Origin of the sequence: Aquirufa aurantiipilula (genome assembly GCF_019923745.1) — a bacterium.
GTDB lineage: Bacteria > Bacteroidota > Bacteroidia > Cytophagales > Spirosomataceae > Aquirufa > Aquirufa aurantiipilula.
This window is the reverse complement of record NZ_JAANOG010000006.1, coordinates 120,059-218,871: the sequence shown is the minus strand read 5'-3', so window position 1 is coordinate 218,871 and position 98,813 is coordinate 120,059. Positions and strand designations below refer to the sequence as shown.

Genomic DNA, 98,813 nt, shown 5'->3' with positions numbered 1-98,813 from the left:
CAGTACATTAACTATTATAACCATGAAAGAATAAAAATGAACTTAAATGCAATGAGCCCGGTACAATACCGAGCTCATTATCTAAAATCAATTGTTTAATTTTGTCCAAACAATTGGGTGCAGTTCACTTGGAAGATGCCCTTTTTTTATACCTAGCTATTTGGTAGGCTATTGATACTTTGTAGGATCTAATCGGAAAAAGCGAACCGCATTGTTGAAAAAGATATCTCTCTTCTGATCAAATGATAAATAATTAGCATTTTCAATAACTCCCAAGGAAGTCTCTAACAATTTAGGCCAAACCATTAAATCTGTGCCGTACATGATTCTTTTTCCAAAACCCGCTTGCACCAATCTTTTCAAATACAGGTGTATTTCTTCCAAAGGGTAGCTCCAAATCATGCCTGCCAAATCCACATAAACATGAGAATTGGCGCCCATCAAGGCAATCATTTCATCAATCATCGGATAACCAGCATGCATTACCCATACCTTTAACTTGGGATGTCTGGCTAATAAATCCTCCAGCAATAAGGGATTCCCCATGGATGCACGGTATTTAGGTGAGGTCAAATTAGCCATACCATTTCCACCTGTCCCCATGTGAATAGCCACAGGCACATTTAATCGCTCTGCAACTTCAAAATACTTATCCACTGATGGATCACTAGGCGATAAACCTTGGTATTGTAAACCTACTTCTCCTACCACTTTATAAAAACCTGTTTTCAAAGAATCTTCAAAAGCTTGCACGCTAATACCACTTGCCGAACTAAAACCAATGGATGGAATTACTCTATCAGGAGCTGCCGCTTTTTTCCAATTTCGAATAACTTGAGGATCTCCTGAAGCCACTATGGTCATGTTCAAGCGTTTCATGGTTTGCATCAACTCATCTTGAAATTCTTGATCAGATTTGGCGGCCTTCAACATGATAGCTCCATCTGCATTCAAAAATTTGGGAGTAGGCTCATTGGGATCTGTTCCTGGCATGTTACTTAAAAACCATGGCGACATATCCGAGGCAAAATTAGCATTGACTTTCATGGCATGCACGTGTACATCTATGATAGGTAAATGCTTGGCAGAGGCAGTTTGTGCTAGGCTATTTTGAGCCATAAAAACGACACAAGCGAGGGCGAATAATACTGTTTTTTTCATGCGATTAATTTTTAAAAAGTAATGGGGCGAATTCAACTAAATTATGACGCCAAGTGATAAATGTATGACCGGCATCGTAAGTATTCGTTTGGTATTTGATACCATATTTATCAAACACAGCATTTACACCTAATCCATTTTTATAGGCTATATCTCTTTCTCCTCCCATGGCAATCCAAAAAAGCTTCAGTCGGTTAATTTCTGGATTTTTCAAACTCTGGACATATTTCTCTTCCAACATTTTCAATTGAGGTGGAAAATATCCGGTACTTAAAGGTAACACATATCCAAACTTCTCAGGAGCAAAAATAGCCATGTTCAATGCTTGCAATCCTCCCATAGAAAGTCCGGCATAAGCCGTATGATTACGATCTGTCATCACATGATATTTTACATTGACCAAAGGCATGATTTCTTCAAACATTTGTTTGTAATATGGGTCTTCTTCAATCCCAGGATTCATGTAAAAACCAGAACTCGGATGTCCCATGGGCATCACCACCACCATGGGTTGGCATTTACCTGCTGCCAGCAGATTATCCATGATAAAATTTGCCCGACCGGCCGTTGACCAAGAAGCATCATTATCTCCCCCTCCATGTTGTAAATACAAAACAGGAAGTTTGGTTTTCATTTGTTCATATCCTGGAGGCGTATACACATGAAAACGTGTGGCCTTGCCCGTAACTTTAGATTGAAACCAGACTTTCTCCAAATTGCCATGTGGGACATCTTGAATGGAAGCATATGCAGATTCCTTCCCTTTAATCTCCATGATATTGGTATAGCCATTTTCACCTTCCTTCAACAAGGTGTTCTTAGGATCTAAGGTTTTCACCCCATCTACGCTAAAATCATAGGTATAATAATCAGGAGCGATAGCCTCCGCTGTGGTATATGACCAAACTCCTAGCTCATTTTTAGTCAAATTTATAGGGCCAAATTCTTTCGAAAAATCACCAGAAACAATCACTTGACTAGCCTTTGGAGCATATATTCGAAATACAATTTGCCCAGAAGCTAAGGCTTCTACAGACTTCAATGTGTCATTAGGTGTAGGTGCTGGCCGGGAAGGTTGAGCCAAAACAAGTAAGCTACTCAATAGCAAACTTATACTTAGTATCCATTTCTTCATACGCTAAAAATGTAAGGTTTGGTATTTTTCCGATATTTTACTTTACAAAAATTCTATATTGTATCGAATTGCTACAATATAGGAATCCTATTTGAATTATTTCTCCCGACTTACCATAATTTGATGAATGGGTAAACCATTATCTAAATATTTTACAAAATAAGCCATTAGAAACCAGTTAATTAATCCTTTTAGACCATATAGCCCTATCATATGTCAAACAAATTCTCCCAAAAACAGGTAATAGCTAGCCTCTTCACTGTTTTGTCTTTTACCAATATTCAAGCACAGCAGAAAACAGCTCAACCTAATTTAGGTAGTCGAAATGTTGAAATCCTTCGCATTCAAAATCAATCTTTCAAAGACCTGAATAAGAACAAAAAGCTGGATCGATATGAGGATTGGCGCTTACCCATTTCAGAGAGAATCAAGGATTTGGTTTCTCAAATGACCCTGGAAGAAAAGGTAGGTTTCATGTTAATTAGCACCACGCGTATGGGTGGTGACAATGTTTTTGGAGGGGCGACAGCAGCAGGTCCGGCTACGCCGATCAACGATGGTTTTAATGAAGAAGATTTAGTTCAAACCACCAATATGTTTACTCGGAAACCATTAGGAGCTCCCAATATGGCAGCAGCGGGAACCACTAAAGGGGTAAATCAACTTCATTTGCGTCACTTTATTTTGAGAGCCAATGCCTCGCCTGAAATCTTAGCCAAATGGTCTAACAACCTGCAAGCCTTGTGTGAGGATACGCGACTAGGAATACCAGCTATTGTGGCTTCCAACCCAAGAAATCATGTGACGACCGATGCATCTGTAGGATTAAGTGTGGGAGTAACCGCATTTTCCAAATGGCCAGGAGAATTAGGATTAGCAGCCATGAGAGATTTTACTTTGACACGTCAATTCGCGGAAATTGCCTCCAAGGAATGGCGCGCAGTAGGGCTGAGAAAAGGCTATATGTACATGGCCGATTTAGCCACTGAGCCTCGTTGGCAACGCGTAGAAGGGACTTTTGGAGAAGATGCTGATTTAACCTCGCGCATGATTCAAGAAATCATTGTGGGTTTTCAAGGAAAAAAATTGGGGGCTAATTCCGTCGCCATGACGACAAAACACTTCCCCGGAGGAGGTCCTCAATTGGACGGACAAGACTCCCATTTTGATTGGGGTAAATTTGCCCATTATCCTGGAGGCATGTTTGATTACCATGTAAAGCCATTTAAAGCGGCTATTGCAGCTGGTACTTCGGCTATCATGCCCTACTATTCTGCCCCTAAAGGCAAAGAATTTGAAGAAGTGGGTTTCTCATTTAATAAAGCGATGATCAACGATTTGCTTCAAAGTAAATTAGGTTTTCATGGCATCATCAATTCAGATACAGGCCCTATTGAAATGATGCCTTGGGGAGTAGAAAAATTGAGTATTGCTGAACGATATCAAAAAGCCTTGAATGCTGGAGTGGATATTTTTTCTGGTGCCGCAGATCCTAGCACCTTGTTGGAAACCGTAAAAAAAGGATTGGTTTCAGAAGATCGAATCAATCAGTCGGTTACCAAATTGTTGAAAGAAAAATTCGAATTAGGCTTATTTGAAAATCCTTATGTTTCGGTAGAAGAAGCTAGTCAAATTATTGGAAATAATACCTCCACAGAATTAGCCAATTTGGCCCTTCGTAAATCCATTGTATTACTTCGCAATGACCAACAAGTTTTACCTATCAAGAAAAAGACCAAAGTGTATTTTGAAACCTATTTTAACACCGGTAGAAATTCAGACATCATCAAAGTGGCTAAGCCTCAATATCCCGAAATAGAATTTGTGTCCAATAAGGATGAAGCTGATGTTATTTTAGTTTGGTTGATTCCAAATGGTGGAGGATTATTCAGTTCCCAAGGCACAAAAATTGATCTAAGATTATCCGCCAACCGAATTGATGTGAATCATGTCAATGAATTAATCAATAGCAAACCGACGATTGTGGCAATCAATTATACCAATCCATGGGTCATTGAAGAAATTGATAAAGGAAAAACCAACTCTATACTAGCTACTTTTGGTACTACCCAAGAGGCCTTAATGGATATCGTGACAGGCAAATTTTACCCTAGCGGTAAAATGCCATTTACCACACCAATTAACATGAAAGCGGTAGAAGAAAATAAATCCGATGTTCCTGGCTACATGGAAGGACCAAACTATGGCTTATTCCCATTTGGGCATGGCTTATCCTATAAATAAGAGATGCGCTATTGTTCTACAATTTTTGAACTTTTAGTTAAAACCAAAATCGGACATGTGATAAATTTCATTTCTTTGTAAAAAAATGTCGTATATGAGTCCTAAAGTAGATGCCTTTATCGTTAAACTAGACAAATGGCAAGCTGAATTAAGCTTGTTAAGAAGTGTGATTTTGGATATGGGCTTAGAAGAAGATTTGAAATGGGGCTCCCCATGTTATTCTTTGGAAAAATCGAATTTAGTGATCCTTCAAGGTTTCAAAGAATACTTTGCCCTCCTGTTTTTTAAGGGTGTTTTACTGAAAGATTCTGCTAAGGTTTTTAGTAAACCGGGCGAAAATACGCAGTCAAGCCGACAAATTCGATTTACCCATTTAGACGATATCATTTCCCAAGAAGCCCTAATTAAAGCCTATGTTAAAGAGGCAATTGAAGTAGAAAAATCAGGGGCTAAAGTGACCTTAAAAAAAATTGAGGAATATGCGGTTCCGGAGGAGTTTCAACGTGCCTTGGAAGAGGATGAAGCCCTAAAAACAGCTTTTGCAAGATTAACTCCAGGTAGACAAAGAATGTATTTGACGCATTTTGCCGAAGCAAAACAAGAGGCTACTCGAATAGCTCGAATAGAAAAAAACAAAAATCGCATACTCATTGGCAAAGGACTAGGAGATTGCATTTGTGGACTTTCTCAAAAAATGCCGACTTGTGATGGTTCGCATAAACATGCGAGGTAAAAAACTTGATATAAAATCCTCCTGAAAATGATGCTTTCAGGAGGATTTTACTTCTAATTGATTTTCAAAACTTGTTTGGTATACGGTTGAAAAATAACGGGTCCAAGCAATCCATAAGCTTGAATCAATCCTCGGTCTGCAACAGCCTTATTCAAGGAAAATAATCGGTTATTTAACGTTGTACTTACACGAACTTCGATCTTATTCACACCTGCTTGTAAACTAGAGCCTAAATCTGCTTTTGCACTAATTTGATCAATAGGAACTTTTTGACCATTCACTTGTAAACTAAAGGCATCTACTACCTGACCCAAGCTGATGGTCGCTCCATGTTTGGAACTATTCCAATTGGCAGGTAAAGTTAGAGAATAGGTATAGGTGCCCACACCAGATACATTTTTCAATTCCTCTACATCAGGCCAAGCTTTTAGTCCTGTTAAATTAACCTGAATGATGGACTTACTCGTTTCTGAACTAGCTATGCCTACAGACCCATATTTGTTTTTAGGCTGCCAATCTTCTACTGATAATTGCCAAGAAGCATTCGTTAAATCCATAGGGTCAAAGGTTTGATCAATGGATAGTTTTGATGATTGGCCATTACTTAATTGGCTTGTATAATTTCCTGCTTTACTCGCCATAATGGCTAGTTCTCCTTGATTCGTTTGAATTACTCCATCAGCATCCGTTTGACTCACATATACCGAACTTGGAGAAATCCCAAATTGACCAGGATTCTTAGAAATACCAACCAACATAGATTCATCCGTTTCCAAATTTACCTGAAACGATACGGATTGACCATCTGAAGTATAAGATGCCACTGGTTTAATTTCCCCCGAACTAGCGTTCAAAATAAACGGTTGACCTTGTCCTTCTAGGCGAACTTTCATCCTCAAATTAGATCCAATTTTGGTGCCAAAATTCGGACCTTTCATACGAACTGTGTTAGGCTCTTCAAAGATGTTTCCTGGCGTACCTGATAATCCCTTATATTTTTCCTCGGTACTATAACCCGTTGGAGGTATTTGGTCATCTCCTTGATTGTATAAAAAGTAATAATCGGAATTGCTGCTTGCATCATGTCGACGCATCGACATCATAGCACTAGCTTTTTCTGTTGCAGCTGCAGGAGATATCCCCAGAGATTTTAAAAGCCCTGGTACTTCCTTTTCACTAGCAATGGAATGCACCGATTTTTGATCTAATAGTTCTTTCAAAGTAGCTTTCAAGGCGGCATCTTCTGATGGCGTATTTCCTGGAGTTCTGCTTGGCAGTGGCCCTACGATGATAATAGGAAGCCCTTTTTTAGCATAATCTAAAAGCTTTTTGGCCATGGCAACTGGTAAGGTATTTTTGGCTGGATTAAAGCTAGAACCTACTTGCAATAAACCATTTAAAATAAATGCCTTATAGGAAGGACCCGCTTCGAATAAGCGCTGATTAGATACAGTCACTTGAGGTAAATTGAGTAAACTTGGATTTAAATAATCCCAGGTGAAGCCTTGTTCTTGAAGACTTAAGTCGTTCCAAAAACGAATATTTCCTGCTCCAGCAACAAAAGGAGCGGGGAAGGAATAGTTTTGCATATATACGGCTACATCAATTTTAGCCACACCCTGTTTTAACACTTGCTCATTTCTAGCCATCCATTGATTTACGTTTTTAGCTTCTGTAAACCAAATGGGATTTCTTGGTCCCCAACTATTGGAAAAATTCCCTTCAGCAAACGTATTATACCCCGGCCAAACCGATTTAGGGTTGAACGTATATGGATATACGTGATATACCCCCTTGGTTTGTCCGCTGGCAAAACATTTGTTCATACGGACAATAATATCCTGAAAAGTCTGTGCATAATTCAAAGACCGAGCAGCCGCCAATTCATTTGAATACCACGTATTCCCACTGATGTGATTGGCAGAAGCCATAGGTCTGTACACATCAATTTGATCACCTGATGATAAGGTTTCATGTTCCGGACGATTCAAAAAATACGTGACATCCAATTGATCGGGAGTATTCACTACAGGTACATCTTCAGGTTGAAGTCGTAATGCCAAATTATAGCTATTCGCCCAAGTGGTAAATGGTTTGATTCGATTTTCAACAAACAAATTCGTTCTTACTCGATTGTAATCTGCCCGAATTTTTACATCCTGCTGATTGCTATACGTATAATAATGATCAATATCCAAACCTCCTCCCCGTGGACCCCACACTCGGTCTATGCCTAAATCAATCAATGCTGGTAAATGCTTAATTAGATCATAGCCCACTTGAGATTGAAAATCCTTCGCCATATTACTACTCCACACATCACTCGGTGCCCCGAAACCATCGATAGAATGCGAGTCCACAAAAATATCGCCACCACCATTTTGTTTCAGCAAATTTTTAACCGAATCATTCCAATACGCTTCATAACCTTGTATCAGTAATTGGGTACCCTCCTTACTAAAAACCTCAGGCTGTGGGTCTACGCTAACAACCCTAAAAGCGATTAAAACCCAAGAATCATTCCCTGCTGGAACATTCCAATGTAATTTTGCAGAAGTGGTCCCAGCAAAAAAACCATCTTTATTCGTGTCACTTAATGTCCCCGTTAAATTGATTCCAGAAGCATGATCAATGGTCAAAAGTTTAGACCCTTTGGCTGGCATTTTAACTACTCTATAAGCTTGAACGGCTAAAATAGTTCCTTTCCCTGGAAGGGCATCATGAAATTCAGAACCACTCGATAAAATTGTATCGGCTACGGCTAAAGTCTTACGGACATAATCATGAGTAGCTGAAAAATTACCCGGAATTGGAGCACCGGTTTTATATTTCAAGCTTACCTTCATTCCAATTTCATTCGCCTTTTTTAATATGGCTTCAACTTGCTTTAAGGTGGGTTCCCCTCCCTGACCAATTTCTACACCTGCAATTCCTGCCGCTTGTAGTTCTACAAGCTGCTTTTCCAATTCAGCAATATCGGCTGTTTCTGGTGGAAAATTCCACCTTACCCAAGGATAATCCGCAAAAGTAGGGTTGGCAAAAGATTGAGCAGTTAAGGGTGTCACAGGATTAAACTGCTTGTAATGATTCACTTGATTTAGATTCTTGACGCATCCCAACAAAAGAAGAGAGAATAGAACTGCAGGAATGAGTAAAGGTTTGGAGATCATATTTTTTGAATTATTTTGATAAAAATATGACAAAAAACAAGAAAGGTGCGGTCATCAATTGAGTATGCGACCAAAAGCTAAAATTCATCGATTTACATTAAATGCCATTTTCAAGCATTTAAGTATCATTTATGACGAAAAAATATAACGCTATTTCTACACATCTAGCGATTCAAATTTCGTCGATATTCCTTCGGACTAATTCCCATTTTATTCTTAAAAAATCGAGTAAAATGTGCCGCATAAGTAAAGCCTAATTGATGCGAAATTTCACTTATATTTTTCTCAAAATCATGCAATAATTCCTTCGCGAGATTAATCATGATTTGATGCATCATTTCAATGGGAGTTTGATGCGTTTCTTTCTTAATTATATCTCCCAAATAATTGGTAGAAACATGTAATTTATCAGCAAAATAACTGACCGTTGGTAGACCATAACCATCTGATTTACTATTCATTATATATTCCCTTACCATAACAGAAAATTTATCCGAAATCAGTTGATGCATGGGTTTTCTATTGACAAATTGTCTTTGATAATATCGACTACAATAATCCAATAATAGCTCAATGTTTGTAACAAGTATTTTCTTATTTAATGCATCCAATTCAGGTTTAATTTCACGACTAATTTTAGTCAGTATTTCCATCACATTATTTCTTTCTTCTTCATCCACATGCAAAGCTTCATTATGTTCATAAGAAAAGAATGAATAATGGTGAATTTGCTTCTGCAAAGACGTCCCTCGAATTAACTCTTCATCAAACACAAGACAAAGCCCTTGTGGCATCGACATGCTTCCTACTTTATCCACTTTATAGACCTGATTGGGGGCAAAAAATAAGAGAGTCCCTGCGTCGTAATCATATTGACTTATGCCATATTTCAAATCTCCACAATGTATGTCTTTTAACATGATGCAGTAAAAACCTAAACGCATCCATTCCCGACATTTTGGGGTAGATTTTGAAAAATCAATGATACTAAGCAAAGGGTTCAAGGTACTATGTTCATTGTAGGCATTAAATGAATCAACGGAATCCAAATTCCTTATGGCAATATCCTTATCCTTGATTTTTTCCTCCATAGGATTAAAAAATGGTAATCATTTCGGTAAAATGTATAAGTCTTTAGCTATTCAAACAGGCTAATTTTACAATTTAAAGCAAATATAACGGAAATGAAAAATACAGGCGTTTATCTGATATGTCTATTCCTAACTCATTCAATAAGCTCTTTTTCGCAAGAAAGCCAACAGGCTAATCCGACCCAAATACAGGGATCAATGAGCATTACTAACAATGGTATTTCCATAGTTCCTTCCTTTTCTTTGGAAAAACCGGCGACAGTATTTAATATGTCTATTGCTAAAGGAAGGTTCAGTTTTGATCCAGAATTAGCTTTTTCTTTGGAAGCCAAACCTTGGTATTCTCTTTTTTGGTTTCGCTACAACCTGAGCCCCAAACAATCAAAGTTCAACATGAATGTTGGGACACATTTGGGACTCAATTTTGTAAACATCCCCTTTCCAAATGCTAAAGATTCCATCCAAATTCAAAAAACAGATCGTTATTTAGTTTTAGAAATATTTCCTCGTTACAAATTTTCCAAACACCTAACCATGGGTGTTTATTATTTAAGGTCTCACGGTTTAGATCCTGCAACTTTAAATGCCTTAAATTTTGTCACTTTATACACGGAAATTTCTCAAATTCAATTGAGTAAAAAAGCAACATTGGGCATAAGTCCTCAATTGTATTACCTCAATATCGATGGTAATCATGGTTATTATTTAACCTCGGAAATAAGTCTAAGCCTACAAAATTTTCCCGTCATCATTAAATCCACCATAAATAAAACCTTTGAAACTAAGGTTGAAGGATCCAAGCCTTTTTTATGGAATATTAAGCTCGTATATCCCTTGAAAGGAGGTAAAATCAAGCCATAATTTCATTTTATTAAAAAAAAGCGGAACTTTGTATCTCTCTTTAATTAATCCCAATGAAATTTAAAACCACGCTCTTGCTAGTTTTCCTAGCAGGTGTTAACCATTTATTCGCTCAAACTGATTCAACCAAAACGCCTTCTTTTTTTGCAGGACAAATAACCGCCACCAACAATGGTGTATCGTTAATTCCCTCCTTTTCCTTGGGTAAACCCGCCATTTTATTTGATCTTTCCTTGGGCAAAGGTCGCTTGAGCTTTGACCCCATGTTACGATTTGCTATGGATGGAAAACCTTGGGCATTCGTGCTTTGGTGGAGATATAAAGCAATTCAACAAAAGAACTTCAAAATGAGTGTAGGTGCTCACCCTGCATTTGTCTTCCGCTCAGAAGAAGCCAATGTCAATGGAGTAAATACTAGTTATTTAAAAGCACAACGTTTCTTTGCTTGGGAAGCCACACCTATCTTATCTGTTCACAAAAACATTGCCTTTGGATTTAGTTATTTAGGCTCGACTGGGTTGACGAAAGATGTAACTCAAAGTACCACTTTTCTATCATTTAAAACGATTTTCTCCAACCTCAACTGGTATAAAGATTGGCAAGCCACGATTACTCCCCAGTTCTTTTATTTGAAAATGGATGATCTCGATGGCACTTATGTTAGTGGGTCTTTAGTTATTTCGAAGAAAAAAAGCCCATTTACTTTAACGACCATGTTTAGCAAAAAACTACGCTCTGCTTTAGCAGGTGACGATCTACTTTGGAGTGTTGGTTTGAACTACAACTTTAATCACTTGTTTAAAAGAATCAATTAAAGCAACAGATAAAAAAAATCAGCACACCTACTGATGTGCTGATTGCAATTTTTGTTCTTTAATTATGACAACTGATTGCCAAAGGGCTGCTTATATAAACGCTTACCTGTTGCTTGGTAAATAGCGTTTGCCATGGCACCAAAAATCGGAGGAAATGGTGGCTCTCCTAATCCTGTTGGGTCCGTTTCGTTGGCCACAAAATGTACATCTATTTTCTTTGGTGCTTCATTATGACGAATCATACGATAGGTATCAAAATTCTTTTGATCAGTACGTCCATCGGTAAAGGTTAAGTTGCCAAATAAAGCATTTCCAATTCCATCAATGGCCGCACCTTCTGCCATGTTTTTAGCCCCTTCTGGGTTTACGACTACTCCACAATCCACTGCAGAAGTTACTCGATCTACAATCACTTGTCCATCTTTCACATGCAAATCAATGACCTGAGCCGCATAGGAATTATGGCAGAAATAAGCAGATACCCCGCGTTTTTTACCCGCATTTTCTGGCTTACCCCATCCCGATTTATCCCGTACTAATTCCAATACTCCCATATAACGGGATGCATCGTAATCATTGTTTTTACCTACTGGATTGGCTTTAGCTCTTTGTAATAATTCCAAACGGAATGCAATTGGGTCTTTACCCATGTATTCAGAAATCTCATCCAAAAACGACTGCTCCGCAGCCGCATTGAAGTTAGAGCGCGGCGCACGAAATGCCCCCACCGTAATATTCGAAGGAATAGACCAACTCTCAGCCAAGTAATTATCTAAAGCTCCAGCAGGAAAACGATTCGCATGCAATGGTGATTCAGGTATGCCTCCACCTTTAATGTGCATCGCTGTTAAACGCTTATTTTCATCAAATGCAGCACGGTAAGTCAATTGATACGTTGGGCGATAAATACCACCACTTACATCATCTTCCCGACTATATACCAGTTTGATAGGGGCATTAGCCTGCTTGGAAATCAAGGCGGCCTCCACCATATAGTGCCCATACGCTCTACGACCAAATCCTCCACCCATTCGAGCTAGATTGATTTCTACATTTTCCTTAGGTATGCCCAAACGTGTTGCAATGGTATTGGCAATGAAATCGGGGCCTTGAATAGGGGCTACAAACCGTACTTTGTTTCCCTGAAAATGCGCAAAAGTATTCGTTGGCTCCATGATATTATGTGCCAAAAAGGGTGCGGTATAGGTGCGCTCAATGACGTGCTTAGCAACTTCAAACGCTTTCTCTGGCTCACCATCTTTTCGTTGAATTTGACCTGGCTTTTTATCCATGGCCAGCATATCAGCATAATGTTTGGTGGTACTCTCCAATCCTCCAGGAACAATCGTTTCACGGTTGTTCATAATCTCTTTGGTATCTGGGGCATTTTCCCAAAGCACATTCAATTTTTTACGCGCATTCATGACATCCCAAGTAGTCTTACCCACCACAGCAATGACCTCATTGAATGAACGAGTATCAAACATGGCCAATTTTTGGGTCGGCTCATATACTTGAATAGTGAATACATCCACTATACCAGGCATTTTCTTGGCTACCGTAGCATCAAAGGATTTCAAACGCATACCAAAAGCAGGTGGACGTTCGGTCATAGCGATGAGCATTCCCGCCTCTTTATAGTCCATGCCAAACAAAGGTTGTCCATGAACAATTTTAGGACCTTCCACATTTTTCTGTGGAGTACCCAAAAGTCTAAATCCTTTATTCGCTTTTAACACGATGTCCTTAGGCACAGGTAATTTAGATGCCGCAGTAGCGAAAGACCCATAAGTTCCTGATTTACCACTTGCCGCATGTTTTACTTGGCCTTTGGATGTTGTCAATTCAGAAACAGGCACATTCCAAGCCTGACTTGCCGCCGTCAAAATCATTTGTCGAGCTGATGCCCCTGCTGTACGAAGTAACTTCCAAGCTGAGCGGATCGACTGGCTTCCTCCCGTAAACTGACGGTTGAAAAGCGCTGGATTATAACTGGCTTGTTCTACGACAATACTTTTGAAATCAACGTCCAATTCCTCCGCAATCAACATGGGCATGGAAGTCATAACATTTTGTCCAAACTCTGGGTTAGGAGAAAAAATCTTGATGACATTTTCAGGCGTGATTTTGATATAACTCGTCAACTCTTGCCAAATGGGTTCAACATTCAATGCCGCCAAATTTTCTTCTGGTTTAGCACTAGCCAACCAAGAGATTCCTAACATAAATCCACCCCCTGAAAGCGAAGAAACTTTCAAGAACGAGCGTCTGCTATATGTGTTATCTGTCTTTTTCATATTATTTCTTGGCTGCTGCTTGTTGAATGGCTTTTTTAATACGCGTATAAGTTCCACAGCGGCAAATATTCCCTGACATAAAATTGTCGATATCTTCCTCGCTAGGATTAGGATTGCTTTTTAATAAAGCAGCCGCACTCATGATTTGTCCAGATTGGCAATATCCGCACTGCGCTACATCCACATCCAACCATGCCTTTTGAACTGGATGATCTCCTTTTTCAGCCAAGCCTTCAATGGTCGTGATATTTTGATTAGCTAAAGCAGAAATTGGTAACTGGCAAGACCGAACTGCGATCCCATTTAAATGAACGGTACAAGCACCGCAGGAACCCACGCCACAACCATACTTGGTTCCTTTCAAATCTAATACATCACGAAGAACCCATAAAAGTGGCATATTTTCATCTGCCTCTACAGTGTGGGGTTTCTTGTTAATTCGCAAAGTGAATTTCTTTATCATGGTTTGATATTTATAAAAAGGTGTACAAATGTATTCAATTGGAAAGAGTAAAAATTACACAAATCAAACATTTTCATTAATCTATCTTTCTCGTTCCTAGCCATTTAACCATGGCCGGATCACGGTGGTCAAAAAAGCTACTTACGTTCGTATCTAAAGACTGAATCAAATCCATCTCAGCTTCCTTTAAGCTAAAATCAAAAACGTGGAAATTCTCTTCCATGCGATTTCGGTTAACGGTTTTTGGAATAACGACTACTCCTCGCTGAATCAGCCAGCGCAAAATAATCTGGGCAATGGATTTCCCATGAGCTTGAGCAATGGATGCCAACAAAGGATTTTCAAACATCCCATTTTTACCTTCAGCAAAAGGTCCCCAAGATTCTATTTGAATCTGATGCTCTTGGAGAAATTGTTGGTTCGAAATTTGCTGCTGAAAAGGATGAGTTTCAACCTGATTGATGGCCGGAATCACTTCTGTATGATTCAGTAAATCTACAATACGGTCAGGCTGAAAATTGCTAACACCAATGGCACGAATTCGACCTTCCTGGTACAACTTTTCCATGGCACGCCATTCTCCGAAAACATCCCCATAAGGCTGATGTATAAGGTATAAATCGAGGTAATCAAGCTGCAGTTTTTGCATGGATTTTTCAAAGGCTGCCAAAGTGCCCTCATATCCATTACCTTGAATCCAAAGTTTGGTGGTGATAAAAAGGTCTTGACGGGCCACTCCAGAAGATTTAATGGCCAAACCCACCGCTGCTTCATTTCCATAAGATGCAGCAGTATCAATGGAACGATAACCCAAATCCAAGGCTTCGCTAACACTTTTTTCACAAGCGAGTGCATCGGCGATTTGAAATACACCAAAACCCAAAATGGGTATTTTTACTCCATTATTTAATTCTACATACTGCATAAAATATACTTAGTTCAAGTGACGAAACTGCAAAGGGGTATTGCCAACATGCTGTTTAAAAACCCGAGTAAAATGCTGTGGATATTTAAACCCTAAATCATGCGCTATTTCATTGATGGATTTTGCTCCGTCAAAAATGCGCTCTTTAGCCACATCAATTAATTTATTTTGAATCATTTCCTTGACGGATTTTCCCGTTTCTTTTTTAATTAAATCACCGAAATAATTGGGAGATAGGTGTAATTGATCCGCAAAATAAGCTACGGAAGGTAATCCCAAATTTTGAGGTTTCTCCGACAAAAAATACATATTTAACAACTCTTCAAACTTGGCCAAAATACCTTGATTGACATGTTCTCTTGAAATAAATTGACGGTCATAAAATCGTTCGCAATAATTCAAGAACAGCTCAATATTAGCCGTAATCAATTTCTTGCTGTGCTTATCTACCGTTTGATTTAGTTCAAATTCAATCTTGGATAGACAATCCAAGACCACTTGTCTTTCCGCATCCGAAATGTGCAATGCTTCATTGGATTTATAACTAAAGAAATGATACAAAGGCAGCGCTTTGGCTAAATCAGTCCCATGAATCAAATCGGGATGAAAAATTAGCCCATGACCTTTAGGCTGATAAGGTTCAGCTGGCACCTCTAATTCAGATACTTGACCTGGCGCAAAAAACACTAAAGTCCCTGCTTGGTAATCATAGGAATGGCGCCCGTACACGATATCCCCACATTTGACATCCTTCAAATAAATACAATACAAGCCGTACTGAAATTTGACACGAGTTACAGACTGACCCCAATCACGAAGATCCGCCTTAGAAAAATCAATAACGCTCACTAATGGGTGAAGTGTGGTATGATTATTAGCTGCGTTGTACTCGCTAATTTGGTTAAGTTCAATTACTTTTTCCATAATTTTCAAATTTGGCTCAAATGTAACTATTTCACTTATAGCTGATTCCACTTAGTAAAGGAATGAGTAAAAATGGTAGAAAATTCAGTAGTTTATATACTTGTGTGAAAAATAATAATAGGACATTTGTTTAAAATATATATTCCAACGAATTACTCATTCTTAACATGAAATCGACTATCCTAACTTTCGTATTTGCTTTATTATTCGTTCAAATGGGTATAGCCCAACAAAGCAGTGAAGAACAAAACCTCATCAAATTATCCAAAGATAAATGGCAATGGATGGCAGATAAAGATGTGGAGAAATTAGCCAACCTTTTTGACGACAAATCGAAGTTTTTGCACATGAGCGGTACATGGAAAAAGGCTGAAGAATTAGAAATAATTAAAACGGGTAGCATTTGGTACAAAGAAGCTAAAGTACATGATACTGCTGTAGAAGTTTCTGGAAATACCGCTATTGTTTGGAGTAGAATTACCCTAGTTGCAAATGTTAGAGGAAATGATGTAACAACAGAGTTTACCGTAACTGAAGTATTTCAGAAGCAAGATAAGGATTGGAAATTACTAGCCTTATCATTTAGTAGTGTACGTGATACCCACCAAATCAAGCATTAATCTTGTGATATACACATTAATTTCAAATCAACTAACATGAAAAATACCTTATTTTCTTTCCTTTTCATCCTAAGTGCTAGTATAGGAATGTTGGCACAAACTTCAACTGCTGACCAAGAGATTATTCAACTATCCAAAGATAAATGGCAATGGATGGCGGATAAAGATGCCGATAAATTGAGTCTACTTTTCCACGAAAAAGCCGTTTTTGTCCACATGGGCGGAAGTTGGGGAAAGGACAGAGAAATAAACATCATTAAAGGAGGTATGATTCATTATAAAAAAGCAGATATTCATTCCGTTTCCGTGAATATCATTGATTCCACCGCCATTTTATTGAATCGAATTACTTTGTTGGCTGTGGTTGGTGGAAATGAAGTGACTAATCCTTTTGAAGTTACTGAAGTATATGTAAAACAAAATGGTACTTGGAAATTAGGATCTCTTTCCTTCACCAAACTAAATAACCCTAATTAAGTAATTATTCCCTTTTTCTGATTTAAACAATGTAGAAATAGCAGAGCTTTTATATACATTTCTTAAAAATAAAGGGTTGAATTAAGCGTTAATCACAAGATTACATTACCTCGGATTCTTAAGAATTTACCCAACTATTATCATGAAAAAACTAAACCGTAGATCCTTTATACAATCTGCCGCTTTAAGTGGTGGTGGGTTCATGTTAAGTTTTAGCTATTTCTCCAGTTTTGCCTCCTCCGAAAATACCTCGAAAGCTGCTTCAGGAACGCTACATGAAATAAACGGTTTTGTTAAAATTACCTCAGACAACATCATTCAAATCATGTCGCCAAACCCCGAAGGTGGACAAGGAGTAAAAACATCCATGCCCATGATTGTAGCGGAGGAATTGGATGTGGATTGGAAGCAGGTACAAGTGATACAAGCAGATTTAGATACCAAACATTTTACTCGACAATACATTGGGGGGAGCCAAGCTATTCATCAAGGGTGGATGCCCCTCCGACAAGCAGGTGCTACGGCCCGTAGGATGTTGATGGAAGCCGCTGCCAAACAATGGCAAGTTCCCTTGGAAGAAATAAGTACTTCTCTTGGCATTTTACATCATAAAAAAAGTGGAAAATCCGCCAAATATGGTGAAATGGCAAGTTTAGCCGCTCAGATCACTGTTCCCAAAAATACCCCACAAAAAGCAGTAAAAGATTTTTCAATTATAGGGAAATCCAAACGAAATGTTGACTTAAAGAAGATCGTCACAGGTAAGCCTTTGTATGGAATTGATACCCAAGTAAAAGGTATGCTGTATGCTATGATTGTTCATCCTCCCGCATTTGGTTTGGAACTAAAATCAATCAACGATTCCGAGGCCCGTAAAATGCCTGGCATTAAGGATATATTTCCCATTCAGGTATTTAAGGAGGGCTATGAAAAATCCTTTTTTGATACCATTAGTTTCAACCAGGTGGTGGCTATTGTAGGTAATTCTACTTGGGAAGTGATGCAAGCCAAAAAAGCCTTGCAAGTAGAATGGCAGGAGATTAAAAGCTATTCCCAAAACAGAAACATGCTAGGCCGAAAAACGGTCGAAAACATTCCAGCTGGATTAGAAAATACCAGCCAGCATTTGGCCCAAATGTCGGCTAAAAAAAATCAAAATGCCACGGTAAGGCGCAAAGATGGAGATGTAGAGGCTGCCTTTAAACAGGCAGCAAAAATCATAGAAAAAACCTATTATGGACCTTATTTAGCTCATAATTGCATGGAGCCCATGAACTTTTTTGCAGATGTCAAAGCTGACTCTGCGAATTTATCTGGCCCACTTCAAAAACCTGAATTAACGGAGCAGTCGCTCTCGGCTAGACTAGGTCTTCCTTTGGATAAAATCAATATTCAAATGACTCGCCTTGGTGGTGGATTTGGCAAACGTTCTTATGCCCATTGGATGATTGAAGCCGCATTGATTTCTCAAAAAGTACAAGCACCCGTTAAATTACAATATACCCGAGAAGACGACATGACTTCCGGTGTTTATCGATCAACCTATTCTGCTACTTATAAGGCCGGTTTAGATGCTCAAAATAACCTGATTGCATTCCATGTGAAAGCAGGTGGAATTCCTGAATCTCCATTGTATCCCAATCGCTTTCCTGCTGGTGCCGTAGATCACTATTTGGCAGAAGAGTGGACCATTGATTCTAACATTACAGTGGGTTCATTCCGAGCTCCTCGCTCCAATTTTATGGCGGCCGCAGAGCAATCCTTTTTGGATGAAGTTGCCGAACTTGCGGGAAAAGATCCCATCGATTTTCGTTTGGAATTACTCCAGCGAGCATCGGAAAAACCCGTTGGTAAAAACAATGAATACGAACCAGAAAGATATGCTGGAGTATTGAAATTGGTAAAAGAAAAATCAAACTGGAAAAACATAAAATCCACGAAAAAAGTAGGCGTTTCAGCTTATTTCTGCCATGACTCCTATGCTGCGAATGTCATTGAGTTAGAAATGAAAGACGGAATGCCTGTTATACAGAAAGTTCATTCTGCTATCGATTGTGGCATTGTTATTAACCCTACTGGAGCCAGAAATATGGTAGAAGGAGGCGTAGTGGATGGAATTGGGACAGCGCTATTTGGGAAAATGACCATGGAACAAGGCGTACCTCAGCATAAAAACTTTGATACCTACCGCATGATACGCATGAATGAGGCCCCCAAAGCCATGAATATTCATTTTGTGAACAATGAAATAGATCCTAGCGGTATGGGAGAACCCGCTTATCCACCTGTCTTTGCTGCATTAGCTAATGCCTTGTATAAGGCCACAGGAAAACGTCATTACAGTCAACCTTTTATTGATAATTTATAGGTCTTTTTAGATATCATTATTAATGTATGTAAATGCCGAAGGGGATACTTATATGGGCTTACTTATTTTGTATTTCAATCTAATTTACCCCCCTATAAAGTATATTTTAAACCGACTGTACTTATAAAAAACTGGTCTTTAGGTGTAAAATTGACAAAAGCCTTTGCTTGAAAATGAGTATTAATGTCATATGAAATCGTTTCAGCGACTCCTGTCAAATCCCCTAAATCTAAATAATACATTTGTGTTAAAAAATTCCACTTATTCTTTTGGTAATTCGCATGAATGGAAGAAAAGGTTGCTTTAAAATCATTGTTTCTCCCCTTTCCATGTAAAAAAAAGGCTCCAAGCAAAACGTTATTTGCAATAGGGTAAGACAAGGTCAATTCTTGTCCAAAAATACTAGTAACTTGATAGTTTTCAGACACTTGCATAGCTGGCAAATGTAAACCTACTATTGCTTTAAATTTCTGATTAATCAATTTATATCTTGAAATCAAGACAATTCCCGTAGGGGTAATACTCTTCAATCGAACCATGTACATGATGTGCGCAGACAACCGCTTTTGGGGATTAGTACCAGCATTAAGAATAAGATTAGGTTCTCAAGAAGTAAAGGCAGGAATAAAGGAAAATCCCCCTGAACTTACTTCAATACTCCCAGTTTGTGCAGGGGACAAAAATGGGAGGAATAAAAGAACAAAAAAAAGTAGCCTATTTTTCATTTTGAGCATTGCTATTGGATAAATATTTCAACAAATTTACTTCCATTAGTATACTTTAGTAACAAAAAAAGTGAATAGTAGTAACCTTTTAGTAACTAGAAATTTTCTATGCGTTTTATCGACAACCCTTATCAATGCCCAGTTACTCGGACCATGTCCATCATTGGGGGAAAATGGAAACCCATCATCATCAATTGCCTGGGTGATAAGTCGCTTCGTTTCGGAAAACTCAACCAACTCATGCCAGCAATTTCCAATAAGGTCTTATCCAATGAACTAAAAGAATTGGAAGCTTTAACATTAATTGAGAGAACGGAATTTCAAGAGTTGCCTCCTCGGGTGGAATATAAATTAACAACAGCAGGACAAAGTCTTCTGCCATTAATGCATGAAGTTGCGAAATGGGGAAATTCTCATTTAGCCAAACAATTAGAGAATCAATTACATTAAACCACCATACCAACCTTTAACATGAAAAAACCTCTTCTACTTTCTTTCATTTTCCTCCTTCTATATTTCATTGGAATTCCCTCCCTATTTGCTAGTGAACCTGTGGGTTTAACCATCAAATTAACATCAGGTTACATTCAGGGGAAATCAGAAAAAAGTGGAATTAAATCTTTTAAAGGAATTCCTTTTGCAGCTCCACCTGTAGGCAATTTACGCTGGAAAGCTCCAGCTCCTGTCAAGGCTTGGGAAGGCGTAAAATCATGTCTTGCTTTTGGCCCCAGTGCCATTCAGGCGCCGCCAGCACCCTTTTATATGTGGTCAGAAGAGTTTTTAATTCCTAAAGAGCCTATTAGTGAAGATTGCCTATACCTCAATGTGTGGACCGATGCCCAAAAAACCAGTGATAAAAAACCTGTGATAGTATGGATACACGGTGGTGGTTTTTCATCAGGGGGAGGTTCTGTTCCTATTTATGATGGGGAAAAATTAGCTGCCAAAGGTGTGGTATATGTGAGCATCAACTACCGTGTGGGTATTTTTGGGTTTTTCGCACATCCTGATTTAAGCAAAGAATCTCCCAATCTAGCTTCAGGCAATTATGGATTATTAGATCAAATCGCAGCATTACAATGGGTAAAAAACAATATTGCTCAATTTGGGGGTGATCCTGCTAATGTCACCATTGCTGGACAATCAGCTGGTTCTATGGCGGTAGTTAGTTTGATAGCATCTCCTTTAGCCAAAGGTCTCTTTCATAAAGCCATAGCGGAAAGTGGGGCGAGCTTATTACCTAGAAATCCTTTGGTATCGAAGCAAGCATTAGTAGGTCTAAAAGAATCAGAGGAACAAGGGAAAAAAGCCATGGAAACAATCGGTTTGCAAACCCTAGATCAAATGAGGGCGATGCCTACTGAAGAATTACGTAAAAAAGTTTCTAGTAGAAGTGGAGTTATTGTAGATGGATATTTTATGCCCGAAAGCATCGAACGGATATTTAATGAGAAGAAACAAAATCAAGTCCATTTACTAACCGGATGGAATGAAGATGAAGGTCTAGTCATGGGGCCTTACAAAAAGGCAGAAGCATTTAAAGTGGATATTGAAAAACAGTATGGAAAATATGCTGCTGAATTACTAAAATTCTACCCAGCTGACCATGATTCCATTGCAGTCAATTCTCAAAATAGACTTTCTCGAGACTTGGTTTTTGGGGCTCCTAATTTTATACTGGCCAATTTGCATAGTGATCAAGGCCATCCCGTATATGTGTATCGATTTACACGAGTAGTACCTGCTGATGGAGAATACAAAAAATTCAAAGCCTTTCATACTGGGGAAGTTCCATATGCCTTAAATACTTTGCATTTGGTCAATCGTCCTTGGGAAAAAGAAGATTTAGCACTTGCCAATACCATGTCTTCCTACTGGGTGAACTTCGCTAAATTAGGTAACCCCAATGCGAAGGGATTGCCAATTTGGCCTGCATTTCATGCCAAAACATTAGAAATCATTCGACTAGATAAACGTGTTGAAAAAAGTAAAATTCCAGATGCCGCTAGTTTGAACTTCTTTTATCAGCAAGTATATCTGAACTAAGGCATTTCGGAAATAAATATCCATCTCCATAAACCAAAAACCCTTTAGCTATCAGCCAAAGGATTTCCAAACCTGTGTTCTATAAATTATAATATGCTCTTTGCAAAGGTCTGATATGTTAACATCAGCCTTTTAATACTAGTTTGTTGATTTAGTGTAATACAAAATTTATGTCAGGGGTATACTTCCTTCTTGAATTAGGGATACAAATTTGCTTTAAATTCCATTAGACTAAAAATAGACACTGTTCAGTTTTGAGGATTTTGAACAAATTGAAGTCTATTTACACCAACAATATGGCTGCAAAAATGACAAAATTTAAAATGTTTAAACTTGTTTTTCAGTAAATTTTACTGTAGGCAAATAGCCTTGTTCTCAAAATTAAATATATCCAATCATCTAAAATATAGACTTAAAATATTGCTTTACACCTGAATCTAAGAATAATTAAACAGAAATTTGATTCTGCCATTATTTCTCCAAATGACTGAGTCGCTTTTCTTTATTTTTATTCTAATAGCCTCTTCGATTGGCTTTATTGTCAGCATGATACTGCTGTTTGGACAAAGTATTTCCACATTAGGTTCCAAATTGCTAGCAGGAATTCTACTTAGCATGGTTATAACTGCTTCTGGAAACAGTTTGGCCTTGACCGACTTTTATTTACAATACCCGTATTATTTCAAAATATTTAATTGGGTTACATTCTGCATTGGCCCACTAACCTATCTGTATATACGTACAGTCCTGAATCAATCTTATCGCCTCTTTAAAAAAGATTTACTGTTATTCATCCCCGCACTCAGTTACCAAATTCACCGACTTTCCTACGATCTACTTCCAGTTCAGGAAAAACTAATTTTAGTTAAGAGAGCGATTGAAAATAGAATTGAATTTGTCAATGAACCAGAAGGGCTATTCCCACCCGGTTGGATTGCGATTTATCGAGTAACGGTCTTACTGGTTAGTATTATTGCTGCATTTTATTTATTGATTAATTGGCACAAAAAAATTTATACACAAGGTCTTCAAATCGAAAGAAATAAGCAGATTTATCAATTCCTTTGGGTAGCTATTACCTTATTGTTTTCAGGAACAATTATCGTATTCATTTTCACTTTTATTCAAGTCTTTTCTGGATATTTTATGGCTCGTCTAATCGTATTTAGTGTGGCTCTAGAAATTATCCTCATTTGCGCCTATTTATTTGCTCAACCCAAAATTCTATATGGGATGATTGGTTGGATACAATTAAATGAACCCATTAGGTCCATTGAGAATAGCACTTCAAACAGCACTCCAGTAGATGAGGAATCAGAAGACGATGTTAGTTACATCTCTTACCATAATGGAAAAAACATTTTGACATCTATAGAAAATCATTTCCTTCAAAATCATCCTTTCACTACCATAGGTTATTGCCTTTCAGATTTATCAAGAGAAATCAATGTGCCAGCGTATTTAGTTTCTGCCGTAATCAACCAGGAGTTTGATAAAAACTTTAATGAGTTTATCAATGATGCACGCATTCAATACATCTCTACGATGAGAGAAAATGATGAGAATTTTGACAAATACTCCATCGAATACATTGGAACATCGTTAGGATTTGGTTCTAGAACTTCCTTCATCACGGCAGTTAAAAAAAGGACAGGATTATTGCCAAAAGAATATTTAGCCAGCATGTCAGCTCAAAAAGCCTAATGAATCCAAAAAATCACTTTATTTTGGATAAATAACTTATCCTTATGGTAACTCTACCCACCCATAAAAAAATTGTATCAGGAAAAATTGCGGACTATTGGATAGAAGATGGAATTTTATTTTCTCTTTCAAAGCCCATGAAAAGAACAGTAGAAAATATTTCAGAAAACGTGGCTTTAGTCAAAGAATTTACCCAAAATATTAAAATGCCTTTGCTCATTTATTTAAGTAATTCGCCCGTGCCAGATAAAGCAACAAGAGTCTATTCCAAAGAACAATTACCACATATTTATTCAGCCATGGCCATGGTTTCAGAACCTGGACTGGCCCAGTTAATCATGAAAATGGTCTTTCAATTTCAAAGGCCACCTATTCCAATGAAAAGTTTCAATAATGATCAAGATGCTATAAAATGGCTACAACAATTTAAATAAGCCTGAGTATTTAGTTTACGGTCAACAAGGAATTTCTTATATTCGTTTTTTAGCCCTCGATTATATGCTCATTTATGGATTAGGTTTACTCGCTTTTAGCTATTTAGCTGGTCAATTATTCGGTGATGTTTTAGGTGAAATGATTGGCGTTCAAGCCAATGTAGGCGGGGTGGGATTTGCTATGCTATTGCTGGTTCTTTTACATAACTATTTTCAGAAAAAACAATGGGTCAAAGCCCAATTTGACGATGGAATCGGATTTTGGAGCAATATGTATATTCCTGTTATCGTGGCTATGTCGGCTAGTCAAAATGCTTTACTCGCTTTTAACAATGGAATACTACCCATTGTAGCTGGCACTCTGATTGTCATCATTGGCTTCGCATTAGTCCCTCTTATTTCGAGCATTAAAACCACCACCCATTCATGAATGTCATTTCTTTTTTTGAGAAAAATGGTATGATTACTAGTTTTCTCATCATAGCTATCATCATGTTGATAGCCGAACAAATTTCAACTAGACTTTTACATAAAAAAATACCTGGATCTGCGATTGCCATTTTATTGGGATTACTATTGGCTTACTATGGAGGCATGATTACCGGGGGAGAAAAAGGAATTGCAGATTTGCCTCTATTTAGTGGCTTTAAACTAGTTGGTGGTTCCATGTTTCGAGATTTCTGCATCGTATCCACAGCTTTAGGTGTAAGCTTTCCTGTCATGATACAAGCCGGGAAAGCTGGTATCATTTCCTTGGCATTGGGTTTGGTAGTTTCGTTTGTTGTAGGGATTTGTGTAGGATTGGCCTTTGGATATCAGGATGCCGAAAGTCTTGCCACGATTGGGGCAGGAACTTTAACGTTCATTGTAGGTCCTGTAACGGGTTCAGCTTTAGGAGCTAGTTCAGATGTAATCGCGTTAAGTGTGGCTACAGGAGTCGTCAAAGCCATTGTAGTAACTGTGTTTACTCCCTTGGTCGCGACTAAAATTAAATTAGACAATCCACATGCAGCTATGGTTTTTGGAGGACTCATGGGAACCACTAGTGGAGTGGCAGCAGGTTTAGCCGCCACAGACCAAAAACTTGTACCCTATGGAGCATTAACCGCCACTTTCTATTCGGGTTTAGGTTGCTTGCTTTGTCCCAGTGTCTTTTATTTAGCACTAAAAGCACTTATGTAAACAATACTTTCAAATCGTTTTTAGTCACTTTACCCATCGCATTTCGAGGCAATTCAGATAGAAATAAATACTTTCTTGGTACACGGTATGCAGGCATTTTACTCCGCATAAAAGTATTCAATGCGTCTGAACTAATATCAGATTTCATCACAACTACTGCTGCTACAATCTCTCCCCATTCCTCATCTGGCAAACCTACTACGGAGCAATCCTCTACTGATGGATGTGTTCTTAACACTTCTTCTATTTCCAATGCGGATAATTTATATCCTCCCGATTTAATAATATCCGTAGAGTTTCTACCCAAGATTCGATAGTACCCATCCGCTAGTTCAGCCACATCTCCAGTTTTAAACCAGCCATCTTCGGTAAATGCTTCTTGCGTCGCTTTTTCTTTTCCCCAATATTCCTTAAAGACCGTTGGGCCTTTAATTTGTATTTCCCCTGGCTGACCTTCCACGACTCTATTTTCTTCATCCACCAACCGAACTTGCACATTGGGCAATGGCATACCTACATGCCCCGCCCGACGTTCCCCCTCATAAGGATTACTGATGGCCATGCCTATTTCTGTCATACCATACCTTTCTAATAAGCGCTGTCCACTTAAAATTTCCCATTTTTCCATCACGGAAACCGGTAAAGCTGCTGAACCAGATATCATTAATCGGAAAGCTTGCATGCACGTTTTTAGCTCTTTTCTTTCTGATTCCGTTAATGATTCCAAATATGCAATTAACTTAAAATAGATGGTTGGAACGGCCATGAATACATTCAATGCACCTTGTTTAAATCGGGTGAAAATTTCCTCCGGAGAGAACTGGGGCAAAAATTCTACTTTTCCACCTACATACAATGTGGCTGAAATTACATTGATAATACCGTGAATATGGTGCAAAGGTAAGACACAGAGTGTATGGTCATTGGTCGTGTATTTCCATGCTTCTACCAAGGATTTAATCTGACTTTCTATACCGTGGTGAGTACTCAACACTCCCTTGGGAAGACTGGTGGTACCACTGGTATACAATATCATAGCTCCTCGATCTATCGGCACTTCGGGTAATGAAACTTGACGTGATTCGGGCTTATCTTCCCAAACAATCAATCGGACACCCGCCTCTCGACAAAAGTCTGAGAGCAAGGAAGTAAAACTAGCTGAACAAATAAAAGTCTTGGCTCCCGTATCTTGAAGGATGTATTTGATGGAATCCAAAGGGTGGGCTAAGGCTACAGGTACCGCAATTCCTCCTGCTAACCATATTCCCCACTGAGCAGAAACATAGGCAAATCCAGGCTCCACCATATAAGCCACAGGAGATTGATGCAGGTCAGCTTGATTTTCCAACAAAATCCCTGCAATATTTTCTGCTTGATCTATTAGTGTGGAATAAGAATATGCTTTAGAACCAGATAATAGGGCGATTGCCTCTCCATATGTTCGAGCATTCTGTTGAAAATATAACATGACTTATACGGGTTTATTCATTTTTAAGAGTATTGAATCAAAAAGATTCAATAGGTTTAAAATTATTATAAATTCTTTAATAAATAAGGTTACCACAGGTTCTGTTCTAAAAAATCACAATCCATATCCCTATTTCATAGATGTTATTCCATTTTTTCAAAAAATATATGACAAAGGCTTCTCAAAAAATTTGAATTAAATGCCCTTGAAATAACCTTTCCGTATTATCTGAGGATTATTATTAAATTTTTTCTAAGAAAATTACAATCTGCTTTAGGGATTTTTGAAAAATAACAGACTTTAGTGTTTAGTAAGCAAAACCAATATTAAATGAATCATACCATTCAAAGCGATCAAGAACTTGTTGCCAAGCTACAAACTGGCCAGAAGTCTGCCTTTGAGAAAATATATAAAAAGTATTGGCGGAAACTATACAACATTGCCTTTCATCAAACTGGTAAAAAAGAAGAGGCAGAGGAATTGGTACAAGACTTATTTGTTGGGATTTGGCAAAGGAGAGAAACGGCCCAAATAAAACATCTTGACCTCTATTTGACCTTATCGATTAAAAATAAAATTTACGATTTCATTAAATCTCAAATAAGTTATCGGAAATATCAAGAGTACATCATTTTGAAAGAAGTCGATTTGCATTTCGAAACGGATAGTATTGTCAACTATTTGGAATTAACTGCAGCTGTTGAAAAAGTGTTAAGTCTTCTCCCTGAAAAAAGTGCACAAGCTTTTAGAATGAGTCGATTTGAAGATTTACCCGTTAAAAAAATAGCTGAAGAAATGGAATTAAGTGAGAAGGCCGTAGAATACCACATTACCAAATCACTTCGATTTATTAAAGAAAATTTGAAAACATACTATTCTGCCAACTAAACAATGAATATTAACGAGTTTCATCTCTTATCAAAACGCTACCTCGCTGGAGAAACAAGCAAAGAGGAAGAGGAGCAATTAATGAAATGGTTGAAGGATCAACAGTCCCCCATTTCTTCAGAATTATCCGAGGAAATTGGAGAAAGAATGTGGCATAAAATTGAAGAAAAGTTGCCTTCGAGAGCCATTAAATGGCAGTATTGGTTAACAGGAGTAGCTGCCATGATTTTACTCGGTTTTATTTGGATGAAAATTCCTGTTGGGACAACTGATAAGTCTATTGAATTGGTAAAACAAACAGGTATTCAAGTAAAAAATACCACCCATTTAGATCAAGAAATCGAATTAAAAGATGGCACTATTGTGAAGCTAAAGGATGGTGCAACTTTAGTCTACGGGAAAAACTTTAACGAGGAAAAGAGAGAAGTATTTTTATTCGGAGAAGCCTTCTTTAATGTAAAACGTAATGTAAATAAACCTTTTTTGGTGCATACAGGAGACTTGGTAACCGAAGTTTTAGGTACTAGTTTTCGAATTGTTTCAACGGAAAAATCCAGTAATATCGAAGTGTCTGTTGCGAGTGGAAAAGTTTCCGTCTACAATAAAGATGTTAACAAAAAGAATGAAAGAAACGGAGTAATAATCACTCGAAATCAGAAAGTAAGTTATGATTTAATTTCCAAAAAAATCACCACGAGTTTAGTGGATAATCCCACTCCAAACCAAGAATCAAAAAAAACAAATTCAATTTTTATCTTTCAATCCACACCCCTTCAAACAGTCCTAGATTTATTTCATGAACAATATGGTATCGAGTTTATTCTCAATAATCCTGTTGCCCAAAATTGTCAAATTACTGCCGACTTAAACGGCCTACCACTTAGTAACCAACTCGACCTTATTTGCCGATCGATTGATGCCAATTATGAAAAACGAGGAACAGTTATATTCATCCAAGGAGGTAGCTGCAATTAAAAATTTAAACAAGACCTAAAATGAAAAGAGAACCAAGAACCCAAAAGCACTTTCATGTAATGATGAAGTTATCCATTATCCCAATTCTGTTTATTCTTTTATGCACCAGTGTCAGTATTGCACATGACTTACAGGCACAAGAAATTCTAAATAAATCCATTTCAATCAATGTTCAAAACAGTAAACTCTCTGCCGTTCTAAATCAAATAGAAGAACAAGCTAATGTTAAGTTTGTATACAGTACAAAAATTAATGCCCAACAAAAAGTTAGTCTGAACATTCAGAATATGAAGTTGGGTCAAATTTTAGATGATATTTTAAGCAGAAATTTCATTCAATATGAAGTCCTTGAAAATCACATACTTTTAAAGAAAGTGCCCATTGAAACAAAGACATCAAACAAACCCGCTACCATAGAAAATAAGATTCAAAAAGTAGATAAGCCCATTAAAGGAAAAGTGGTTGATGAAAATGGACAAGGGATTCTCGGAGTAAATATCATGTTAAAAGGTACGAGTAAAGGTACAACAACCTCCTCCGATGGAAGTTTTAGCATCAATGTTGATAATGACAAATCCATTTTGGTTTTTTCATTTGTAGGTTACAAGACTACAGAAACAGAAGCAGGAAATAAAGACCTTCAAATTAAATTAGTACAAGATAATTTACAATTAGAGCAGGTGGTGGTTACATCGAGTGGTACACAAAGAAAAAAGTTTGAATCTAGTGTCGCAATTTCTACAATCAATGCCAAACAAATTGAACAAAGACCTCCGTTAAATAGTATGGATTTATTGAAAGCTATTCCTGGATTATCTGCTGAGAGTAGTGGTGGTGATGGTCCCGGTTCAGTTCGTGTCCGAGGTTTACCTGGAGGAGGCTTAACGTTAATGGGAATCATGGAAGATGGTTTGCCCGTATTACCAACTGGATTTTCAACCTCTCCTTCTGCTGACCAATATTATAAAGTAGACTTAAGTATCAAAACCGTAGAAGCCATTAGGGGTGGACATGCTGCCATTATTTTGGCAAATACCCCAGGGGCTATGTTAAACATTATTTCCAACACTGGCGGAGAAAAGTTTGGTGGTAAGCTTCGATATACACGAGGACTTTCTCAAAATGCTGACCGTTACGACTTTCAATTGGGTGGTAAAATTACTGACAAATGGTATTACAATGTTGCTGGATTTTTACGCTTAGATGACGGAATTAGACCTCCTTCTTTTAGAGCAAATGAAGGTGGACAAATTAAAGCCAACATTTCTTATAACTATAAACCCAACTCCTATCTTCGATTTTATGGTAAATACCTAAACGATAAAACTACTTGGCTTGTGCCTGCTTATTATGGATGGGATGGATCAGGATTAGGAACTGCTGCACAAGGCTTTGACTTATTCACTCAAATATTAACTCCTAGAGATACCAAGTTTAGCTTATCCGCTCCTAATAGTCAAACCTATAACATCGATTTAGCAGATGGTGTAAAAATGAATAGTCAATATTTTGGTGCTGACTGGAAACATGAGACGAATAATCATTGGTCTATTAGAAATAATATCCGTTACCAAGTTACGGACAGTAAATTCAACGGAGCCATTGTAACCGCAGCTACGGCCTATGCTTCTAATCGAAAATACTATTACATTGGAGGTCAAGAAATGACCAATCCAATTGGTTTTTATACGGGTCAATCCATTACCGCTACAATCAATACCGATCGGCAGTTCATTGACAAATTAGATATTAGTAAAAAAATCAATGACCATTTTGTTTCTTTCGGAGCAGGTATACATAGCTACGATGTAGATGCAATTACTGTAGGTGCTGCCTTTAATACTGAAATAGCCAACCAACCCAAGGTTATATTAGTAGGTTCGCCAACCATTGCTCCTGCCACAGGAACCAATATTTCAAGTTTTATTGACGGAAGTACCATAACTAATTCATTCTGGGCCTCCGATGAATGGAACTTAGATAAATTAATCTTGGATGGAAGTTTCCGTATGGATCAATTCCTTAATAAAGGAAAAAGACTCATTAATGCTGCACCTTGGACCGCAACAAAAGATTACGATGAAACCCAAAATCTAAGCACATTATCCTTGGGTTTTAATTACTCAATCAATGAAAAAAATGCGATTTATGGTCGATATACTAAAACATATAGTGCTCTCACCATTGGCCAATATGCAGCATTTACATACAACCCAGATGCCGTCAAAGATAAAACCATTAATATGGCAGAGTTAGGTTATAAAATCAACTCCCAAAAGTTCTCATTGTTTAGTTCTTTGGTATATGCTGATTTAAATAACATTGCATCCTCTATGTTAATCCCGAATACGGCCGGAAGCTTTTTATCCGTTCCAACTTTTGCATCAAGTAGAAATATTTCCGCAGAAATTGAAGCAATTTATACTGCTTCCAGCAATCTAAATTTTAGATTAACCGCGACTCTTCAAAACAGTAAATATACCTCCTACCAAGTTGTCGCTCCATCAAATGCTCGAGCAGACTTAGCCAATAAACCTTTCATTTGGGATGGAAACTTTGCTGAACGTATTCCCAACTATATGATCGATTTTGCTATTAACTATAAAGCTGGAAAATTTGATGCATTCTCAAACATTCGCTTTATAGGAAATACTTGGAGTGCCCCTTCTAATGTATACCAATTAGGTGCATATAATGAATGGACAGCTGGATTGGAATATGCTGTTTCTAAAGCTATTGGGATTCGAGTTTGGGGAAATAATTTACTCAATAGTAGAGGTATGACTGAAGGCAATGTTCGTGGAGATCAGTTTTTACTAAATGGCGCTTTTGCTCAAGGTTCATTGCAAATTGGTCGTATCATCTTACCTAGAAATTTCTGGGCTTCACTTACCTATTCATTTTAAAATTCCTACCGCTTATTCAAGAGGCCATATTCTTTTGGCCTCTTGAATTTATAACAAAGCATCCCACAATAAATACCGCATTTCTAAAGCCTTTTTAGAAGCCTGCAATACCTCTTCCCATTTTCCATCATCGTCTCCACATAATTGATTTACCATTTCTATGGCCAAATGACTATGATGATCCCCATCCACTTCAATGTGCCTTTCTATGTAATATCGAAAAATTGAAACTTGCTCCGGCACTTCGGTATATAAGCGATCTAATAATTGGTGAAACATGGAGGGTATTAAATCCTCTCGACCAAAAGTAAATACTCCCGCTTTTACATGTATTGGAGCATGCAAAGCAATCTCAAATGTATATTCCAAAAAAGCTTGTACATGCGGGTGCAAATTGGCCTCTCGTATAGCTTCTTGAATACTGATTCCCTGCTGAATTTTTTCTACCAACAAATCAATGGAAAACGTAGATGCCCCCATTTGAACCATACCTTTCTTGTACAATTCAAAATGACTTATCCTATTCCCTTGTTCATCTACATCTGACTCTTCGCCCAATACAATTTCATTAATTAAATACCGCGTATCTGCTGAACCTACTGGAACCCATGGAAGATGTACAGATGTTAAATTAATTTGTAAGGATTTCAACAAACTCATGAAATCCCAGACAGCGAAAACATGTATTTGAGTAAAATTCTGTAATCCTGCTAAGTCGCTAATTTTAGCATAAATCGGATGGGATAATAGTTTATTCCTTTCTATCTCCAGTTCTTTTTTTAGTCGTATTATGTGATTTTTCATAGTCAGGAAAACGTCATTATTATCCAAATTGTTTGAACAAATGAGTCCTGATTTTTAAGGATTACAATAATCACAGAACATGGGGTCTTCCAAATATTTAGATGCTGGGTAGGATTTTTCCTCCTCGTAATAACATTTTTGACATCGATAAATGGTTTTCAAAATGGATTGAGTGGGAAGAAAACATTGTGCACATAATAATCCTCTTTGAACATCACTAATGGAAAAACCAGGGAATGAACAGTGCGGACATAATGTATTTATCTTATCAATTAATTGTTGCGTTAGTAATTTTATTTGCTCCATCCTCGTAGGATTATACATCGCCCGCATATCCGTTTCTAGAAAAAATCGACCAAATTTTTCTACATATTCTTCCCCCAATCGGTATAAGCTCTCCTTGTCCAAGATTCCCTTTTCCATAGAAGTAAAATCCTCTCGATTATTCTTCATGATTAATCCATGCGATGGAAATTTTACTCTTTCTAAAAAGGTAGCCATTTCATGAATGGACTGTACTTCCATCCAAGCATAATTGGTTTCTGTACTCCGAGATTGCACCCAAATCTCCACCTCATTTTTTCGATCTTTGAACATTAATAACTCCGTCCCCGAAGGAACAAAATAATAAGATGGATGCGCTCCAAATGTTCCCTCAGAAGCCACGGCAAAATCACTTCCCATGGAATCCATCACCCTTAGACATTTTTCTCTGGCAGCTTCTATGGGAGGTAAGGTTCTTTCAATCTCTCCCGAAAAGGTCCCCAGCAAATCAGTATCCAAATCCCCAATCAATATTTGAAAGCCAAATGCCTTTTGAAATGGAGGACCAATGACTCGTTCCTTTTGATGCTTGGTGGCCACCAGTAAGGTTTTACCCTCATAAAGATCAGGCAAAATCATCCCTGTATCAATTGAAAAAATATGGGCATTCCAATGGTTATGTTGAATGGAAATGTAACTCCCAAAGCCATAGGGATATAAATTCCTGGATCCGCTTTGGGCGCCACCATGCGCATGGCTGCAGGTACCGCTATGTAAGAAGCACTTGCCGCTAAAATGGCAAATATTAATCGATTCCCTGGGTTATCGGTAATAAATTGACTGATATAAGCCACCAGGCAACCATTGAACAAAGGAAGCAGTATGGCAAAGAATAAAACAAAATAACCCTGCTGTCTAAATGCTGAAATTCGACTAGCCGCAACCATCCCCATATCCAGCAAAAAGATGGCTAAAAAGCCTTTAAAAATATCGGAAGTGAAATGTTTAATCCCTGCCGTTTGATTCGAATCTGAAACAAATCCAATCAATAAACTTCCTAAAATCATTAATACACTACCATTCGTTAACGAATGATGTATGGTTTTTTTCCATTGAAACTTTTCCCTTTGCTCCACTTGCTGCTCAGAAGGAAATAAGCTCATTAATAATAGTCCCATGATGATGGCTGGAAATTCCATAGATGCCATAACGGCCACCATTTCCCCTCCAAATTTCATCTGATTCATTTCCAAAAACGCCACAGCACTCACAAATGTCACGGCACTTACAGAACCATATGAAGCAGCTATCGCCCCTGCATTATAGGAGTTCAGTTTGGTTCTAAGGATAAAAAATGCATAAATCGGAATGACACTGGCCAAGCATAATCCAAAAACAAGACTTTTGACAATTTCTCCCGTGATTCCAGTAGCCGCCAATTCAGTTCCACCATTAAAACCGATGGAAAACAAAAGATAAAGGGCAATAAAACTTTTGGACGCGGCAGGTACTTCCAAATCACTTTTAAGAAATTTGGCCAACATACCTAAAATAAAAAAAAGTAAGGTGGGATTGGTGAGATTAAAAATGAGCAGTTCAAAATTGATCATGTGGCTATTTGCTTACTGGTTCTTGTAAAATTCTAAGTAAATTCAATTCGATGAATATGGCACTGGCTATCCCTAATTTATCCCAAAAAGGATCTGAGCCTGATTTAATTAAAAAAAGTAGAATAACAATGGACACTAAATGAATTAAAATAGTAGACGATTTTTTTATGTTCATATGGGGGTTTTTAAACTGGGTGCAAAGTAAATACCAATTAATCATAAATATTTATTTAAATTTATAATGAATTGTATAAATTAATTTTATGAAATACACCTTAAATCAACTTCAAATTTTTGTTGCAGTGGCGCAAACCAAGAGCATCACCAAAGCATCCGAAGAGCTAAATCTTACCCAACCTGCAGTATCAATTCAGATAAAAAATTTCCAATCACAATTTGATTTACCCCTTATTGAAATCCTAGGCAAAAAAGTCTATCTGACGGATTTTGGAAAAGAAATAGCCATTTCAGCCCAAGAAATTATCGATCAAGTGAATGCCATTAATGACAAAATGAAGGCATTCAAAGGGCAACTTTTCGGTCGACTAAAAATCTCCATTGTTTCTACAGGTAAGTATGTGATCCCCTATTTTTTAAGTGGTTTTTTAAAAGAAAATCCTGGGGTTGAATTGTCCATGGATGTCAGTAATAGAGGAAAGGTTATTGAAAGCTTAGAAAAAAATGAAGTTGATTTTAGCTTAGTGTCAATTCCCATTGATGGGAATAATTATGAATACATGGAATTGCTAAATAATGAACTTTATTTAGTCGGTAACCCAGAACTTCTTTCCCAAAATCCTGGATTTAACCAAAAACAATTGCCTTCCAATTTGCCCTTTATATTTAGAGAATCTGGATCAGGAACCCGCAAAACCATGGAATATTTTTTAAAGAATCAAGAAATCCAGATAACCAAAAAAATTGAATTGATGTCCAATGAAGCAGTAAAACAAGCCGTTATTGCAGGTTTAGGTTATTCCATCATGCCCATCATTGGTATAAAAAATGAAATTCAAAATGGATCATTAGTCATCATTCCCCATCAAGGATTACCAATAACAACGCAATGGAAATTAGTTTGGAATCTCAATAAAAAACATTCTCCTGTAAGCGAGGCCTTTTTGCAATTTGTCGCCCAAAACAAAGAACAGATTTCCAAAAAGTATTTTTCATAAAGAAAGCCAAACACAAAGTGTCTGGCCTTAAAAAATATTTTTTCATTAAATAAACCACCACTATATTCTATTTCATTGAGTGACAGTTAATTGGCATGCAATATATAGCTTGGCTATAACTGTAGAAAATTAAATTTTGTTATAATTATCATAAAAATAATTTATATATCCGCTATCCTACATAAGCGTTTATTAAATGGGTTTTTCAGAAAAAATCCTCCTTATAAATTCCTTATTTTCAGCGATGTATAAAAACAAAAGGACTTTGAGTCAAAAACCAATTTTCAAGCTAGTTCACTTAAAAGACTCAATAATTGTTTTTCTTCGAAATTTGTCGAATATGCTTAAAATATTGCAAAAAACCGTTGAATAAGCCATATTGTATCTCAAACCAAATACTTCAATTCCATGAAACAAGTACGTTACTTTTTATTTCTGTTTTGTTTAAGTCCATTTTATACTGCGTATTCTGCCCAAGTAGATAGCCTAGATGTACCTAGTAAAATCATGAAAAAGGCCTATAAAGCTGCGGTTGTTTTACCATCTGATTATTCCAAATCAAAAAACTCATTTCCCGTTCTTTACCTCTTGCATGGAGGAGGGGGGCATTTTAGTGATTGGTTAAAGTTAACTCCCGACAAATCCCTCGTTCAAAATTTAGCGGACCAATATCAAATGATCGTGGTGATGCCTGAAGGGGAAACCTTTGGTTGGTATTTGGATAGCCCGTTCGATCCGAACAGTCAATTTGAAAGTTATATCATCAAAGAAGTTATTCCTACCATTGACCAAACCTACAGGACAGTAAAAAGCGCTAAAGGGAGAGTCATTACAGGACTTTCTATGGGTGGACATGGAGCCATGTACCTTTCTACTCGACACCCGGATGTATTCAGTGCTGCAGGCTCCATGAGTGGTGCTTTAGATATGAATTTTACCAAATTTCGCGTTAATGAATCATTCGCCAAATCATTACAAGATCGCTTCACAAAACTATTGGGAACGGCTGATACTTCTAAGGATATTTTTGTAAACAATTCGGTTGTTAACATGACTGACATTATTAAAAAGAATGGCTTACCAATCATCATAGACTGTGGAGTCGATGATTTTCTTGTTGATGTGAATCGCGAATTACACCGACGTTTGGTATACAATAATACTCCCCATGAATATACTGAAAGACCAGGGGCTCATACTTGGGAGTATTGGCAGAATTCTTTACCTAGTCATTTCTTATTCTTTCAAAAAGTATTTAAATCAAACGGTGTAGCTGTTCAATAATCCTGCGGAATTTACTTCCTAAATTGATTATAGTATAGCGTTTTCTACCGCGGTATAAATCATACCACACCCTATCTTTTTTGCCATACTATGCAACGCGAAATAGGTTTTAATGAGCCTTCTATAAAATCAAAAAATTCACCTAATTTGGGTGAATTTTTTGATCATTATTAAAATAGAAAACGGTTTATTTCAGCTTCATTTTTACAGGATCCCATTGAATAATTTTCTTGCTTAAAAAACTTTCATTGCATGACAATGCAGGTGCTGCAGCTCTGAATCCAAATTCAGCATCTTCCACGACTGGTTTCCCTGTCCGGATAGAATCGAAGAAATTAGTAAAGTGGTCCAAATGATCATCATAACCAACTGGTGCTTTAAATATTATATCCTCTTTTACTTTTCTTCTTCGTTGATCTGGAGTCCATTTTGCATCATAATCTTTTTGCATTTCCTCTTGCATGCTTTTGGAGAATGTAAATAATGAATCATAGCCCCCAAACCCCGGTGCTTCAGGCATTAGGCTATGTTTCAGAGTGATGTTATTTCCGCTCACTTCTATCACCCCTTCTGAACCAATTAAGCGAATTATCTCTTGTCCTCCTGTACCACTAATAAAATTAACTTGCAAAGTCATTAAAAATGCCGCATGGTCTTTGTTTTTAGGATATTGCAAAACGCCTGACATTACATCAGGCAAGTTTCTCCCGTCCTTCCAATAGCTAAATTGACCCGTACTATAAATGCTTTCAGGGCCTTTGGAATTGGTCATAAAATGTGTTCCACTCAATAAGTGAATAAATAAGTCGCCAGCTACTCCAGTTCCCACCTCTTTAAAAGCTCTCCACCAAAAGAATTTCTTGGCATCAAAAGCCATCTTCTCAGTAGCTTCGATAAATTTATCCCAATTTGTAGTTAAAGCACTCGCATCCTTAGGTATGGTATATTCCCAAGCACCAATAGAGCTTTGTCGATCATAAACAGCATTCACCATATTGAGCTCGCCGATCTCTCCAGCGGCTACTAATTCTTTGGCTTTTGCATAACCGATACTACTCACACGTTGGCTACCTACTTGCAATACTTTCCCTGATTTTTTTGCAGCTTCCATGACTGGATAACCTTCACTAATTTTATAAACCATGGGCTTCTCACAATAGACATGTTTTCCTTTAGCTAAAGCATCCAACGTTATTCTAGCATGCCAAACATCCGTAGTGCAAATTAATACGGCATCAATATCCTTTCTGTCTAATAAATCTTTGTAATTATTGGTGGTAAATAATTCCTTCCCAAATTGCTCTTTTGCGTTTTCAAGTCTACCATTATATAAATCACAAATACCAGCCAATTCAACTCCAGGTACTTTCAGTGCAGTTCTTAAATCAAAATGTCCTTGAACTCCATATCCAATGACTCCAATTCTTATTTTATCATTGGAAGTAATTTTCTTTTCATAAGTCAAAATCCGCTCCTCTGCCTTAGCACTAACTCCTAAAGTGGCAATAGATGATGTAGAAGCCAACAAGCTTGTAGCTCCGATTTGTTGAAGAAATTTTCTTCTTGAATTTGCATTTTCGTTTTTCATACTTTTAGATCAAAGGTTTTATTATTTAACGGAATAACTAACAAACGCAATTTTTTGACTGTCTGGACTCCAAGAAGGAACATTAATGGTTCCCTGGCCTCCAAAAAATACTGACGTAATATCTTTCATTTCCTTTGTTTGTACATTCATCAATCGAAGTTTTACTTGCTTTCCAAAAAGATGTCGCTGCTTTTCATCAGAAGTATAAGCAATATAAACAATCCATTTATTGTCTGGCGATGGATGTGCAAACCAATTTGAATTATTGTCGAAAGTTAATTGCTCGGGATTCGATCCATCAGCTAACATTCTCCAAATTTGCATATTTCCTGTTCGATATGAATTAAAGTAAATGTATTTCCCATCAGGTGAATAATCAGGTCCATCATCTAAGCCTTCCGATGCCGTAAGTCTTGTTTCCTTCCCTCCATTTATACCAATTGAATAAATATCATAGTTTCCATTTCGCTCTCCACAATAGACCAAGGTTTTTCCATCTGGCGACCATCCATGCCAAAATGACATCACTTCTGAAGTAATTCGTCGGGGAGTTCCTCCATTTATAGGCAATACATAAATCGCAGACTTATAAGACTTAGGAGAAGGATCATTTTTATCATTATGACTGATCACTAACCATTTTTTATCTGGTGATATCCCATGGTCATTATTACAAGCAGTAGCAAAACCTGTACTAATTTCTGACATCTGACGTGTTTTCAAATCAAAGCGATACAATTTACCATAGCTGTTCATAATCAAATAATTATCTGGGTGCCAATTCGGTGCTTCAACATGCGATTTGATGGATTTCAAGGTGTCTAATTTACCTGTTTTAATATCAATCGTATGAATGAAACTAGTGGTATCAGCCATGATACTGGCCTGTGATTGAAAACTTAGCACTTGGATAGCTAGTACAATTAATACCGTTCTTATTCGCCTATGAATAAGTTGAAAGCGTTGTAAAAGATTCATGATGTTATATTTTGGTTCGGCCAAATATAGAAGAATTTTTTATTATCTAAAAAATAGATAATAAAAAATACAAGAAAGTTTTTCCTCTGAAATTATTGATTTATCTTACTTTCGTATTATCCAATTGGGAATCGCCTCACATGAAAGAATTTAATTTAGAACAATATTTACCCCATTTATCCATTGACTGTGTCATATTTGGCTATGAAGGAAAGGAATTAAAAATTCTAATTTCAAAATCAAAATTCGGAGATAACCTTTGGGCTTTGCCTGGTGGTTACATCAAAAAGACGGAAAGCATCGACAATGCAGCAAGTAGGATTTTATTTGAAAGGACTGATTTAAAAAACATCTATTTAGAACAGTTTAGAGTTTTTGGAAGTGAGACAAGGATTATTCAAAGTAGTTTTAATGAAACCATGAGAGCTGGTTATCGGCAATATGATTCCAATAGGTTTACAGATGAGGTTATTTCTTGGTTAACAGATCGATTTGTATGTATAGGTTACTATGCCTTAGTTGATATCCAAAAAGTAACCACTCAAACAGGTGAGTTTGATGAACTATTGGAATGGCGAAATATTCATGATCTACCGGTCATGATGCATGACCACAATGACATTGTTCTTGAAGCTTTAACTGCACTACGACTTAACTTAGATTCTAAATTAATTGGTTTTAACCTTCTGCCAGAAGTCTTCACCATGAGGGAAATTCAAGAGCTCTATGAAGCAGTATATGAACGAAGCTTTGCTATTAATAATTTCCAAAAGAAAATACTTGATTTAAAGGTATTGGAAAGATTAGAAAAAAAATTTACTGGTGCTCAAAACAAGGCTCCATATTTGTATCGTTTTGCCAAATAAACATACTTTAATTTCTATATTTTCGATTAGGTAATAGTAACATATTTCGACCCATCCCCAGGTACCTCCTTCTGTTCGACATCAAATCACCTTCCATTTCTCGATCTATACGATTTATATATCAACAACCTCCCTTTCCTGCTAAGTTGGAAATTTGTAATCTCCATTTAATTCCATTTAGATAGAGGAAACCAACATTCTCCTGAGAATAAGAGGTTAAATTAGAATCTACAATTAACAAAGAATTGGTTATTTCGAGAATTTCACTGTTTTCGTCGCAATTTTTATCATGCGACCAAAATTATCTGTAAATTAAAAATATTATAATTACATGTTTAAGCAACATTTTCAATAACCGTATGTTATGAAAACAAAATCCTCCTTTTCATTTTCTTTAGTGCTGCTAGGTATAATACTCTTTTCGGTCATTACATCTCAAGCCCAAGAAATAGCCAATTTTAGAAGAGTAGCCATTGTATCTCCGGAAATAGGGGAAAAGACCGTCACCTTTCGGATATCTGCCCCAAAAGCCAAACTTGTTCGCCTATTTGGTTCTTGGATGAAGAGTTCTGATTCATCAACAAACATGTCGAAGGATTCCCTAGGCACTTGGTCTGTAAGTATTACAAAACCCAATGCCGAATTATATACCTATCATTTCATCGTGGACGGAATGAATGTCAATGATGTAAATAACATCTTTTTGCAACGAGATGGCGTTCGATATTTAAGTGTTTTACTGGTACCAGGTGAACAAACAGCTACTTATTCTGAGGCAAATCAACGGGGTAACTTAAAAAAAGTATGGTATGAATCTCCAACCATTGGTAGCAATCGACATATGTATGTTTATACTCCATATGGGTATGAAAATTCCAATCAAAATTATCCAGTTCTTTATTTACTTCACGGTGGCGGTGGAGATGAAGATGCTTGGAGTACTATGGGTAGAGCCGTTCAAATTCTTGATAATTTGATTGAAAAGAAATTAGCTGTTCCCATGATATGTGTGATGCCCAATGGAAACCCTGGTCAACAGGCTGCTAAAACTTCATTGATGGAAGAAAAAGTCTATGATCGGAATGACCCAAAATTTCAAAATTTATACATCACAAGTATCGTAAAGGATATCATTCCCTATGTAGAAACTAATTTTAGAGCTATTCCAAATGCCGACTCAAGAGCCGTAGCCGGACTATCCATGGGTGGAGGACATACGATTAGCGTCACCAACGAATTCCCTGGTACTTTCAATTACATCTGTCCACTTAGTATTGGAGTTCGGACTATCACTCCAGAATTTGAAGCAAAACTTCAAGGAGTAAAAAAAGCTGGATATAAATTATATTGGTTTGCCTGCGGAAGTGATGATTTCTTATGGGAAATGGCCAAAACCACAGAAGCGGCCTTAACTAAAAATGGATTACCACATACTTTTTATGTTTCACCTGGAGGTCATACTTGGGCTAACTGGAGAATCTATTTAAAGACATTTGGACAACTACTTTTCAAATAAGAGAATCATCACTTGATTAAAAAATTGATCACATGACAAAGAAACATCTATTTTCAATACTTTTCGTCCTTTTAGCATGGGGTTCTTATGCTCAAGAATTAGCCAATTTTGCTGGACAAAAACCGATTATTTCTCCTGAAATTAAAGATCAGGAAGTCTTTTTTAGGATTTCAAATCCTTATGCCGATACCGTTAAACTTTACGGCTCTTGGATGGAAAAACCCACTCAATCTGTTTTGATGAAAAAAGATAAAACTGGACTTTGGACTGTTAGCATTTCAAAACCCAGCTCAGAACTTTATACCTATCATTTTATCGTCGATGGAATTACTGTAACAGATCCCTATAACGTTCTTATGCAGCGTGACGGAACCCGCTATTTAAGTGTATTGCTTATTCCAGGAGAATTAAGTGCCAACTATTTTGAAGCCAATAAACGGGGAAACCTATCTCAGGTTTGGTATGACTCTCCAACCATTGGCGTAAACCGAAGAATGTTTGTATATACCCCATTTGGATACGAATCAAGCAAAGAGAAATATCCTGTACTTTACCTATTACATGGAGCAGGAGGAGATGAAGATGCTTGGAGCACCATGGGTCGCACCCGTCAAATTATGGACAATTTAATTGAGAAAGGTTTAGCTAAACCGATGTTGGTTGTCATGCCTAATGGAAACCCTGGCCAACAAGCAGCTAAAACTTCCATGTTACCCGAAAAAACCTTTGATAGAAATGATCCTAAATTTGCCGACTTATATGTCAATAGTATCATCAAAGATATCGTTCCTTACATTGAAAAAAACTTTAAGGTAATTGCCAATCCTAAATCAAGAGCCATTGCTGGTCTTTCCATGGGAGCTGGACATACCATCCGAGTTACCAATTTGAATCCCGGATTTTTTAGCTATATCTGCCCACTAAGCAATGGCATTAGAATAGCAGATGAAAAAGCAAAAGCAGATTACAATTTACAATTTCAAAACCTGAAAAAAGCGGGTTATAAATTGTATTTCTTGGCTTGTGGAGATTCCGATTTTTTAATTGAGCCTGCTAGACTTTTGGATAAAACCTTGACAGAAAATGGTCTTAAACATACGTTTTTTGTCAATTCTGGAGGCCATACTTGGTCTAATTGGCGAATTTACTTGAACAATTTTGCACCTTTGCTCTTTAAATAAACCTAGGTTTCATTCCAACAAAAAGGCCTCAAACTAAATGCTTGGGGCCTTTTTTGTATCATGATACATCCATTATTTTTCATTCTTTAAAAAAAACGATATCAGTTCTTCCCACTCCTCATCCAAAGTAACATGGGGACGGCTTTTTTTAGCACGAGCATACCAATAGTCTGCATTCCAAATATCCCCTTCTTTTCGATGTAAATAGGCATGTACCCAAGCAGAATCTCGATCATTCAATTGATCTACTTGCGCATGCGCCTTATCCCAATCCCCCTTGGCATCGTACCAAAGACTCTTCAAAATCAAGTCAAAATTGGAGGGAGGCGATGATTGTTTTAGTGTTTCTTTAAACGAAAGAATGTCATTCATACGATAAATTCAGTTTATGACTTCAATTTAAAACAAAAATATTGATCAAAACGGAATCACCGTTTTCGTTTAAATGCCTTATGTCATTTCATGGCAAGTTATAAAGATAATTTTATTACATTGAACGTCATATCTAGGTGAACAAATGAAAAACCGGCGTGCATTTTTAAAACAAAGCTCAGGACTTATAGGTCTATCAGCCTGGCATATATTTCAAGCACCTAAAGCTCTTTTGTCCTTTTCCACTTTAGGCTGCCCTGCTTGGGATTTTCCTCAAGTCATACAGCATGCCGTAAAAAATGCCTATTCAGGAATTGAAATAAGAGGAATAAAAGGAAATTTAGACCTTCCTACTCATCCTATATTTTCCCAGTCGAATATTTCATCCACAAAGAGGCAAGTACAAGATGCTGGTTTGAAAATTGTCAATTTGGGTTCATCCGCCAACATGCATTTTTTAGATCCTAAAAAGAAGCAAAGCAATTTGGATGAAGCTAAAAAATTCATCGAGCTAGCTAGTCAATTATCCTGCCCATTCATTCGCGTATTTCCGAATGACCTACCCAAGGATCAAGATGAAAAAGAAACCGTCCAAGCCATCATTCAATCATTGATAGAATTAGGAAATTTTGCCAAATCTTCTGGTGTAAAAGTCCTGTTGGAATCCCACGGAAAAGTGATCAAAAGTGATATGTTACTCCATATCATGCAAGAGACAAATCATGCCCAAGTGGGTTTGGTTTGGGACTTTTTTAATATGTGGTCCATTACAAAAGAACCCCCTGCTCAAGTCTATTCCCTTTTGAAAAAGTATATTTTACATACGCATATAAAAGACGCCATCGTTTCAGATTCAGGGGAAAAATACACGCTTTTGGGTGAAGGAAATGCCCCCGTTAAAGAGGCTCTTCTTGCATTGAAATCAGGAGGCTATACGGGATATTATAGTTTTGAATGGGAAAAACTTTGGCATCCAGAAATACAAGAACCAGAAATTGCCATTCCCCATTTCTCAAAAAACTTTTCCAAATTTTGGCAGTAAAAAATGAGCTCTAAAGATAAAAATACGTTTGATGCCATAGTCATTGGCTCAGGTATCAGTGGTGGATGGTCTGCCAAAGAACTAACAGAAAAAGGCTTAAAAACACTTTTACTGGATCGAGGTAGAGATGTAAAACATGTGGCCGATTACCCTACAGCCATGCATCATCCTTGGGATTTCCCCCATGGAGGACAAGTTCCTTTGGAAATTAAAAAGGAGTATCAAATTGCCAGTAAAAACTTCATTTTTTCCGAAGCTACCTCTCATTTTTTAACGAAAGATGAAGAACAGGCATACATTCAAGAAAAACCTTACGACTGGATTCGAGCCTACCATGTGGGTGGTAGATCCCTGTTATGGGGCCGACATACGCAGCGCTGGAGTGATTTTGATTTTACAGGTCCAGCACGTGATGGCTTTGCTGTCGACTGGCCCATTCGCTATCAAGATATAGCGCCTTGGTACAGCTATGTTGAAAAATTTGTAGGGATTTCTGGAAATAAAGATGGATTGGAAACATTACCCGACGGAGACTTCATCAAGCCCTTTGAGCTTTCCTGTGTCGAAAAACATTTTGGCCAAGTATTAAAAAATAAGTACTCAGATCGACATGTCATTATAGCACGTACAGCCAATTTAAGTCAGGCAGATAAAATCCACATGTCCCTAGGTCGTAGTCAATGCCAGCATCGAACGCTTTGTGAAAGAGGCTGTCCTTATGGGGCATATTTTAGCAGCAATTCAGCCACATTGCCTGCCGCTTACGCTACGGGAAATTTAACTTTAAAAACACATGCCATTGCCCATTCCATCATTTTTGATGAGAATAAAAACAAGGCCATTGGGGTTCGAGTAGTGAATGCATTAACTCATGAAATGGAGGAATATTTTGCCTCTGTTATTTTTGTAAATGCTTCTCCTTTGGCCACTAATTTAATCTTATTGAATTCCATTTCTTCTCGTTTTCCCAACGGACTAGGGAATGATGCTGGAATTTTAGGAACACACATGGCTTTTCATAGTTATCGTGGTAGGATTACCGCAGAGTATGAGGGGGAATTAGGTTTTAAAACAGAGGGGAAAAGGCCTACATCTGGCTATATCCCTCGCTTTAGAAATGTATATAAACAAGAAACAGATTTTCTGAGAGGCTATGCCAGTAACCTTTCGGCAAGCAGGGTTACGGAAAATCCTTCTCAAGATTTTATAGGAGAATCATTGAAGCAATCTTTGATAAGGCAAAAGCTGGGAAATTGGCACATCAATGTCGGCATGATGGGGGAAACCATTCCCAAAGCTCATTCTACTGTTCGTTTGGACAAAGAACTAAAAGATAAGTATGGGATTCCCCAGCTCCGCGTTTCGATAGCTTATGATGAAAATGATGAGAAGATGTTAAAAGATTTTCATCAGCAATTTACCGAAATGTATGAGGCGGCCGGTTTCAAAAATATACAGCCCATTGATACCAAACGTTTACCAGGAAACGAAAATCATGAGATGGGAGGAGTGCGAATGGGCAGAGACCCTAAAAGCTCTATGTTGAATGCATTTAACCAAATGCATCATTGTAAAAATGTGTTTGTCACAGATGGCTCTTGCATGACTTCCACTTCTACCCAAAACCCCTCTTTGACTTACATGGCCCTGACAGCTAGAGCTGTGGATTATGCAATCAGAGAAAAAAAGAAGCGGAATTTATAATTCTAAATTGACCTTCTTACTCTAAAATATAACCCTCAAGAACATATAAAATGAAAGCCTACACGATAAATAAATACGGTAAAGAAGAAAAATTTCTACAATCAGAAATCCCACAGCCTACAGCCAAAGACCACGAAGTATTAATTCAAATACATGCTACAAGCATAAATCCATTGGATTTCAAACTGAAAAATGGGGAATTTAAACTATTCATGCCTTATAGATTTCCTTTGATTTTAGGACATGATTTGGCAGGGACTATTGTTGAAATTGGTTCCAAAGTTAGCCGTTTCAACGTTGGAGATGAGGTTTTTTCTCGTCCTGCTGATTATCACATTGGTACTTTTGCTGAATATATTGCTGTCAATGAAAATGATATAGCACTAAAACCTAAAGGCATTTCTTTTGAAGAAGCCGCTTCGTTTCCTTTAGTAGCACTTACAGCTTGGCAAGCGATGGTGGAAAAAGCCCAACTGAAAAAGGGACAAAAAATCTTTATTCAGGCAGGTTCTGGCGGCGTAGGAACCATTACCATTCAATTGGCGAAGCATCTAGGTGCAAGCGTTGCAACTAGTACTAGTGCCGCTAATATGGACTTAGTGAAAAGTTTAGGGGCAGATGTAATCATTGATTACAAAACACAAGATTTTGAAACCATATTAAAAGACTATGATGTGGTCTTAAATAGCCAAGACGAAAAAACGCTAGAAAAGTCTATGCGAATTTTAAAACCAGGTGGAAAAGTCATTTCCATTTCCGGTCCTCCAGATCCCGCTTATGCCCAAGAATTCCATTTAGCTTGGTGGATGAAGGTTATTATGTTTTTTATCAGTAGCAAAATCAGAAAGCAAGCCAAGAAATTAAACGTAGAATATTCCTTTTTGTTCATGAAAGCCAATGGTCAACAATTGGCAGAAATTAGCAATCTGATTGAGTCGGGAGCTATCCGTCCAGTGATTGATAAAATCTATCCTATTGACCAGCTGAATGAAGCGATGGACTATGTTTCTAATGGACGAACCAAAGGAAAAGTTGTGGTGAAAGTGAAGTGAATTGGATGAACAATCAATACTATAAAAAGAGAGAATCAGAATTGAAAAAATAATTTCATATATCTAACTCCCCCCTTTTTAAACACTTACTAGTTTCGAATAATCCGGTAGTTCAATCGTATCATCGGTGGATGACTTTTCTTTTCCAGAAAAAAGAGAACCCAATTTTTGAACGGCCTTGCTAGAGATAATTTTGATGATCGTGTTCAACAAGAATATCCCCATTTTCGTTTTGGGATGTGCCAATTTGGGAACGCCTGGCGGAAGTTTTTGAATCTTGGTTACATAAGGCCTAAATACTTTTTCATAAGCAGCAAAGGCCTGTTGGTGATCCGTATGTGTGGAAAGTTCTCCTGCCAGAATATATGCTCCCAAAACGGAAAGACTTACGCCCATGCCTGTCAATGGTGAAGGACAAAAAGCGGCATCTCCAGTCATAGCACACCGACCTTTGGACCATCTAGGGGCTATTACTTGACTGATGGCATCAAAATAGATGTCCGTATTATTTTCCAATGCAGATAAAACTCTTTTGACCTCCCAACCCGCATCTGAAAACTTTTGTTTGAGTAAGGATATCTGTTCCATGGTGGATAATTTTTCATATCCCATGGGTTCAGATAAAAAAGAAAATGAAGCTCTTGTAGTCTCTTCATTATCTGGCCGCATGACTATAACTCGAGCATTACTTGCATTATACCATCTAGCCCAACGACTATCTGATGCGGCCCTAGGAATGGTAAAATAGGAAACATAAAGACCCACAGGGCGGACTACAGGTTCTTCTCCGAAAATTAAACCTCGCGTACGTGAGCGAATACCATCCGCACAAATAACTAAATCAAAAACCCGGATTTCACCGTTCTGAAAGGTCACTTTTACACTTTCTTCTATTTCGTCCAACTGTATTATTTGATTCCCAAAAAGGTATTCCACATCATCCTTAGTGTGATTATATAGTATTTTTACTAAATCCCCTCTGAGAATTTCCAATTCGCTAGTTCCCAAATTAGATTCCCCTTTTGGTAAAGCAGCTTGTATCACATTAGCTTCATTCACGAATTGAACACCTAATTCACCCGTGTCTGCGGCTCTAATTTCATCTTCTATGCCCATTAACTGTGCCACCTTTTGTGCTGCTCCTTTGATATCTACATTTTGTCCACCAAGTCTTAATGATTCAGCACGTTCTACAATGGTCGTTTTAAAACCATATCGATTAAGCCAGAAAGCAAGAGTGGGTCCAGCAATACTTGCACCAGAGATTAATACTTTTTTTTGAGTCATTTTTGGGAAAAAATACGAGTACGATTGATTAAGTAGTAGCCAAAACAAAAGCCTCTAAATTAAACTCAAATTTTCTGGATTAGTTTTTAAATAATGTAATGGTATAATCCATTAAGGCGTTGCCACCTATTTTTCCATGCCCTGGAATGACAAGTTGTACATTGGGATAAGCTTTTTTAATTTGTTCAACCGTATTTGACCACTCTCCAACATTCGCATCGCCTAAATATCCCTTGGTGGCATTCAATTCTTTTATTAGGCAGCCCCCAAAAAGTATTTTTTCTTGTGGAAAATACGCTACTACATTATCCTTGGTATGTCCTTCTCCAAAAAATGTAACCTTAGCAAAGGTCTTTCCAAGATTCAATTGCACGGAATCTTTAAATCCATTTCGAGGTGAAATAATTTGATTGGCCTTTGTTAACTCGATCGTCCTCATGTTTGCATAAGAAGGGATATTATGTTCATGAAAAGCGGCTAAACCACCCAAACAATCCTCGTGAAAATGGGTGGGAACAATGGCATTGATTTTACATTGAAGCTTTTTTTGGATGAATTGGATTAATGCCTCAGAAGATGGATTGTTGGTGGGGGTATCAAACACAAGCACTTCTTTGGAATCCCGAATAATTAAACCATTACAAGGAACTTTCCCGAAATCATTTGTTTGTAAAAATGAGGTATGAACAAATGCATTTTCAGAAATCTGAATGATGACCAAATCTTCTGAATGATATACTTCTTTGGGTTTAAACGTGTCCGAACTCAGCGAATAATGAGCAGATAAACTTCCACATAAAAATATGGTCAAGGCAAAAAGTATTTGTTTCATCGATGTAATGTCGCAAAAATGTATGTGTTTTTGAAATTAAAATGAAAGGGTTGATAAACGTTGGTGGTTGATTAAAATTCTCCCAGGGATAGAACAAGTTGTTTTTATTTTAGATTTACTAGAAAAATAATAAGACTTTATACCGAGTTTGAAACATGCGAGAAATATTTAACTTGTATTTCAAATGTACGAAACTACCCCAGTATTGTTATAAGCTACCTATACCCCATCATCTAAAAATCATGCAAAAGTTTTATACCACAGCCCGCAAAAGTTTTTTAGTACTTATCCTACCATGTATCACATGGAATGCCATGGGTCAGGATGGTAAAATTTATCCCCTTGAGGCTCCAAAAGAACCCAATGCTATTCCATTGGGAACTGGATCTGTGAAAGACCAACCAGCACCCGAGACTTGGTTCAGACAGTGGGGAGACCCCATGGCCAGAAATATTTCCAAAGCCACATTAACCCCCTTCTTACCTGAAAAAGGCAAGGGTAATGGAGCGGCAGTTATTGTTGCCCCAGGTGGAGGATATCGCTGGCTTTCCATGGGAAATGAAGGTTGGGAGGTAGCTGAGGCCCTAGCTAAAAAAGGAATAGCCGCGTTTGTTTTAAAATATAGGTTGTTTCCTACGGCAGAGTCATTGGATGATTTTACCGCTTGGATGAACCGCCCGCGTCCGGCTCCCATAAAAACGGACAGCTCTGCAAAAAATACGAATCCCATGGCACAAATGGATCTGACAAATCAATTGCAAGATGCCGAAGCGGCTTATGCCATGCTATTAAAAAACGCCAATGAATGGGGAATTGATACCAAGCGAATAGGGATGATTGGCTTTTCTGCGGGGGCAGGCTTGACTATGCATGCCACACTACATTCCAAAACAATGAAACTAGCATTTATTGGCCCAATTTATGGAGGAATGGGGCCGGTGAAAGTACCTGAAAATGCTCCTCCCATGTTCAATGTAATTGCCTCAGATGATTTCTTATTTAATTCCCAATTTGGAATCATTGATTCCTGGTTTAAAGCAGGTCGACCGGTAGAGTTTCATTTATATCAAAATGGAGGGCATGGATTTGGTTTAGGCAATCCGAATAGAACGAGTAATCGCTGGTTTGATGCTTTTATGCATTGGCTAGATGTAAATAAGTTTCTTGTCAGTCAATAAAATTTATAAAAATAAGGTGTTTAAAACATCAAAAGGTGGTCAAATTGACCACCTTTTGATGTTTACTATTTTAATTCGGTCAGTAAACTTGTAACAATCCGAAAATTAAAGGCTTGATTTTCTATTCTGATCAATCGAACTCAGCTTTATCGTTCTTTTGGCATCCGAATCTTTAAGAACAATGTAAGGTTTCACGCCCGTGGACTTAATGTCATTTCCCTTCATAGCAAATGCTTCTTGTTTCCAATCGGCGATATAAATTTCGGTATTGACTGGTAAGGAATATGCTTTGATTTGGTCTGGATTTAGGTTGCTTACTCTTGTTTGAATTTTTCCATCTGGAGTATAAATAATAAGAGAGAGATGGTATACATCTTGGTAGTCATTTGAGAAGCTAATATTAATATTGTCCTGTGCATTTACAGAAAATGCAAACAATAAAATTGATATGAATAAGGCTATATTTTTCATTTTAGAAGATATTATTGATTTATATAAGACTTCAATTTAAACAAAAGACTCAGAACCCGAATTAATCTATTTTTTTGATTCCCATTTTGTTAAAATTTGGGGAATTACACTTGCTAAAACAATGTAGGTTGCATAATGCAATATTGGTGTTTTTGGAACATGAATAATTTCAACCTCGAAAAAAAAGGCATATATAAAAAGGAGGTGCGAAGTAATGATTAATAATAATGTTAGCCATTGTAAAAATAGAAAGAATTTAGTTCGACATGGCTGGATGTATACCCCAATTCCTATTTCAATTAAACTTATTAATAGGATAAAAATATGTCGACTTCTCAACATAACTCTAAATCTTGTGTCTAAATTATGTTTGTCAGGATATATAGTATTTAGGTATTTTCCGGTCCATGTGAAAAAATACAGACTTGATAATCCTATTAATAGATAAAAGAAAGAAAAATAATTTTCAGTTATCCTCTTTAAAAGTGAATTAAAATTGATTTTTACCATAGATATCTATTGAAACATCCATACAAATCTAAAAAAAGAAGCTAGCACTCTGGGTGAACAATGAATCAAATTGAAAAGGTTTTGAAAGAAAAAATTAGTCAAATTGACCTTTTTTTTATTCTGCTCCCCATACCGAAGAAAGATGTAAAATAATGCGAAGAATGAATATGTGACTATCAGAGAATTAAAGGGTTAAACTTCGTGTCAAATTGCAGAAGGTTTACCTGACTACTTTGCTTGCTGTTCCATAAAGGATAGTTTATCCCAGTAGCCTCTTTGGTAAACTATCTTATCATTTTCAATCCAAAAAAATCCACATCCACGAAGGCCCTTAGGGTCTTTCCATTCTAACATCCCTACATTCCCATCCTCAAATATGTTCTCCACCATACATACCATCTCAAATTTTTCAAATTCATCCTTGAACATAATCTTGATGTTGACTCTCCCTTCCGTAATACCATTGGGTGTCTGATGATTTATGCAATTTTCTGCGTACAATTCACCTAACGCTTCATAATCGTAACGGTTGAATGCTTCAACCCATTTTTGTAATATCTCTTTCGGTGTCATAAAATAAAAAAGGTTACATTATAAATGTATAACCTTTTTATCATTATTGCTCCCTTAATAGGAGGAATGTTGCAGCCATCATTAACGATAAAACTATCTAAATTGATTGGAAATCAACTTTTTGTTAAAGATAATTGATTTAAGTTTCAATTATCCTCAAATTAACTCCACTTGACAAACTTCGTGTAAAATACAGGAAGTTGATTCTATTAAAATATGTATTAAATTGAATCAAAGTACATTGAGAATTGGTCTATTGAAATCGTTGCGATATTTAAAACATGTACATCCTTCAGTTCTAAACTCTCTAGTAATTAGTGACACTTATAATATCATTTTAAAACTATTTAATAAATTCAAAATTTGAATGACTAGATATTTCATATTACTTACAATCAGCTTGTTTGGTTTTTCTTGTTTAACTAAAGAAAATAAAATTGAATCTAGTAATTCAATGAAAAAAATAAATATTCATAATATTCCGTCATTTTTCTTCCTACATAAAGGAATGACTTATTCTGAAGTTGAAAAATATTTAGCTACAAATTCCATTAAACATACTCCTTTATTAATACCCACTTGGAATGATCCTGTTAAAAATTCTTTAAACGAATTTTATACCAAACCGGAATATAAACACAATTTTGATGTTCTAAATAACTACTCACATGCAAAATATTTAAAGATTTATAATTTTAAAATTGGTAATATTAAATTTGATGAAATTAGACTTTTTTTTATCGATAATGTAATATACAGGTTGACTTACTTCAAATGCTATTATGATTGGCAAAAAATTTATAGAACTTCTATTACATCAAATAATTTAAGGTATGAATTAGATGCAATAGTTTATAAAAGGTTAAAAATAAATGAATTAGAATCTAAACCACTAATATTATTGAAAGATGCATTGATCAAAAAGTATGGCCCACCTAACTTAAATAATAGTGAGGACAGCTCATTTACATCCAATCTTGATAAAAACAATTTTAACCCTAGCTGGGGAGATGTAAATAATTCAAAACTTCAAAATATTGAAATTAATTTGGGTAACCAAAATTTTTATAATGAGGTAGTAAATAAAGAAATGAATAAAGTAATTGTAGAATACTCAATGTATTATTATTTGATAGCTGATTTTACCACTAAATCACTCATTGATAAAATTCAAAAGGATAAGTCGATTCGTAAAAAACAAATAGAAGATTTAAAGAAAAAAGAATTAAAAAATCAAAAAATACGAGAACAAAAGTTTTTAGATAAAATATAACTTTAACAATGTATATATTTTGTAATTGTACCTACATCTAATTATTTTAATACAATGTTATTTTATGCACTTTCTTGACGATGAAATTGACAAAATGTTTATAACCACTGTTATAAGTGGCAATATTATAAATACTGGTAGTTTTTGGGCTAAGGATATTATTGGTCAGGAGTTTTTTGCCGATGCTGAATTAGTAAAAGGAAAAATCAAAGCATTTGAAGATTTACAAATCGGAATAATAAAAACAATTTTGGTTTTAAAAGAAATTTGGGGAGGTAAGTGGAAAAATCAAGAAGTAAATAAAATAATTTACATAGGGAACAATCTTAATGAAGTTTTAAAATTTAAAGATATTATCAAATTAGAAATCACCTACATGAAAAATATCCATGAAATACATGATCAGCAAATAAAAAATATTTCCATGAGAGGTGTTACAAAAAATGAATATTACGAAATTCAATTAATGGATACTAATTTAAAATTAGAAAAAATTAGAGAGGAAAAAAGAATGTTATTGAGTTGTTAATGTACAAACCCCTTATTAATTCCTTCAATTTGCAGGATACTTTATCACTTTAAAATGTTGAAGCCACAATGATTAAAACCAACTCTTGGCACATTCTTGGCACAAATTGAAAATACCTTGTGTAAAACTACCATTGAAAAAGATTAAAAATACTCAAAACCCTCTACTGGGCTCGAACCAAGAAAATCGATGAATAGAAGAAATAGAGATGGATTATAAACAAAAAAAGCCATCATTTCTGATGGCTTGTCCAGTTTGGCTCCCCTTACAGACGAAAGATGCAGCTATAATGCGATGATTGAGTTTGTGACTATTAGGAAATTGAAGGGTTGAACTTTGTACAATTTTGCAGGAGGTTCATTTCTATTAGCAAAAATCGTACTAATTAATTCTTAAAATCAAGACTACCACAGGGAACCGTTACAACATCTGTACCGGCTGTAATCTTGTAAAATAGTGTTTTGTCTTTTAATATATATTCTGCCCTAACCGGCCACTTTGTTTTATGGATGAAAATTGCGCTGTAAAATAAATAATTATTGAATGGTGAAATTCTATTATTCAAATCCTTTAATTGATTTGATTCATTATTTAAAAGAGTTGTTATACCCTTAAGACCATAATCGAACTCCTGCACTTTGTCAATTGTCATATTTGACTTTGTAAAGGCAACTTTAGCGTACGATTCTTCAGATTTAAAAGAAATGATTGTCGGAAATTTAATTTTTAAATCCAGAGGCGATGTTGCTTCATTACGTACATTAGTCCAAAAAATGAAATAATAGTACTCTTTTCCTTTATAGGAAACGATTCCGCCTCCTTTAGGTAAACTATTTGTAATTATTATTTTCTTTTTGGAGGATGGGGTGTACACAACTTTTGAATACTCCCAATTCCTATTTTGAACTGATTGCCCATTCGAATTTAAAGAGAATAATATTAGAAGGAAAACAAAAAACTTTTTCATAAAATCAAAAAAGGGTTACACTTATACAAGTATAACCCTTTTTCTTTTATATCCGCTCCCTCTCCTGGGCTCGAACCAGGGACCCCATGATTAACAGTCATGTGCTCTAACCAACTGAGCTAAGAAGGAATTTGTATCCTTTTGGGACTGCAAAAATAGGTGTCATTATGCATATATGCAATAAGGCCACCTATTTTTTTCTTAAAATCTTACATTATTTCTTTTCCTCTGCCTTAGCATCCTTCTTTTTCACCATTTCTCCCTCTTTCAAATTCTTAGCTACCGTAGCATATGGACCTGAAATAATCTCTTGGCCTTCTTTCAATCCTGAAATAATCTCGATATTATCAAAATCAGAAATACCCGTTTTCACTTCTACCATTTTCGCTTTTCCTTTCTCACTGATAAAGACTACCTCTTTTATCTTCTCCTTGCGTTTTTTGGTCTGTTGAGCCGTTTCCTCTTTTGCAGGCTCCGCAGCTCCTCCTGGTGCATCTTTACCATCTTTCTGAGCTACTTCTCCTCCTAATTCACGCGTCGTAACTGCTGCTAATGGAACTGTTAAAATATTATCCTTGCGGTTCGTCAATATCTCAACCGATGCGGTCATACCGGGCTTTAATGGATAAGATAATTTTCCTTTAATCAAATCTCGATATGATTCTCTCAATACACGTATCTTCACCTCAAACTCTGTCACAGCATCCGTCGTTACCGAAGTAGCTGTACCTGATTGATTCGCCGAACTAGCTATTTCATATACAACCCCTTTAAACTTGCGCTCAGAAGACGTAAATGCATCTACATCTATAATTACAGTATCTCCTATACTAACTCGAGTAATATCATTTTCATTGACATTCACACGAACTTCCATATTATTCAAATTCGCGATACGTAACATTTCTGTACCCGCCATTTGAGATGTTCCTACCACACGCTCCCCTAATTCCACATTCAACTTAGAAATAATACCACTTTGTGGAGCATAAATAGTTGTCTTCGTTAAGTTCGTTGTCGCTTCTTTCAAGGCCGCTTCCGAACTCTTCACGTTAAAACTGGCAGCCTTCACATTCGCTTTCGCCGACTCAAGATCTTGTTTGGCTACCATATATGCAGATTGGAACTGATCAAAATCTGCATCCGAAATAACCTTATCATTATGTAATTTTAAATTACGGTCATAATCAATCTTCGATTTGCTCAAACGGGCTTCACTCTGCGCCAACACCGCTTTACTTTGTTCCATGCTCGCTCTCATAGCATTCAGCTGAGCCTCCGCACGAGCTAAAAGAGACACATAGTTATCTGGGCGAATTTTTAATAAAACTTGTCCTGCTACTACAGAATCTCCTTCAGCTATATTCAAAGCAACTATCTCTCCTGAAACATCGGGAGAAACTTTAACTTCTACCTCTGGCTGAATTTTCCCTGATGCAGATACTTTTTCTACAATGGATTCTCTTTTAGCCTTACCAAATTCCACCACAGTAGGTTCTACTTTTCCAACCCACCCTTGCTGCTTGGCAAGAAATAAACCTAAAAATATCACCACTACTCCACCCCCGATAAACAACCAAGTCCGCTTGCTATTGTTCTTTGCCATCTCTTTAAAATTTTTGAAAATTAAAATGTTAAATTTTTACCTTGATAATAATCCAAAATCTTTGTTCTAAATACAAAATCATATTTCGATTGTACTAGAGAAAGCTTGGCTTTATCCAAGTTTGTTTTCTGTAAATTATAACTTACAAAATCAATTGTACCAGCACTAAATTTGCTTTCAGAAGCTCTAAATGACTCTTCCAAAGCAGAAACTTGTGTAACCCCGGCTTCATATTTTTTAGCTGCATTCAGCATATTGACATAAGCTTGCTCAATATTTTGACGTAAGGTCAATCGGGCTTTATTGGCTTCAATTTCCGCATTGACTTTCTGTAAATTCGCTTGAGAAACCCGAGTCCTATTTTGATATCTTGTGAAAATTGGAATACTTAAATTCAAGGATACAACTTTATTTTGTGTGTTATTTAATTGATCAAAATAACCAACAGTAGAACCTTCACCATATTTTGGTTGTGTGGAAGTTAAGGGATAATTAACTCCGCCCACATTGACATTACCTAAAGTAACATCTTGAGTTCCTAATAACTGAACTGATTTTAAGGCATTGGATTGATTTGCCGACCAGCTACCACTTAAGCTCAAAGTAGGTAAACGAAAGGCTTTAGCCACATCCACACTTTTGGCAGCTCCTTGTACTCTAAAATCGGCAGCACGAACTAATGGTTGTGCGTCCACTGCTTTGGCATATATATCCGCAATACTCAATTCATACGCAGATGAATTAGGCACAGGCACTTGGATACGTTCCAATTCAAACTGACTAATCGCCGAATCATTCAATAATTGCAATAAGGTCAATTTGTTGATATCTAAGGAACTTTGAAAGCTCACCACATTGGATTCCTCATTAGCTAATTGCGCTTTTAAATCTAATAAGGTTGAAATAGCTACCGAACCCGCATTAACTAACTTCTGGGTTCTTTCTATCTGTAATTTGGTGATGTCTGTCTGCGTTTTAGCAATGGATAATTGGTCTTCTGCATTTAATATTGACAAGTAAGAAAGAACAACTTGCAGCGATATATTTTCCCGTATGGATTGTAAATCTTCTTGCGTGGCTTTTAAGGCGAATTCTGTTTGTAAAATATTATTCTTAAGTTGTCCTCCATTGAATAAGAGTACATTCGCATTCAGACCTAAGTTGTTGTAGTTGATATTTCTTGAATCATACCCATTGGTATATGGGTTAATACTACGTCCAAAACTCGCCGACTGGTTGATGTTTCCTGATAAAGAGGGAAGTTGGTTGTATTTGGCTTGTTGAAACTGAAGCTCTGCATTTTGCATGCTAATTTGATACGATTTAACATTCAAATTATGTTGTAATGCAATATCGACAGCTTGATTCAACTTAAGCTTCACTAAGGTTCCATTTCCCTGAATCGCAGTTTGTCCTAGAGAAGAAAATGCCAAGGAAAAAAGCAAGAGAAAAAGGTATACAGTTGTGGGGAATGAATTCCGATACATAGCTAATGAAAAGTATTTAACACAATGTTACTATTTTTAGATGGGGAGATGGGTACATTTTGGATAAACGGCAAGCCAAAAGGATAAATCCCACTTATTGAACTACTTGAAATCTTTTCTTCGCTTCAGCTCGGGAAAAAGCATTGAAATGCCACCATTCATATTCGATTGGTAAAAATCCTGCTTTTTGCATCACTTTCCTTAGTAATAAACGATTTTGGTAAACTTCCTTACTTAGTATTCCCTTCTTCAATAATTCTTTTTCTGCTTTAGGATAGGCCTCTTTTCCAAAGTAATCAAAAGGTGTTCCCATATCCAATGCATTCCCCTGCTCATCGGCAATGGTTAAATCCACGGCACTACCGTAATTGTGTATGGAATGCTCCTGCGGGGAAGCAACATAGTTTCTGCGTATTTTAGGTGGGTATTGACTTAAAGCATTCCAAAGGTCCCATTGTTTGGATAAAGGCCTAGCGGCATCATAAATCAACAAGTGGAAACCTGGCTTTTCTATTTCTAATAAAGATTGCGCCTGAGCTAATTTATTAACTGTTTCTTTTTGTAGAAATGCCTTTGTTAAACAACCATAAACATTTTGGTGCATGAAATTATCTGTTGTCGCATACTTCAATTGAACCAATACTTGCTTTATTTCAGATTGAACTTCTATTAAACCTTGATTCCGCATTTTCTCTTCGTACATACAAGGCTTTTGTTGCGCCATGAGTGGATGTAACATCAAACTAAGGATGAATGCAGAAGTAATGGAAAAAGAATAGCTCATAAAAATCAAGAAATTCCCTAAATTTAGCCAAATTTTAAATAGGCAGAGCTCGCATTCTGCAAAGCTTTCTATATGGCATTAAATTGGATTTGGTTTTTATTTTTTGGGGTGGCCTTTGTGGTGGCATTGATTCAATTTTTATTTTTTGGAAATGCTGAAATATTTAAAATTCTAGTGGATGGCATGTTTGATTCCGCAGAAATGGCTGTCATGAAAATTGCTCTTCCACTAGCAGGTGTTATGACTTTCTTCATGGGAATCTTACAAATTGGCGAAAAAGCAGGCGCCATTCAGTTTTTAGCCAGACGAATTCGACCATTTTTTACACGATTATTCCCTGAAATACCCGCAGATCATCCTGTTCATGGCCAAATGATCATGAATTTTTCTGCTAATTTATTGGGCTTAGACAATGCCGCAACACCCTTTGGTTTGAAAGCCATGCAAGGCTTACAGGATATCAATCCGACAAAAGAAACAGCTTCTAATGCTCAAATCATGTTTCTTACTTTGCACAGTGCAGGGCCCGTTTTAATCCCATTGAGTATCATGGCTCAAAGAGCTATCTATGGTGCACAAGATGCATCTGATGTCTTTATTCCTTGCTTAATGGCCACATATGCCGCAACTCTCGTGGGATTAATGTTTGTGGCTGTAAAACAAAAAATTAATTTGTTAGAACCTGTACTTTTAAGTTGGCTTGTGGGGTTAACGCTGTTCTTTGGGGGTATTTTGGCCTATTTCAGTTCACTTAGTAAGGAACAAATTGAAATTCAATCCAAAATATTCAGCAATGGATTACTATTCACATTAATACTCAGTTTTATAGTTGCGGCTTTTTGGAAGAAAATTGACATATTTTCCACATTTGTAGAAGGGGCAAAAGGGGGATTTGAAACATCTGTAAAAATTATACCTTATTTAGTGGGTATGCTAGTAGCTATCAGCTGTTTGCGAAACTCTGGTACCTTGGATTTCATTGTCGAAGGGATGAAATGGATGGTTAACCAATCCGGCTTGGATACTCGATTTATTGATGCCATGCCTACTGCTTTATTACATCCAGTAAGCGGAAGTGGTTCTAGGGCCATGATGATTGATACAATGAAGACCTTTGGGGCAGATTCTTTTGTAGGTAGGTTAGCCTGTGTATTCCAAGGTTCTGCCGAAACGATTTTGTATGTGATCGCCTTATATTTTGGCTCTGTCCAAGTTAAAAATATACGATATACTTTGTGGGCAGGGCTAACTGCTGATCTGGCAGGTATTATTACCGCAATATTTGTGAGCTATTTATTTTTTGGATAGACTAATTCAAAGGAAAGCTAATCGCAATATTTCCTCCTAATGTAGGTTGAGTCAGGTTTCCCTTTTCAACTCCAAGATTGGCTTTTAATATTGCATCTGGAAATCCAGCCATTTGAATAGGCCTTTGCCATAAAATACCTCCAGAATACTGTTTTTTTACCGGGATGTATTCATTTCCAAACCAACCAATGGCATTGGATAAACTGGCTCTAATTTGAATTTTATTATCTCCAAAAGCAAATTCTCCTGCGGCATAAAAGGCCTCTACACGGTTATTATCATAATAAATACGATTGGTCGGATTCAAATCCGATTCTGAATCTAAAGTTAATAATGGGGATCCTATTCCTTTTCCAAAATATGTCCAACCATTTTGATATACTCCATTATTCAAATAATCATCATAGCCACGAATTTTACTAAAATCATTGAATATGTTCCCGCCTTGTGAGGTAGTGTTTAAATATTCAAAAACAACTTTCAATAGACCTTGATCTGCTTTACGGGACATAGATAATCCATGCAAACCATCCGTTATATTATTTCCATAATACAATGAGCCATCTTCATAAATACTTTGGCGATAAAAGAAAATCTTTGCCTGATTCAATTCCACTTCCATTCCAATATCTACCGTACCTAAGTGATTTCCTGAACGATTAAAACCATCGTTATATCCATAAGTGGCAGTATCTCCTTTAACTGCATTCGATCGACCTGTTACGACAGATACGTAGGTTGTAAAATCAGATGGGATTATTCCATTTTTTGCATTTACATTATATGGATCTGCATACTTTAATCTCCCTCCCCATTGAACTTGGTGATTAAATCCTGCATAAAATTTTACTCTCCAATTGGGTTTACCCAATCGACCATAAAAGGATTTTTGATGCAAATAGAAATCATTGACATCCTCTCTTGAATTTTCAAACCAACCATGGGAATAATTTCCTTTGAATGCTAAAACTCCCTTTAAGAACCCTGGAGACCAATATTCCTTTACCTGTAATTCCAATTTGGGAATGGGCATTGCATTGCCAGACCAAATGTATGAACCAGAACTAAGTGTTGAATCGACTAATCCGAAAATTTGTTTTTGACGGCCTGCAACCAATTCAAAAATCCCCAATTTCCCTTTCACATACATTTCAGGAAAAAATACATCCGCTTTATTTTCTCCTAAATTCACTTGAGATGAGAAACCATAAGCCCAATCGACCAGTTTCTTTGGACGATAATCTACATGATGTGATATGCCCGCAAAACCGTAAGATCCAGAAGCTGGAACTAAACCATATTGATTAGCTCTTAACCAGAGAGGATTATAAACACCCCCCACTGTTCCTCCCATTCCTAGAGAAAAATCAGATTTGATTTCTCGTTGAGCCCACAGGGTATTTGAAAAAATGAATAAACAAATGATTACAATACCTTTCCTCACAATCATTTGTTTTAATTGATTCATATGGCTCATTTGACTCATCAATTCAAAGATAGTTGAAAAATTGAAATTACTGACTTCGATTTATGTAAGCGACAAGCTCAAAACCGAGACTTTCTATCTTAAGGCGAACTTCATGCTTATTTTTAAATCCTAATACCTCGGCTTTTTGTCCTGCCAAAGCTCCAGAATCTAGGGTGACAAAATCACCAATATTGACTACATTTCCCAATGCCTCTACTTCGGCATGTTCAGACAAAAAATGCTGTATGGATTTAATTTCTGCATCTTGTATCACAGCAGGTTTGTGTAACCAATAGACAAAATTGACTACCCCATTCACTTGCCTAACTTGACTACTTTGTTGGGCTAAATCGATATTCACAAAAACATACGATTTAAACAATGGCTCTTCTACCCATTTTTTTCGATCTGACCACTGCTTTCTTTTTTTGGTCAAAGGACAATAGCACGTAATGCCTTGTTCCTCCAGTCGCAATGCTACTTTTTTCTCAACACGTGATTTTGTATACAAGGCATACCAGGCCATAATTTTCTTTAAAACTAATCCTTCATTAAAATTTACTTCTGCATAGTCATAAATCCAAAATACCTAGGATTTTACTTATGAGTAGAAAACAATTGAATATCCGAACTCATCATGTCCTTGACTAATGCTGGTAAATCATATTTCAATTTCCAACCCAATTTAGTTTGGGCTTTGGTAGGATCTCCTATTAATAATTCCACTTCGGTAGGTCTAAAATACCGAGGGTCAACAGCTACCACTTCTTTTCCTATTTCAACCTGGTAAAGCGAATTATGACAAGCTTTAACCAAAGCCACTTCATCTATTCCTGATCCCTTGAACTCCAATTCTATTCCCACTTCATTGAATGACATGATAACAAAATCACGAACAGTTGTGGTAATACCAGTAGCAATCACAAAGTCCTCTGGTTGATCTTGTTGCAAAATCAACCACATCGCTTCTACATAATCTTTCGCATGACCCCAGTCTCTCTTGGCATCCAAATTTCCTAAATAGATTTTATCTTGTTGGCCAAGTGCAATTTGGGACACCCCCCGAGTAATCTTACGTGTAACAAATGTTTCGCCACGTAAAGGGGATTCATGATTGAATAAAATACCATTCACCGCAAACATTTGATACGCTTCTCGGTAATTTACTGTAATCCAGTAACCATAAATTTTAGCTACGGCATAGGGAGAGCGTGGGTAAAATGGCGTTTTTTCAGATTGTGGAACCTCTTGAACTAACCCATATAATTCTGATGTAGAAGCCTGATAAATCTTCGTTTTTTGTGTTAATCCCAATAAACGAACAGCCTCCAAAATACGCAATGTTCCAATTCCATCTACTTGGGCGGTATATTCAGGCTCATCAAATGAGACCTTAACATGAGACATCGCCCCTAAATTATAAATCTCATCAGGTTGTACTTCTTGAATGATTCGAATGATATTGGTTGAATCACTCAAATCACCATAGTGTAAATGAAAATTAGAGGAGTCAACATGAGGGTCTTGATAAAGATGATCTATCCTTTGGGTATTAATCAAAGAGCTTCTTCGCTTTATTCCATGTACACGATAACCCTTTCCTAATAAAAGTTCAGCTAAATACGCTCCATCCTGTCCTGTGATGCCCGTAATTAAAGCCACTTTTTGCGTTTGAGACATATAATTTTGATTCTAAATTAAAAAAGAAAGGAAGCAAAGTTCCTTTCTAAAAACCTATAACGCGTAAAATTACTAAAATTTCCGAGTGCAAAGGATTATTTATTCATTGGAATCCATGAATTGCCAATTCTAATCATAAAGACCTAGTATCAGTTTTTCATATCTGGATACAATTACCTTACGTTTTAATTTCAATGTTGGGGTCAATTCCCCATCGGAAATCGTAAATAATCTTGGCAACAAGACAAATTTCTTAACCTGTTCAAAGCGTGCTACCGATGCCATAGTCATCAAAACCTCTTCATTCATTTTTTCAATTACCTTTGGATGTGCAATCATCTCTTCAGGCGTACTAAGTACAAGATTCTGTTGTTTACACCATATTTGAAGTGCATTGAATTCAGGTATAATGAGTGCCGAAGGGAATTTTTGCCCTTCACCTACCACCATACATTGTTCAATAAATGTAGATTCTTTAAGTTTATTTTCCACTAATTGTGGGGCTACATATTTTCCTCCAGAGGTCTTAAAAATCTCCTTTTTACGATCCGTGATTTTTAAATATTTACCATCCACTAATTCCCCAATATCTCCAGTATGAAACCATCCCTCTGGGTCAATAGCCTCAGCTGTAGCGGTTGGATTATTGTAATAACCTGGCATGACAGAATCTCCTTTTACACAAATCTCTCCATCTTCTGCAATTTTCAATTGAACACAATCTAACAAGGTTCCAACACAACCTACTTTAAAATCTGGAGGACAAATTTTCGAAACAGATATTACGGGAGAGGTTTCTGTTAATCCATATCCTTCCGCAATGGGAATGTCGGCAGCCCAAAAAATACGTGATAAGCGAGGCTGAAGTGCCGCTGATCCAGAAGTAATAGCACGGATATTTCCGCCTAATGCTTCTTGCCATTTGCTGAATATCAATTTTCTAAATATGGCCAACTTGATTCCATCAAAAAATCCCAATTTTTCCATGGGATCATACTTCAACCCAAAATCAATGGCAGCAAAAAATAGCTTCCGTTTAATTCCTGTAAGTTCATTTCCTTTAGCCAACACCTTATCATACACTTTTTCTAAAAGTCTTGGAACCGTAGCAAACATAGCAGGTTTTACCTCCTTGATGTTTTCAGCCACGGTATCTAAATTTTCGGCATAGTAGATAGAAACACCATAAAAAACATATAGGTAAATGTTAGTGCGCTCATATATGTGACACATCGGTAAAAAACTCAATACCTTATCCTGAGAATTTATTTGGAAAAATTCTCCTCGGTCCAAAGACTTTACATTGCTGATTATGTTATGATGAGTTAACATCACACCTTTAGGTCTACCGGTTGTTCCTGAGGTGTAAATTAAAGTTAATAAATCATCTGGCTGAACAGAAGCTTTAATGGGCTCTAATACACTTGCGTCTTTACCCTGACCTAATTCTTTTACCTCAGTCCACAAACTAGCCCCAGCAATTGGGTTAAAGGTATAAATGGATTTAATCCTTGTATTTCCTTTCGCTGCTTCTTTCGCTTTTAAGTATAATTCCTCATTTTCAGCAAAAATGAATTCCACTCCTGAATCTTCAAAAATGAAGGCATAATCCTCGACTGTAATCGTAGGATATAAAGGCACAGTTACCGCCCCTACCAATTGAACTGCAAAATCCACGAAATTCCATTCGGGCCTATTCGTAGAAATGATAGCAATTTTATCCCCAGGTTTTACTCCTAAACTTAGTAAACCAAGAGCAATTTGTTCAATAGTTTCTAAGGTATCAGAAGTAGAATAATTTTTCCAATATCCATCTTCTTTTTTATTGAATAAATCCGGCTTATGAAAAGTTTTATATACGTCTAATAAATCAAATACACGTGTCAATGAAGTGTGTTTCATATTATAAATGGTCTAGTATAAACAAATCAAAGTTAGCTAAATCTAAAAACAAAATGTGAGATTTAGAATAAATTTTAGGATTGAGTTTATATCCTTAAGGAGTAGATAGATGTTTTCGAATAATTGGCAAATAGATACTACTAGGGTACTTTGTTACAAATTGTATGCATAAGTCCTTATCTTTAAAATCCATCAATTGTAAATAGTGAAATAAGGAGTCATCACCGTATATATCTTGATCAAAACGATCATATACATCTTTAAAGAATAGTTTTGCCTGTTCAATTTGCTTTTTTTCTAAAGCCCTTTGTGCCATCAAATACAAGATATCGTCTTCTAAACTCTGGCCTTTTTGATTTTTTACTAATTCTTCCAAGGCCTTATCTGCTTGCTGCACGTTCTTTTGTTCATAAAGCCACTGTATCGTAGCAAATGATTTTAATGCCGTTTCCAGCGTATCTATTCCTGTATTGTCTTCAATGACCCAACTCAAATGCAATGCATCATTGGCTATTTCCTTTTGTGTGCTTTGTTTTAAGACATCAAAATTGGCTTTGGCTAATTCAAAATCACCCGTGAAATAATATAATTTACCAGTCTTTAATTTCGCTTCATAGGCAATGGGTGAGTCTTTGACCAATTTTTCAACTTGTGCATATTGAATCAAAGCATCGTATTTTCTACCAGCATATAAATACACATCCCCTAATTCCAATTTCATTTGTGCCTGTAAATTGATATTAGATTCCGATAACACGATCCCTTGTTGATATACTTTTTCAGCAGAATCCAATTGATTTAACTGATACATGAATATCCTAGCTTCAGCTAAATAGGTCTCAGCAGTACTTGCATTCGCTCCCCGATCTTTTCTCAATTCTCGATAAGACTGAATCAAATTAGAAAATTCCGTTTTCTCAATGACCATTTTATTTTGAATACTTTGTTCTCTAGATGCCAATAACAATTGCTTCCAATTTAAAATTTGTGGAGAACGTGGATACGTTTTAATCAAATAATCAAAAATCTGATTAACCAATGGCCATTGTTGACGTTGAAAGCTAGCTATACCAAAATCACTCACTTCCTTTCCTCCAGATTTAAATCGAATATCTAATGCCTTTCTTTGCATCCAAACCTTTTCCCACTGTTGATTCAATGCATACCAATGAATAATCAGTTCAACTGGATTGGCTTGTTCTGGTGATGCCTGAATTAAAGAAACTAGCATTTGTTCTACTTCTCGATTAGCTATTCCTTGATCCTTTAGACTAATTAACCAATCTTTTGTTATTTCTAAGCCTTGTGTATTTATTAACTTATCCACAATCTGTCCACAATACTTAATCCATAACGGTGCTAAATTTTCTTTCAGTATTTCATTAAAGGAGTATAATGTTAAAAAAGAACCATTATTTGTGCTTTTTATAAACAAATCATCCAATTGCTTATTCCTTTTCTTCTCTTTCTTAATTTTAACAATTTGATGTAATCTATCTACAAATAAAGAATCAGAACTTTTAACATAGGAATTTGCCTGATTAGGATGAAGCAAGCCAATCATCAGAAATAATAGATATATATAAGAGTTATAAAATGTTTTCCACATGACTTATTTAAAAAAAATAAAATTTATATAAATCTCTTTTTTGTTTCTTATTGTTATTCAATGTGGATAAGTGGATAAGCGGATATTTGTTTTGTAACTATTTGATAATAAATTATATATGTTTTTTAAGGTAGGTTGTTTTATGTAGATAAGTTTCAAAAATACTGTGGATAGTTGCTTCAAATTGTCCACAACTTATCTCTCAAATTTTCTTTCCACAATTTCCACATGAATTGTTCACTCTTTTCTTAACTTATTAACAGGTTATCCACACTATTTTTGGGTATTTATCAACAGATCAGATATTTGAAAATTGGCTTTCAGTTTGATTTTACCTTCAAAGAAATGTACTGGTTCTGATTTTTTCCTTTGTTTAAAATTACCAATATCCCAATATCCGTTATTATTTAAATCTGTAATTACACGTATTTGATATAATCCTGGTTCCACGTGAATAAATTCAAATCGCTTACGTGTTTTAACGGTCATATAAGGCTCAAAAGTATCTGCTTTGATCAATTCCACAATGAATTGATTCGATGTGTTTTGGCCTGTAATTTGCCCATCTATACTTCCATAATTTTCTCCATCTTGCCATTCCATCTTTTGAACGTAGGCCTGACTGGAGTCGGCTTCTACTCCAATGAATGCATTTTTATTGATGCTTAATTCAAACTTTGTTCTACTAGGCAAGTAGGCATTTCTTATGGTTAAGTTGTTTTGATATTGATTCCATTGAAAGGCTTGATCTGGAAGTGTATGTGTTTCACCTTCTTCTGTTTTAAAAAGAATTCCTGTGGAAGCCCATTGCTGCACCGGTTTAGTAAATTTTATTTGTAGAGAATCGGTGGGTGAAAGTAATTTCCCTGGCGCTGGTTTTACTTCAAAATTTAGATCTAGCTTCTGTACTTTTTCTTTTCTTGTTACTTCTCTGAATTTGATTTTAAGTGGTATTTTATATTTTCTATCCAAAGAGTCTGTCACGTTGGCTTGAACGAAAATGGTGTCTGTGCTAGTTTGATTCAATAGATAAAAACGAATGTTTTTGTTGTCTTCTTGTTGGTGATATAATTGGGCATTAGGCGCATTTTGTAAAGAGAATGATTTAATTCCTCTGTTGAATTCATATAATACCGTTTTAGCCGAACTTGTTGTTTTACTTAATTTTAATGAATCTTGATTTTGTAAGCTTATAGCAAAGTTTAGCTCTTGATTTTTGCTTAAGTCAATGTATTTATCTGTTATAAAATCTACCGATTCCTTGTTGGAGTTATATAGTAAATTGTTATTGAGGTCGTTAAATGCCGCCATATAATATTTACCCTTAGCCAGGTTTTCTAATAGATAGTTTCCTGAGGTATCGGTTTTAACAAAATAATAGGGTTTGGTATTTTGTATGGAGAGGGAATCATTCCAAGGATATAGAGCCACCAAAACATTTTCTGGATGTTTTTGAGTTAGTAATTGTTTCACATTCCCTTTAATTTGTAAGGAATCGATATCATTGGAGGTACTAAAAACTAGTTTAATATTTATGCCAACATTTCTTTCGGATGCGTCCTCAATAGCATTTCTGAAATTAAAGGTATAAGTGGTATTTTCTTTCAGGTTACTATCTAATAAGATACTTAGTCCTTGAGGTCTAATTTTTGTTTGATAGGTTCCTACAGAGGGGGTGATTAAAAGTTCTTGATTTAGGTTTCTAATCCCAACATATTCATTGAATGTGAGTTCGATCTTTTTCCCTTTAAAATTTTTGCTTTTATTTAAGGGGATAGATTCGCTGATTTTGGGAGCTAGTGTATCTTTTTTACCACCAGGAGGATTGGCCATTTGGGCACAGCTTTGTAGAATCAGGACGATATACAATCCTGAAAGAAAAGTAAATAGGACTATATTTTTAAGCCTACTGAGCATGTTCGAAGATATATAAATTGCTAGAATAATTGCCTTTCCCTATCCAAGCTTTCATATTGGATACAAGGCCTATGATAAATGATGCTATGATTTTTTTAGAAGAACTTTTGTATTCATGACTCATTAAAGAAATGTAAAAGCTATCAAAAATTAGACCTTTTTTTTCTCTTAATGTAAACCCGTATTGTTTGGCTATGGCTTGAATTGTTTCTGGCGTAAAATGATAAATATGTCTTGGTACATCGTATGCCGCCCAGAACTCTTGAAAATATTGAGCATCGTAGCTATTGCAATTTGGCAGAGCAAATAATAACTTTCCTGAGGGTGCTAGGTGTTTTTTAAAGAATGCAAAGTATTCGTGTAATTCGTACACATGTTCTAGTACATGCCAAAGGCTTATCACTTGAAAACGTGCAGATTCAGGAATATGACTTAACTGTGAATAAACCTTTTGCCCTGTTAATTGCATTGCTTTCTGAGCGGTATCCGGATCTAATTCCATACCATGGATGTTCCATCCTCTCTCTTGGCATGCATGTAAGAAATGACCTGTTCCACAGCCAATATCGAGTAAATTTTTTTCTCCTTTTTTTTCTGGTTCTATCCAATTTGTTTTAAGCCGGAGTGTGATATTTCTCACTCGTTGGTACAATTGATTTATGAATCCTTTTTCTGTATTGCTATGAGAAATATAATTTTCTGATTTGTAATATGGACCCGCTTCTTCAGCTTTGGGCCTTGGGTTTGTAAATCGTAAATGACAAGTCTGACATTCCACTAGTTGAAATGTTTGATGCGATACGGTATAATCCTTGGCACGAAGAATGGGTGTAAATTCTATGCTTGAGCATGCCGGGCATTCGTGTAATTCTTCCATAGTTAGCGGCCCATGAATAAAAGTAAAATTGATACATCAGAAGCAGATACACCAGATATTCTGCTGGCCTGTCCAATGGTTTGTGGTCGGATGGATTTTAATTTAATTCTTGATTCTGTTGATAGGGTTTTAATTTTATCATAATCGAAAGTTTCTGGAATTTTTAAGTCTTCCATGGTTTTCATTTTATCCACCATCAACCTTTCCTTTTCAATATAGCTTTCGTATTTGACAATGATTTCTGCTTGTTCGATAACTTCTTGTGAGTAGTTATCTTTTATGTTTTTAATTAAGGGGTGTTCTAATAAAGTGGAGAAACTTAAGTCTGATCGTTTCAATAAATTGACAATTGGTGTTCCTTCTCTAAGACTTGAGCTCCCTTGTTGTTCTAACCAGGCATTCATCTCATCAGGCTTAACTTTGCTTGTTTTTATTTGGTCAAGCAGTTGGGCTACATCATGTTGTTTTTGCTGGAATTTATCCATTCTTTTCTGCGTAGCCAACCCTAATTCATATCCTTTTGCCGTAAGTCTTTCATCCGCATTATCTTGTCTCAAAAGCGTTCTAAACTCTGCTCTTGAAGTGAACATGCGGTAAGGTTCGTCGGTCCCTTTATTGATCAGGTCATCTATTAGTACTCCGATATAGGCATCTGATCTTGATAGTGTGAATGGGTCGAGTTGTTGTGCTTTTTGGTGGGCGTTTATTCCTGCCATAAGTCCTTGACAAGCGGCTTCTTCATAGCCAGTTGTCCCATTTATTTGTCCAGCAAAAAACAAGCCTGTTATGAGCTTCGTTTCTAGTGTTGCCAACAGTTGTGTTGGAGGAAAGTAGTCGTATTCAATGGCATATCCTGGTCTAAAAAGTTTTGCTTTTTCAAATCCCGGGATTAGTCGAATCGCCTCAAACTGTATTTCTTCTGGGAGGGAAGTGGAGAATCCATTGACATATATTTCTACTGTATTCCATCCTTCCGGTTCGACAAATATTTGGTGGCTGTCTTTATCGGCAAATCGGTTTATTTTATCTTCTACTGAGGGGCAATACCGCGGTCCAAGGCCTTTAATTCTGCCAGCAAACATGGGTGATTTATCAAAGCCTTTTCTTAATACTTCGTGTACTTTGGTATTGGTATGGGTGATCCAACAAGAGCGTTGTTCTTGTATGGGGCTTTCAGTTAAATAGGAAAAACTACTTGGATTTTCATCTCCTTTTTGTTCTTCCATCGCAGAATAATCCAGACTTCTACCATCTACTCTTGGCGGTGTACCTGTTTTCATTCTCCCTGATTCAAAGCCTAGTTGAACTAATTGCTCTGTTAATCCTTGTGCCATTGGTTCTGCCATTCTTCCTCCACCAAAATGTTTCTCTCCTATGTGGATTAATCCGTTTAGAAAGGTGCCATTGGTTAATACGACAGTGCGAGCTTTAAACTCAATTCCCATACGGGTTATGACACCACAGACTTCATTGTTTTTAGTGAGTAATTGTTGAACAGAATCTTGCCAAAAATCTACTTTGGGGTTTTGTTCTAATACCATTCTCCATTCTTCAGCAAACCTCATTCGATCTGATTGGCATCTAGGCGACCACATTGCAGGGCCTTTAGAACGGTTTAACATTCTAAATTGAATCATGGTTTTGTCTGAAATCAAACCAGACATTCCCCCAAGCGCATCTATTTCTCGTACAATTTGTCCTTTAGCGACACCACCCATTGCTGGGTTGCAAGACATTTGTGCGATGGTTTGCATATTCATGGTGATTAGCAAAACGCTTGACCCCATTTGAGCTGCAGCGTGTGCTGCTTCACAACCGGCATGCCCCGCTCCTACTACAATTACATCGTATGCTTGTTGTTGCATTTTCTATTTTGTTTCACGTGAAACATTTATTGTTCTTTAAAATATTGGGTCAAATAGTAATCTTCTTTGGCAGTCATTAACTCCTTGTCCTCTTTCTTTTTGTCTTTATATCCTGCCAAATGAAGTAATCCATGAACCATTACGCGTTCTAATTCACTGTTCTCTGTACCTAGTTTTTTGCCATTTTCTTGTATTCTATCATAAGAAATGAAGATGTCTCCTTCTAGTTTTTTGGAGTCTTCAGAGTTATCAAACGTTACAATGTCTGTTAAGGTATCATGATTTAAATACGTTTTGTTGATTTCCAAAAGGTAGTCGTCAGAGCAAAAAATATAGCTTATTTCCCCTATGGTTTTGTGTTCTTCTGTGGCTACTGCTTTTAACCAGGCTTTATGCTTGTTTTTGTTTGGCAGTGAAAAAGCTATCTCTTCTGAGCAAAATTGTATCATGGTTTTTCATTCAAAGAGCTAATTTACAAAAAAGCATCCTCGAAATGTTCTAATTTGATTGCTTGTGGTAAAAAAGTAATCGATATCGTATCAAATCGTATTTCTTTCTCCCAATTATGATCTATTTGATATTGGTTAGCAGCTTGTGAGAGCATATTGGTTTTGTGAGTATTGATATGTTCTTCTGGATAGCCAAATTGAGTCTTTTTAAGGGATTTTACCTCAATGAAGACCAATGTTTGTTTGTCTAAAGCAATGATATCTACTTCTGCTTTACCTGCTCGGTAATTTTTATCAAGTATTTGGTAGTGATTTCTACGTAAATAGTCCACAGCTATCCCTTCTGCTCGCCTGCCAAGCTTTAAATGTTTTGCCATTCTCTTATCTTTGTGAAGCAAGGTATATAAGGGAACTATTCCTTTTCATTAATCCCTTGATAATGTAAGATGCCTAATAAAGAAGTTCAATTTGTTGATATTGGATTAACTCCATACCAAGCAACATGGGATTTGCAGGAAATGCTCCTAGATCATATTGCTCAAATTAAATTGAAGAACCGTCGAGAGGAATTATCTGTTGAAACCCCGAATTTTCTTTTATTCTGTGAGCATCCACATGTGTATACTTTAGGCAAAAGTGGTGACGAGTCCCATTTATTGATGCAAGAACCTTTCTTGGACAGCATTGGGGCTAGTTTTTATCGAATAAATCGAGGTGGTGATATTACCTACCATGGTCCAGGACAGCTTGTGGGCTACCCTATTTTAGACTTAGAGAATTTCTACACGGATATACATTTGTATTTAAGGATGCTTGAGGAAGCAATAATTTTGACTTGTCGAGATTATTGTTTAGTCGCCGGGAGAATTGATGGATTAACGGGCGTTTGGATTGATCCAGAGTCTGAAAATGCTCGAAAAATATGTGCATTAGGCGTAAAAGCCTCCCGCTGGATTAGCATGCATGGTTTTGCTTTGAACATTAATACAGATTTGTCTTATTTCTCTCACATCGTTCCTTGCGGTATAGCTACGCGAGGAGTAACTTCTTTACAACAAGAATTAGGTCGATTAATGAATATAAGCGAGGTTAAAACAAAGGTATTGGAACACTTAACTCAATTGTTCGACTGGAAATTAAAACATGTTTCACGTGAAACATTGAACCTAACCCTAAATCAATAAGCCATGGAGCCAAAAAAGAATTTTAAAAACACCTTATTCATCGACATTGAAACGGTCTCAGGAGAATCGGATTTTTCCCTACTTTCTGAAAGAATGAAATCTTTTTGGCTAAAAAAGGCGAAGAATGTGAGTAATCCACAAAATATTTCTTTAGAAGAGTTGTACGTAGATAGGGCTGCCTTGTTCGCGGAATTTGGAAAAATTGTGGTGATTGGAATGGGTTTTTTATATCAAAATAAAGAGAAAGAGCTCAGCTTAAAAGTTAAGACTATTGCCAATAAGGACGAAAAATCCCTGCTTTTAGAATTCATTGAGTTTATCAATGGTACCTATAAAAACAAGGAATTAACCTTGGTTGCACACAATGGAAAAGAATTCGATTTCCCTTATTTGTGCAGAAGGATGCTGGTCAATGGATTGGAAATTCCTAAACCTTTGCAATTACATGGCAAAAAACCTTGGGAAGTTTTGCATCAGGATACGATGGAATTGTGGAAGTTTGGCGACAGAAAGGTTTATATTTCTTTGGATTTATTGGCCGAATTATTGGGGATTCCTGGGTCTAAAACCAATTTAACAGGTGATAAGGTTCATGGGGTGTATTACCATGAAAACGATATTGCAAAAATTGCAGCCTATTGCGTGGAAGACGTAGTTACGCTAGCCCAATTGTATTTGCGCTATCATTTTTTACAAATGGTGGAAGAGAAAAATATAGACCGGATTACAACAATTTAGCTGGATTCCCGAAGACTCTTTTGGATGCTGGAACTGGTTCAATGACCACACTTCCCGCTCCTACTGTGGCACCTTTTCCTATTTTGATGCTTCCTACTAGGGTGCTTTGAATACCAATAAAGCAATTGGTATCTAATTTACATTCTTTACCAATCACGGACCCAGCTCCAATTTGTACGTATTCTTCAATTTGGGCTCCTGTTTCAACGATGGCTCCAGCGCCAATCATACAATGATCTGCTAGTTTTGCTTCAGGCTGAATGATGGCTCCAGCGCCAATATAGACGCCATATGCTAAGTTTTTAACGTCAGCAATGATGGCAGAGGGATGAATAGCGTTAACGGGTTTCACTTGACGGTCCTCCATAATAGCTTCAATCATCTTTTTTCTTTCTGTAGGATTCTCTAAGGCTACGAAAACACCACAATTTTTACCAATTAATCCCCAATAGGATTCATCTTCAGTTCCTCCTAATACAGGAATTTCCCCCACTTGTGTATCCTTTTTCTTAGGATCGTCATCTAAAAAGCCGTAGATAACAACCTCATTTTTTTGAAAAATGGAGGCAACTTCTAAAGCAAAAGGATTAACGCCTATGATGATTACAGGTAAAGATGTCATATTAAGAATTGATTTTTTGTGTGTATGTACTTAGATCAAATGCTACTTGATTGTTTTTTGTTAGAATAAGTTGATGATATACTCCTTCTTTCTTCAGCATTTTTTCTGAATGCAAATGTAACTCTTCCCCATTGATTTCTGTCAATCCGTACCAAGGACTTAAGTCGCCAAGGTCTTCAATAATCCAAGAAAATTGGATAGAACCGTCTTCTCGTGCATTTTCTTGAATATTTAATCCAATGTCTGCGCGATAAATAGGCTCATCTTGGTTTAATGGAGCCTTTTTAATGAGGATGTCAAAGATTTGTCTTTCGTTCGTTGGTAAATGCTGATATAGATTTGTTTCTTCCGTTCTCCACGATTCAGTTGCAATGGAATGAAAGGCATCTAGCAATAAACAAGCATTGTATTTTCTCAAAGACTGTTTTTCTAAGTCCCATCCTGCCCCACCTGATTCCAAAAGTACCAATCCATAACCTTTTCCTTGGGCATAATCTCCAAAGGCGCGGGCTTCATATTCATCCGACCATTTAGCTATTTTTTCTCCCAAAAATGGTTTTAAGTGCTTTGCCATTCGATTCGTGATTTTGGCAGCCCTAAGTCTTGATGCAGTCCAAGTACCATGTTCATCTCCGGCTGTAGCCAGTAAGGCTATGTGAGTTTGATGTGGCGTTTTTCCAGCAGAATATAAGCGATTCTGATCGTGTAGATTGAAAGAGAAAGTAGGTTTAATTTCGCCTAACCAATCAGCAAGAATTTTAGCTTCTGGGCTATTTTGAGTTAAGGCATCTCGGTTCATATCTATTCCCAATGCAGTCTCTCTTGTCCACTTTTTTGCACCATCAGCGTTTAATAGTGGAAGAAAGAAAATACTTACTTTCTGATGCAATTCTTTCTTAAAATCAACAAAACTTGTGGAATATTGGGATAAAAAAAGAAAAATATCAGCCAAAGCCATGGTAGCTGTTGCTTCATCTCCATGCATCTGAGACCAAGCGGCAATGTGGATTGGACCCTGTCCAAAACGGACTTCTTGAATGGATCTACCTTCAAAAGTTTCACCTATTTTTCGAAAGTTAAGCTGTTCGTTTTCTGCCCATTCCTGTAGCAATTCCTGCCAGGTGTTTTCTGTAAATCTCCTAGTAGAAATTCGCTTCTCATGAAAGCTCTCGTAGTGATCAAATAATAAATCAAACATCATGAATATAAAGGTTTAGGAACCCAATTTGCCCAAGCTTGTGTTTTAAAAATGCCATTTTTCCCGGATATATACATCACGATGAGCGCACAAATAAAGAAACAAAACCAAGCTTCATAACCGAATAATTCGATTCCCATAGCCATGGAAGTTAAAGGAGTTTTGGCAAGGCCCGTGTATAAACAAGTAAAACCTAGTGCGGCCAACAATGGAATGGGGAGTGAAATAATTTCATGTAGGGCACTACTAGCATGAGCTCCGATTAAAAATAAGGGAGTAGCTTCTCCTCCTTTAAATCCTAATCCTAAACTTAAACTGGTAGCAAGGGTTTTACTCAAGGCGAAGTTGGAGGTATCCCCCGTTTCAAAGGGTCTGAGTAAATAAGATGAGCCCAAGCCTATGCTTTCTTGAAAATAGGGAAATTGGAAAATGAGTAGTAAAATTAAGCCCCCGAGAATCCCTTTGAGAATGTAATGAATGGGTAATCGGGCGAAGCTTTTAGAAATAATCGATTCTAGGCGCGAATAAATCAACCCAATAAGACCCAAAAATAGGCCAATGCACGCTAATTTAAGCCAAAATAACCCATTTATTTCGGGTAAAAAAATGTTCGGATAAATGGTATGATTCGTGCCCCACACGTGAAGACTTACCCAATTTGCTCCAAATGCAGAAATTAAGCACGGAAAAATACCTCGAAGGGAAAGTTGACCTACTTTTGAGATTTCAAGTCCGAAAAGACATCCAGCCCAAGGTGTTCCGAACACCGAAGCAAAGCCTGCCGCCATACCAGCTTGCAACCAATCTCTTTTTTCGAATTCTTCTAATTGTAACCATTGGGAAAATTGATGTGCTATGCTCCCCCCCATTTGAACAGCCGTTCCTTCCCTTCCAACCGATGCGCCAAAAACCTGACTCAACCAAGTGCCTAATAAAATGAAAGGTCCTAGGGTCCAAGAGATGTCTTCTCTTTTTTGGTTGACTCGATCAATCAAATCATTTGTTCCTAATTTATTCGACGAATTGGGTAGCTGAGACAGATATTGAAATGCAACACCAAGAATGGGTAAACAATACAAGAGGGCAATATGCTCTGTTCGAAAAACTTGAATTTTTTCCAATCCCCATAAAAACAAAGAAGAAGCAGATCCCACTAGGAAGGAAGTGGCCAATCCCATGCAAATTCTACTAAGCCAAAGTTGGGAAGCTGATTTCAAGCTATTGTCATATTTATTTCAAAGTTAGGGAAATAATAGAAGGAATACAGCCAATAAGCAGCTATTCAGCCTTTTCCACTAAATCGGATGAATTTAGCTACCTTTGTATGCATAATTTTCTACGAAATGGTTGATTTTTTAAGTTTGGGATTGAACCCACAATTGCAAAGAGCATGTGATGCCTTGGGTTATCAAGAACCTACACCAATTCAAGAAAAGGCAATTCCTTTGCTTTTGGGAGGACATGATGTGTTGGGAATTGCTCAAACGGGTACTGGAAAAACAGCAGCCTATGTTTTACCTCTTTTAATGCAATGCAAATATGCTCAGGGGCAAAATCCAAGAGCCTTAATTCTTGCACCAACAAGAGAACTTGTTATGCAGATTTATGAGGTTATGGTAAGTTTGGCGCAATTTACCGACTTGCGATTATTGGCATTGTATGGAGGATTGGGTCCAAAGCCTCAGATTCAAGCAATAGAAAAAGGTGTGGATATCATTGTTTCTACGCCAGGTCGATTCTTAGAATTGTACCGGAAAGAAGTGATTATAGTGAAGGAGTTGAAGCACTTAGTGCTTGACGAAGCAGATAAAATGATGGATATGGGATTTATGCCTCAGATTCGTCAAATATTGGAAGTAATACCTTACAAGAAACGCCAGAATGGTTTGTTTTCTGCTACGTTTCCGGAGCGTGTAGAAAACCTTTCACATGAGTTTTTGGAGTTTCCGCATAAGATTGAAATTACACCTCAAGCGACTCCAGCAAGTCAAGTGAAACAGCACGTGTATGAAGCGCCCAATTTGAAAACGAAAATAAACGCCTTGGCTTATTTTATGCAAAATCCTGATTTCGAAAGAGTTATGATTTTTTGTAGAAGCAAGGAGGTGGCTAATCAAGTTGAGAAGTTTTTGAGCCGAAAGGTATTAGCGGAAGATCAAGTTCGAGTTATTCACTCCAATAAAGGTCAAAATACACGGATTAATGCCATGCAGCAATTTCGAGAAGGCTTGGTGCGGGTTTTAGTAACAACCGATGTGGCGGCCAGGGGTATCGATATACCTAAAGTTTCTCATGTTATCAATTTTGATGTTCCATTGATTTATGAAGATTATGTGCATCGTATAGGTAGGACAGGTAGAGCGGCAGAAATTGGGGAGTCTATCACTTTTGTGACTTTGGCGGAGCGCTATCATTGGGCAAAAATTGAAACAATAATTCAACAGAAGATAGAGATAGAGCATTTACCTTCAGGGATTTATGAAGAAGATACTCCGTTTTTAGAACAACAGGATATGTTACGGGCTGTGGATGATCAGCGGAAAAGAGAAGATCCTGATTTCAAAGGGGCTTTTCATGAGAAGAAGCATAAACCTAGGGCTAAGGCAGGTGTCAAAGGGTCTTCTAAGGGGCCATCTAAAGGAAATAATTCCAAAGGAAAGCCTAAAAGTGCATCAAAATTTCGTTCAAATACATCCTCCATTAAAAAGAAAAGGTAGATTTGTGATATGATGCTAAGAAGAAAAGCCTATTTAATAGGACTATTGTTATGTTTATCGACGCCCATGTTGGCGGCTATGTCGGTAGATTCATTGATTAGAATACCACGATATCAAGCTTTATTTGGCAAAAAGCCACTAAATAAAAAAGATCAAGAGGAGGTTACTCAAATTATTAGCAGTGTAGATCAAAGTTTCCCAAACCGTGCTGAAGGGGTAAAATTTTTGTCAGAAAGAGCATGGGAATATGTTTCAGAGGGAAAATTAGATACGGCAACATTTCGTTTTAATTTAGTTCACGCCTTAGATTCTACTAGTGTGGAAGCCTACTGGGGATTAGGTGTTATTGCTTTTCAACGTTTGGATTTTCCTGGAGCCATTGATTTATTAGGAAAAGGTTTACAAATCAATCCGAAGTTGAGTATCATGCGGGTAGACTATGCCATTGTAAAACTAAGTTGTTATTTAAAAGGCATGGATTGTGGTAATTTGGAAGAGGTTGATGCCTTATTAAGTCAATCTTTACAAGAGGACCCGACCAATGCCAATGCTTGGATGAAAAAAAGTCAAGTGGCATTTTTGCAAGAGAAATACGAGTTAGCCTGGAGCTATTTTCATGAATGTAGGGCCTTAGATTTGACCCAATTGGATTTAAATTTCTCACAGCAACTCATGGAAAAAATGCCGGATCCCAAGGGTATTTTTAAATGATCAATAGAAAGGAGCTATGGGTATTCGTTCTTTTTTTGCTAAACCTTTCGCCCATTGGGTAGTCAACAAGTATCGGATGTCTCCATCCGAAGCCATTGATAAACAGCACTTTTGGTTAAATTCAAATTTAGAAAAAGCGAAATCAACGCTTTTTGGAAAAGCTTTTGGCCTGGATAAAATCCAAAATTACATTGATTATAAGGCAAAGGTCCCCATTTTTGAATATGAAGATATTAAGCCTTATATCGAGGAAGCGGTAGCTGGCAAAAAGGATATTTTATGGCCAGGTAAGCCCGCATATTTTGCTAAAACATCTGGAACTACATCTGGAGCGAAATACATTCCCATTAGTACAGAGTCTATGCCCTTTCATATTTTGGGTGCAAGGGATGCTTTATTACATTATGTACATCATAGCGGAAAAGCTTCATTTTTGGATCAGAAATTGATATTTTTATCGGGTTCTCCTGAATTGGAATCAAAGAATGGAGTGCCAACAGGCCGACTTTCGGGCATTGTCAATCACCATGTTCCCTCCTATTTACGGACCAATCAATTGCCCTCTTATGAAACCAATTGCATAGAAGATTGGGAAGAAAAACTAAAAGCGATTGTTCGAGAGACGGTAGATCAGCGCATGGGTTTGATCTCTGGAATTCCACCTTGGGTACAAATGTATTTTGATCGACTAGAGGCTCAAACTAGTAAAAAGATTGGCGAACTATTCCCAGATTTCGAAGTATTTGTCACTGGGGGAGTCAATTTTGAGCCATATCGAGATAAGTTGATGCAGTCCATCGGTAGAAAAGTGGATGTCATAGAAACATATCCTGCCTCAGAAGGATTTATTGCTTTTCAAGATTCTACAGGCGAAGAAGGCTTACTTTTATTGGTGGATGCGGGAATTTTTTATGAGTTTGTTCCAACAGATACGTATTTCTCTGCCAACCCAACCCGACTATGCCTATCAGAGGTGGAGCTTGGAGTCAACTATGCCCTATTAATGACTACGAATGCTGGCTTGTGGTCATATTCCATTGGAGACACGGTAAAATTCGTCTCATTAGACCCTTTCAGAGTAGTTGTAACGGGCAGAATCAAGCATTTTATTTCTGCTTTTGGTGAACATGTGATAGCGGAGGAAGTGGAATTGGCCATGAAGGAAGCCCTAGAGGCATGTCCAGAAACTAAGATTGTGGAATTTACAGTTGCGCCCAACATTAACCCTAAGGATGGCCTGATGCCTCACCATGAGTGGTTGATGGAATTTGATGTTGCGCCAGTGAATTTGGAATTATTTCAAAAGACCTTGGATGCTTCCATGCAGCGACAAAATATCTATTACCAAGATTTGATTGTTGGCAATATCCTTCAGCCATTACAAATTCAATCCTTAGCCAAGGGATCCTTTATTCAATACATGAAATCCCAAGGGAAATTGGGGGGGCAAAATAAGGTTCCTCGTTTATCCAATGATCGAATATTAGCCGAGGGATTGTTGGGTTTAAGAATGGAATAAAGGTTATTCGGGAAAGTGAATACTCCTATTCAAACCAACTAGCATATTTGACATAATTCATCGCAGTACGCATGAAAACTTCTGCCGCTTCTTCGCTAACAGGTTTTAAAAATTTGGCGGGATTTCCGGCATAAATACTTCCTGAAGGAATGCGCATACCTTGTGTAACAACAGCCCCTGCAGCAATAATACTTCCAGATTCTACATAAGCCCCATCCATGATGATGGCACCCATTCCCACCAAAACACGGTCTTCGATGGTGCAACCATGAACGATTGCATTGTGAGCAATGGAAACATAGTTTCCAATAATCGTTTCTGTTTTTTGATAAGTACAATGAATCACGGCCCCGTCTTGTACATTGCTATAATCTCCAATTTGAATACGATTGACATCCCCACGGATCACGGCATTAAACCATACTGTACCATGTTTTCCTATGGACACATTTCCAACAACTGTGGCATTAGGGGCTAACCAAACCTGTTCGCCGAATTGCGGTAAATGACCTTCTACTGCTAATATTGTTGCCATAAGATATTAATTAGGCCATTTTCCTTGTAGTTTCATCACTTTTTCGATGACATCTCGAACGGCACCTTGTCCACCTTTAAACGGGGAAACATATTTTACTACTTGGTGAATTTCTGGAATTGCGTCATATGGACAAGTACTCAAAATATGAGGCCTGGAAAGAATTTCCAAATCAGGGACATCGTCTCCCATATACAATACTTCATCTTCAGCAAGGCCAACTTCTTGTAACCATTTCTCAAAAGTTGCCGTTTTATTGGAACTACCTAAGCTGCTATAAATGTGTTGAAACTTTAGATTTTCTAATCTTTTTTGAACACCAGGATGGCTACCACCTGTTATGACGCACATTTGATAATCAGCGTGTCTGGCTTTATCAATGGCATATCCATCACGGATGTAAAAACTTCTAAAGTGTTCACCTGTTTCAAGTACGTGTACTTGGCCATCTGTCATGACTCCATCTACATCAAAAACAAAGGCTTTTATACGATTAAACAGGGAAAGGACGTTTTGCATAATGGGCTTATTTCCCGCAAATATCTTAAAATTTTGCTTATTTTTACTTGCTTATCCCTAGGTTTAGCTGAATATGTTTCGAACCCTACTTTTCTTTGTTTTTGTTTGGTTGGGGGTGAGTTTATCCACTCAGGCACAAAAATTTTCCAATTCCAAAGGAGATTTTTCTACTGAGGTTAAAAACTGGATGCTGTTGAGTAGAAATAAAGAAGCGCCAGCTGTTGCCGAATTGTGGATGACAAAATGGCCTTATTCTAATTTAAATGCTTCAGAACAAAATCAGTTTGAAAAACTGGTAAAAACCATGCCCTCCATGGGCTTTAAATCTCCTCAATTAGCCTACTTATTCATACGCTGTACGGTTCAGTTTAGTGATGATGCGGAAGCATTAAAAAGCCTTATCCAAGTTTGGGAGAAATTAGTTGAAAAGAAGGATTTTCGCACGGCTTTAAGCTTGGCAGAAACGGTGGAAAATTGGCAATATAACCAGCAGATACCAGGTTTGGCTTCTATGTCCATTCGTGTAAAAGGAAGATTGCTTGTTACTTGGCCTAGTGGTGTCTTACAAGCAGATTCTTTGGGTCAGAAATCTCTTGACAACGATGGCTGGGATACCCCGGGTTCATCAGAGGTTGAAGCACCTAATGCTTCGGATAAAAATTGGCTTGTTGAGACAAAAACAGGTGGACCAGTGCTTTTGTGGAAGTTTCCAGAACTCAACTATAAAACAGGCAGAGATAGCCTTTATTTCTCGCCAAAAACCTTTGAATGGTCCGTAGTAAATAAAATTGGAAAAGGAACAGATGCGGAAATTTCTGGAGAATTACTGGGTTATCTTGATGCTAAATGGAAAATTAAATCATTTGAAATCCTGCCTAAAAGGGGGCAAATAGTTGGCCTAGATGGCGATTGGATTCAATTGGAAAAGAATTTGGCGGGGAAAGGAAAACTCAGTTTGAAAAGAAAATCAAATTCTAGCATTTTCCCATTTGAATTTCGTTCCATTGATGTCATGGCTTCCCCCATTCAAGAGAAGTCGTGGAGAGCTAATGGACGTTTATGGATTTTGGGAAATAAGCGAGGCTTGATTTCTTCTACGAGCCAATCGGCTTATTTTCAAGTGCTCTCTAACAAACAGGTAGTTGGACAGATAAAAACGAAATTAATGTGGCTCAGTGCCGAAGGAAATGTAAGTATTCCTGAAGGTCAATTTGCGGCCTATATTGGTAGTAGGGATACTTTACAGCATCCGAGCATTCGGGCAAATTGGTACCCACTTCAAGAACTATTGCATATTCGGAAAATTGATGTAGGCCCAATGGAGCGCCTTCTATTTGAAGATACATACCATCAAGTGCGGATTTCTGCGGATTTAGCTATTTTAAATCCAGAAACAAAAAAGGTAGATTTTTTCCGATTATCTGGAAAAAATCAAGTTCCAGCTTGGGTAGAATCCTTTGATTATTTTGAAGAAAGCCGATTGACTGCCTTACAGGGTATTTTAAATTATAACCCTTTGCGAATTCTATATAATCAAATCATAGAGACGAAAAGTCCCCAGGTTTATCTTCGGGATATTGCAATCAAATATAAACGTGATTATGCCTCATTGAAATCAGGGTTTATGATGTACCGAGATGCGGGTTATATCTTGTATCGGGATGATACGGATCAGATTTCTTTTACTAACATGGGTCGTCATTATGCGCTGGTCCAATTTGAAAAAAAGGATTTTGATCGATTTTATGTGGCTTCTTTTGCTGACATGATTGAGAAAGATTCGGCCAATATAAGCCTTGAGCTTTCTAGACAAAGGTTGATAGTTCGGGGAATCGATGAAATACGGGTTTCAGATTCTTTGAAGGCTAATTTTGTACCACAAAATAAACAAATCGTCTTTACCAAAGGGCGCGACTTTGATTTTCAGGGAGAGATTAAAGTGGGGAATTATCAATTTAGAGGCCCAAACTTCCAGTTCAATTTTGCTGATTTTACGGTCAATTTTCCAAAAATTGATTCCATTACTTTTTTACCTCGTTTAAAGGATGGTTCATTAGGAACAAGAGAGTTAGGCGGTCATTTTAAGTATGAGTCGGGTATGTTGCAATTAAGTCCACCGAATAATAAATCGGGTCGATTAGGTGTAGCGGCATATCCCAAGTTAATTATACCTAAAGGAGTGACAACCTATTTTGATGAATCTTGGCGGGCTCAAGGTTTGTATGGGAAAAAGTATTACTTCAAGGTACCACGAATTGAATTGGATAGCCTATTGTTGAAAGACATCACCTTCGATGGAAGTTTTTTTTCCGATGGATTATTACCTGTGTTAAAAACCAAATTAGAATTGATGCCTGATCAATCTTTTGGATTTAAGTATACTGTCAAAAGCCCTTTAGATATTTACAAAAGTCAAGCCAAGTTTACCTTACAAGAGGCATTAATTATGGACCGGGAAGGGCTGCATGCATCGGGTAATTTGGGTATTTGGGGTTTAAGTTCCAACACCAAAATCACCACTTTTTATCCCGATTCATTAGTAGCTAAAGGGATTGAAGGAAAATTAGTCAGTATGTATCAGGGTAAAAATGTTTTTCCAACAGCCAGTTTTGGAGCACATCATTTACATTGGTATCCCGCCGTGGATAGCTTGTGGATTTATCCTCAGAAAAATAGAATTAGCTTGTTTAATAACCAGATTCAATTGGCGGGTAATTTAGGTTTTCATCAAAAAAAGGTATTTGGACAGGGTCAAGTTTTCTATGGTGATGGGGTATTTAGTTCTCAGAATTTTGTGTTTAGCTCCAATGCATGGCAAAGTGATTTAAGTGATGTGAAGATTGGTCGTCAAATGAATTTATTTAAACCGTCTGTATATGCGCAATCCATTTCGGTGGAGGCAGTTATGGGCTCACAAAAAGTGATCATGCGTGCTAAGAAATCCAAGGCATTATCAGATGAGAATAGTACCTTGTTATTTCCGTTCATTGGTTATCAAAGTACTATTTCTGAAGCAACTTGGGACTTGGCTGCTCAGCGTTTTAAGCTCTCAGGAAAATCTGGCTTTGAGCTAAGTCAGTGGTCAGCAGATTCCACCATGTTCAGTCAGGATTCTACTACTTTACAAAAGAAAATCGCCTTTTCTGACAAGGGGCTTATTCGAGCTAGTACGGCAGATTATGATTTGAAAGCTCAGTTATTACAATTGGGAGGGGTTAAACAAGTGGGTATTGGACCGGCCTATGTTTTCCCAGCTAAAGGATTATTGGCCATTCAGAAGGATGGTCAGTTTAAGCCATTTGTAGGGGCGAGGGCTTTATTGGACCCAGATAATAAGCGACATGTTTTGAGTGATTTGCAAGTTAGCGAAGCAAATGCCGATGGATGGAAAGGAGAGGCGACTTACTTATTACCTCGTGCATCGGGAGATAGTACCAAGATAAAAATGCGGAATTTTAGCTTTGTAGAGGAGCCGGCTACAGCCAAAAAAGCAGCGGAAAAATTCATACAAGCAGAAGCTGTTTTAAGCGAAAAGGTACCATTGGCCCTATCAGCACATCAACAATTTAAAGGAGAAATTTTCTTTAAATCCAATCAGGAATTTTTGAATTTTAAAGGATTTATTCGTCCTGTTATTGGCCTTTCAAACTTTAAGGCGGCATGGATTCCATTTGAAAATCAAGGAGGAGAATCCCCTAATTTAAAGTTGAATCCAAGTTTACGGGATGAGGCAGGCAGACCTGTTACGGCGGGAATATTTATTAATGCGGATAATAAATTGTACCCTACGTTTTTGGGGCCACAATCGGACGACCTAGATCCGGTTTTGTATAGTGCCGAAGGAGAGGTTTTGGAAGAGAAAGAATTTTATCAAGTGAAGGGCAAGCAAAGTGACATGAAGCTATTTGTAAAAGAGCGACGATTGGAAGCAGAAGGGGCAGTCCAATTGTTTACAGGTAATAAGCTGCTAACGTCCTTTGGTAAAATATCTATGTCAACAGACACATTGATTCCTCGTTTAGAAACCTGGACCAGTTTACAGTTTCCTTTTGCCCCTACGATACTAAAAATCATGGGAGATCGCATAGTGAAGCACAATTTGGAAGAGGGATTGAGTACGGCTTCGGCAGATGAACCAGAAATGCGGGATGATTATTTAAAGAGAGCGGAACAGGTTTTGGGTAAAGTGATACCAGAATCCATAAAATCTAAAATGGATCAAAACCATTTGGCGTTGGATAAGGTTTCTTTGGAGTTCACGAAGTCCATCAATTTTTCAGCGGTGAAATGGGCTTGGTCCCCTAATTTGAGTGCTTTTTACTCTTTGGGAGGAATCCCATTAGTGAATGTCGGGCCTGTGGATGTGAATAGTACGCTGAAAGGCTACATGGAGGTAATCAAGAAACCAAGTAAAGAAGAGTTTTATGGTTATTGGGAATTATCCGAAGATCTTTGGTATTATTTTGCGTATTTTAACGGAGAGTTAGGGGTTTATTCCTCGGATAATCAATTTTTAGCTGCCGTTAGAGAGGCTGTTAAAAATGAAAAGAAAGATAAAAAAGAGGGTGAAGTTCGCGTGGTAGAAGCGGCTAGTGATGAGAAGGCAGTATTTGTTAAGAAGTTTTTAACCTTGTACAGGCAAGAACCTCCGGTTAAAAAACAAGCACCTAAATCAAAAGCGGCACCTAAAGCAGCCCCAGCGGCAAAACCGAAAACGAAGTCAGGAGGATTTTAATATGGCATCAAAATTAACGCGCTTATTTCAATTTATGGATACGCTGGGTCTTGGAGAAAGAGATCCATTCGGTAATCCCATTGTGTTTAAGCGTATCATTATGGTGGTTCTGGGTTTTTTGACTTACAGTCGATTGGTCATGTACAACAAAACCAAAATCAAAGGGACTGAGCATTTGGATGAATTGCCCGAGCGAGGGGTTTTATTTTTATCCAATCACCAGACCTATTTTATGGATGTGATTTGTTTGTATCATATCTTTTTTTCGGTCAAATGGGGATTTAGAAATTCGGTTAATTATCCCATTTATTTGCTGGCACCGCGTTCCAATCTTTTTTATGTAGCAGCAGCTGAAACAATGAAGGATGATGGAATTTTGCCTAAAGTTTTTGCCCAAGCCGGCGCCATTTTGGTGAACAGATCTTGGCGAGCCAAAGGGGAAAATGTAAAGCGAGAAGTGGATTTAGAGGCGGTAGAAAAAATCAAGAAGGGATTGGGCTTTGGCTGGGTGATTAGTTTCCCACAAGGAACCACGAGGGCATTTGCCCCTCTTCGCAAAGGAACAGCCCATTTAATTAAAAGTACCAATCCCATTGTAGTTCCTGTGAGAATTAATGGATTTAGAAGGGCTTTTGACAAAAAAGGGCTTCTATTAAAAATGCGAAATACTCAATTAGAAGTTGAGTTTCGTCAACCTATTCAGTTTCAAGAACAAGATACGGTGGAGGCTATTTTAGACAAAATTGCATTCGAAGTAGGCTTAACTTTAGAAGAAGAAAACAAGATTGATTAGTCGATGCAGCGGAAAACGAGGGGTTTGGTCATTAACAACATGCGGTATCGTGAGACTTCCCTCCTGATTACCATATACACAGCAGAGTTTGGTATAGCTTCCTACATTGAAAATGGCGTTCGTTCCGCTAAGGCCAAGCATAAAATGGCACTTTTTCAGCCCTTGACATTATTGGATTTGGAAGTTTACCATAAACCAGGCAAAGGCTTGCATCGTATTTCTGAGGCCAAATGTTATTATCCATATCAGCAAATACCTTTTGATATCATTAAGTCCAGTATCGCACTGTTCTTAAGTGAGGTATTGGGAAAGGTTTTGAAAGAAGAGGAAGAGAACATTCCATTATTTGATTTTTTGGAGGAATCCTTCCAATTTTTGGATAAGGCGGAAGCCCATGTGGAAAATTTTCACATACAATTTTTATGGGAATTAAGTGCCTATTTGGGATTTGGGTCAAGCAGTTCGGTCGAGTTTTTTAGTCAAATGAGCCCTTGGATTGGAGTGGAAAAAACCGCTAGCCTATCACCTATTTTAGGAGAATTAATTGGGACTGGCTATGGGAAAACGGTTTCCATGACTAAATTACAGCGCAAGGAATTGGTGGCGATTATGTTGCAATATTATCAAATGCATATGGAGTCCATTGGTGAGATTCGTTCATGGCAGGTTTTACAAGAAGTGATGGCATCATGAAGCAAGTAGCATTTTATCAATTAACTCCTTCAGAAACGGAGGAGCATTTTTTGAACATCGTTTTTCGATTTCAAGTAGTTAATTCGGGTAATATCAAGTTGCAACTGCCTATTTGGCGACCAGGTAGGTATCAGGCTCAGCATTTTTCCAAGAACATACCACAGGTAAGAGCTTTTGATGAAACAGGAGATGAAATCAAGCTCAATAAAAAGGGCACTTCTGCTTGGGAATTTCAAGGAAAAGAAGGTCAAAATGTAGAAGTGCGATACGCCTATTATGCCCAACAAGCGGATGCTGGCGGATGCGTTTCGAATCAGGAAATGTTATATGTGAATTTCATTACCTGTTTGATGTTTGTATCAGGCCAAGAAGAGATTCCATGTGAAGTCAAGGTTGATATTCCGAAAGACTGGAAGGTATCTACTTCCTTGAAAGAGAAGAAATCGGGACTTTGGTCAGCTGCTACTTATCGTGAATTGGTGGATTCCACTTTCATGGCAAATGAGGAAATTTTTCAACATCATTGGGAATTGGGAGATGTTCATTTTTGGGCAGAGGGTATCGGCCCATCACCTGTTTTTCAAGTGAAATTATTGGAAGCCTATCGGAAAATATCGGCTTTCCAGTTGGAATGGATGAAACATTTTCCTGTTAGTGAATATCGGTTTCAGCATTGGATAAAGGAGGAGGCTTTTTACCATGGCGTGGAACATCGAAGTTCTACTATGATGGTTTTGGGCCCACCAGATCGGGATTTATATGATGATTTAATTGGTTTAGCTTCACATGAATTGTTTCACGTGTGGAATATCGCGACCATTCGACCTAAGGAATTATGGCCCTATCAATATGCGGAAGAAGTTTATTTTCCTACGGCCTGGTTTGTGGAGGGAGTGACCACTTATTTAGGAGATTGGTTTTTAGTGGCTTCTGGGGTATATCAAAAGGAAGAATATTTAGCATCACTTTTGGGGAATCTCAAATTGCATTTTGAGCGGGATGGAGCATCCAAGCAATCGCTGATTGAGAGTTCTATTGATTTGTGGTTGGACGGCTATGGAAAAGCTATTCCGGGCAAACGAGTTTCTATTTATTACAAAGGAGCAATTGTTGCTTTGGCAATGGATTTGATGATACGTAAGAAATTTGAGCATCGTAAATCGATACGGGATGTCATGGTTCTCATGAATGACAGGTTTGGTATCAAACAGCAAGGTTATGCTTTAGCGGATGTATACCAAGTCGTGGAAGAAGTGTATGAAGCTAGTTTGACTAATTTTTGGCATCTGTGGGTAGAGGGAAATGATCCATTGGAAGGCCCATTGAACGAGTTGTTGGATTTTGTAGGTTTGAAATTGGAGTCTTCCGATCAGGGATTATTATTGAATCAATTGAGTGAAGATTTTAACTTAGATTGTCAACACTGGCTTCAAGGGCTTATCAAGTAACTGATAAATGACAAAATTTGTCGTCAAACGATTGTAAATGTCATAAAAGTTTATTTTATGTCATTTTACGCACACAGTAATCCTCTAATTCTTTTGGAATTTTACTGCGATGAAAGACTTCGCAAAAAGCATTCGAAAAATTAGATCTGATAAAGGATATAGCCAAGATTACGTGGCGATGAAATTAAATATTTCGACATCTTCTTATTCTAAAATTGAGCGGGGTCAAACAGATCCCAATCTATCTCGAATGAAACAAATTGCGGAGGTTTTGGAATTTGATTTAGGAGAAATCCTAATGGAAAAGCCCGCATTGACCATTGGTAATACAAATGATGTAAATCCAAGTGAGGGCTATAGTTTTGTGATGCGTAAGGAATTTGATGAATCCTTGCGACTAATTCTGGATTTACAAAAGAAAATAGCCGAGCTGAGTGCTAAATTGGAGCAACGGGGTTAATTTTTATTCTGTAACTTTGCAAATAATTTGGATCAATCATGTTGCAAAGACCTCGTAGAAATCGTCAAAGTGCCGTAATCCGTTCCATGGTGGAAGAAAATCGATTATCTGTTAAAGATATGATGTTTCCGCTTTTTGTGATGGAGGGGCAAAATACCCAAACGGAGATTTCTTCCATGCCGGGAATTTATCGGTTTACCTTAGATTTATTGTTGGCAGAAATTGAATCCTGTGTCAAACTGGGTATTCAGTCCTTTGCTTTGTTTCCTCAAATTCCTGAATCTAAAAAGGATTCTATGGCTACTGAGAGTTATAGAAAAGGCAATATTTACACGGAATCCATTTATGAAATCAGTAAACGATTCCCTGAAATCAGCTTATTGACGGATGTGGCGATGGATCCATATAGTTCGGATGGGCATGATGGAATCGTCAAAGATGGTCAGATTTTAAATGATGAAACCTTGCCAGTATTGGCCAAAATGGCCATTGCTCAGGCACAGGCAGGAAGCAAATTGATCGGACCATCGGACATGATGGATGGTCGAGTAGGATATTTGCGTCAAGCTTTGGATGAGGCGGGCTTTTCTCAAGTGGGCATCATGGCCTATACGGCTAAATATGCTTCGGCATTTTATGGACCATTCCGAGATGCCTTGGAATCTGCGCCTAAGTTTGGGGATAAAAAAACCTATCAAATGAATCCTGCGAATCGTCGGGAGGCATTGATTGAGGCAGAATTAGATGAAATGGAGGGGGCTGATTTTTTAATGGTGAAACCTGCTTTGGCCTATTTGGATATCATTTCCTTATTGAAAGAAAATAGTCATTTACCGATTGCCGCCTACAATGTTTCAGGAGAATATGCCATGGTAAAGGCAGCCGCCCAAAACGGCTGGATTGATGGAGAAAAGGCTATGTTGGAGAGTTTATTATCGATTAAGCGAGCAGGAGCTCAGGTTATTTTGACCTATTTTGCTAAAGAGTTTGCACAATTAAAATTAGCGTAATTATATGTCCTCAGATCGTTATTTACAAAGAGGGGTTTCTGCATCAAAAGACGATGTACATAAGGCCATATCGACCTTAGATAAAGGATTATTCCCAAAAGCATTTTGCAAAATTTCTCCTGATATGTTGGGAGGAGATGAGGCATATTGCAATATCATGCATGCGGATGGAGCAGGTACAAAATCCTCTTTGGCATACCTCTACTGGAAAGAAACAGAAGATATTTCTGTTTGGAGAGGTATTGCACAGGATGCGGTGGTGATGAATACGGACGACTTAATTTGTGTGGGAGCAACAGACCATATGTTATTATCCAGCACGATTGGTCGGAATAAAAATTTGATCCCTGGGGAAGTAATTGCTGAGATTATTCAAGGTACGGAAGAGGTGCTTCAAATGCTTCGTGATAATGGGATAGGTATTTACAGTACCGGAGGAGAAACGGCAGATGTGGGGGATTTGGTACGAACCATCATTGTGGATAGCACGGTAGTAGCTCGTTTAAAACGCTCCGATGTAGTTTCTAATGAGCATATTCAAGCAGGTGATGTCATCATCGGTTTGGCCTCTGATGGTCAAGCTAATTATGAGAAAACTTATAATGGTGGAATGGGAAGTAATGGCCTGACATCGGCGCGTCATGATGTATTAGGGCACTATTTAGCGAGTCAATACCCAGAAAGTTTTGATCCTCAAGTTCCTCGTGATTTGGTTTATTCCGGTTCCAGAAGGTTAGAAGAGGCAGTTGCGGGTACACCTATGAATGTAGGGCAATTGATTTTATCTCCTACCAGAACTTATGCTCCGGTGATTAAAGCGATATTAGAAGAGTTGCGTCCACATTTGCATGGTATGGTCCATTGTTCTGGTGGTGCGCAAACCAAAGTGATGCATTTTGTTGATCAAGTACATATCATTAAAGATCAATTATTTCCGGTTCCTGCTTTATTTGAGATGATTCAAAAAGAGAGTGGAACAAGTTATCAGGAAATGTATCAGGTGTTCAATATGGGACACCGGTTGGAGATTTATGTTAATCCTAAGTTTGCCGATCAGATTATTCAGATTTCTCAAAGCTTTGGTATACCAGCTCAAGTGATTGGTCGTGTGGAATCTTCTCCAAGCAAGAAGTTGACTATTCGAAGTGAATTCGGTGAGTTTGTGTATTAATCACAATTAAATCAAGGGCTTACTTGCAAGTTTGCCAATAACTTTTTATATTTGCACCCCCATTTAAAAGGCTTTTGAAAGGTATTCCTAGCCTCGTGGGATTGTTTCACTTAAATACATAAAAGAATGTACGCAATCGTAGAAATTGCCGGGCAGCAATTTAAAGTAGAAAAAGACCGTTCCGTTTATACCCACCGTTTGGCGGGCGAGGAAGGCGCTGCACTGGTTTTCGACAAGGTTTTACTTGTTGACAAAGACGGAGATGTGACCGTTGGAGCCCCTACTGTAGAGGGAGCTAAAATCACAGGAAAAATTGTAGCTCACGTTCGTGGCGAGAAAGTCTTGGTTTTCAAGAAGAAGCGCAGAAAGAGTTACCAAAAAATGAATGGTCACCGTCAAGATTTGACGAAGGTTTTGATCGAGTCAATTTCTTTAAAATAATTGTTTAATCAACGTTTTATACGTTTAACATAATAAAACATGGCACATAAAAAAGGGGCCGGATCATCCAAAAACGGTCGCGAATCGCATAGTAAACGACTTGGCGTTAAGTTATTTGGTGGCCAAGCAGTTATCGCAGGTAACATTATTGTTCGTCAAAGAGGAACAGCTCACAATCCAGGATTGAATGTTGGTGTAGGAAAAGATCATACTTTATTTGCTTTATCTGATGGTGTTGTAACCTTCAAAAAAGGATTTAAAGGCCGTTCTTTCGTTCACGTATTGCCTATCGCTGCAAGTGCAGTAGCTGCTGATAAACCAGCGGTTGCTAAAGCTCCAGCGAAGAAAGCAGCTCCAGCTCCAAAAGCTGAGGTAGCAGTGGTGGAAGCCGCTGTAGAAGCAGCTCCAAAAGCAAAGAAAGCTCCAGCAAAGAAAGCAGCTCCAGCAGCTGAGTAATTTGTCTGATTGATATTAAAAGAACCTGGTGTTTCTACATCAGGTTTTTTTTGTGCGTTTGAAACCAAAAAGCACCTACCTTTGTTGGGTTAAATAAAAATTCTATGCTGCAATCTCAGATACATATATACACCGAGTCAACGCCCAATCCACAATCCATGAAATTTGTTTTCAATGTGGAATTATTGCCTGATGGCATGTCGTTTGATTATATTCAACCCGCTGATGGATTAACCAAAGAGAAAAATTCACCTTTAGCTGTGGCTTTATTTGGATTTGATTTTGTGAAACGCGTGTTCATCACAAGTAATTTTGTCACTTTAACAAAAGCGGAACATGTGCTTTGGGAGGATGAACTTTTTGGAATCAAGCAATATTTGAAAAAGTATTTTGAAGAGAAGCGCCCGATTTTTAGTTTACCTGAAAGTGCTATATCTGAGTCTGATGCCGAGGAGTCTGAGGTGATTGCGAAAATCAAAGAGGTATTGGAGCAATATGTGAAACCAGCTGTTGAATCAGACGGCGGGGCTATCTCTTTTTATTCTTTTGATGAGGAGTCGGGCCAAGTAAAAGTATTATTGCAAGGATCTTGCTCGGGTTGTCCATCATCTACCATGACTTTAAAGGCCGGTATTGAGGCTTTAATGACACGCATGGTCCCTCAGGTGAAGGAAGTTGTCGCCGAAGGTGTTTAATCAGTTTCTTGGACAAGAAAAAATCAAATCTTTCGTTAACCTTGACAGCGTTCCAAACGCTGTCAAGGTTTAGAGAAAATTCAAAATTTCAAGCATTTCATTCACTTCACGGAAGTTTTCATGAATGATCTGATGTGACACTTGTTCATGTGCCCAAGTCGTGTGAAAAGGTACATGAATGCCATGTCCACCAATAGCCAAAACTGGCAAAATATCCGATTTTAAGGAATTACCAATCATCAGAAATTCGTTTGTTTGAATATCTAGATGATGGATTAATTTTAAATAATCATGTTCCTTTTTGTTGGACATGATTTCAATGTGGTGGAAGTATTTTTCTAATCCAGATTTGGCTAGTTTCCTTTCTTGGTCCAATAAGTCGCCTTTGGTTGCCACGACTAAACGATATTTTTGGGATAAAGCACCTAATACTTCTTCCACACCCGGTAAAATTTCAATCGGCTTATGGATTAATTCTTTTCCAATAGCCAAAATACGTTCAATTCCATCCAGTCCAATTGTTCCTTTAGAAATTCGAGTGGCAGTTTCAATCATGGACAACATAAACCCTTTAACACCATACCCATAGGTATCAAGGTTATCCATTTCTGTTTTGAAAAGCTCCTGTGAAGTACTGTGAATGGGTAGAAAATCTTCCATCATTTGGCAGAAGTGTTGTTCTGCCTCACTGAAATAGGGCTCATTGACCCATAATGTATCATCCGCATCAAAGGCGATAACTTTCATATATCAGTTTGTTGGATAAGAAAATAAGAAGAATTTCGTTAACCTTGACAGCGTTTGGAACGCTGGCAAGGTTTAGAAAAAATCAATTTTTTTAGAAAGACTTAGCAATCGTAATGAAATCACCGGCTTTTAATGAAGCACCACCGATTAATCCACCATCTACATCAGCACAAGCAAATAATTCTGCCGCATTTTGTGCATTACAACTTCCTCCATACAAGATAGAACAAGCATCTGCTACCGTCTGACCGTATTTACCAGCAATATGTTGACGTAAATAAGCATGCATTTCTTGAGCTTGAGCAGAAGATGCTGTTAATCCAGTACCAATAGCCCAAATTGGCTCATAAGCAATCACTACTTGTCCAAATGCCTCAGCACTTAAATGAAACAAACTTTCTGTTAATTGTTGAGCTACAAACGCTAAAAATTCACCACCCTCACGTAACTCTAGGCTCTCTCCACAGCAAAAAATGGGAGTCAGTTTATTTTCTAATGCAGCATCCACTTTAGCTGCTAATTGAGCATTACTTTCTTGAAAATACTGTCTGCGCTCTGAATGTCCTAAAATAACATAGGGAACACCAGCAGAAGCCAACATAGGAGCAGAAATTTCGCCTGTATAGGCACCAGAAGCCTTTTCATGGCAATTTTGTGCAGATACAGATAAATTAGTAATTCCTTCAGTTGCTTTATTTACTTCAGAAATAAACAGTGATGGAGGTGCCATAATCACCTGTACGTTGGATGGTACATCCGATTTTACTAATGCCGCTACTTCAGCAGCTAATGCAACAGCCTCAGCCGCTGTTTTATTCATTTTCCAGTTTCCTGCAACAATCTTTTTTCTCATACGTTCATCTTTTTTGGTGTGCAAAATTACAATTCCTTTCTGGCTTAAGAAAAATTACTACGAAAAATCAATCCCAAAGCCCCAAAGATTCAGGCTTTTGCCGTATTTTCACAGCTTGGTATTTTCAAATTCGACCGTTTCATGAAACTTCAAATCAAAGCCATCTGCGCAAGTCTGCTTCTCTTATTTTTAGTTAGCATCGCTTCTTCTAGCTTGGCGCAATCCAGTTTATTTCCTCATGCCAAACAGAAATGGGTGGATTCCGTTTATGCTACTTTAAGCTTAGACCAAAAAATTGGTCAAGTATTAATGCCTCGTGGAAATACAGGGCCTATTTATGATACTGCCCGCCTGAATTCCATTGTGAGAGACTATCATGTGGGTGGATTTGTGTTTTTTGCTGGTTATCCTACTAATCAAGCTAGACTTGTCAATAAATTACAAGCCATGTCCAAAGTTCCTCTTTTCATTGGTATGGACTTGGAATGGGGCTTAAACATGCGTTTGGATTCAACGGTTCGTTATCCCTATCAAATGACGCTCGGAGCTATGCAAGGGAATGATGCCTTGATCGAGAAGATGGGTTTTCAAATAGCGCAGCAATGTAAACGTATGGGTGTTCATATTAATTATGCACCTGTGGTGGATGTCAATAATAATCCCAATAACCCAGTCATTAATTTTCGATCATTTGGAGAAGACCGTGATCTAGTAACTCAAAAAGCATTGGCCTATATGCGAGGTCTTCAAAAAGGAGGAGTAATTACCTCAGCAAAACACTTTCCAGGTCATGGTGATACTGGGACCGATTCTCATTATGACCTACCCATCTTAAGCCACAGTAGAAGCAGATTGGACAGTTTAGAATTATTCCCTTATCGTGAATTAATTCAAAAAGGTTTGCAAGGTATCATGGTAGGGCATTTAAATATTCCTTCTTTAGATACCACAGCAAGCTTGGCATCCACCCTTTCAAAACCGATTGTCAAAGGTTTATTACGCGATGAATTGAAATTTGAAGGATTGGTATTTACTGATGCCATGGACATGAAAGGAGCTACCAAAATGTTTCCAGAAGGTACGGCCAATGTGAAAGCCATCTTAGCTGGGAATGATATTTTAGAAACTTTTGTGGATGTTCCGTCTGCTTTTAATGCCATCAAAAAGGCGATTACTTCTGGTGAATTGACGGAAGAAGATTTGAACTTTCGGGTTAAGAAAATATTGAATGCCAAGGCCTGGGCAGGTTTAGACCAGTATCAACCCATTGTCCTTGAAAACCTGATTGAGGATTTGAACCCGATTCATTCAGAAGTTTTAAATAAACAATTGGCTGAAAAAACAGCTACCGTGCTGAAGAACACAGACAATCTGATTCCTTTACGAAATTTACAGCAATTGAAAGTGGCCACTTTAGCTATTGGTAAGGCCAATTATGGAAGTACTTTCCCGACGGAGTTTCAAAAAATGGCTCAAAACTACATGGAAATGGATCATTTTTATGTAGATGAGACGAGTGCTGATACTACGATAGCTAATACCCAAACAAAATTAAATGCATACGATGTCGTGCTTTTGGGAATTCATGGAACTTCCATTCGTCCAGCTAATAATTACAGCATCAAGGCCCCAATCAAAACCTTGGTGGACCGTTTTATAAGCCCTAAGACTGTAGTGGTGCATCTAGGTAATGCTTTTACCCTAACCAAGTTTGATTCCTTGCAAAAAGCCGCTGCTTTGATAACCATGTATCAAGATGGGATAGCCCAACAAGAAGTGGCGGCTCAATTGATTTTTGGTGGTTTGGCCGCTTCGGGGAAATTTCCTGTGACTTTAAATGCCAAGTATATTCGCGGAATGGGGGTTTCTACACCAACTTTAGCGCGTTTACAATACAACGTTTTGCCTGAGGCAGTGGGACTGCAAAGTACCTACTTAAATAAGCAAGTGGATTCTCTAGCCAAATTAGCCATTCAAATAAAAGGAGCCCCAGGTGTTGTGGTTTTAATTGCCAAAGAAGGCAAAGTGATTTATCACAAAGCCTTTGGAAATCAAACCTATGAATCCAGTATTCCATTACGCAAATCAGATATTTTTGACTTAGCTTCTATTACTAAAATATCCACCTCCATTCCTGCTTTAATGAAATGGGAAGATGAAGGAAAATTTTCACTTCAAGAAGGTATGGGCGCTTTAATTCCTGATTTAAAAGCATCCAATAAAGCGAATTTGAAATACATAGATGTACTAACTCATCAGGCTAGATTAAGAGCTTGGATTCCGTTTTGGCAAGAATATGTAGATAGCACAGACATGATTTTTCATAGTAAGAAATTCAATGAGCGATTTGCCAAAAAAGATTTGAAAACCACAGTCGTGGAGAAATTTATCACCAAAACGCAAGGTGAAGACCGTGTGAAAGCATTGATTAAGCAGCAGTATAAAATGCTTTGGGATAGTTGCGTGGACATTAAATCTGAAGTTACTCGTTGGAAACCCAAAACGATCTCTTATCAATATTCCGAGGAATATCCGATTAAGATTACAGATAATTTATGGGGACATAGCAGTTTGTCTAGCCAATTGTTTGCCGCTATTAAAAACTCACCTTTAAGAGAAAAGAAAGAATATGTATACTCAGATCTTTCTTACTACTATTTACCGCGAGTTTCTCCACGAATGTCAGGCAAAGAGTGGACGGAATTTTTATCGGACACTTTTTATAAACCTTTAGGAGCAAGTACTTTGGTTTACCAGGCAGATAAGCATTTCCCCATGGATAGAATTGTGCCTACGGAATACGATTCTTTGTTTAGAAAGACCTTAATTCATGGAAAAGTGCATGATGAGGGAGCGGCACTTTTAGATGGAATAAGTGGTCATGCTGGTTTATTTGGGAATGCCAATGACTTAGCTAAATTGATGCAAATGTATTTGCAAAGAGGATATTATGGAGGCCAACAGTTTATCAAGGAAGAAACCATGAGAACGTGGTCATCTTATCCATTCTCGATAGATGAGAACTCGCGTAGGGGAATTGGTTTTGATAAACCTGACCGCAGGAAACCTGGGATTTCCGCGGCGGCTTCGGCTAGTGCAGAAAGTTTTGGTCATTCAGGATTTACGGGTACATATACTTGGATAGATCCTGCACATGATTTGGTTTATGTCTTTTTATCTAATCGGGTATATCCAACCCGAAATAATAGTAAGATTAGTGATATGAATATTAGGACAGGGATCAATGAAGTAATTTATCAAGCCATCAAGAAAGGAAACTAAATCCATGAAAATACTGATCACTGGGGGTACGGGTTTTATCGGGAAAGAATTGCAAAAGCAATTGAAAGAGAGTGGTCATGAGGTAGTTATTTTATCCCGTCGTGGAGGTGATTTTCTTTGGAATCCTGACAAAGGAGAAATGGATGGGCGAGCTTTGGAAGGAGTGGATGCCATCATACATTTAGCCGGGGCGGGAATTGCTGAGAAACGTTGGACAGATTCTAGAAAGGAAGAGTTAATACAATCTCGGGTACAGAGTTCGCAAATATTGTATCAGGCCTTGAAACAGCATTCACATCAAGTGAAAACCCTTGTCTCCGCGTCTGGTATTGGTTATTATGGAGCGGATACAGGAGAAAAATTATGTGAGGAAAATTCTGAACCTGGCCATGATTTTATAGCGACTTGTACACAAGCTTGGGAAAGTAGTTTGCAAGGTATTGAAGGCTTAGGAATTCGAGTTGTCAAGTTCCGAATTGGTTTGGTCATGGGAAATGGAGGAGGTATTTTTCCGGTTTTACAAAAACCGATTCGTTGGTTTGTTGGGGCCAATATTGGAACGGGGAAACAGTGGCAGTCGTGGATTCATTTACAAGATTTAATAAGTATGTTCCAATGGGCATTACAAGAAAAATCCATGAAAGGAGTTTATAATGCCGTGGCACC

Annotated in this window: 87 protein-coding genes, 1 tRNA gene and 1 pseudogene (1 of these 89 cut by a window edge); 46 read left to right on the top strand and 43 right to left on the bottom strand. The window is 37.4% G+C overall.

Translation table 11 applies throughout. The features are described 5' to 3' along the window. Positions 1-99: IS3 family transposase (locus G9H60_RS08850; RefSeq protein WP_223143705.1), on the top strand; the 99-nt coding region annotated here is incomplete at its 5' end. 69 nt (positions 100-168) lie between these two features. On the opposite strand, the gene G9H60_RS08845 is transcribed toward G9H60_RS08850, so the two are convergent. Both G9H60_RS08845 and G9H60_RS08840 read right to left on the bottom strand, forming a co-directional pair. Further along, on the bottom strand, positions 169-1,161 hold the full coding sequence (locus G9H60_RS08845; RefSeq protein WP_223143694.1) for an amidohydrolase family protein: 993 nt from the start codon (positions 1,159-1,161) through the stop codon (positions 169-171). Positions 1,162-1,165: 4 nt separating this feature from the next. Further along, positions 1,166-2,296, bottom strand: coding sequence for an esterase (locus tag G9H60_RS08840; RefSeq protein ID WP_223143693.1), 1,131 nt, complete (start codon positions 2,294-2,296; stop codon positions 1,166-1,168). Positions 2,297-2,509: 213 nt separating this feature from the next. On the opposite strand from G9H60_RS08840, the gene G9H60_RS08835 reads away from it, so the two are divergent. Beyond that, positions 2,510-4,540 (top strand): glycoside hydrolase family 3 protein, encoded by a 2,031-nt coding sequence (locus G9H60_RS08835; protein ID WP_223143692.1) that lies wholly within the window; start codon positions 2,510-2,512, stop codon positions 4,538-4,540. Between the two features lie 94 nt (positions 4,541-4,634). Continuing rightward, positions 4,635-5,273, top strand: a complete 639-nt coding sequence (locus tag G9H60_RS08830; protein WP_223143691.1) for a DUF1801 domain-containing protein — start codon at positions 4,635-4,637, stop codon at positions 5,271-5,273. Positions 5,274-5,326: 53 nt separating this feature from the next. Here G9H60_RS08830 and G9H60_RS08825 read toward each other — a convergent pair whose 3' ends face one another. Together G9H60_RS08825 and G9H60_RS08820 are read right to left on the bottom strand one after the other, a co-directional pair. Next, on the bottom strand, positions 5,327-8,443 hold the full coding sequence (locus G9H60_RS08825; protein WP_223143690.1) for a glycosyl hydrolase: 3,117 nt from the start codon (positions 8,441-8,443) through the stop codon (positions 5,327-5,329). 164 nt (positions 8,444-8,607) lie between these two features. Continuing rightward, positions 8,608-9,534, bottom strand: a complete 927-nt coding sequence (locus tag G9H60_RS08820; protein ID WP_223143689.1) for an AraC family transcriptional regulator — start codon at positions 9,532-9,534, stop codon at positions 8,608-8,610. A gap of 198 nt (positions 9,535-9,732) precedes the next feature. On the opposite strand from G9H60_RS08820, the gene G9H60_RS08815 reads away from it, so the two are divergent. After that, positions 9,733-10,395 (top strand): hypothetical protein, encoded by a 663-nt coding sequence (locus G9H60_RS08815; protein WP_223143688.1) that lies wholly within the window; start codon positions 9,733-9,735, stop codon positions 10,393-10,395. A 53-nt stretch (positions 10,396-10,448) separates the two neighbouring features. After that, entirely contained in the window at positions 10,449-11,210 is a 762-nt protein-coding gene (locus G9H60_RS08810; protein ID WP_223143687.1) for a hypothetical protein, read from the top strand. Between the two features lie 62 nt (positions 11,211-11,272). Here G9H60_RS08810 and G9H60_RS08805 read toward each other — a convergent pair whose 3' ends face one another. The 4 genes from G9H60_RS08805 to G9H60_RS08790 form a co-directional block, all read right to left on the bottom strand. Beyond that, positions 11,273-13,507: a xanthine dehydrogenase family protein molybdopterin-binding subunit gene (locus tag G9H60_RS08805; protein WP_223143686.1), complete on the bottom strand. Its 2,235-nt coding sequence runs from the start codon at positions 13,505-13,507 to the stop codon at positions 11,273-11,275. A 1-nt stretch (position 13,508) separates the two neighbouring features. Then, the gene (locus tag G9H60_RS08800; RefSeq protein ID WP_223143685.1) at positions 13,509-13,970 is read right to left on the bottom strand and encodes a (2Fe-2S)-binding protein; all 462 of its coding nucleotides are present in this window, start codon (positions 13,968-13,970) and stop codon (positions 13,509-13,511) included. 76 nt (positions 13,971-14,046) lie between these two features. Further along, the gene (locus G9H60_RS08795; protein ID WP_223143684.1) at positions 14,047-14,895 is read right to left on the bottom strand and encodes an aldo/keto reductase; all 849 of its coding nucleotides are present in this window, start codon (positions 14,893-14,895) and stop codon (positions 14,047-14,049) included. Positions 14,896-14,904: 9 nt separating this feature from the next. Continuing rightward, positions 14,905-15,819 carry a helix-turn-helix domain-containing protein gene (locus tag G9H60_RS08790; RefSeq protein ID WP_223143683.1) on the bottom strand — a complete coding sequence of 305 codons (915 nt, stop codon included), beginning with the start codon at positions 15,817-15,819 and terminating at the stop codon, positions 14,905-14,907. A 167-nt stretch (positions 15,820-15,986) separates the two neighbouring features. On the opposite strand from G9H60_RS08790, the gene G9H60_RS08785 reads away from it, so the two are divergent. From G9H60_RS08785 to G9H60_RS08775, 3 genes are all read left to right on the top strand, one after another. After that, a complete protein-coding gene (locus tag G9H60_RS08785) occupies positions 15,987-16,439 on the top strand; it encodes a nuclear transport factor 2 family protein (protein WP_223143682.1) in 453 nt (150 codons plus the stop codon). Positions 16,440-16,475: 36 nt separating this feature from the next. Further along, on the top strand, positions 16,476-16,916 hold the full coding sequence (locus G9H60_RS08780) for a nuclear transport factor 2 family protein (RefSeq protein ID WP_223143681.1): 441 nt from the start codon (positions 16,476-16,478) through the stop codon (positions 16,914-16,916). 142 nt (positions 16,917-17,058) lie between these two features. Then, complete coding sequence (locus tag G9H60_RS08775) at positions 17,059-19,284, top strand: xanthine dehydrogenase family protein molybdopterin-binding subunit (protein WP_223143680.1); 2,226 nt, start codon at positions 17,059-17,061, stop codon at positions 19,282-19,284. A 92-nt stretch (positions 19,285-19,376) separates the two neighbouring features. Here the strand turns inward: G9H60_RS08775 and G9H60_RS08770 are convergent, their stop codons facing one another. Beyond that, positions 19,377-19,844: a hypothetical protein gene (locus tag G9H60_RS08770; protein WP_223143679.1), complete on the bottom strand. Its 468-nt coding sequence runs from the start codon at positions 19,842-19,844 to the stop codon at positions 19,377-19,379. Positions 19,845-20,117: 273 nt separating this feature from the next. On the opposite strand from G9H60_RS08770, the gene G9H60_RS08765 reads away from it, so the two are divergent. The 6 genes from G9H60_RS08765 (at position 20,118) to madM (ending at position 25,375) form a co-directional block, all read left to right on the top strand. Continuing rightward, positions 20,118-20,459, top strand: coding sequence for a winged helix-turn-helix transcriptional regulator (locus tag G9H60_RS08765; protein WP_223143678.1), 342 nt, complete (start codon positions 20,118-20,120; stop codon positions 20,457-20,459). A gap of 21 nt (positions 20,460-20,480) precedes the next feature. Beyond that, a complete protein-coding gene (locus G9H60_RS08760) occupies positions 20,481-22,055 on the top strand; it encodes a carboxylesterase/lipase family protein (protein WP_223143677.1) in 1,575 nt (524 codons plus the stop codon). Between the two features lie 483 nt (positions 22,056-22,538). Continuing rightward, positions 22,539-23,759, top strand: coding sequence for a helix-turn-helix domain-containing protein (locus G9H60_RS08755; RefSeq protein ID WP_223143676.1), 1,221 nt, complete (start codon positions 22,539-22,541; stop codon positions 23,757-23,759). 44 nt (positions 23,760-23,803) lie between these two features. Beyond that, complete coding sequence (locus tag G9H60_RS08750; protein WP_223143675.1) at positions 23,804-24,193, top strand: STAS/SEC14 domain-containing protein; 390 nt, start codon at positions 23,804-23,806, stop codon at positions 24,191-24,193. 64 nt (positions 24,194-24,257) lie between these two features. Further along, positions 24,258-24,623 (top strand): malonate transporter subunit MadL, encoded by a 366-nt coding sequence (gene madL / locus G9H60_RS08745; protein WP_223143674.1) that lies wholly within the window; start codon positions 24,258-24,260, stop codon positions 24,621-24,623. Then, positions 24,620-25,375 (top strand): malonate transporter subunit MadM, encoded by a 756-nt coding sequence (gene madM, locus G9H60_RS08740; protein WP_223143673.1) that lies wholly within the window; start codon positions 24,620-24,622, stop codon positions 25,373-25,375. The genes madL and madM overlap by 4 nt, the downstream gene beginning before the upstream one ends. Here the strand turns inward: madM and G9H60_RS08735 are convergent. Next, positions 25,368-26,843 (bottom strand): acyl-CoA synthetase, encoded by a 1,476-nt coding sequence (locus G9H60_RS08735; protein WP_223143672.1) that lies wholly within the window; start codon positions 26,841-26,843, stop codon positions 25,368-25,370. The two genes, madM and G9H60_RS08735, sit on opposite strands and share 8 nt — an antisense overlap. A gap of 330 nt (positions 26,844-27,173) precedes the next feature. Here G9H60_RS08735 and G9H60_RS08730 point away from each other — a divergent pair, with 330 nt between their 5' ends. Genes G9H60_RS08730 through G9H60_RS08720 form a run of 3 tightly spaced genes read left to right on the top strand, consistent with a single transcriptional unit; the run spans position 27,174 to position 31,612 of the window. Beyond that, positions 27,174-27,731: a sigma-70 family RNA polymerase sigma factor gene (locus tag G9H60_RS08730; RefSeq protein WP_223143671.1), complete on the top strand. Its 558-nt coding sequence runs from the start codon at positions 27,174-27,176 to the stop codon at positions 27,729-27,731. 3 nt (positions 27,732-27,734) lie between these two features. After that, positions 27,735-28,706, top strand: a complete 972-nt coding sequence (locus G9H60_RS08725; RefSeq protein ID WP_223143670.1) for a FecR family protein — start codon at positions 27,735-27,737, stop codon at positions 28,704-28,706. A gap of 20 nt (positions 28,707-28,726) precedes the next feature. Then, a complete protein-coding gene (locus G9H60_RS08720) occupies positions 28,727-31,612 on the top strand; it encodes a carboxypeptidase-like regulatory domain-containing protein (RefSeq protein ID WP_223143669.1) in 2,886 nt (961 codons plus the stop codon). A 48-nt stretch (positions 31,613-31,660) separates the two neighbouring features. Here the strand turns inward: G9H60_RS08720 and G9H60_RS08715 are convergent, their stop codons facing one another. Genes G9H60_RS08715 through G9H60_RS08700 form a run of 4 tightly spaced genes read right to left on the bottom strand, consistent with a single transcriptional unit; the run spans position 31,661 to position 34,465 of the window. Next, positions 31,661-32,416, bottom strand: coding sequence for a DUF3050 domain-containing protein (locus G9H60_RS08715; protein ID WP_223143668.1), 756 nt, complete (start codon positions 32,414-32,416; stop codon positions 31,661-31,663). Between the two features lie 54 nt (positions 32,417-32,470). After that, positions 32,471-33,319 (bottom strand): DUF6671 family protein, encoded by an 849-nt coding sequence (locus G9H60_RS08710; RefSeq protein ID WP_223143667.1) that lies wholly within the window; start codon positions 33,317-33,319, stop codon positions 32,471-32,473. Then, entirely contained in the window at positions 33,316-34,290 is a 975-nt protein-coding gene (locus G9H60_RS08705) for a sodium-dependent bicarbonate transport family permease (RefSeq protein ID WP_262900000.1), read from the bottom strand. The genes G9H60_RS08710 and G9H60_RS08705 overlap by 4 nt, the downstream gene beginning before the upstream one ends. Before the next feature lie 4 nt (positions 34,291-34,294). Continuing rightward, positions 34,295-34,465, bottom strand: coding sequence for a hypothetical protein (locus tag G9H60_RS08700; RefSeq protein ID WP_223143666.1), 171 nt, complete (start codon positions 34,463-34,465; stop codon positions 34,295-34,297). Between the two features lie 88 nt (positions 34,466-34,553). On the opposite strand from G9H60_RS08700, the gene G9H60_RS08695 reads away from it, so the two are divergent. Beyond that, on the top strand, positions 34,554-35,465 hold the full coding sequence (locus G9H60_RS08695) for a LysR family transcriptional regulator (RefSeq protein ID WP_223143665.1): 912 nt from the start codon (positions 34,554-34,556) through the stop codon (positions 35,463-35,465). Positions 35,466-35,873: 408 nt separating this feature from the next. Further along, on the top strand, positions 35,874-36,749 hold the full coding sequence (locus G9H60_RS08690) for an alpha/beta hydrolase (protein ID WP_223143664.1): 876 nt from the start codon (positions 35,874-35,876) through the stop codon (positions 36,747-36,749). 187 nt (positions 36,750-36,936) lie between these two features. On the opposite strand, the gene G9H60_RS08685 is transcribed toward G9H60_RS08690, so the two are convergent. Both G9H60_RS08685 and G9H60_RS08680 read right to left on the bottom strand, forming a co-directional pair. Further along, positions 36,937-38,337: a Gfo/Idh/MocA family protein gene (locus G9H60_RS08685; RefSeq protein ID WP_223143663.1), complete on the bottom strand. Its 1,401-nt coding sequence runs from the start codon at positions 38,335-38,337 to the stop codon at positions 36,937-36,939. A gap of 21 nt (positions 38,338-38,358) precedes the next feature. After that, positions 38,359-39,315: a TolB family protein gene (locus G9H60_RS08680; RefSeq protein WP_223143662.1), complete on the bottom strand. Its 957-nt coding sequence runs from the start codon at positions 39,313-39,315 to the stop codon at positions 38,359-38,361. 140 nt (positions 39,316-39,455) lie between these two features. On the opposite strand from G9H60_RS08680, the gene G9H60_RS08675 reads away from it, so the two are divergent. The 3 genes from G9H60_RS08675 (at position 39,456) to G9H60_RS08665 (ending at position 42,878) form a co-directional block, all read left to right on the top strand. Continuing rightward, a complete protein-coding gene (locus G9H60_RS08675) occupies positions 39,456-40,181 on the top strand; it encodes an NUDIX hydrolase (RefSeq protein WP_109324846.1) in 726 nt (241 codons plus the stop codon). Positions 40,182-40,545: 364 nt separating this feature from the next. Then, positions 40,546-41,697, top strand: a complete 1,152-nt coding sequence (locus G9H60_RS08670; RefSeq protein ID WP_223143661.1) for an esterase — start codon at positions 40,546-40,548, stop codon at positions 41,695-41,697. Positions 41,698-41,729: 32 nt separating this feature from the next. Continuing rightward, complete coding sequence (locus G9H60_RS08665; protein ID WP_223143660.1) at positions 41,730-42,878, top strand: esterase; 1,149 nt, start codon at positions 41,730-41,732, stop codon at positions 42,876-42,878. A 72-nt stretch (positions 42,879-42,950) separates the two neighbouring features. On the opposite strand, the gene G9H60_RS08660 is transcribed toward G9H60_RS08665, so the two are convergent. Continuing rightward, positions 42,951-43,250, bottom strand: a complete 300-nt coding sequence (locus G9H60_RS08660) for a hypothetical protein (RefSeq protein ID WP_223143659.1) — start codon at positions 43,248-43,250, stop codon at positions 42,951-42,953. A gap of 145 nt (positions 43,251-43,395) precedes the next feature. Between G9H60_RS08660 and G9H60_RS08655 the strand changes: the two genes are divergently transcribed. From G9H60_RS08655 to G9H60_RS08645, 3 genes are read left to right on the top strand one after another with little or no spacing between them, the layout of a single operon-like run. Then, positions 43,396-44,292 carry a sugar phosphate isomerase/epimerase family protein gene (locus G9H60_RS08655; protein ID WP_223143658.1) on the top strand — a complete coding sequence of 299 codons (897 nt, stop codon included), beginning with the start codon at positions 43,396-43,398 and terminating at the stop codon, positions 44,290-44,292. A 3-nt stretch (positions 44,293-44,295) separates the two neighbouring features. Next, positions 44,296-45,996: a GMC oxidoreductase gene (locus G9H60_RS08650; RefSeq protein WP_223143657.1), complete on the top strand. Its 1,701-nt coding sequence runs from the start codon at positions 44,296-44,298 to the stop codon at positions 45,994-45,996. A 50-nt stretch (positions 45,997-46,046) separates the two neighbouring features. Beyond that, complete coding sequence (locus G9H60_RS08645; protein ID WP_223143656.1) at positions 46,047-47,048, top strand: NADP-dependent oxidoreductase; 1,002 nt, start codon at positions 46,047-46,049, stop codon at positions 47,046-47,048. A gap of 78 nt (positions 47,049-47,126) precedes the next feature. Here G9H60_RS08645 and G9H60_RS08640 read toward each other — a convergent pair whose 3' ends face one another. Together G9H60_RS08640 and bla are read right to left on the bottom strand one after the other, a co-directional pair. Beyond that, entirely contained in the window at positions 47,127-48,335 is a 1,209-nt protein-coding gene (locus G9H60_RS08640) for an FAD-dependent monooxygenase (RefSeq protein ID WP_223143655.1), read from the bottom strand. A 79-nt stretch (positions 48,336-48,414) separates the two neighbouring features. Next, positions 48,415-49,167, bottom strand: coding sequence for a subclass B1 metallo-beta-lactamase (gene bla, locus G9H60_RS08635; RefSeq protein WP_223143654.1), 753 nt, complete (start codon positions 49,165-49,167; stop codon positions 48,415-48,417). A 242-nt stretch (positions 49,168-49,409) separates the two neighbouring features. On the opposite strand from bla, the gene G9H60_RS08630 reads away from it, so the two are divergent. Further along, complete coding sequence (locus G9H60_RS08630; RefSeq protein WP_223143653.1) at positions 49,410-50,345, top strand: alpha/beta hydrolase; 936 nt, start codon at positions 49,410-49,412, stop codon at positions 50,343-50,345. Between the two features lie 105 nt (positions 50,346-50,450). On the opposite strand, the gene G9H60_RS08625 is transcribed toward G9H60_RS08630, so the two are convergent. Continuing rightward, positions 50,451-50,816: a hypothetical protein gene (locus G9H60_RS08625; protein WP_223143652.1), complete on the bottom strand. Its 366-nt coding sequence runs from the start codon at positions 50,814-50,816 to the stop codon at positions 50,451-50,453. Positions 50,817-51,554: 738 nt separating this feature from the next. Then, positions 51,555-51,899 (bottom strand): nuclear transport factor 2 family protein, encoded by a 345-nt coding sequence (locus G9H60_RS08620; RefSeq protein ID WP_223143651.1) that lies wholly within the window; start codon positions 51,897-51,899, stop codon positions 51,555-51,557. 367 nt (positions 51,900-52,266) lie between these two features. Here G9H60_RS08620 and G9H60_RS08615 point away from each other — a divergent pair, with 367 nt between their 5' ends. Together G9H60_RS08615 and G9H60_RS08610 are read left to right on the top strand one after the other, a co-directional pair. Continuing rightward, positions 52,267-53,172: a hypothetical protein gene (locus G9H60_RS08615; RefSeq protein ID WP_223143650.1), complete on the top strand. Its 906-nt coding sequence runs from the start codon at positions 52,267-52,269 to the stop codon at positions 53,170-53,172. A gap of 64 nt (positions 53,173-53,236) precedes the next feature. Further along, positions 53,237-53,701 carry a hypothetical protein gene (locus G9H60_RS08610; protein ID WP_223143649.1) on the top strand — a complete coding sequence of 155 codons (465 nt, stop codon included), beginning with the start codon at positions 53,237-53,239 and terminating at the stop codon, positions 53,699-53,701. Positions 53,702-54,086: 385 nt separating this feature from the next. Here G9H60_RS08610 and G9H60_RS08605 read toward each other — a convergent pair whose 3' ends face one another. The 5 genes from G9H60_RS08605 to G9H60_RS08585 all read right to left on the bottom strand — a co-directional run bounded on the left by G9H60_RS08605 (position 54,087) and on the right by G9H60_RS08585 (position 58,545). Continuing rightward, on the bottom strand, positions 54,087-54,668 hold the full coding sequence (locus G9H60_RS08605) for a hypothetical protein (protein ID WP_223143648.1): 582 nt from the start codon (positions 54,666-54,668) through the stop codon (positions 54,087-54,089). Positions 54,669-54,723: 55 nt separating this feature from the next. Beyond that, positions 54,724-54,797: transfer RNA gene (locus G9H60_RS08600), tRNA-Asn, on the bottom strand. Positions 54,798-54,882: 85 nt separating this feature from the next. Beyond that, a complete protein-coding gene (locus tag G9H60_RS08595) occupies positions 54,883-56,274 on the bottom strand; it encodes an efflux RND transporter periplasmic adaptor subunit (protein ID WP_223143647.1) in 1,392 nt (463 codons plus the stop codon). A 20-nt stretch (positions 56,275-56,294) separates the two neighbouring features. After that, the gene (locus G9H60_RS08590) at positions 56,295-57,761 is read right to left on the bottom strand and encodes a TolC family protein (RefSeq protein WP_223143646.1); all 1,467 of its coding nucleotides are present in this window, start codon (positions 57,759-57,761) and stop codon (positions 56,295-56,297) included. Positions 57,762-57,855: 94 nt separating this feature from the next. Next, the gene (locus G9H60_RS08585; RefSeq protein WP_262899999.1) at positions 57,856-58,545 is read right to left on the bottom strand and encodes a M15 family metallopeptidase; all 690 of its coding nucleotides are present in this window, start codon (positions 58,543-58,545) and stop codon (positions 57,856-57,858) included. Between the two features lie 72 nt (positions 58,546-58,617). Between G9H60_RS08585 and G9H60_RS08580 the strand changes: the two genes are divergently transcribed. Further along, positions 58,618-59,853 carry a nucleoside recognition domain-containing protein gene (locus G9H60_RS08580; protein WP_223143645.1) on the top strand — a complete coding sequence of 412 codons (1,236 nt, stop codon included), beginning with the start codon at positions 58,618-58,620 and terminating at the stop codon, positions 59,851-59,853. Between the two features lies 1 nt (position 59,854). Here G9H60_RS08580 and G9H60_RS08575 read toward each other — a convergent pair whose 3' ends face one another. The 10 genes from G9H60_RS08575 to G9H60_RS08530 form a co-directional block, all read right to left on the bottom strand. Beyond that, positions 59,855-61,321 (bottom strand): capsule assembly Wzi family protein, encoded by a 1,467-nt coding sequence (locus G9H60_RS08575; protein WP_223143644.1) that lies wholly within the window; start codon positions 61,319-61,321, stop codon positions 59,855-59,857. Positions 61,322-61,367: 46 nt separating this feature from the next. Then, positions 61,368-61,847 carry a UpxY family transcription antiterminator gene (locus G9H60_RS08570; RefSeq protein WP_223143643.1) on the bottom strand — a complete coding sequence of 160 codons (480 nt, stop codon included), beginning with the start codon at positions 61,845-61,847 and terminating at the stop codon, positions 61,368-61,370. Positions 61,848-61,918: 71 nt separating this feature from the next. Then, positions 61,919-63,001 carry a GDP-mannose 4,6-dehydratase gene (gene gmd / locus G9H60_RS08565; RefSeq protein WP_223143642.1) on the bottom strand — a complete coding sequence of 361 codons (1,083 nt, stop codon included), beginning with the start codon at positions 62,999-63,001 and terminating at the stop codon, positions 61,919-61,921. A gap of 129 nt (positions 63,002-63,130) precedes the next feature. Next, positions 63,131-64,903: an AMP-dependent synthetase/ligase gene (locus tag G9H60_RS08560; protein WP_223143641.1), complete on the bottom strand. Its 1,773-nt coding sequence runs from the start codon at positions 64,901-64,903 to the stop codon at positions 63,131-63,133. Positions 64,904-64,997: 94 nt separating this feature from the next. Further along, on the bottom strand, positions 64,998-66,512 hold the full coding sequence (locus tag G9H60_RS08555) for a tetratricopeptide repeat protein (RefSeq protein ID WP_223143640.1): 1,515 nt from the start codon (positions 66,510-66,512) through the stop codon (positions 64,998-65,000). Between the two features lie 273 nt (positions 66,513-66,785). Beyond that, entirely contained in the window at positions 66,786-68,345 is a 1,560-nt protein-coding gene (locus G9H60_RS08550) for an Ig-like domain-containing protein (RefSeq protein WP_223143639.1), read from the bottom strand. Between the two features lie 73 nt (positions 68,346-68,418). Next, positions 68,419-69,306, bottom strand: a complete 888-nt coding sequence (locus G9H60_RS08545) for a class I SAM-dependent methyltransferase (RefSeq protein WP_223143638.1) — start codon at positions 69,304-69,306, stop codon at positions 68,419-68,421. Between the two features lie 2 nt (positions 69,307-69,308). Then, a complete protein-coding gene (mnmG, locus tag G9H60_RS08540) occupies positions 69,309-71,171 on the bottom strand; it encodes a tRNA uridine-5-carboxymethylaminomethyl(34) synthesis enzyme MnmG (RefSeq protein WP_223143637.1) in 1,863 nt (620 codons plus the stop codon). Positions 71,172-71,197: 26 nt separating this feature from the next. Continuing rightward, on the bottom strand, positions 71,198-71,620 hold the full coding sequence (gene ybeY / locus G9H60_RS08535) for an rRNA maturation RNase YbeY (protein ID WP_223143636.1): 423 nt from the start codon (positions 71,618-71,620) through the stop codon (positions 71,198-71,200). A gap of 23 nt (positions 71,621-71,643) precedes the next feature. Continuing rightward, a complete protein-coding gene (locus G9H60_RS08530) occupies positions 71,644-71,997 on the bottom strand; it encodes a YraN family protein (RefSeq protein WP_223143635.1) in 354 nt (117 codons plus the stop codon). A gap of 69 nt (positions 71,998-72,066) precedes the next feature. Here G9H60_RS08530 and lipB point away from each other — a divergent pair, with 69 nt between their 5' ends. Both lipB and G9H60_RS08520 read left to right on the top strand, forming a co-directional pair. Further along, entirely contained in the window at positions 72,067-72,804 is a 738-nt protein-coding gene (gene lipB, locus G9H60_RS08525; protein WP_223143634.1) for a lipoyl(octanoyl) transferase LipB, read from the top strand. A 3-nt stretch (positions 72,805-72,807) separates the two neighbouring features. Further along, a complete protein-coding gene (locus tag G9H60_RS08520; RefSeq protein WP_223143633.1) occupies positions 72,808-73,542 on the top strand; it encodes a 3'-5' exonuclease in 735 nt (244 codons plus the stop codon). Here the strand turns inward: G9H60_RS08520 and G9H60_RS08515 are convergent. Genes G9H60_RS08515 through G9H60_RS08505 form a run of 3 tightly spaced genes read right to left on the bottom strand, consistent with a single transcriptional unit; the run spans position 73,529 to position 76,579 of the window. Continuing rightward, positions 73,529-74,164, bottom strand: coding sequence for a NeuD/PglB/VioB family sugar acetyltransferase (locus tag G9H60_RS08515; RefSeq protein ID WP_223143632.1), 636 nt, complete (start codon positions 74,162-74,164; stop codon positions 73,529-73,531). The two genes, G9H60_RS08520 and G9H60_RS08515, sit on opposite strands and share 14 nt — an antisense overlap. Before the next feature lies 1 nt (position 74,165). Beyond that, the gene (locus tag G9H60_RS08510; RefSeq protein ID WP_223143631.1) at positions 74,166-75,365 is read right to left on the bottom strand and encodes a M14 family zinc carboxypeptidase; all 1,200 of its coding nucleotides are present in this window, start codon (positions 75,363-75,365) and stop codon (positions 74,166-74,168) included. Further along, entirely contained in the window at positions 75,362-76,579 is a 1,218-nt protein-coding gene (locus G9H60_RS08505) for a chloride channel protein (RefSeq protein WP_223143630.1), read from the bottom strand. Before G9H60_RS08505 ends, G9H60_RS08510 begins: the two co-directional genes overlap by 4 nt. Positions 76,580-76,705: 126 nt before the next feature. Between G9H60_RS08505 and G9H60_RS08500 the strand changes: the two genes are divergently transcribed. Genes G9H60_RS08500 through G9H60_RS08490 form a run of 3 tightly spaced genes read left to right on the top strand, consistent with a single transcriptional unit; the run spans position 76,706 to position 80,309 of the window. Beyond that, on the top strand, positions 76,706-78,079 hold the full coding sequence (locus G9H60_RS08500; RefSeq protein ID WP_223143629.1) for a DEAD/DEAH box helicase: 1,374 nt from the start codon (positions 76,706-76,708) through the stop codon (positions 78,077-78,079). 9 nt (positions 78,080-78,088) lie between these two features. Then, positions 78,089-78,790: a tetratricopeptide repeat protein gene (locus tag G9H60_RS08495; RefSeq protein ID WP_223143628.1), complete on the top strand. Its 702-nt coding sequence runs from the start codon at positions 78,089-78,091 to the stop codon at positions 78,788-78,790. Between the two features lie 16 nt (positions 78,791-78,806). Then, on the top strand, positions 78,807-80,309 hold the full coding sequence (locus tag G9H60_RS08490) for a GH3 auxin-responsive promoter family protein (RefSeq protein ID WP_223143627.1): 1,503 nt from the start codon (positions 78,807-78,809) through the stop codon (positions 80,307-80,309). 25 nt (positions 80,310-80,334) lie between these two features. Here G9H60_RS08490 and G9H60_RS08485 read toward each other — a convergent pair whose 3' ends face one another. Continuing rightward, entirely contained in the window at positions 80,335-80,844 is a 510-nt protein-coding gene (locus G9H60_RS08485) for a gamma carbonic anhydrase family protein (protein ID WP_223143626.1), read from the bottom strand. Between the two features lie 6 nt (positions 80,845-80,850). Next, complete coding sequence (locus G9H60_RS08480) at positions 80,851-81,363, bottom strand: KdsC family phosphatase (RefSeq protein ID WP_223143625.1); 513 nt, start codon at positions 81,361-81,363, stop codon at positions 80,851-80,853. 73 nt (positions 81,364-81,436) lie between these two features. Between G9H60_RS08480 and G9H60_RS08475 the strand changes: the two genes are divergently transcribed. From G9H60_RS08475 to G9H60_RS08430, 10 genes and pseudogenes are all read left to right on the top strand, one after another. Then, on the top strand, positions 81,437-86,098 hold the full coding sequence (locus G9H60_RS08475) for a hypothetical protein (protein ID WP_223143624.1): 4,662 nt from the start codon (positions 81,437-81,439) through the stop codon (positions 86,096-86,098). A 1-nt stretch (position 86,099) separates the two neighbouring features. Then, positions 86,100-86,891, top strand: coding sequence for a lysophospholipid acyltransferase family protein (locus G9H60_RS08470; protein ID WP_223143623.1), 792 nt, complete (start codon positions 86,100-86,102; stop codon positions 86,889-86,891). Positions 86,892-86,894: 3 nt separating this feature from the next. Beyond that, entirely contained in the window at positions 86,895-87,584 is a 690-nt protein-coding gene (gene recO / locus G9H60_RS08465; RefSeq protein ID WP_262899998.1) for a DNA repair protein RecO, read from the top strand. Further along, on the top strand, positions 87,551-89,032 hold the full coding sequence (locus tag G9H60_RS08460) for a M61 family metallopeptidase (protein ID WP_223143621.1): 1,482 nt from the start codon (positions 87,551-87,553) through the stop codon (positions 89,030-89,032). The genes recO and G9H60_RS08460 overlap by 34 nt, the downstream gene beginning before the upstream one ends. A gap of 109 nt (positions 89,033-89,141) precedes the next feature. After that, complete coding sequence (locus G9H60_RS08455) at positions 89,142-89,492, top strand: helix-turn-helix domain-containing protein (RefSeq protein WP_223143620.1); 351 nt, start codon at positions 89,142-89,144, stop codon at positions 89,490-89,492. 38 nt (positions 89,493-89,530) lie between these two features. Further along, the gene (hemB, locus tag G9H60_RS08450; protein WP_223143619.1) at positions 89,531-90,502 is read left to right on the top strand and encodes a porphobilinogen synthase; all 972 of its coding nucleotides are present in this window, start codon (positions 89,531-89,533) and stop codon (positions 90,500-90,502) included. A gap of 4 nt (positions 90,503-90,506) precedes the next feature. After that, entirely contained in the window at positions 90,507-91,673 is a 1,167-nt protein-coding gene (locus tag G9H60_RS08445; RefSeq protein ID WP_223143618.1) for an AIR synthase related protein, read from the top strand. Between the two features lie 126 nt (positions 91,674-91,799). After that, positions 91,800-92,114, top strand: coding sequence for a 50S ribosomal protein L21 (rplU, locus tag G9H60_RS08440; protein WP_129027216.1), 315 nt, complete (start codon positions 91,800-91,802; stop codon positions 92,112-92,114). Between the two features lie 39 nt (positions 92,115-92,153). After that, positions 92,154-92,411, top strand: a pseudogene (rpmA, locus tag G9H60_RS13440) (50S ribosomal protein L27); the annotation flags it as partial. A 263-nt stretch (positions 92,412-92,674) separates the two neighbouring features. Then, positions 92,675-93,265: a NifU family protein gene (locus G9H60_RS08430; RefSeq protein WP_223143616.1), complete on the top strand. Its 591-nt coding sequence runs from the start codon at positions 92,675-92,677 to the stop codon at positions 93,263-93,265. A 69-nt stretch (positions 93,266-93,334) separates the two neighbouring features. Here G9H60_RS08430 and G9H60_RS08425 read toward each other — a convergent pair whose 3' ends face one another. Together G9H60_RS08425 and tpiA are read right to left on the bottom strand one after the other, a co-directional pair. Next, entirely contained in the window at positions 93,335-94,012 is a 678-nt protein-coding gene (locus tag G9H60_RS08425; protein WP_223143615.1) for an HAD family hydrolase, read from the bottom strand. Between the two features lie 91 nt (positions 94,013-94,103). Further along, positions 94,104-94,865 (bottom strand): triose-phosphate isomerase, encoded by a 762-nt coding sequence (gene tpiA, locus G9H60_RS08420; RefSeq protein WP_223143614.1) that lies wholly within the window; start codon positions 94,863-94,865, stop codon positions 94,104-94,106. Between the two features lie 141 nt (positions 94,866-95,006). Between tpiA and G9H60_RS08415 the strand changes: the two genes are divergently transcribed. Together G9H60_RS08415 and G9H60_RS08410 are read left to right on the top strand one after the other, a co-directional pair. Next, positions 95,007-98,147 (top strand): glycoside hydrolase family 3 N-terminal domain-containing protein, encoded by a 3,141-nt coding sequence (locus tag G9H60_RS08415; RefSeq protein ID WP_223143613.1) that lies wholly within the window; start codon positions 95,007-95,009, stop codon positions 98,145-98,147. A 4-nt stretch (positions 98,148-98,151) separates the two neighbouring features. Continuing rightward, on the top strand, positions 98,152-98,813 hold the 5' portion of the coding sequence (locus tag G9H60_RS08410) for a TIGR01777 family oxidoreductase (RefSeq protein WP_223143612.1). It continues 226 nt past the right edge of the window; the window shows 662 of its 888 coding nt (coding positions 1-662); it begins with the start codon at positions 98,152-98,154; the stop codon falls past the right edge of the window.

Bases quoted from the DNA above. Each gene is read 5' to 3' on its own strand.
- G9H60_RS08775 (WP_223143680.1), top strand. From the start codon at position 17,059: ATGAAAAAACTAAACCGTAGATCCTTTATACAATCTGCCGCTTTAAGT.
- ybeY (WP_223143636.1), bottom strand. From the start codon at position 71,620: ATGATACAATTTTGCTCAGAAGAGATAGCTTTTTCACTGCCAAACAAA.
- G9H60_RS08595 (WP_223143647.1), bottom strand. From the start codon at position 56,274: ATGGCAAAGAACAATAGCAAGCGGACTTGGTTGTTTATCGGGGGTGGA.
- lipB (WP_223143634.1), top strand. From the start codon at position 72,067: ATGCCTAATAAAGAAGTTCAATTTGTTGATATTGGATTAACTCCATAC.
- G9H60_RS08500 (WP_223143629.1), top strand. From the start codon at position 76,706: ATGGTTGATTTTTTAAGTTTGGGATTGAACCCACAATTGCAAAGAGCA.
- gmd (WP_223143642.1), bottom strand. From the start codon at position 63,001: ATGTCTCAAACGCAAAAAGTGGCTTTAATTACGGGCATCACAGGACAG.
- G9H60_RS08710 (WP_223143667.1), bottom strand. From the start codon at position 33,319: ATGATTTTGCCTGATCTTTATGAGGGTAAAACCTTACTGGTGGCCACC.
- G9H60_RS08630 (WP_223143653.1), top strand. From the start codon at position 49,410: ATGCAAAAGTTTTATACCACAGCCCGCAAAAGTTTTTTAGTACTTATC.
- G9H60_RS08655 (WP_223143658.1), top strand. From the start codon at position 43,396: ATGAAAAACCGGCGTGCATTTTTAAAACAAAGCTCAGGACTTATAGGT.
- G9H60_RS08460 (WP_223143621.1), top strand. From the start codon at position 87,551: ATGGCAGGTTTTACAAGAAGTGATGGCATCATGAAGCAAGTAGCATTT.
- G9H60_RS08575 (WP_223143644.1), bottom strand. From the start codon at position 61,321: ATGAATCAATTAAAACAAATGATTGTGAGGAAAGGTATTGTAATCATT.
- G9H60_RS08550 (WP_223143639.1), bottom strand. From the start codon at position 68,345: ATGGCCAATCCTCCTGGTGGTAAAAAAGATACACTAGCTCCCAAAATC.
- G9H60_RS08555 (WP_223143640.1), bottom strand. From the start codon at position 66,512: ATGTGGAAAACATTTTATAACTCTTATATATATCTATTATTTCTGATG.
- G9H60_RS08695 (WP_223143665.1), top strand. From the start codon at position 34,554: ATGAAATACACCTTAAATCAACTTCAAATTTTTGTTGCAGTGGCGCAA.
- G9H60_RS08620 (WP_223143651.1), bottom strand. From the start codon at position 51,899: ATGACACCGAAAGAGATATTACAAAAATGGGTTGAAGCATTCAACCGT.
- madL (WP_223143674.1), top strand. From the start codon at position 24,258: ATGCTCATTTATGGATTAGGTTTACTCGCTTTTAGCTATTTAGCTGGT.
- G9H60_RS08780 (WP_223143681.1), top strand. From the start codon at position 16,476: ATGAAAAATACCTTATTTTCTTTCCTTTTCATCCTAAGTGCTAGTATA.
- G9H60_RS08495 (WP_223143628.1), top strand. From the start codon at position 78,089: ATGATGCTAAGAAGAAAAGCCTATTTAATAGGACTATTGTTATGTTTA.
- G9H60_RS08660 (WP_223143659.1), bottom strand. From the start codon at position 43,250: ATGAATGACATTCTTTCGTTTAAAGAAACACTAAAACAATCATCGCCT.
- G9H60_RS08560 (WP_223143641.1), bottom strand. From the start codon at position 64,903: ATGAAACACACTTCATTGACACGTGTATTTGATTTATTAGACGTATAT.
- G9H60_RS08805 (WP_223143686.1), bottom strand. From the start codon at position 13,507: ATGAAAAAGACAGATAACACATATAGCAGACGCTCGTTCTTGAAAGTT.
- G9H60_RS08585 (WP_262899999.1), bottom strand. From the start codon at position 58,545: ATGAGCTATTCTTTTTCCATTACTTCTGCATTCATCCTTAGTTTGATG.
- G9H60_RS08720 (WP_223143669.1), top strand. From the start codon at position 28,727: ATGAAAAGAGAACCAAGAACCCAAAAGCACTTTCATGTAATGATGAAG.
- G9H60_RS08580 (WP_223143645.1), top strand. From the start codon at position 58,618: ATGGCATTAAATTGGATTTGGTTTTTATTTTTTGGGGTGGCCTTTGTG.
- mnmG (WP_223143637.1), bottom strand. From the start codon at position 71,171: ATGCAACAACAAGCATACGATGTAATTGTAGTAGGAGCGGGGCATGCC.
- G9H60_RS08515 (WP_223143632.1), bottom strand. From the start codon at position 74,164: ATGACATCTTTACCTGTAATCATCATAGGCGTTAATCCTTTTGCTTTA.
- G9H60_RS08485 (WP_223143626.1), bottom strand. From the start codon at position 80,844: ATGGCAACAATATTAGCAGTAGAAGGTCATTTACCGCAATTCGGCGAA.
- tpiA (WP_223143614.1), bottom strand. From the start codon at position 94,865: ATGAGAAAAAAGATTGTTGCAGGAAACTGGAAAATGAATAAAACAGCG.
- hemB (WP_223143619.1), top strand. From the start codon at position 89,531: ATGTTGCAAAGACCTCGTAGAAATCGTCAAAGTGCCGTAATCCGTTCC.
- G9H60_RS08455 (WP_223143620.1), top strand. From the start codon at position 89,142: ATGAAAGACTTCGCAAAAAGCATTCGAAAAATTAGATCTGATAAAGGA.
- G9H60_RS08605 (WP_223143648.1), bottom strand. From the start codon at position 54,668: ATGAAAAAGTTTTTTGTTTTCCTTCTAATATTATTCTCTTTAAATTCG.
- G9H60_RS08545 (WP_223143638.1), bottom strand. From the start codon at position 69,306: ATGGAAGAATTACACGAATGCCCGGCATGCTCAAGCATAGAATTTACA.
- G9H60_RS08570 (WP_223143643.1), bottom strand. From the start codon at position 61,847: ATGGCCTGGTATGCCTTGTATACAAAATCACGTGTTGAGAAAAAAGTA.
- G9H60_RS08615 (WP_223143650.1), top strand. From the start codon at position 52,267: ATGACTAGATATTTCATATTACTTACAATCAGCTTGTTTGGTTTTTCT.
- G9H60_RS08640 (WP_223143655.1), bottom strand. From the start codon at position 48,335: ATGACTCAAAAAAAAGTATTAATCTCTGGTGCAAGTATTGCTGGACCC.
- G9H60_RS08530 (WP_223143635.1), bottom strand. From the start codon at position 71,997: ATGGCAAAACATTTAAAGCTTGGCAGGCGAGCAGAAGGGATAGCTGTG.
- G9H60_RS08760 (WP_223143677.1), top strand. From the start codon at position 20,481: ATGAAAAAACCTCTTCTACTTTCTTTCATTTTCCTCCTTCTATATTTC.
- G9H60_RS08835 (WP_223143692.1), top strand. From the start codon at position 2,510: ATGTCAAACAAATTCTCCCAAAAACAGGTAATAGCTAGCCTCTTCACT.
- G9H60_RS08690 (WP_223143664.1), top strand. From the start codon at position 35,874: ATGAAACAAGTACGTTACTTTTTATTTCTGTTTTGTTTAAGTCCATTT.
- G9H60_RS08610 (WP_223143649.1), top strand. From the start codon at position 53,237: ATGCACTTTCTTGACGATGAAATTGACAAAATGTTTATAACCACTGTT.
- G9H60_RS08510 (WP_223143631.1), bottom strand. From the start codon at position 75,365: ATGATGTTTGATTTATTATTTGATCACTACGAGAGCTTTCATGAGAAG.
- G9H60_RS08800 (WP_223143685.1), bottom strand. From the start codon at position 13,970: ATGATAAAGAAATTCACTTTGCGAATTAACAAGAAACCCCACACTGTA.
- G9H60_RS08670 (WP_223143661.1), top strand. From the start codon at position 40,546: ATGAAAACAAAATCCTCCTTTTCATTTTCTTTAGTGCTGCTAGGTATA.
- recO (WP_262899998.1), top strand. From the start codon at position 86,895: ATGCAGCGGAAAACGAGGGGTTTGGTCATTAACAACATGCGGTATCGT.
- G9H60_RS08490 (WP_223143627.1), top strand. From the start codon at position 78,807: ATGGGTATTCGTTCTTTTTTTGCTAAACCTTTCGCCCATTGGGTAGTC.
- G9H60_RS08700 (WP_223143666.1), bottom strand. From the start codon at position 34,465: ATGAACATAAAAAAATCGTCTACTATTTTAATTCATTTAGTGTCCATT.
- G9H60_RS08735 (WP_223143672.1), bottom strand. From the start codon at position 26,843: ATGTTATATTTTCAACAGAATGCTCGAACATATGGAGAGGCAATCGCC.
- G9H60_RS08430 (WP_223143616.1), top strand. From the start codon at position 92,675: ATGCTGCAATCTCAGATACATATATACACCGAGTCAACGCCCAATCCA.
- G9H60_RS08750 (WP_223143675.1), top strand. From the start codon at position 23,804: ATGGTAACTCTACCCACCCATAAAAAAATTGTATCAGGAAAAATTGCG.
- G9H60_RS08815 (WP_223143688.1), top strand. From the start codon at position 9,733: ATGAGCATTACTAACAATGGTATTTCCATAGTTCCTTCCTTTTCTTTG.
- G9H60_RS08650 (WP_223143657.1), top strand. From the start codon at position 44,296: ATGAGCTCTAAAGATAAAAATACGTTTGATGCCATAGTCATTGGCTCA.
- G9H60_RS08765 (WP_223143678.1), top strand. From the start codon at position 20,118: ATGCGTTTTATCGACAACCCTTATCAATGCCCAGTTACTCGGACCATG.
- G9H60_RS08840 (WP_223143693.1), bottom strand. From the start codon at position 2,296: ATGAAGAAATGGATACTAAGTATAAGTTTGCTATTGAGTAGCTTACTT.
- G9H60_RS08845 (WP_223143694.1), bottom strand. From the start codon at position 1,161: ATGAAAAAAACAGTATTATTCGCCCTCGCTTGTGTCGTTTTTATGGCT.
- G9H60_RS08590 (WP_223143646.1), bottom strand. From the start codon at position 57,761: ATGTATCGGAATTCATTCCCCACAACTGTATACCTTTTTCTCTTGCTT.
- G9H60_RS08520 (WP_223143633.1), top strand. From the start codon at position 72,808: ATGGAGCCAAAAAAGAATTTTAAAAACACCTTATTCATCGACATTGAA.
- G9H60_RS08730 (WP_223143671.1), top strand. From the start codon at position 27,174: ATGAATCATACCATTCAAAGCGATCAAGAACTTGTTGCCAAGCTACAA.
- G9H60_RS08830 (WP_223143691.1), top strand. From the start codon at position 4,635: ATGAGTCCTAAAGTAGATGCCTTTATCGTTAAACTAGACAAATGGCAA.
- G9H60_RS08685 (WP_223143663.1), bottom strand. From the start codon at position 38,337: ATGAAAAACGAAAATGCAAATTCAAGAAGAAAATTTCTTCAACAAATC.
- rplU (WP_129027216.1), top strand. From the start codon at position 91,800: ATGTACGCAATCGTAGAAATTGCCGGGCAGCAATTTAAAGTAGAAAAA.
- G9H60_RS08715 (WP_223143668.1), bottom strand. From the start codon at position 32,416: ATGAAAAATCACATAATACGACTAAAAAAAGAACTGGAGATAGAAAGG.
- G9H60_RS08825 (WP_223143690.1), bottom strand. From the start codon at position 8,443: ATGATCTCCAAACCTTTACTCATTCCTGCAGTTCTATTCTCTCTTCTT.
- G9H60_RS08625 (WP_223143652.1), bottom strand. From the start codon at position 50,816: ATGAAAAATATAGCCTTATTCATATCAATTTTATTGTTTGCATTTTCT.
- G9H60_RS08725 (WP_223143670.1), top strand. From the start codon at position 27,735: ATGAATATTAACGAGTTTCATCTCTTATCAAAACGCTACCTCGCTGGA.
- G9H60_RS08475 (WP_223143624.1), top strand. From the start codon at position 81,437: ATGTTTCGAACCCTACTTTTCTTTGTTTTTGTTTGGTTGGGGGTGAGT.
- bla (WP_223143654.1), bottom strand. From the start codon at position 49,167: ATGAAACAAATACTTTTTGCCTTGACCATATTTTTATGTGGAAGTTTA.
- G9H60_RS08785 (WP_223143682.1), top strand. From the start codon at position 15,987: ATGAAATCGACTATCCTAACTTTCGTATTTGCTTTATTATTCGTTCAA.
- G9H60_RS08665 (WP_223143660.1), top strand. From the start codon at position 41,730: ATGACAAAGAAACATCTATTTTCAATACTTTTCGTCCTTTTAGCATGG.
- G9H60_RS08820 (WP_223143689.1), bottom strand. From the start codon at position 9,534: ATGGAGGAAAAAATCAAGGATAAGGATATTGCCATAAGGAATTTGGAT.
- G9H60_RS08810 (WP_223143687.1), top strand. From the start codon at position 10,449: ATGAAATTTAAAACCACGCTCTTGCTAGTTTTCCTAGCAGGTGTTAAC.
- G9H60_RS08645 (WP_223143656.1), top strand. From the start codon at position 46,047: ATGAAAGCCTACACGATAAATAAATACGGTAAAGAAGAAAAATTTCTA.
- G9H60_RS08445 (WP_223143618.1), top strand. From the start codon at position 90,507: ATGTCCTCAGATCGTTATTTACAAAGAGGGGTTTCTGCATCAAAAGAC.
- G9H60_RS08675 (WP_109324846.1), top strand. From the start codon at position 39,456: ATGAAAGAATTTAATTTAGAACAATATTTACCCCATTTATCCATTGAC.
- G9H60_RS08755 (WP_223143676.1), top strand. From the start codon at position 22,539: ATGACTGAGTCGCTTTTCTTTATTTTTATTCTAATAGCCTCTTCGATT.
- G9H60_RS08480 (WP_223143625.1), bottom strand. From the start codon at position 81,363: ATGCAAAACGTCCTTTCCCTGTTTAATCGTATAAAAGCCTTTGTTTTT.
- G9H60_RS08790 (WP_223143683.1), bottom strand. From the start codon at position 15,819: ATGGAAAAAGTAATTGAACTTAACCAAATTAGCGAGTACAACGCAGCT.
- G9H60_RS08470 (WP_223143623.1), top strand. From the start codon at position 86,100: ATGGCATCAAAATTAACGCGCTTATTTCAATTTATGGATACGCTGGGT.
- madM (WP_223143673.1), top strand. From the start codon at position 24,620: ATGAATGTCATTTCTTTTTTTGAGAAAAATGGTATGATTACTAGTTTT.
- G9H60_RS08680 (WP_223143662.1), bottom strand. From the start codon at position 39,315: ATGAATCTTTTACAACGCTTTCAACTTATTCATAGGCGAATAAGAACG.
- G9H60_RS08795 (WP_223143684.1), bottom strand. From the start codon at position 14,895: ATGCAGTATGTAGAATTAAATAATGGAGTAAAAATACCCATTTTGGGT.
- G9H60_RS08415 (WP_223143613.1), top strand. From the start codon at position 95,007: ATGAAACTTCAAATCAAAGCCATCTGCGCAAGTCTGCTTCTCTTATTT.
- G9H60_RS08425 (WP_223143615.1), bottom strand. From the start codon at position 94,012: ATGAAAGTTATCGCCTTTGATGCGGATGATACATTATGGGTCAATGAG.
- G9H60_RS08705 (WP_262900000.1), bottom strand. From the start codon at position 34,290: ATGATCAATTTTGAACTGCTCATTTTTAATCTCACCAATCCCACCTTA.